This is a genomic window from Chryseobacterium sp. GW821-FHT04C04, from assembly GCF_059420365.1.
This window is the reverse complement of the sequence record NZ_JBWKTO010000001.1, coordinates 173,015-288,357: the sequence shown is the minus strand read 5'-3', so window position 1 is coordinate 288,357 and position 115,343 is coordinate 173,015. Positions and strand designations below refer to the sequence as shown.

Below are 115,343 nucleotides of genomic sequence, written 5' to 3'. Positions count from 1 at the left end.
AAGCCAGATGCTTCTTAATCTTTTGAGGTTCATTTTGTACTGAAATATCATTGATAAAAGCATCCCCGGAAGTCGCTTTAATAAGTCCCAGAAGAATATTGATCGTTGTACTTTTACCCGCACCATTTTGTCCGAGAAGAGCAAATATTTCTCCTTTCTTTACTTCCAGATTAAGAGCGTGAAGGGCGGTAAAATCGTTGTATTTTTTATGTAAGTTGATTGTTTTTAACATAGTTTTCGGTATTTGTTTTGTGAAAGGATAAGAAATAAAGCAATAAAGATGAGGTATGGCAGAAATATCTGAAGGAACTTTACATGTTCAGAAGAACTGAAAACCCGAATAGTTTGCTGTGGCCAGTCTATAGATTCGGCATTCTTTCCCGAGAAAATAAGAGGGTAGAAGAAGAGTCGTTTTTCCTCATGAAACTTCTTGAGCGAAGAAGCATACTGCAAATGATTTTTCATGTCAGTTTTTGCCAGATGGCTTTCTACGAGCTGGGTATGGAGATTGGGAAGGAAGTAACCCAAATAGAGGGCTGCCTGGTTTCTTTTCTGCATTTTTTCAGTATACTGCTCAGATGATTTTGAAGATTCAAGATCTCCCATATGCTGCATGGCATAATACCATGTCCAGGTGAATGTATCATTTTCTTCCACGGTGAAATTTCTGTATTGAGGATATACTTTGTAAAACTTTTCCATCGTAGGACGTTTAGCCTCATCCCATTTGTTGTGATAGCCTTCTCTTTGTTCCATGACCGCTTTAAGGGATTCGTGAACAGGATAGATCTTTTGAATCAGGATATTACTGCTCATCGGAATAATAAAATTGATGCTCACCCATACAATAAGAAGAATCAATGCATTCTGAGCCGAAGATTTCCGGAAAGAAATAATCCATCTGCACAAAACAAACCAGAACAATATATAAAGCCATCCGCTGATACCAAAAACAATATAATACAGATCTAAAGGTATTGTTATCCAAACTGAAGCAATAATTATTAATACGAGATACACAGCCGTTATGGCAAAGAACCGAATGAGCATCTTATGATCCAGCAGCTTTTTTAGATTACCGCTTTGAACCGAAAGAAGTTTCCAGGTTCCTCTTTCTTCTTCCTCAGAAATCAGATTATAGCAGAATGCCACAATGACCAATGGGAAAAGGAAAACAAGCACAAAACTGAAATCAAAGTTTCCAACAGCTGCATTGGCAGGATTATAAAAATCAGAATTGTAGCGCTGTTCTTCCAGATTCCGGATGGTTACTCCCTGGATAGATGGGTTCAAATCACGCATACCGATATTTAAAGCAGCTAGTTTGGGAGTTTTATTCACCAGATTGAATTTGATATAATAAAGAACTAAACCAAGATCATCTTTATGAAACGTTGTATTCCTTTTAATACTTTCTTTCTGATATGCTCCGCTTTTAGAGATAATATCCTCGTTTCGGTCCAGAAATTTTTTCCCTGTATAAATGGCCATAAGCCCGGCCATGAACAAAAATAACAATGCAATGATATACGCTTTGTTACGGTAAAATTGGGTATATAAATAACGATTCATTTAGATTAATTTTAATTTTCTTCCACTTAATTCGATCGCAATAATGCTTAGAGCCAGCCAGAAGACTAAAGCTATAGCGGGTATCAACTGTTCTTTCATACTGTAGAAAACAGAGGTGTATTGGTAGTTAAAATCCGGGAATTTCTTCCAGTTGTCCTTATCAATGATGGCAGGAGGTCCACCTTTTTCAGGAGTTATATTGCTGATGTGTTCAATCTGCAGATCATTTAAATGCTGAGCCATTTGGTAACGGTACCTCTCAGCCTGTTTTTGAAATTGAATGTAGGAGAAAAAATCGGTGCCTGTTGCAATCATTGAAAAATTTTTAATAGCAATAGCAGGATTGATTAATCCGGAAATATCAGTTAGATTTTGTTGTTTATTATAAATAGACTGTAGTTCTTTTTGATGTCTGATATAAATTTGAGAACTTATTTTTTCCCCTTCTTTCATTACAAATCCGCCATAGTTGAAAGGAAGTTTATTGGTCGTATTTACTTTATAATGAGTCAGTAAAGAATCTTTGATCTTTTTGAAATGAGGATCATCAGGATTGTGGCTGTCTCCCGATCTTAGAATATCCTTTTCCAGGTTGGTTTCAAAAGCAATACGCGAAGGGGCAGGATATAAATTCTGGGCAGCAAATTGAACACCTTTAGGCAGGACAATAATGAAAAGAAGCCAGAAGCCGATAAGACTGATCAACGCTGAAGATGTACTTCTGTTGTTCGCAGAAACCACCACTGTTAAAGTGCTGATAAAAAAATAATAGATCATATAGGCAGGTAATAAGAACAGCAATCGTATTAAAATATCAGCAGAATCTGTTGTTTCTGACATCAATGCTGCCACGAAAACAACAGGAATTACGGGAATCAGGAAGCATAATGAAAACAACCAGAGTCCCAGAATTTTTCCCCAGATAATATCCCTGCCTGAAGCACCCTGCACACTGATAATTTTTAATGTGGCATTCTCTCGTTCCTGTACAATTAATCCAAATCCTAAAAAAAGAATAATCAGAGGAACTATACTCTGTAAAATAAACGCACTGCTGAAAGCCCCGAATCTGACCAAAGTACCTGAGCTTCCCGCTTCCGAAAGATTGGCTGTATTCTGTTTATGTGCTTCCAGGAAAATGACATTTCCAAGATAATCATCCAGCCCGTTATCAAAAATATTCAAAGGATGGCCAATTCTGAAAACAAGATAACCATAATGAGCCATACGGTGCGGATGTTTACCAGGTCTGTGTTCCCAGTTTTCCCGGACTTCTTTCCGGTATTCATCTATTTTTGAAAAAGAATCCTCATATTTTGAGAAACCTATACCAATACTCAGCAGGCAGAATAAGAGTACTGCGATAGTGGTGAGTAGATTTTGTTTTCCTTTAAACAAATCCTGCCAGGTTTTTCTCACAATCAGTTGTAAGTTTGAAATAGCCATAATTTAAAATTTATAAGTAGCAGTTAGTAAATAATTTCTTGGTGTTCCCGGAAAAAGCCTTAGGTAATTCTGAGCTCCGATCCAGTAGATCTTATTGGTAATATTATTAAGGTTAAAGGTCAGCTGAATAGATTTTGCCGGAGTGTAATACAATGCAGCATCTATTGTAGTATATGCAGGAAGCTCAAAACTTCTCGTAAACCACGGAACTTTTGAACTTTGGTACAGCATTCCTAAACCTATTCCAAAGTCTTTTATCAAATCAATGGTTGAAAAATTGTAACGCGTCCAGATATTGACAGCGTTTTTAGACGTATTTTCTTTCCTTTTTCCCACGAGATCAGGGTTAGAGTCATCCAATATTTTAGCATCAATATAACTGTAACCTCCGTAAATGTGCCATTGTGGAAGGATGTGTCCGGAAAAATCGGCCTCGAATCCACGGCTTCTATCGGCACCCCGCTGTATAAGCTCATCAGGTTCCGAAGGATTATTGGCATTGATTAAAATATTCCTCTGGTTAATCTCATAAACGGCGAGATTCAATGATATCCTGCCGAAAAGCTGAGCTTTGACTCCCAATTCTTTAAGGTCAGAAGTCAGAGGCTTAAATCTTGCTGCAGAGCCTGTAAGACTAGATGTATTGGGCATTAAAGTTACCGTATTGGATTGCGGCTGATAACCGGTAAGATAAGTTCCGTATACATTGAAATTATCCGTTAAGCTATACGTAATACCGAATCTGTACAGAAGTTTGTTGTTTTGGAAAGATGATTCATTGGATTCGTTAAAATTGGTGGTATCCTGAAACCATTCCTGGCGTATACCTGATAGTATTTTAAACTTTTTCCAGGTAAAAAGATGCTGAATATAAGCAGCATGAGTTGTTGTAAGAGCAGAAGGTAAAGGAGTGATGACATTAAGCGTATTGAAATCAGCACCCTGATAATTTTCTGCACCCGGATTCAAATCAAATGGAGTGACGTTGGGTTTAGGAATTATGGATCCATTATAATTGATAGTTTGATAGTCGGAAGCCTTTGCAGGATTGTATGAAGACGCTACAGAGCCGTTCTTTAAAAGAAAACCTCTTGCTGCATTCTGCTGGCCTCCTTTACGTTTTTCCCATCTCTGGCTGTCATAGCCTATTAAAGCCTGATGCTGAACAGATCCGGTTTTAAAATTGAAATTAAAATAAGCATTAATATTATCGGTTGCCCAATTTTGTTTTCTTTGAACAAACTGCATCATTGCGAGGCTGGAAATGGGTTTATTATCTATATCGGGAACAAAGGAATTGGTTGTTCTGTGTTCCTGAAGATTTTCTCTCCAGTATTGCTTCATATAAGACGCATTGAAGCTGATATTTTTATTAAAATGATGCGCGAAACTTCCCATTACAATAAGTTCCCTGGTTTTAAAAAAATCATCGGGAGAGGCTAGATTTAATGTTCTGGGAGTACTGTTCAGGTCTGTTTTTCCTGCCACAGCCCCGAAAATAGGCTGTCCCCGGTCCAGAGTCCCATAAAGATCATTGAAAATCATTTCTACATTCACAGACGTTTTCTCGTTGGGAACAAAGGTGAGGGATGGAGAGATTAAAATACCGCTGTTTTTGACATGATCCCTGAAAGAATGAGCATTCTGATAGGCTCCGTTAAAACGGTACAGTAAGGTTTTACTCTTATTTAAGGGACCTGTGAGATCTGTTGTAACACGGTACGTATCAAAGCTGCCTCCAGATAAACTGATCTCATGGCGGGGAGTTGATAATGGCTTTTTAGTCACCATATTAATGGTACCTCCGGGATCAACACTGGACATGGTAATACTTGCGGGACCTTTGAAAACTTCTACACGTTCTATATTGGAGGTCATAGGCTGTAAAAAATAATACTGTCTTGTCCGCATCCCATTGATAATCTGCCCTTCTTCATTCTGGCTGATTCCCCGGATATTGTATTGATTGTAATAGCTGGAAGGAGAAACTCCGTTTACATTTTTCATCACATCACCAAGTTGAAAGGCCTGGCGGTCGGTGATCAGTTCTTTGGTGACCGTATTAAGCGTTAAGGGAAGATCCTTATTTCTCATTGCAATCTTAGTCGCTGCAAAAGAATAATCGGAGGTATAGCCTTTAGACTTCCTTCCGATAATTTCAACGGTTTGTACCGCTGTAGATAAAGAATCTGCAGGGCGGGATTGAGCATAAAAAAATGAAGATGCTGTAATGAAGCTTAGACTGAAAAGCTTCACAGAATTAGAAGGAATACATTGAATTATTCCCGAATAATAAAAATTATTGGTAATCATGAATAGAGTTGAACGGGCAATGCAATAGGCCCCATTAATAAAAGGATATTTTCAGCGGTGTGAAGACCTAAGTATCCACGGAATAAGAGTACAGACTATAGAAATCTGTATGGAGAAATAAAGGCAGCGTAAATTAAGCTACCGTGAAAAATGCAGCAGGTGGAGCTCTGGAGCTGAAAAAGTCGAGAAGACAACGGTATGAAATAGCTTTTGGTTGTGGCATTTCGTTGTCATTTGTAGTATTGATTGCAAAATCCATGTCCAAAGGTTCAGGAAGAAGGATATTGTTCATGTGCATATGAAGCGCACACTGACATTCGTCATCCTGGGAAAAAGTAGGGATTTTCTCTTCTTTGGAACCTTTTTTATATGTCACTTTACTTTTGGAGTGGTGTGCATGATCTAGGCATGTATTTACACCGCTGACATTAGAAACGAATATCAGAAGTAAGGAGAAAACAAAAAAGACTCTGAGAAATTTTTGCATAATAGGAAACAAAAATACAATTTAATTTGATAAAAATTGAATAATGAATAAAAAGTAATACCTATTTTTGAGTTTACGCCAAGTCAAGGGGGTTGAACGTTCTTATTAATCAGTAAGAAATAGTAAAGTTCTGGAGAGAATGGATAATTATATCTGAGAAAAGTTGCTGAATGTAAAAGCTCAATTACAGTTTTATATAGCGGTATGATTCAGATCATACTTTGCAACCTAGGCGCTTGCTATATTTGAACCATAGAAAATTTCATATTTCTAACAAATTACAGTATAACCTCCTGATGATTCAGGAGGTTTTTTTATAGAAAACTTTAAATAAATCAAATTATTTTTCCACTAAAGTTGAGGAATCTCAATATTGGCTTTTTTCTGCTTAATAAACTGAAAAACAGATCCTGCTATAAAAAGCACAAAGATGATCAAAAGGGTCTGGCCGATTATCGGATCTTTAATGTCTTTAGCTAATGGATGGTCTATTGGAACCCTTGTAAAAGTTTCGTTAATGGTCGGAATAAGGGACAGAAAAAAGCTAAATGACAACAGAAAATTCTCAAAATATCTTGCTTTATTAACGTTCTTTTTATGGGAGAAGAGGAAGTAAGCGATAGAAATTAAAACGATTATGAATAACGAGAAGACATGTCCTGCGTTAAAACCGCCATGTTTTGAGATGCCTAACGCTGAAAGTGATGTAATCATTAAACAAAAATATATTTCTATATTTATTAAAGGTTATCCATATAAATGTCTAATCGGTGAAAAGGAGAAGCACCCAAGATGACACGGTGAAGATTGTCATTATTAAAACTTGTAACATCATGGCGGCAAAACCTGTAAACAAGTTCGTAAAAGTTCACAAACCAACGAAAGACGGCAGAACGTTCTTTTATAGAGCAAAACCAAAGTTGTATATACTTACCAATATTTTTTTTCATTGGTAGTGATTTACTTAAATAGGAGTTGTTTTGAATGATTAGTTGAAGTTCCTTGTATAAAGAAATTTATATTTTTTGGATGGTTACACTGGTCACATTTCCGCTTCCTGTAGAGCCTGATTCGGTAGCTAAAACGGTTGCTCCGTTATTACTAAAAAAAGAGGCGGTCGTAAAACGGACTGTGTAATTGGCGGTAGGGATTTGTAATATAGTGGTGTAATTCATTAATTCTCCGATAGTGGATGAAGGTGTTGTAGGATTAATGGTAAAATGACTTCCTCTTGCTAAATAATTGGCTTCCGGAACGGGTCTTATCCCCAATATCAGCTGAGTTCCAGCTTCCACTTTTGTGAAACTGGCTTGCAAAATAACCAGATAATTCCCGGGCTGCTTAAACGTTAAAAAACCTGTTTGGTCATCATAGCTGTAAAAAGGAGATGTAGATAATGCTGCTGCGAATTTTAAAGTAGTCACCGTAAAAGCAACCAAAGCCTGACTTTGGGCAAGGCGGGCATGGAATAAGGAATAATCATTAAAGCCTATTGTCTTTAAAACACCAGTAGCATCGGATACAACAGTTCGGTCAGTACCTCCAATGCCTTTATTGGTATTGATTGTACGGATACGGACATTGCCATTTTGGATGTCGAGTTTTTCTGTAGGAGTAGTGGTACCAATACCCATACTCCCCGTTTTGGTCACTACCAAATCATTGTCCTGCTGTGCTAAAGAGGGAATACCAGATGGCGGATTATCTTTAGCTCCGTCAATATGAAAAATACCTTGGGGTTGGCTGGTATTAATACCGAGCTGAGAAAAGACAGGCGAGGACGTCAGTAAACCTCCAAGGATAAGAATATTTGCTTTCATTTGCATTAATTTAAATGGTAATAGATGGCTCTCACGGAAAATAGACTTCTTTTCCCGGATATAAGGGCATCAGTTTATATTTTTTGGACCGTTACATTGGTCACATTTCCACTTCCTGTAGGGCCTGTTTCTGTAGCTAAAACGGTTGCATTAGTAGAGGGAGCAGTTGTAAAACGGACCGTGTAATTAGCTGACGGAATAATTAATAAAGTAGTATAATTCATTAACTCTCCGATAGTTCCTGAGTTTTGAACAGGATTGTAATGACTTCCTCTTCCTAAATAATCAGCGTCCGGAACAGGTCTTATTCCAATCAACAGCTGGCTCCCGACCGCTACATCTGTAAAACTGGCCTGAAGGGTGACCAGATAATTTCCAGGCTGCTTAAACATTAAAAAACCTGTTTGACCATCATAGCTGTAAAAGGGTGACGTAGCTAACGGAGCTGCGAATTTTAAAGTAGTCACTGTTACAGCAACTAAAGCCTGACTTTGGGCAAGGCGGGCATGGAATAATGAATAATCTTTGAAATCGATAGTTTTTAAAACCCCTGCTGCATCAGCTACGACAACCCGGTCAGTACCACCAGCCCCATTATTTGTATTGATATCCCGAATCCGGATGTTTCCGCTTATGAGATCCAATTTATCTGAAGGATCTGTGGTTCCAATACCAACCTTACCTGTTTTGGTAACCACCACGTCATTAATACTCTGTACTGGAGAAGGAGCTACGGATGGAGGATTATCTTTGCCTCCGTCAATATGGAACATTGCCTGAGGATTGGTAGTATTGATACCTACCTGCGAAAAAGCAGGGGAGAATGCCAAAATAGCTACCAGGATTGTGAAATTTGTTTTCATTGTATTGATTTTAAATAGTATTTCATATAGTGCATAAGTTTTAAAAAAAAAAATTAGGCGTCTTAATGAACGGAAATATGTTCATAAATGAAAAGGCCTATCAGAGCGATGCTTTTACCTGTCATAAAGTATAATCTTAGTGGTGAATTAGAAAGCTTAAATAGTATATATGTACTTTTTATAAAAGTCCCAACCCATAATTGTTTATTGTGAGAAATGTATAATGTGCCGATTTGTATATTGTTCATGTGTGTTTTTTGTCATTTAGTTAAAATGGTAAGAATATTAACGGAGCTTGCTCTATATTTCAAAAAAGCAGGGCAAATAACAAGATTAAATTGTACACCATTTGTCTGCCCTGCTAACTAAAATATATTAAAAATTATTTTTTTTCTGTTCTCTCATTATTGTTTTAATCTGCCTGTTCAACATGATCAAGTTATAGCAGATAGAGAGATGACGAATACAATGCTACAATTCAGATGTTATTTCTTAATGATATTTACTACAGAATCTGTGCTGTAAGATTTTTTTATTCTAATGAAATATTTACCTTTCATGTAAGGAGTCATATCCAGGCTTTCTTTATCTTTTGAACCGTTAATTTTTTTTGTGAACAGTAATTTTCCACTTACATCGTAGAGTTCCAGCCCGTCCATATTTTCTGTTGATGAGATGTTCAGGATATCAGTACATGGATTAGGATAAGCTCTTGTTTTTTCCTTCTCCTGACCTGACGTCTCATTTACTCCTAAAAACCCTCCAAATACTAATTTAATCCTGCTGTTATAGAACTTAAACGTATTCATATTATCATGTACAAAGGTAAACTCAGTTTTGGAAGCAGAATTCAGGACAACCTCAAAAAATTGTCCTGATGGAATATTGGGGAGCATAACAGCTCCATAGCCAGTAGCAGCACCGTAATTATTTAGACTGGCATTTTGTTGATTAAGCGCATATGGCAAATTATTGGTAAAGCGAATTCTATCTCCTATCTCAACATTTTCCGTTTTTTCGTATAGATTACCATCTGAATTATTGTTGTTAATATTCAAGATGATTGTTTTGGCAAAGCTGTTCTGGCAAAAAATCATAGAACAGATAGCTAAGGCTTTTAAAAATAGTTTTGTTTTCATTTTTTATTAAATTAAATTGTTAGGTTGTTTATAAGATTGGTGAAATGATTAATGAATTACACTATGTGGTTGAAAAAACTTGAGACAAGCTGGGTTTTAGAAGAGCCAGCCTGCTCAAGTAAAAACACATGAAAAAAACGACAATCGTTGGTTTTTTGGTGATTTTTGAATGATTCGGCCTGCCATCTGAGTATATAAGGTTGAATATTCTTGTAGAGTGTACAGTTAGTCTTTATAAGAACTGAGAGTTTAACATGTTTGATTATCTGTAAAAACGATTTTGAATTTGAATCTGAAAATTTTTCGTACGGTATATTTGTATCATAATTTTCATACCTATCAGTTAATTGATATAGCAGATTTTTTTTATTCATACCTAGCTTTTTATAGGACCAAAGTTATGTATTTGTGGGAGTGGATAATAGCATGAATGGGCTCTGTATAGAAGATTTAGTATGTAATAAGTATCTGTTCTTATGAGGTAGACTGAATGTAGTATCAAAAGAAGGTGATGCACTGAAAGTTTTAAATAAAAGTAACCAGATTTACAAAAATTATTAAGAGATTTTAGAATAGCAAACGGATTATCTTATGGTGTTTATTTTACTTTAAACAGAATGGTTTTCTTTGTTTTTTTGAAATCTGATATTTTATAATGCCTATTATATTAACTATTGTTTTTGTCAGAGTCTCTTGAAAGTAAATATATTTGTATCATAAATTATTTATTTTTAATATTAAGTATGAATTACGTATGTGCTATGAGAGTATAGTATGTTAATTTTACATCAGATAATAACACAAAATGGCAAAAAAAATTATCTTTATTTTATTCTTGATCAGCATACTCCTGATTTCTTTTGTGCAAGCTCAAAATCCAAAGGCAGATGAGTTAAAAAAATCCATACGTAATATAGATCTTATCCCTTCCGGAGATTCTGAAATCATAAAAATTCAGAATGTAATTACCAACTGTCCGGAATGTATGGGGGTAGGATATCTTAAAATATCCGCAATCTATTTCAAAAATAATAATGTCCTTAAAGCATTGGAGTATGTAGATAAGATTAATAAACAGAAATTAATTACAGTAGATAATGATCTGGAAGATTTTTTCTTTTTAAAAATAATGCAGTCTAATATCTACAGAACCTCCGGAGAAAATATGAAAGCTCTTGAACAGCTTGAGGAATTCCCAGAGGATCAGGTAACAAAAAGTCCTTATTTTGGATATTTTATTTTCCTGCTGAAAGGCGGAATATATACGGCATTACAAAACAATGCGGAATCGTTAAAATATTTTAGAAAAGCCTATCGGCTGTCTAAATTATGCAGAAAACCTGAAAATATAAAAAAGTTAACTGTAAAAAAAGAAATACAAATTACGAACAGTTACAAATCTACGGCTTTTTTAGCTGCAACTTATCTGGAAGCTGGCAAGTTGGACTCTTCTAAAATTTATATTAAAGAGGCTTTGGGAGATCTAAGAGAATTAGATAATATTAAAAATGCTGATATAAAATATACTACCTATCTTGTAGCAGGATCTATATCTCGTGTTGAAAAGAAATATAAAATGGCAGCTGCAAACTATCTTTTAAGTAAGAAAATTGTAGAAAAATACTGGCCGAGGACAGACGCGAAGATGTCAGTGTATAATTATTTACTGGAGTTGTATAAAGAAGAAAAATTAAATGACAGTGTATCCTATTATTCCACAAAAATTCTTGATCTGCAAAGTAATAGCAAAGAACAAGCGGTTAATCTGAATAAATCCATTGATTTAAATGATGAAAGTCAAACAAAAGATTTGAAAAACAGCAACAGACAGTTGATTTATATCTTGATTATTATTGTTTTTCTCTGTGCGCTGTTCATCTATTATTCACTGGTTTTTTATAATAAATATAAAAAAAGAAGCACCAATATAATAGATATTCCTTTAGATGATCCTTTGAAACAGGCTCTTTATGATCAGGCATTTCAGGAGGTTGTATTGCTTGGCAAAGAAAACAAGCCGGAATTTTTGACACGGTTTAATGCTTTATTTCCTGATTTTTCAAATAAATTAAGAGCAGTAAATCAGAACGTTCAAAGTTCAGAGTTAAGGTTTTGTGCTTATCTGTACTTAAACTTTTCTACGAAAGATATTGCAGAATATACTTTTACCTCAATTAGGACGGTGCAGACTAAAAAATACAACCTGAGAAAAAAATTAAATATTCCCACGGATGTCGATATTTATGTGTGGTTCCATGATTTGTTGAAATAATTTATTGCGGGAACTTTCTAGAGCAATTGCGGCTCAAACAGTCAAATTTAAAGGAGATGGAGCAGAGGAGCGTTATTCGATAAACTCTTAGATAACGAAAAAATTACAGACTTAATTCCAGTTAATGATATTACTTTTTTATATCTTGTTACTTCAGAAAGAATGAATCTAAGAAACAATATTGCACATTGTTTTTATAAAACAGAAAATGATAGCTCTTCCACAATGCTATTGCTAATAGTTGCTATACTAAGTCCTGATTTTAGTAACATCCAGCTGAGCTCTATCCCCTGGAACTTCTTTGCTGTATCTTTTGTAATCAGATTTTTTACGCCTTTTGATTATGGGATTAACTTTGTGTTTAAAGAGCACTCTCCAAACAATCATTGCAGAAAGCATGATTCCTTTTCGAAGCAGATGAATTGAGATTCTTGCAACTCCCCATCTTTTTTTTCTCTTAGATCAAGTATAATAGATTCAGTTTCTTTTGTAACCTTAGTATTGGTGAGGGTTTTAAGACGTCTTGACTTATCTGACAGTCCTTGTTCTCCTTCTTCTTTATACCTTTTTATCCAACGATGAAGTGTTGATCTTGCAATTCCACAGCGTAAAGCAGTTTTCGTTACAGACCCCGATTCTAAATAGATTTTAAGCCAATCTTTGTGAGCCTTGACTTGCTGTTGCTGTTTATTCATGGATAAGAGTTCTAAACTTTACACCATAAATTTAAGTCATTTTTGTAGCGGATCTATTGATACTTTACACATAACCGCTGATAATGTGACCGAAAAAACTGAATTTGATAATATTTTTAAAAGCTTATTTAAATCTAAAAACTAATAATACACTTCATATAAAAATATTATCAAATTCAGTAAATATAAAGGACTAGAAAAATCTAATCCTTTTTTATTATTTTCGAAAAAATTTATCAATAAAAATATCACTATAAATATTTATAAATACATTAAGCCACATTATGGAAACAGCTATCTCAATGATCTCGGATATTAAAAATTGGATTAACTGGATAATAGGAGCGCTTGTATGTTCAGTTATTCCGCCAATATGGAAATTAGTTAAATTTCCTGCTATTATAGCAAATCCTTTAGCTGTTGAAAAGCTTAAAAATAAAAGTATAGTGAAAGTTATAGGCTTTATTTTTTCATATTTAATACCCCTTTCAATAATACTGTATGTATTTATTGACAACAGTCTTGAAATAAATTTTAGAAATATATTATTTTTCATTTTACTATGTTTTACATTGTTACTTAATATTATATTTGATGTTATCATGCCTCAGATCATTAAATTATTTATGTTAATGATTCAAAAATCTAAAAGTGACTCTGAAAAATTAAAGAGGATAGATGAATGTTTTTCAAAAGTTTATGAACATATCGAAAGCATAAAAAATAAACAAGTTTAACTTATTAATTTACCTTTGTGTAGAGTTGTATATACTTACCTAAATAAATTTATACTGGAAGGAGGGGAATACAATATCAAATGCTGGCTGTAAAGTCTGAAGTAATCATATTCTAGCAATTTACTCCACCAAGCAAAAAATGTGTATTGATTTCTTTATTTTCATACATTTCAAAAACTTCCAGATCGTTTTTATTGAGAAAATATAAGTCCGATTTGTACTGATATCCAAATCGTTAACGCACAATTGGATCAACTTTTCTATATGTATATCTTTAAAATCCATTTATTATCATCTTCTTGAGATAAACAAACTCTCTCGGATCGTCTGATAAAATTAAAAGAGAAGAGAGAGTTTGTAAAAGGAAATATTAAAAAACAATATTTATATACATCGAATTAAAATTTCCTTTGATAGAATTAATGTGTTTATAAGAATCGTTTTTTCAAAATAATTTCTATTTGATATTTTTAGAATGTACAGCATGTAATTGGTACAATGAATATTTGCATAATCTGTATCATTAAAGCTATTATTACATGATAAAGATTTATTAAATTAAATATTCTGATTAAGTTTATAATCCTGATGGCACTGCCGCACTGCCTGTATTTATTCCTCCAATATTTGCCGTCACATTTGAAAGTATTTTAACTTGTGAATTATTAAGAATAAGACAGTAAATCATCCATGTTCCATTATTAACAGGGGCTCCTCCATTATAGTCTGCAGTCAATCTCCAACTTCCCCCAGTACCTATAAATGCGTTAACATTTACAGGGTTGTAGGTATTACTAAAAGCGCTGTATAAATATTGTTCACTGAAGCTGCTTCCTACAACCACTAGTGTGTAATCAGTTGAAGAAATATTTGTATTAAAGTCGCTTATCCAATCTTTATCAACATTACTTATTACATATTTTACATAATTTATAGGTTTCGTGTTTGTGGCTGTGCCAGCTACCATCACCTCTCCAGTATTGTCATCCCTTACTAATGTTGATACGGTAGTAGCAGATGTTGGGCTAACTGTTCCAATTCTTAATTTACCATTTACGTCCAGCTTTTGTGCAGGGGAATTTGTTCCCACACCAATCCTGTCGTTTGTGGCATCGACACTGAAAGTATTATTGTCAAAATTAATGGCATCAGTTCCTGTAGCTGTTACAGCAAGTTTATTAGTCGTCGTAGCTCCTGAAATCGTAGTAGCTTCGGTAAGAGTACCACCCAATTTTATGTTGTTGCTCGACATTGTAAGTCCGTTATTCGCACTGTAAACAGATGCCGTGCTGGAGTTAATAACTTTCTGCCAAATAGTTCCATCAAAATAATAATAACCTGCAGCAGTGATGTTGACGGTTTTAGCGGTTGATGAAGATACTGCAGCTGTTGCATAAACTAAAGTTCCTGTCTGGTTTGATCCGTACTGTGTATCAGCAGCCTTAATCTGGTCTCCTGTAAGTCTTGGAGCAATTACCCCTTCAGGTTTACTACCGTCTGTGGTTTTGGCAGTGATATCCAAAGTAGCCTTTGGACTGATATTATTAATCCCTACTTGTGAAAATGCAAGTCCTGCGAAAAACAAACCTACAATTAAAATAATTTTCTTTTTCATTTTTTAAGTTTGATGCCATAGGCATTCTATATTTAGATATTGTTTATATGTGTTTTTTGTACAACCTCAAAAAATTGTCCTGATGGAATATTGGGGAGCATAACAGCTCCATAGCCAGTAGCAGCACCGTAATTATTTAGACTGGCATTTTGTTGATTAAGCGCATATGGCAAATTATTAGTAAAGTGAATGATATCTCCTATCTCAACATTCTCCGTTTTTTCGTATAGATTACCATCTGAATTATTGTTGTCAATATTCAAGATGATTGTTTTGGCAAAGCTGTTCTGGAAAAAATCATAGAACAGAAAGCTAAGGCTTTTTAAAAATAGTTTTGTTTTCATTTTTATTAAATTAAATTGTTAGGTTGTTTATAAGATTGGTAAAATGATTAATGTATTACACTATATGGTTGAAGAAACTTGAGACAAGCTGGGTTTTAGAAGAGCCAGCCTGCTCAAGTAAAAACACAGATAAAAAACGACAATCGTTGATTTTTTGGTGATTTTTGAATGATTCGGTCTCCCCCTGAGTATATAAGGTTGAATATTCTTGTAGAGTGTACAGTTAGTCTTTATAAGAACTGAGAGTTTAACATGTTTGATTATCTGTAAAAACGATTTTGAATTTGAATCTGAAAATTTTTCGTACAGTATATTTGTATCATAATTTTCATACCTATCAGTTAATTGATATAGCAGATTTTTTTTATTCATACCTAGCTTTTTATAGGACCAAAGTTATGTATTTGTGGGAGTGGATAATAGCATGAATGGGCTCTGTATAGAAGATTTAGTATGTAATAAGTATCTGTTCTTATGAGGTAGACTGAATGTAGTATCAAAAGAAGTTAATACACTGAAAGTTTTAAATAAAGGTAACCAGATTTACAAAAGGTACTCAGAAATTTTAGAATAGCAAACGGGTTATCTTATGGTGTTTATTTTACTTCAAAATAGAAAGGCTGCCTTTGTTTTTTTGAAATCTGATATTTTATAATACTTAATATTAACTATTGTTTTTGCCAAAGTGTTTTAAAAGTAAACATATTTGCAAAAAATTTTGAAAAATGTAGTGATTGTGCTTTTGTTATTATTACACAATGAACTGATAGAGCAATTAAAAATAATTATTCAAAATTAATTAGAGACGATATTATCTCCTAAAAAATACATTAAGATACAATTTACAAATCTAGAATCTTATTATACTTATCTGGAAGAAGATGAAGATTTTTCCATTCATGATTTTAATATAACTAAATATCTAAAAATTCTTGGTGACAGCTTTTCTGAAATGGAGCTTAAAAAACCATGTTCTTACGAATAGTTCTTTTGCGACTTTTCAATTGAAAAAGGAGAGCATATACCGCATCATCAAATGGGAGATTATAAATATCCAACCTTGGAATTATTTGATGATAATTTCGTTTACCTTAAGAAAATATCCGAACAAACTACTAATCCAAAATACAAATCTAGATATAATCATATACTTTGGTTTAGTCCGCAAAAACACTACATGACTCTTCTCGAAAACTCCAATTTTGATGCTAATGATAATCTACTTAATCATTCTTTTAGAACATATTTTCAAAATATTTTTCTTTTGAGCCAGAGTATAAGCTATAAAAAGGCTGAAACGGTTGATTATTTTATCAAGAAATACTGGAAAAACTTAATCAATAGTGGAAAATAACCTCTGAAAATATTACAAGGATTTTTTACCTAAACCCAATTCAAAAGAAGAGGAGTCTAAATCAGTATTGCTTGATTTGGTAACAACAATAATAACATTTGACATCAATAGAAATGTAAATAAAAATAAATCAGGAATGATCAACCCGATTCGATTCAAAAAGCTGCTTTTTAGAGCCATAGTCTGCATTTTCCTGATAGAAATAGTTTCCAGAATTAGCATTCCAACGGGCAATTGGTTTATACGATTTTGCATTTAGGAAGCTGATAAGTCTTTTGCCATTTTTGGTTTTTTTGTATGAACAACTCAAATAAATTTCCAAATGAGCCGTATATAAAATTTTCAGTGTTAAACATCAATGCATATTCCGAAATGTGGAAAAAATTTAACTGCCAGCGGTTCAAAGGGAAGTCAGAAAGTATATTATTACTATCATTGTAAATCATCTTGTGGATTTAGGCAAAGTGCTGAACTTACCAATAATCTTTTTGTTGAGGAATTAAAGAAATATGAATTTCTTCCTTCAGTTCAAAAAATCTTACAAAATATCCTACTAACAGCCTATAAAAGTATAATAACAAAGCTAACGATAGAAGAAAAAGAATAATTTCTGAAATAGAGAATTATAATGTTAAGATAGCTCTTGCAAAAGAAAAATTATTAGCGGAAAAGATTGAAGAAGATGATTATTATATGATTATTAAAGCATAGCCTAAACAAAAAATTGAAGTCCTTGAAAATGAACTTCAAGCTTATTTAATTGTGATTCGTAAACCTGAAAAAGTTGATGATCACTTGAACAAGGCTCTATCAGTTATATGTAACTTATCACTATTATACCAATCAAGTAGCGTAGAAGCAAAAAGAAAAATAATTAGTTCAATATATCCAGAACATCTTGAATTTACAGGAATTGAATATCGAACTACCAGAGTAAATCTGTCTTAAGTAGTATATCTATTGTAACCAATGGGTTAAATGGTGTAAATAATAAGAAAAATGATAAGAAAATAGCTTATCCCTGTCTGGTAGCCCCAACGGATGATTTCTCAAATTTTTTTAAAAGAAGATTTATTGCGAATAGAAAGCATATATGAAGGTTTTGATTCAGGAGATAGGCCGTTTTGATTGCAAAATTTATATAAATATTGGCTTTTATAAAATAGGGCGATAGGTAAAATTCCCGTTTAATCTTATAAAACGCACTAATAGATTTGGTGCGTTTTTCATTGTTATAATAAAATATGGTGTTGAAATATTTAAATTTATCAATTGTACAGATCAATTAAAATTCAGATTCTATTACAAAAATATTACATAGTATGATACAAACGAGCTGTTACATTTAAGTATATCTTAACCTTATATTTTTCACATGATCATATAAGGAGAAAATTTTTCTTCCTTTTCTGGATTATAATTAGACATTACTGTCTGAAAAAGCTAATGCATATTGTTAATCGTCAGCATAGAATGTACTGATTTAGACTATAAGTTAGGGATAGTTTCATAATATTAAATTTAAAAATGGAGTTAGTATACTTAAAATGTAGAAATAAGAGGAGTCTGTAAATTTTGTCTCAAAAATTGTTGTAATTTCAGTTGACTGCTATTATGGAAATTGAAAAGTTCATATTGATGTATCGAAAATTAAAACATATCCCCATCCTCATTCTTAATAAAGGTTGTAAGAAGGAAGGAAAGCGAATTTTTCGGAAAAGCTCTTATTTACTTATCTGAAAAAAATCATAGAATATCCTTTAGAAATCAATTATTAGAGGATATTCTATGATTTTTTTGGGGTCTAGAAATAAATAATAAAATTAATTTGAGCTTTATAGAAAACCTAAAATTCCGGTAATACCAAGATATTAGCGCCATAAACACAAAGCATATGGAAACAGCACTTTATCCTTTTTTTTACCTCACAGCCAGGGCAGCTGAGCCAGCTGAAGAATACATAGCAGATTATCAGTTGGTATTTATTATAGATGGAAAGACTACGTTAAATGTGGCAGGAGGGAGATACGATTTTAAACAAGGTGATGTATATCTTCTGAAAAACAAGCAGTATATATCATATGTAACCGATACTTCAACAAGAAAAGGTAGATTTGAGGCCATTAAACTATCATTAACTCAAGATCTGCTCAAAGAATTCTTTCTGCATTATAAATTGGAAATACCCGCTCAACAAATTCATCAGAAAAGCTATTATATTCAAAAATCCCCTTTATTTAAAAATTATATAAATTCAGTATTATGTTATTTTGCACCGGGCATCTCTGTACAAAAAGATATTCTGAGAATGAAGGCTATTGAAGCCTTGTTGCTTTTGATACAAACAGACCATGAAATGACATCGCTGTTGTTCAATTTTTCAGAATTGAATAAGCAGGAATTAAAAGCGTTTATGGATAAATACTACCATTGTAACGAAACATTGGAAAAATTTGCATTCTTAACAGGTAGAAGCCTAGCTACCTTCAACAAAGATTTTCGAGTTGTTTATCAAGAACCTCCGGGTAAATGGCTTCAAAAAAAGAGATTAGATGTAGCCTATCAACAAATTATTGAGGGAGAAAAACAGGCTTCTGATATATACGCTGGTCTTGGTTTTGAAAGTCTTTCCCATTTTTCTACTGCATTCAAAAGAGAGTTTGGTTGCAGTCCGACACATATATTTTCTCTAAAACAAAAGTGATATGTATTGTGAAACATAGTATTCACTATTTTAATTGAGAGAGGATTAATATATCTAAATTGAAATTTATCATTAAATTTAATACATAATTATATACCAATATGGAAGATATTCTTAGACCATTCAGACATTTTAGTAACGGAAACAGAAATTATATTATACTTTTTGATGATAGAATGTTTATCAAAGAACCCTGGTTTTGTCCTGCCCATGGGATGGTTTTTGTAACCTCGGGTGCGATGGAAGCTGTAACAGGAGAGGGAAAAAAGACCATCGTAAAGGCTGGTGATGTAATATTTTATAGAAAATACCAGGTGCTAAGATTTCTAAGAATAATGGATGATGATCCATATAGTGAAATCGTTATCACTTTTACTGAACCATTCCTACGTGATTTTTTTCGTGATAAAGAAATTGGAGATAACCATGACAACTATGAAAATGTAGTTGTTTTATCCGACAATCCACTTTATAAATCAATTAGGGAATCGTTAGTCGGCTACTTTGAGAATGAGACTTTCCTCGGTCCTGATTTGTTGGAAACTAAAACCAGAGAGGCATTATTAATTCTGCTTCAGGAAAGGCCGGAACTGATCAGGGCTTTGGCTGATTTTCCACAACCGGGTAAAATAAATCTTGAAGAGTTTATGAACAAAAACTTTGTTTTTAATGAATCCATTGATCATTTTGCCGAATTGACTGGCCGAAGCCTCGCTGCATTTAAAAGAGATTTTCAGAAAGTGTTTAATAGTAGCCCACAAAAATGGATGCAAAAAAAGAGATTAGAAAAAGCCCATCTTTTGATTAAGGAAATGGGGCAAAAGCCTGTTGATTTTTATCTGGATATTGGTTTTGAAAACTTATCTCATTTTTCTACTGCATTTAAAAAGGAATTTGGTTATAATTCGTCCCTACTTCAAACAGTAGGAAAAAATAGCTGATACACGACCAATTATTAGCTAGCTCTGATAAAATATCCAATATATGCTTGTAATGATGAAAATTACGACAGCCAATGTTCCACAGAAAATTAATATAGACCTGGCTATGGCTTGTTTAAGAGAACTGTCAAATATAAATTTTATCCCATAAATAAAATAGATGAAGCTGTATACGGAAGCAATGATGTTCAGAACCTGGTCGGTAATCGCGATTGTATCCTTATTCATCAAATAATGTAAGCTATATACTACGAGATATAGTAATGTATCCGTAAGAATATTGATTGACCCCCAGTTGATGGCAAAAATAATACTCTTTTCAAAGATAATAAGTGTACGACCATACAAAAGGAAAATGAAAAGACTTGTAATAGGTAGAGTCAGAAGATATGCCAGTTTTATCTGATGTTGTATAAACTGGTCTAATTGTAATGGAATTATTTCACCTTTATTTCCCTGGAAGGAAATAAAGGTGTTTTTATACCCTAAATGTTCTATATAGCCGTTTCTGACAGGCTGATAAAGATTGAGATAAACAATAATGCCAATAGTTAACAATGAATAGAACATCGTCATTGGATGTTTATATGGTATTTGTTTACCTGTGAGAAACTCCATAGTCAGGAAACCGGGTCTGAATAAATTCTTGACTGTACGGTAGAACTTTTTTTCTGTCAGATAGGCATTTGAAAGGAAAACCTTAATAAAATCCCAGTATTTTATAGGGTTTGGAATATCTTCCTGACCACAATATGCACAAAATTTACCGGTTAGTTTATGATCACAGTTTTTACATATTTTATCCATACATAAACCTAAGTTAAAAAGCATGTAAAATTGAATGGACAGAAAAAAAGTTGCTATCGTCTAAATCTTCAATAAATTACCAGGCAAGCTCTCTTTTATCCTGAAAAAACTTTCCTGTTGGTCCCTCATCAGGTAAAGTCGCAGCCCAGATTATTCCCGGTACGCTTTCCTCTACTGGCCTTGCACCCATTTCTGCCATACCTGGTTGGGTTGCTGTAAAACCAGGGCATATGGAATTGACCAGTATATGGTCTTTTTTTAGTTCCTTAGCCATTTTTATGGTTAAGCCATTTAATGCAAGTTTAGTAATGGAATAGTTAAATACGGGCCCCTGATTAAACTCCAGCATTCCAACAGCTGGTTCCGTAATGGATCCCATTGAACTCGATATGTTAACTATCCTGCCATGCTCACTCTTTCTGATTAGGGGGAGAAATTGCTGGCTCACTCTCCAGGCACCAGTTACATTAATATCAAACTCCGCTGTTACATCGTCCAAATTTTTATCGTTGATTGAGGGATCATTGAAAAGTGCCAGTGCTGCATTATTGATTAGTACATCAAGATGGCTAAAGGTATTGCTAAATTCATTAAATGCTTTAGTGATGCTGTCGCTATCTGTTACATCCAGTATTAATACAGCAGTTTCAATACCTTCATCCTTTAGCTCCAGTTCTAATATTTTTACTTTATTTAAATCACGGGCAGTGATTACGACAGTGTAACCTAGCTGTCCAAGTTTTTTTGCAGTTTCAAATCCTATTCCTTCTCTTCGGCTTACACCGGTAATCAATGCTATTTTTTGCTTCATACAATTATATTTTTTACAAAATAAATTTATCAATAGTTAATAAGTCTGCTTTAAAGATAAATACAGTATAAAAATAAACGAACTAGAATAATTTTGGTTTAGTGTATAGCTCAGATTAACTTTCATTAAAATAGCAATTACCGGGTTTTAAATGAAATTATAGATAAATTGTTTTTGAGCTTTTTGGAAAAACTAAGTGCCCGTTTTTTACTGAATTTTGATTTAGGTTAAATCTTAAAAATAATTTGTATGAAACGGACAATTTTCATGACTTTAATAACAGCAACTATTTTTATAGGTACTGTTGTTAATGCACAAACAAATCCGGCAGCAAAATCCTCTGCTTCCGGAAGTACCATATTAAAGGTGACCTTGACGGATGTGTTGAGTATAATGGTTAACCAATCGGTTGTATCACTTAATTTTTTGACACCCGCTGACTACCAGAATGGCGTTTCGACTACTATGAATAACCATCTTACTGTCACCAGTAATCAAGCTTATGATCTAAATGTAAAGTCTGATTTGTCATCTCTGAAAGGGGAAAAAGCAGGAAATTCGGCCAGTTTGGATGCTAAAATTATCACAATTGAATTGGACAATGCAAGTGGTCAGGGATTGGGGGGGACACCTTCAGCTGTTACTGCTCTTTCTACTACAAATCAGTTTCTTCTGAAAAATGCGATTCCGGCAACCAATAAGAGTATTAATATCAAATACTCGATACCAGGTTCTATTTCTTCTACAGATGCTGTTTTAGGAAAACCTGCAGATACTTACAGTACCCTGGTCACTTATACTATCTCCCAGATCTAAATTTTATTGCTTATCCAACCTTAAAATCATTTCTCATGGATACCTTATCAAATTGCGATCGTTATGTTTACACTAAAGCAAAAGTTTTACTTATTGGTATAGCTTTACTTTTCTCATTCTCTTCCCAGGCGCAGGAGCTTGGAGTAACGCCATCCCGCATATTTTTTACCGGTACAGCAGGGCAAACAGTAATACAGCAGGTAGAACTATCTAACCATGGTACAGCAGCTATGGCGTTTACTACTTCTCTGAAAGACTGGGAGAGAGATAGTCTGGGAAATAAAATATATCGGGAAGCAGGAACCTTGGCTAAATCTAATGCAGCCTGGATAGAAGTCGTACCCAACTCTTTAGAACTAGAGCCGGGAACAAGTAAGAAGCTAACCGTATCAATGCATATCCCTTCCGATATCGCTAAATTAAATCATGTCAGTAATTCAATGCTGCTACTTGGCCAGGTTACGAAGCAGGTGCCAAATACTACTGATGGTTCTGGAAGGCTTAGGGGGGTTGGCATTAATGTGAAGCTGGAGGTTGGGATTCATGTCTATTATACCCCGCCAGGTGCTGCCAATAAAAATATAGACCTTATTGCATTTAATGATCAGAAAATGCCGGATGCTTCTCATCGCTTAGGTCTTAAATTACAAAGTAAGGGTGATATGGTAACAGACGGAGCAATTCGTTTTGAGGTTACAAACAAAGTAACAGGTGAAGAAATGTCTTTTCCTCCAAGAGCTTTTTCAATGATGCCCGGAACCGAGCAGATGGTATATCTCTATTTGCCAGCCACTTTAAAAGGACGCTTTTTAGTTGTTGCTATACAGGATAGTGGTTCGGACACTAACCTTAAGGTAGCTGAAAAAGAAGTCTTATACAATTAAAATCCGGGATAGATAAATTTCTGCATATGAATGGCAGTATAGTTGCCAGACAGTACAGAAAGCAGGCTTATTGACTTCCAGCAATGGATTCTTACCCATACGTAAATATGAGACTGATTCTTTTAACCATATTACAGCTGTTAACTGTCTCTTTAGTATATAGCCAGGAATTATCTGGTCCCCATTGTCATTTTCTTACTGATACACTTACTATCAATTACGGTCAGACCTTTTCTAATAAGCTTGCCATGGTCAACGATAGTAAAGAAGAGTATTTACTTGTAAAAGAACCTTCCAATATGGCAGTTGGGTTGATTGTATTACCTGATACCATTAAAATTGAGCCTGGAGCAAAAAAAGTATTTCCCTTAAAGTACATGGCCTCCTCAAAACTTATTCATCATCCAATCCAGGCCTTTACAATAAGATACAAAGTGGTCCAAGGCCGAGGGGGGGTACTCGATGCTACTTTTTATACCCGCTTACAAGAACCTGAGCGGGTCTCTCTGACTCCTCTGGAACCGGTTGTATATCAGGATCCACAAACCAGTCTTACTCCAATAAGGGTACACTGTGTAAATACGGGGTATACTGAAATTTCCCTCAAAATACTTACGCAGATCTATCCTGAGGGATTAGAATTTACAGAGCGTTCTCAACTGCTTGAGCTGAAACCTGGTGCAAGTCAGATTATACTACTCAATGCACGTAATATGATGCAGGTGAAAGATTTTAAGGCACCAGATTTCACGATTAATGTAATTGCAGAAAATATCACGGGGACGATTCTGGCTACTACAACCTTACGTGTTGTTAGTCTGAAAAGTTATAAAAGATTACAGATTGGTAATAATCTATATAATGATCAGCTGAATAATACCGCTGAAATTAACTATATATATCAGAATCAGGGAGATTCCTACTTACGGGGCAGGGCAAATGGCCGGTTTTTCCCTTCAGGGAATAGTAAGTTGGAGTATAACTTAAATGGAAACTACTATAACCAGTCCGGAGGATTTGATGTATATGATACCTGGGCTCGTTTTAGCAATCGAAAATTTAGTTTTAAAATAGGAAATATTTATGAAAACACTGAATTTCCACTATATGGGAGAGGATTGGAAGCATCTGCCTTTATTGATAAAGAGAACAGTGTAAGTCTATTCTATATTAATAATTCCTATCTTTTATTTTCCACTCTGGATCAGGCTGAAAATAAAAATGCTAATGTAGTGGCCGGTATTTATAATTTCCGAAGGTCGGATCAATTAAATGGAAAGATGACGCTTGTGCACGGCTATGATCCTTTATTCAAAACATCTACTAATTTGGCAGCCGGAGAATTGCAAATTTCTTTAACCGGGAAACAAAGCCTTAATATTCAGGCTGGTTATAGTGTTGAAAATAGCAGTGAAACAGGTAAATCTATGCCGGGTTATGGTGGAGGTATAATATATACCAATCATGAGGGTAACTGGAGAATTAACCTGAATAACTATGTGAGTAGTTCTTACTATAGCGGCTTGCGAAGAGGGGTCTTACAATTAAATAATCAGGTATCTTATCAGGCTACAAAAGCGACGAGCTTTTCTGTACACTACAATCAGCAGCATAATACCCCTAAATTTCTTGCGTCAGCATTGGAAGATCAGTATGTTTCAAATGATATGCAGCAATATGAAATCGGAGTAAATACCCGTATTCGGGATTTGACTTTATCATTACGACCTTATTATTTACATCAGTATCAGGGGCAATATTTTATTGGCGGGCAGGAACTGCGCTCTTCATCTTTGCGTATGATGCTTGAATTGTGGTATACATTACATGGAAAAACATTATCGCTTTCTGTAGACTATGGCTTTACGAAGAGTAATAACCTCCTGGCCTATGGAGGTCATTACAATACAATACGAATCAATGCCAACTTCAGGGCTAATCATTGGGGGCTGAATGCACATATTCAAAAGGGACCTTATTATCTTCAGGAAGAGCCTGTGGAATCCGAGCAGTCAGATTTTAAAGTGTATTCCTTTGGACCTAGCGCTGGATTCGATATGTTCCGCCAGAAATTAAACATCAGTATTAGCAATTATCTTAACTATAATGGCTACATCGGACACTGGAATAATTTACTCAATGCCCAGTTAAAATATAAGGCGGGAAATACCTGGCAAATATCTGCTCAGATTTTTTACAATGTATTTACTCAAAAAGACTCTTTCAGTAATTTTCAGGGTCAAATTGGCATACAGAAACATTTTATTGATGCCAATGCTCCGGGATTGAAAAGACTGGAACTTACTTTTTTTGGCGATCATAATGCCAATGGCGTAAAGGATGCGAATGAAAATACTATTCCTGATGTTATAGTTGATGTATCCGGAGAAATTACGAAAAGCAACAAACATGGTAAAGTCAATTATACGAATCTCACCAAAGGGGAAAAGGTAATAACTATTCAAGATGGAAAGGGTTGGCACTTGCTACAGCCACAGCATTTTTTTTTAAATAACCATACGAAGATGATTATCGCACTTGTTAAAAGTGGCCAACTGAGAGGAAGGCTGGTTCCGGTGGAGCAGAAATACCTCACTGAGAAGCCGGTGCTTGAAGGAATCAGAATCAATGCCATTGATCAGGATCAAAAGTTGATCAGTACACTCACTGATGAGGAGGGGCGTTTTCATTTTTCACTTCCTCTAAAAAAATATACAATTTATATTGAAACAGCTGGTCATACCTTTTTGGTGGATCCTGTAAGGCAGGATGTTACGATAAGCGAAGGCAAGGTGGAAGAATTGATATTCCATTTTGAGAATAAAGAACGGAAAGTAGAAATAAAAAAATTCAAATAATCTCGTGTCTTATGAAGAAAAAAAATAGAAATATAGTGTGCGGGCTGATCATAGGATTACTCTTGGGCTTTTTAGTCCCTACGTTAAGTGCACAATCTTCTCTGACTATGGAAATTGATGAAAAGAATATTGGTTCAGATATTATTAAGTCTTATGTTGCTTTTAATATCGGAGTTGACTGCTGGCGTACTCAGGAATGTTTTGTTCAGGCGATGGGAGGAGGAAATTTTAGAGATACAGAGAATACCGGGATCTCCGGCCCGGCTGTTTCTATAATTAAGTTAAAAATAAAAACACTTGATGGTAAAAGTTATAGCTCTGACTATACTCCTGAGGTTATTTTATCTTCCCGAAATGAACAGCCTCTAGCGGTGCGAAGAATTTTTTTTCCTGCTGGTGCCGGAGAAATCCAAGCTCGCATACCTGCTGCAGAACTTGCCGGGTATAAATGGGAAGCTGGAAATTACGAAACTGATTTATCATATAAGGCTAATGCCATGAATTCCAGAAATTGTATTTTTAACCAAAGTGCGATTAGTAAGCTTAGACTGATAGTAAGGCCATATTTGTCGATTGACCCGGTTAGTAATGTTATTATTCGACTAGATCGGTTGGATGATTTTCGTTCAGATGCCAGTGCTATTCAGGTATTCAACTGCAGACATTCAGTACCCGTTAATATACAAGCAAAGGCTGCCCAAAGCCCATTTATCTATGCTCATATTCCTGCTAATATTCTCTTGTCACCAAGAGTGGAGTCAGAAGTGATTCAGATTCAAGGAGAAGATGGGGGTAAGGTGACAGACCTTTCGTTCAGTACAAAACAAGATATTTTCAGTAAGGGTATACCTGTGGGACCTGGTAATAAAACAACTAAAAATATTCGATTCTTCATAAAATCTGAAGTTATCAGACGAAAATTTGCAGCAGCAGGAAATTATCGGCTGAGGGTTCTTTATGATACTTATGATGCCCGCGGAAGTGGCGTCCGAAAAGTGGCCGGCGTTACATCTTCTTTTAACCTAGAGGTTGCTGTAGCAGATCTGGGGGAGTTGAAGATAAACGACGCAACAGTAAACCTGCAACTGAATTCGCCAGCTGATTACAGAAATGGTACCGCTATAGATTTACCCAATCACCTGCGGCTGAGTAAAACCACTCCCTATGATGTATATGTAAGATCAGTAACATCCAGTTTAAGTAATGGGGATCAGCAGATACCTGTAAGTGCTATACAAATAGGGCCGTCTGCCGGAGAAAGCGGTGTTTCAATGATAACACTTTCAGCAAGTCCACAGAAAATCATTTCTGGCAATATACCGGTAATCGACAGAAACATCGGTATTCAATACAGCATTTCTCCGGCAAGCGCTCAACAATTATCAGGAAAACAGCGAGGCTCATACACCACTACCATAATCTATAATTTTACTGCACTTTGAGGATAAGGCATGTTTATGCAATAGCCATCTAATATTTAGGTAGAATAAAATATGAGCCTTTAAGAAAAGCAATGAGTGCATTTCTCAAACGACATTTGTAACGGAATAAAGAACCATACTGAGCTCAGAAATTATTAATTACCAAAATCAAATACAATGCACAATTTTAAAATTCTCATTACAGCCCTTTGCCTTTTAATAGTCTCTATACTATTTGCACAATCATCAAAAACTAAAAGTACTATTGTCTTAGTTCATGGAGCATATGGAGCGGCCAGTAATTTTGACAACGTAGTTCCTGGTTTACAGAATCTTGGCTATAAAGTAATCACTCTGGATCTGCCTGGTCATGGAGATGATAAGACTGATCTGGCCAACATATCCTTAGAAGGATATAGAAATAAAGTGATTCAATCTATCGGACAAGAAAAAAACATCATCTTGGTAGGACATAGTCTTGGTGGTGCTGTTATCTCTGTTGTAGCAGAAAAAATTCCTGCTCAGATCAGTAAATTAATCTATCTGACGGCTTTTCTTCCACAAAATGGAGAAACAATATTGGGCCTTACTAAATTAGATAAACAAAGTATCTTTGGCAAGAATCTGGTATTCTCTGAGGATCACGAGTCCGCAACACTTAATCCTGACGGCATGGTCAATCTTCTTTGTCAGGACTGTCCGAAAATGGAAAAACAAAAATTGTTAGCAGGAAACATTCCAGAATCACTGAAACCATTTGCTACACCAATTGTCCTTACTGATGCTAATTTTGGAAAAATACCTAAATATTACATTTACGCACAAAAAGATAATGCCATTGGACCCGATTTGCAAATGCTAATGTCTGGCAGGACTGCTATCGTAAAATCTTACACGATTAATTCTGGGCACTTTCCACAATTCTCTCAACCAACTGAAGTAGTAAAATACATTTCTAAGATTGCTGCAGGAAAATAAAAATTCAAAAATAACAACAGGCCCGAAGTATTGAGGGCTTTTACAGACACAAAATAAAAAATCTATATGTCAACAATTGTATTGGTTCATGGAGCCTTTGAGAATGCAGATACTTACCGTCATATTATACCTGGACTGAAGCAGAAAGGCTATAAGGTTATTAATGTGAATCTACCTGGACATGGTGAAGATAAAACAGAACTGAAAGATATCAACTTGGGTAGTTATCTGGATAAAGTATTAATTGAAATAGGGGCAGAAAAGAATATCATTCTTGTAGGGCACAGTTTAGGCGGAATAATCATATCGGCTGTTGCTGAAAAGATTGCAGCCCAAATTGATAAACTAATCTATATAGCGGCTTTTATTCCCCAAAATGGTGAATCATTATTAACCATATCTAAAAGGGATACTCAGAGCATTTTTGCTGCGAGCCTTGTTTTCTCGGAAGATCATAGCACAGCAACTATTAAGCCGGAAAGACTCTCTGATCTTTTTTGTGCGGATTGTAATGAGGAAGAGGCGGAAGCCCTGCATTTAAGTAATCAACCGGAACCTATTCATCCATTGGGAGAGGCGGTAACAGTCACAGCCCAAAATTTTGGACGGATACCAAAATACTATGTTTATGCAATTCAGGATCGGGCTATTGGAATAGATCTGCAAAAAGCAATGGTAGCCGATACACCTGTAGTCAAATCGTTTTCTTTGAATACGGGGCATAACCCACATTTGTCACAACCTCTGGCAATTGTCAAAATTATTGAAGAAGTAGCTACAACCAAATAAAACAGATATGTCAGAATCCTTAAATATGGCGGCTATCCGCCGCGTGTATAATGATCCCGGTAATCCATTGGTTTTTCAGGAAATACTGTCCGAAACTGCTACCTGGACTTTGGTAGAAGGTTTTCCATATAGTGGAACCTATACTGGAGTGAATAGTATTCTTGAAGATTTTTTTGGAAGACTGCTTACTAATGTACTTGAGAGTATTATTCCATATGCAGAATTTTTTTATGAAACCCATGAACACATTATTGTGCTTGGTATTTATAAAGGAAAAACCAAGATAAAGAATATTCCTTTTACAGCTCGTTTCACGCATACTTATAAGGTAAAAGAAGGTAAAGTAATTAGTTTTCATCAATGTGCCGATACGATACAGATTGCGCGTGCACTGGACAGTTTCAATATACCTGTAAAATAAAAAAAAGGTCAGCTGGTTTTATATACCCCTTAAATCCTAAAGCTATATATCAGATGATGAAAAATATAAAAAATAGCGCTTTAGTATAAATGATATGATCTATCGCGATGCATTTGCTTCAGATTTTGAGGATGTAGAGAACTTTGTTTTTAGTTCTAGTTATCCTGCGTTTGACCATCCGGAGTTTTCTCATCAACAGAGATTAGAAAATGAATGGAATTTCTGGTTAATGAGCAAAAAAAATTGTTGTAGTGATTATTGATCAGGGTAGGATAGCTGGCCTTTTAATCTTAGATAAAACTTCAGAAGATTGTCTTGATATTGATTGGCTGATAGTTACTGTAGCGTATTATGGAAAAGGAGTTGGTGATGAGTTAATTACACATGCTTTGTATTGGATGGGAGATCAAGCGGATGTTAAACTGAGGGTGATTTATTATAATGAGCGAGCCTTAGGTTTTATGAAAAATTTGGTTTTAAAGGCACAGGGAAAATAGTAGGTAATCATAAAATTCCAAGAAAACTATTAATTAAGCCAGGACCCCAGATCTGACATTTTAATATTTAATTATTCCATCCCATGATTAAACTTTATAAAAATGCCTACAGTGGGCTGTCAAAATATAATTGGTATCTAAGCGCAGTCATGTTAATCAACAGGGCTGGAATGATGGTGATCCCCTTCATGTCAATCTATTTTGTTACAGAACTACATTTTACAATAATACAGACTGGATATATTTTGGCTGTTTTTGGTTTAGGTTCCATATTAGGAAGTTATATAGGTGGAAGAATTACAGATAGATTTGGTTTCTATGATTTACAGATATTCTCTCTATTGGTAGGAGGGGTATTATTTCTTGTGATGAGTATACTCCAGACTTTTCTTACCATTGCTATAGGTATATTTGTACTAAGTATATGTACGGAATCCTTCAGACCTGCTAATGCTACAGCAATTGCATTTTTTAGTACTGAGCTAAATAAACCCCGTTCCTATTCGTTGAACAGATTTGCAACTAATCTGGGCTGGTCTGTAGGTGGAAGCATTGGCGGTTTAATGGCAGCTTATAATTATCATATCCTTTTTTATATAGATGGGGTAACCAGTGTGTTTGCGGCGTTACTTTTTTTTAAACTCATACCCCGAAAATCAAAAGTATCCCAGATTACTCGAGTCAGTGAAAATCTGCATCCTGCTAAATCACCATATACTGATCTGCTATATTTGTCTTTTGTCTTTTTTACACTGTTGTATATGATCTGTTTTGTGTATTTTTTCACAATACAGCCTGTATTTTATAAAATGCAATGGCATTTTGCCGAAAACATAATTGGAATTCTGATGGCTCTGAATGGCATCTTGATTATATTTTTTGAGATGATACTGGTCAATTACCTTGAAAGAAAGCAAGCACCGCTCACTTATATAGGTATAGGGATTTTTCTGACCATATTGGCCTTTCTTTGTATGAATCTTTTACCACAAGAAATATGGGTAGCGCTTACAGTAACAGGGTTAATGACTTTTGGGGAGATGTTCTGTTTCCCATTTATTAGCACGTTCTGGATTCAACGCTCAGTCAGCTCAAACCGTGGTGCATATTCCGGTATCTATGTGATGAGTTACTCCGCTGCTTTAATTCTTGCTCCACTCATTGGAACAGAGCTGGTGGAAAGAGGAGGTTTTGACTTATCCTGGTGGATACTGTCTGCTTTCTGCGCCATCTCTTTGCTGGGAATTTTTCTAATCAGATTTATCAATAAGCTAGATTGAATAATTGAAAGAAAAATATAAACAATATAAGAAACCTGCATGATTTTCTCAATCACTTAAATAAAAATGAGCTTTTCAATAAAGCTTCGTGCAGGAATTCCGAGCGATATTTACATGGGCCTTCAAGATAGTTGGTTAGTTAATATTTTGGTTTGTGAATGTAGTGTAAGTATTGATGAATGTAGTTCTATTTCTATTTCACAATACTACACTGCTTTTATCCATAGGCCCCTGTTATATCGTGATAAAAACTCCTAAGCATAAAGACCAATCATATCATTACTTCTTATCAAGCTAAATTTTAGGCAGATAAACTGTCTAATAATTAAAAAAAATAGTTTTTATGAAAACAAAATCAAAAATCAAGATTATTAATTTGATGGCTTCCAAAACAGTGTTAATTATTATTTTATTTTTTATGATAATACACATTAGAGCACAAGCAGAGAGTCAGAAAACAAAAAAAATAATAGTAAGCAGCTCTCTTGGAACTTTAAAGCAAATTAATGCCGGATTATTAAATGTAGGTTATACAGAAGCAGGGCCTTCAAAAGGAACACCTGTAATTTTGCTTCACGGCTGGCCTTATGATATTCATAGTTATAATGAAGTTGTTCCGATTTTAGTTTCAAAAGGCTATCGAGTAATTACACCATATTTAAGAGGATCAGGTACAACACGCTTTATTTCAAAAGATACCTTTAGAAACGGACAGCAAGCAGCATTAGCAAGTGATGTTATTGCTTTGATGGATGTGCTTAAGATAGATAAGGCAATTATTGGTGGTTTTGACTGGGGAGCAAGGGCAGCTGTGGATATGGCTGCGCTTTGGCCGGAACGTTTGCGGGGACTTGTATCTGTAAGTGGCTACTTGGTGATAAATCTTGAAGCAAACCTAAAACCATTGCCTCCAACAGAAGAATTAGAATGGTGGTATCAATATTACTTTGCTAGTGAAAGAGGCAAATTAGGGTATGCTCAAAATACATATGAATTTAATAAACTGATCTGGAAAAGAGCTTCTCCGTTATGGAACTTCGATAAAGCAACTTATGATCAGTCCGCACAATCTTTTAATAATCCGGATCATGTGGCAATTGTTATTCATAACTACAGATGGAGACAATCTGTTGAACCGGGAGAGGCTAAATATGATAGCTTAGAAAAGAAACTGGCAGCAAGGCCGGAAATTAAAGTTCCCACTATTACCATAGCCAGCGATTTTGATGGAGATTCTGCAGATGGAAAAGCATATGCTAACAAATTCACTGGTAAATATGAACATCGAATTTTAAAGGGTATCGGACATAATGTACCACAGGAAGATCCAAAAGCATTTGCTCAGGCTATTATTGATGTAGACGGATTCAAAAAATAAAATATACCTAAAACCAAGAAACAAAGGAAAAATAGACGTCTATTTTTACAGTATGATCAACGCCAATGATACTTAACAACACTCAATCCACATTGATGAAAAGTGGTTTAATAAAATTAGTTCTTCAGATTTTCTTTCACTTTATTCTTTAGACGGAGGATATCTTAATTAAAATTATTATAAACAAATACGATGAAAAAAATACTATGTTTATGTTTGTCTTTAATGTTCTTTTTGAATGTATTTTCTCAAGAAGAGATTTTACAGACAAATAATCAAAAAGTCAAATTTCAATATAAAAATTTATTTATGCCTTTTGCTCTCATAACTGCAGGAATTGCTTTAAATGGTAATGGGAAAAATGATGTTAAAAATCAAGTAAAAGAATGGCGAAATAATCAAATACCTGGTTTTCGTGTTCATATTGATGATATTCTACAATTTACTCCTGTAGCCGCTACCTATGCATTTGACATGATAGGGATGAAAGCAAAAACAGATATTAGAAACCAGACAGCTATAATTATAAAAAGTCAGATTATTACACTAACCGCAGTTTATATTTTGAAAAAGTCTTTGAATATAACCCGTCCAGATAATACGCAATATTCTTTTCCATCAGGACATACCGCAGAGGCATTTGCAGGTGCTACATTAGTAGCCACAGAATTTGGAGAAAATTATAAATGGATTCCTTACGTAGCATATGGCACGGCAGCGACTGTTGGTATTTTAAGAATTGCTAACAATAAGCATTTTATTTCTGATGTATTGTTTGGTGCAGGTTTAGGTATTTTGTCTACCAAAGTAGCATATTGGACACACAAGTATAAATGGAAAAAATATAAGTCTGAAAAGGATCCTCTTGAGCCCATTTATACTAAAATAAAAGAAATAACAGATCCTACTTATTTACAATAAATCTTGATTACTTCTGCCAGCAGCACTATAAAGACAGTATCCTGAATCAATAATAACTAGTTTATATTATAAAGGATCAAGAACAAAATAATGATGTGCTAATTAAATCAACAATTTAAGCTTGATTCTTAGTTACTGTTTTTTTGAATAAATTGTTTTATAATCAGTTTTGATGATAATATACTTTAATGTACCAACAACTGAGATTCATGAAGTTAGAATAGAGACCTTTATTGGGTTTAATTCTTCATATTTTTTTTTGCATAAAAGCAATACTAGAATTAAATGGGTACATTAAAGTATATCGTCACCTAGATTTTATGGTGACCCCACCAAGAATCGAACTTGGATCTAAAGTTTAGGAAACTTCTATTCTATCCATTGAACTATGAGGCCTATTTAAATATTAAAATTACAAATTATTGCGAAACATAGTAATAATCAATGTATGAATATAAAGGATAGAGTCTAGCTGCAGATTGAAAGGATATTGAAATAAAAGAATCTACCCTTTAGGGGTAGATCCAGTAGATAAATACATCTCATTTTTTTAATTAGACAACAATAAAAAAGCACAGCCGACAATGCTGTGCTTAAATTTTTATTTCAAATTTAATTGCAATTTCAATAGTAGTAAGAAAAGCAAATAAAGTTTCCACTTCGATGTTTATTACATAGTAAATGTAGTAATAAATTTAATACGAAATATGAATTTAATGTTAAAATTCACAAGTTATCCACAATTTATTGTGGATAACTTGTGGGATTCTCTGAAATTACTGTTCAGAAAGGTATCTTACAACAAAATCATTCAACGTTTTTTTCTCTTCATCAGTTCCTTTATTATCCATATGCCCATGATTGATTAGGGTAGACTGTATTGTCATGTGATACTTTCTCTCCTCTTCTTCATTGGGTAATACTCCTTCATCAGCCGGATAATCATTGGAGCGTAAAGTATACACTTTAGGAATGGATGTTCTCGGCAGAAACATTCTCCGGTTATCCATAGTAATCAGTTTATACACGAGATTAGGATGTTGGTTGGCGAATAATGCCGCCATATCACCTCCGTTAGAGTGACCTATAAGTGTCAGATGTCTGTAATCGAGTTCCGGTTTTATCTTTTTAAGTTCATTCAGTACAAACAGAATATGATCCGAACCATTTTGCCAGAAAGGTCTTCTTACAATCTGTAAATTTCCCTCTGTCGGTAAAGGACTGTCTGTTGTAAGTTCGTGCTGGATGCTTACTGTAAAATAACCTTTTGAAGCCAGTTTTTCTGTTAAATAAGAATATACAAAATAATCTCCGCCTTTATTAAACCCATACCCATGATTAAAGATGATGATTTGTTGATTAGCCATCTTTTTATCTGTTTTAGGATAATAAAAAGCAACAGGAATCTTACGGTTTCTGCTAATGTCAAGCAAGGTTAAAGTGTCCATCTTTACTTCATGATCTTTACTTTCGGGAGTTTCTTTTTGAATGGAACAGTTCATCATCAAAAGAGAAACTGAAACAAGGGCGGATAGGTTGTACTTCATGAATTATTTATTGTGCAGAATAAAAGAATGATGTTAGTTCATCTGCAAATATATGAGGTAATTCCAATGCGGCAAAGTGACCGCCTTGATTCATCTTTTTAATGCTGGTCACATTTACAAAACGCTCTGCCCATTCTTTTGGAAACTGTGCCTCACGGGGAAATACAAGTACTCCGGCAGGGACATTACTCTTTTGATGAACCTGTCCGCCACTCCATAAAGCGGCTGCGTCTTCTTTGTACATTCTGGCTGAAGAACCTATGGTTTGAGTGATCCAGTAGATCATAATATTGGTAAGCATTTCATCTTTTCCGCCAAACGCTGTTTCAATCAATTCAGGAGGAGCTCCTGCATTGGTAAAACTTATGATCCAGCCCGCAAGTCCGATAGGAGAGTCGTTAAGACCATAAGCCAACGATTGAGGCTTGGTAGACTGTACCATTGCGTAAGCACCTTCACTGTACCACCACCGCTGTACAAACTGCGCGAATGCCTGTTCATCTTCGCTCATTGTTGCCGGATCTTCCTGACCGGTAGGATATCCTACATCTGTAAGATGGACGGCTTCCAGTACTTCAGGGTATTTTGAAGTCAATGCTTTTACTACTCCCATCCCTATATCTCCTCCGGCAGCACAAAATTTTTCATATCCAAGTACTTCAGTCATTAGTTTTTTCCAAAGATCAGCGACTCTCTCACTGCTGACCGCTCTTTTATCAGAAAAGCCAAATCCAGGAATAGAAGGAATAACCAGATCAAAACTCTGTTCCCCTTCCGTAAGTAAAGGAATTATTTTATGAAAACGGTAATAGCTGTCTGGCCAGCCATGAGTAAGGATCAGCGGTTTGGGATTTGAACCTTTTCCTCTAATGTATTGAAAATGAATCAAAATTCCGTCTATCAGGGTGATATACTGAGGATGTTGATTTAACTGCTGCTCGTGCATTCTCCAGTCGTAATCGTTGACCCAATACTGGGCAAGTTCTTTCAGATAAGTTTCGTTTGTACCGTAGTTCCAGCCAGAATTTTCGGGTTCTCCGGGCCAGCGGGCATTTTGCAGACGGTTTTTCAGATCGGTTATAACCGATTCGGGAATGTTTACTGTAAATGGTTCCATATTATTATTTTGTTTTTGGTGTAAATATGTTTTCTGGAATATACTGATAGTAAGAATGTTATCAAAGTTAAAAACTTTCTCTTTTAATAAATGTTGTCAAAATCATAAATTTTTTAATTTTTTAATGATGAAAAATAAGTAACTTTAATTCATTAAAATCTCGTAATACATATTACTGTCATCAGGTGTTATTTTTAACCCTGAACATCTTAGGTTCAATTTTCTGAGCCCAATACATCTGTTATATTATCATTATGCAAAGACAATGGGGTCATTTGCTGTTTCAATGGTCATTAGCGTTTAATCAGCTGTTGATTATTGATATTTAATATTAAAAAAAATCATTATGAACACCTATAAAATTGCCGTAATCGGCGGAACCGGAAAATCCGGACAATATCTGGTACAGAACCTTCTTGAAAAGAGATATTCCCTCAAGCTTTTAGTAAGACATCCAGAAAATTTTACTCTTCAAAATCCGTTAATTGAAGTTGTCAAAGGAGATGCAAGAGATGAAGCTGCAATCTATACATTGATTAAAGGAGCTGATCTTGTAATAAGTACTTTGGGGCAGCCAAAAGGGGAGAAGTCTATATTCAGCGATGCTGCAAAAAATATTGTGAATGCAATGAATTATTACGATATCAGGCGTTATATTGTAACGACTGGCCTGAGTGTTAATACAGCATACGATCATAAAAATGAAAGAGTGAAAATGGCTACAGACTGGATGTACCAGAATTATCCTGAGACAACAGCAGACAAACAAAAAGAGTATGAACTTCTTTTGGAAAGCAATCTCGACTGGACGTTGGTAAGATTACCGCTGATTCATCTTATAGAAGCAAAATTTCCAACGGAAACAAGCTTTACAGACTGCAAAGGTGAAAGCATCAGTGCTGCAGATCTGGCGGAATTTTTAGCTTCTCAGATCGAGGATTCCGATTACATCAGGAAAAGTCCGTTTTTGTATAATCTGAAAGAGTAAAGAATCTATAAAGGAGAAACTGCCACAATTTTGTCATTCTGAATGAAACGGAGCGTAATGAAGAATCTCATATCATTGGTTATTAATGAGATTCTTCCTTCGTCAGCATGACAATTGTGGCAGCTTTTTTTATTGGATATTAAGATTTTCTATTTCTTGCGACCATAGATCAGAATACGCTTGAATGCATAGATAGCTGGATATTTTGTAAATCTTTTTGCAATACGCGATTTAAATTCGGAGATGAAATTTTCATTCTGTTCTCCTTTCAGACGTTCTAAGTAAGGCAATAATGCTGTTCCTGAAATAAAAGCATATAAGGCTTCGTGATCGTCTGCAATAATAGGATAGACCTTCTGAAATATTTCTATATCCTGAATTCCGTTGTCAAACAATATCTGTGCATAATCATCCACTGAAAGGACTGGCGAATCACGGTTGAAATGGTTTAACTGGGATACATAAGGCTCTTCATCTGCCATTTCTGTTAAAATCTGATTCAGGATATTTTCTTTCTGAACAGGCATCTGGATAGCTAACTGTCCTGAAGGAGATAGTAGCCCAATGATTTTAGGAAATAAAGTTTCGTGATTATCCGCCCATTGAAGTGCTGCATTACTGAAAACAAGATCCCATTTTTGATCAGATTGTGCTGTTTCTTCAATAGTCTGAAGTTGAAAGTGTAGATTCTCGTTTTCATATTTCTTCGATTTTTCAAGCATCTCCGCTGATGAATCGATTCCTAAAAATGTAGAACCTGTCAGTTTTTCTGTTAAAATAGAGGTCTGTTCACCAGTGCCACAGCCGAGGTCAATAGCTTTTATATTGTTTTCAGGCTTAATTAATGCGGCTAAATCGTAAAAAGGTTTGTAACGTACATCTTTGTACTGATCATATAATTCGGGATTCCAAGGCATAAAAATAATTTTGAAATGATCATATAAAGATAAGGGAATCTATCGTAAAATAAGGTCAAAAATCCTGATCAAAAAAAAGCGACTGTTTCTGAAACAGTCGCTTTTAATTTATTATTCAAGCTTTTCCTTGATGTATTTTGCCGTATAAGACTTTTTATTTTTTGCCAGATCTTCAGGTGTTCCTGTAAATACAATTTCTCCACCGTGTTTTCCTGCTTCCGGACCGATATCAATAATATAATCGGCACATTTGATAATATCAGGCTGGTGCTCAATAACAATCACCGAATGCCCAAGATCAATCAGGGCTTGTAATGATTTCAATAATTTCTGAATATCATGGAAGTGAAGTCCTGTGGAAGGTTCATCAAAGATAAATAATGTTTTATCCGTTGTAACCCCTTTTACAAGGAATGAAGCCAGTTTTACACGCTGTGCTTCACCACCGGAAAGAGTAGAAGAGCTTTGTCCCAGCTGCAGATAGCCCAGACCTACTTCCTGTAGAGGTTTCAGCTTTGTTACAATCTTCGTTTCATTATTGTCTTTAAAGAATTCCAATGCCTCATCTACCGTCATGTGAAGGATATCAGAGATGTTTTTCTCATCAAATCTTACCTCCAGGATCTCATTCTTGAATCGGGTGCCTTTGCAAACTTCACACTCCAGTTCGATGTCTGCCATGAACTGCATAGAAACGTTGATCACCCCTTCTCCTTTACACTCATCACATCTTCCGCCATCTACATTGAAAGAGAAATGTTTAGGCTTGTAACCCATCATTTTCGCTACTTTCTGCTTGGCAAAAAGGTCACGGATATCGTCGTAAGCCTTCAGATACGTTACAGGGTTTGAACGGGATGATTTTCCAATTGGATTCTGATCGATCAGTTCAATGTTTTTGATCAGTTTTTTCGGGAATTCAACAGAATCATAATCTCCTTTTTTGCCTCCCATTCCTAATTGGATCTGAATATCGTTGGTCAAAATTTCCTTCATCAAAGTAGATTTTCCACTTCCGGAAACTCCTGAAATCACGACCAGACTTTCCAAAGGAACATCTACATCTATATTTTTAAGGTTGTTCTGGCGGGCTCCTTTAATGTAGATCCATTCTTTTGCTTTTCTTCGCTTCTTCGGAACTTCTATCTCCAGTCTTCCGGTAAGATATTCTGAAGTAAGGGTGTTGGCTTTTTTCAGGTCTTTATAATCTCCTGCAAATACAAGCTCTCCACCAAGATAACCGGCTTCAGGACCAATATCAATGATATAGTCAGCAGCTCTCATGACATCTTCATCATGTTCTACAACAATCACGGTATTACCAAGATCACGAAGATTTTTCAATACTTCGATCAGGTTTTCAGTATCTTTTGAATGGAGTCCGATAGAAGGTTCGTCAAGGATATAAATAGAACCTACCAAAGAACTTCCTAAACTCGTTGCCAGATTGATTCTCTGACTTTCTCCTCCAGAAAGGGTGTTGGATGTCCTGTTTAATGTTAAATATCCTAACCCTACTTTTAATAAAAATTCCAGACGGGTTGTGATTTCATATAATAATCGTTTTGCAACCTCTTTATCGTGTTCTGAAAGCTTTAATCCATTAATTACCGGTGCCAGTTCATCCAAGGGAAGCTCAATCATCGATTGGATGTTGTGCCCGTCTACTTTTACCCAGGTTGTTTCCTCACGAAGTCTTAAACCTTCGCAGGTAGGACAAAGCGTTTTTCCTCTGTAGCGGGAAAGCATTACTCTGTACTGGATTTTATAGAGGTTTTCTTCAAGCATTTTGAAGAAATTGTTGATGCATGGGAAATTACTTTTTCCGTCGCCTTTCCAAAGGAAATTTTTCTGTTCTTTTGTTAATTGGTGATAAGGCTTATGAATAGGGAAGTCACCTGCTTTTTTGATGAAGTCTTTTTTCCATTCACTCATGGTTTCACCTCTCCAGCATACAACAGCATCTTCGTAGATGGATAAAGTTTTGTTGGGAACGACAAGATCTTCGTCAATTCCGATTACTTTTCCGTATCCTTCACATGCCGGACATGCTCCGTATGGATTATTAAAGCTGAAAAAATGAACATTCGGCTCAAGGAATTCCATACCATCCAGTTCGAATTTATTGGAGAATTCTTTTACTTTTTCAGTATCGGTATTTTTTAATGAGCAATAGCCGCGTCCTTCATAGAATGCCATCTGAATAGAATCTGCAAGTCTTTGTAAAAAGCTTTCATCTTCTTCATAAGAAAAACGGTCAATCACAAGATTGATCTGCATTCCTTTTTCCGGAGCAAATCCAAAGCTTTCCAGATCTTCGATTCCGGCTACATTTCCACTGATCTCAAGTCTTGTAAAACCTGCCAGTTTTAAAATATTCAAAGTTTCTTTAAAATTGTCAGCATCATATTCCAAAGGTGCTGTTAATAGGAAAGAAGTCTCTTTTTTGGATGCTTTAATGAAATCTATAACATCAGAAACCGAATCTTTCTTTACTTCTTCACCGGAAACCGGAGAAAAAGTTTTCCCAATTCTTGCAAATAAAAGCTTCATATAATCATAGATCTCCGTAGAAGTTCCCACGGTAGAACGAGGATTGGAAGAGATTACCTTCTGCTGGATGGCAATAGATGGGGCAAGCCCTTTAATGTCATCTACTTTTGGTTTTTCTAATTTACCCAAAAATTGACGTGCATAAGAACTTAAACTTTCAACATATCTTCTCTGTCCTTCCGCATAGATCGTATCAAAAGCCAAAGATGATTTACCACTTCCTGAAACTCCTGTAATCACAATTAGTTTGTTTTTCGGGATCAGGACATCTATATGTTTCAGATTGTTAAGATGTGCATTCTTAACAAAGATCTGTTTTTTTATGTCTATTTCTGCTGTTTTAGCCATATTTTGTTTATTCATAAAGTAACTGTGCAGTAGTAAGGACTGCCAGTGTAATGGTGTTTTGCCTCAGAATATTCCAGGGCGGTCATCAATTGAACTCCTATATCTATTCCTGAATTCATCCGGTCTTCTATGACAGCATTTTGTAAGAATGATGTGAGAAATACAGTTGAAAAAGAATCTTTCCATCGTAAAATTAAGACCCACAAAATTACGAATTTTTACTGAAAATTTTATCTATATCTTATTGTTAAAAATTATTATAATGAAGGTTAAACTAGACGGATAAAATGGAAATAGTACACATTGAAAATGGAGAAAGGAGATGTGTTTTGTGGAATTATTCTTGTTTTACTATTTATTTTACAGTGTTTTATAGAGTTTTGCAAAACACATTATATTTTTTTATCTAAGTATTGTTTTATGTTTTAAAATTATTTAAAATTGTATTCATAAATATGTAATAGAGAAATGAGAAAATTATTCAGAGATCTAGTTACACATTTAATGAGAAAAAGATAGAACTACTCCCTCACACAGATGCAGCATTATGCTGCATCTTTTTTTATGACAAGTATCATTTGTCTGTGTTGCTGAACTCCCTTACTTTTGGAACCTGTTATTAAAGAAAACTACGGAACCGATTATGATCAAAAAGATAGGAAGTATTTTTTTTCTGGGATCTCTACTTTGGGTAAGTGCACAGGAAAAGACAACGGATATTGAAATCATCGAATTTCAGGGAAAATTCATTTCTACACCTTATAAAAGTGCCAATCAGAATATCAGTGTTATCACGAGGGAAGATATTGTGAATTCTCCGGCTAAAAGTATAGACGAAATTCTTCAGCAGGTACCGGGAATGGATATCAGAAGGAGAGGAGCCAACGGAGTGCAGAGTGATATCAGTTTCCGTGGAAGTTCTTTTGAACAGGTTCTGCTGCTTCTGAATGGCATCAGAATGAACGACTCCCAGACCGGACATAATAATATGAATATTCCGGTAGATCTGGATGACGTAGAAAGAATAGAAATCATAAAAGGACCGGCTGCAAGACGTTTCGGGCAGAATGCTTATGCCGGGGTGATCAATATTATTACCAAGACAGCTCCCGGAAAAAGAGTGAAAATAAGTGCTGACGGAGGGGACTACAGTACCTATGGTCTTGGATTCAATGCGCAAATAGGAAATGAAAAATTCACCAATTCCCTTCAGGCAAATTCTGCTTCTTCAGAGGGATATATGTTCAATACTGATTATGAGATCAGAAATGTATTTTATCAGGGGAAACTGAATATTAAAAACGGAGATGTAAGAGTACAGGCAGGTTTTTCTGAAAAGAAATTCGGAGCGAATGGTTTTTATGCTTCCAGTACAGCTACAAAACAGTATGAGGAAACGCAGGCTTCTATTGTCAGTGTAGCACATCAGCAGACTTTTGGAAAACTGAAACTTAATTCTAATGTATATTGGAGAAGAGGGCAGGATATGTATCTTTTTGACAGATGGAATCCTGATATTTACAGGAATATGCATATCGGGAATAATGTAGGAGGTGAAGTGAATTCCAGCTACCAATGGGGATTAGGAACCACGGGAGTTGGAGTAGAGCTGAGAAAGGAATTTTTAGCGAGCAGTAATTTGGGAGACAGAAACCGTTTTGTATCTCAGGTTTTCTTTGAACATCATTTTTCATTACTGGATAAAAAATTGAATATCAGCCCGGGAATTTCATGGGCTAATTATTCTAAGGAAGGAAATTTCTTCTATCCGGGGCTTGATGTAGGGTATAACTTCAATCCTAATCACAAAATATACGGAAATATCGCTAAAGTACACCGCATCCCGACTTTTACAGATCTTTATTATATGAGCAAAACGGAGCAGGGAAATCCAGATTTACGCCCTGAAAATGCCGTTTCATCAGAGGTTGGATATCAGTATCAGAATAGTAAGATTTTAGCTAAAATCAGTGGGTTCTTAAGAAATTCCAGCAATTCTATTGACTGGGTGAAAAAAGATATCAATGATAAAATCTGGTTTGCAGAAAATGTAGGAGATATCAGAACCAAAGGGATTGAAGCAGAATGGAGTCACAGACCGATGGACTGGTTAAAATATACGGTTGGATATACTTATATCGACAGCAAATATGAAGAAAAGAATGGCTTGGTTTCAAGATATATTCTTGACAATCTGAGACACCAGCTTGTTTCTAAATTAGAGGTGAAATTCCTTAAATACTTCACCAATGAACTTGTTTATAGATATAATGAAAGAGTAAATCTGGGAACCTATAATCTCTTAGATGAGAAACTAAGCTTTGCTAAAAAAGACTACTCGGTGTATGTGTTGATTAACAATATTACCAACACACAATATACGGAAGCGTTTGGAGTAGCAATGCCGCAAAGGTGGTTCCACATTGGGTTTTCTTATACAATCAATATTAAGTAGGTATTAATTTAATATTAATGAAAGTTAATATTAACAAATTGTTAAAAAATATACATTTGCAAAAATTTTTTATGAAACGTCTCTTAGGATTAGGTTTACTACTTGGAATTTCTTTTTTTAAAGCACAGGAGCACATCTCCAGCTTCAATGCAGTGACTCTGACCTACAAGTTTCATCCGAAATTTTTCCTGTATGCCGAAGGGCAGATGCGTGGTAACGAAGATTATACCTACCCAGATTATTATGAAATAAAAGGGGGCTTAGGGTATAATCTTACCAAAAATCACAAACCTTTTGTAGGACTAGGAAGATATGTCAACTATAAAGATCACAGCTTAAGCAGAGAGGAGTTCAGGGTATGGCTTCAGGACGTTATTGATATCAAGAAAGGTATCGTAAAATTTGAAAACCGTTTCCGAGCTGAAAAGAGCTGGTTCTACGAGCCTAAAACAGATCTGACCTCTCAAAGAATGCGTTACAGATACCGTCTGAATATAAGTGTCCCTTTAAATGCGAAAACCATCAAGAAAGGAACTGTTTTCGCGAATGCATATGACGAAGTTTTCTTTGTAAGCCCGATGAAGCCTACTTTTGCCAGAAACAGAGTCTATGGCGGTTTCGGCTATCAGATCGATGATTATTTTGGAATCGTGAGCGGATATCTGTGGCAGCGTGAATTTGAAGCGAAAGGAAACAAAAATTTACATTTTGTTTACCTTGCTTTAAACATCAATATTGATGGGACAGATCATCACACGAAGACTTACGATTTCCCTGGTGCGGATTAATCCTTATTTAATCCTGACTGAAAATTCAACAGATCAAGCTTAGAATTAAGATAATGATCATTCAGTAGTGCCTGATATTTTTCAATCACTAACGAGATGGCATTTACTTCATGCTCAAGGTATTTGTCTTTGTTGAAATAAATGTACTCAGAGTTTACAAATTCTTGTAAAATATTTTTATCTTCAGCCTTTAAAGCTTCTTTATAAGCTGATTTTTCGATCAGTTCTTTAGTCTTTAGTTTAAACGGTTCTTCTGCTTTCAATAGGTTGGCTCTGTGTTTACGGATTTCTTCAAAAGGTAAAGTAACTGCCATAAACTTAAGGTATACTGTGAAGTCATTAAGACTTTTTTGAAAATCATCAAATTCCTTATCAATTACCGCAAATTTCTTGTACTTGCTAAGGAGTTCTTTCTTAATATCTTCATTGGAAATACTGTAGTAATGCTGAAAAATCGCTTTGTCATTTTCCAGAAGTTCTTCTTTTACCCTTTTCAGTTCGTTTTCCAGTTTTGGAATAAGGATTGTGGCATCTTGTGCTTTGTATAAGCTGCCATTAAATCTGAATGTTTTTATTTCTTTCGGATACGAAACCAGATATTGCAATGTCTGAATATCACTCTCTATTCCTGATTTTTCGTACACTAAAGATACTTTTTTGTCACTGAAAAGATCTGTATCATGATGAAAGGCAGCATCGGAAACTATAGATTCGATATTTTCTATAATTGGATGATGTCTTTCATAATATCCATTAAAGTTTGCACTGAAGGTCTGATAGATAGTATTATCCAGATAAAGCCTGATGAAAGTTTCATCCTCTATTACTTCTCCTACGTTTTTTACCATGCGTAAAGTCAGGTATTTTGAGGTCATGATTTCGCAGATTTTATCATATCCGCTGATGATCTCTTTTGCATATCTGTGGTCTGCAGCTGTATTCCTGGTTTCGTTTGTTTTAATCCTTTCGATTCTTTTTAAAATATCGGGATGCGAAGTCCACTGATCTTCAATTTCTATTCTGGATTTATTATAACGGGTAAGATCTTCAGCATCTATTTGGGGAAGCCCGTTTATGTAAGGATGATTATTTCTTTCAGATAAAATTTTCATTAAAGAAATCTGGTTTTTATACAGATCTTTTGGAAGATATTTTTGATTACTTTCAACATAGAAATTAAAAGAATGGTTGAAAGCCAGATCGCTTAATTCCAGCCTTAATAAAGAGGAAGACTGCTCTTCAGGGTTGGTAATATAAGTTGAAATAGCATCTGCGTGGTATTCCATTTCTCTTTGCAGAGAAGCATGATTTTTGAAAAGAAAATTGGAGATACTTTTAAGAACAGACTGAAATGCATTGATGAAACTGACTGAAATGAGGCCGAAAATTTTAAAGATGGCATTCCATCCTGAAAATTCCAAGATGAAGTTTTCATAATCTTTATTATTGTAAACCGTTTCAAAAATTATTTTTTCAGCCTGATTCACATAACCGCCGACTTTCATGCTTTTTTGAGAGAAATGCCCAAATTCGTGAGCCAGAATTGTTCTTAATTCTCCTACACTTGTAGAGTTGATGAGGCCAACGCCAATTGTTAAATTTTTCTTTACCGGAAGAAACATACTCCAGAAAATAGAATTATAGCTTACACTAGCATTTACATCCGGAGAAAGAAACACTTTTTGGGGAGTTTTCACATTTGTTTCTGCTACAATTTCATCAATAATAGCAAACAGCTCAGGCTGATGAGTTCTGTTAACTTCCAGCAAATGACGCGTACTGTAGTGGGTTTTTCTGAAAATAAATTTAATGAGAAAGATAAAGACAAAAACGCCAACACTTAGTAATCCTGCCGCCCCAAACAATGTAAAATAATTGATAGAAACGCTTAACATTTTTACTGCGCCATACCCCAATAAAAATACCATCAGAAGTGAAGCAAATATGAGTATGAAATAGATCAGGAAAAAAATTGAAACAGATACAATAGCAGAGACCAGCTTAGATTGATAAGCTGATGAAATTTTGGGCAGGTTATTAGTCATGTGTTTTTTATTAATATTTCTCTATCAGATAACGATAGGCTTTCAGGTATTTGTTGAATCTTTTGATATCCTTTGGAGTAAGCTCTCTGTTTACTCTTCGAAGGTCCATATTATCACGTAGGTCATTCAGTTTTACGGCAACAGAGAGAAGAGATCTTTCTGTTCTTTTAATGAAGTCATCGTAATCTTCTTCCGGATCGAACTTCGTAAGGCAGCTGATGGCGAAAATAATGTATTCAGGAAACCCTTCAGATCTTAAATAATCCAGGCTGAATTCCAGCGGATGGTCTTCTACAACATCGTGGAGGACACCTACGATCTTTTCATCCAGTGTTTTACCATAATTCATCACCCGCATTACGTGGCCGATATAGGGAGCATGGTATTTGTCGGTTTGTCCTTTATGAGCCTTGTCGGCTATTTTGATTGCTCTATTCAGTAATTCTTCTTTTGTCATTTCTAATGAAAAATAGAATACAAAAATAAAAAATGCCTTAAAAAATAAAGCATTTTTAGTAAAATTATTTTCAGATGATTTTACAAATTGGCATCATCCTCTATATGAGCATGTGGAGCATTGTTTTTTACAGATTCTATCCCGTTTTCCATGCCGTTGTCAGATTCGTACATCTGGCTGGTGCCTATGATTTGCCCGTTTCCAGCTTTAAGATTAAAATAACACCTGCCGTCATTGGCAGTATTTCTTTCAAACTTTGAATCTTCCTGTGCATTGGTTTTTACAGACCCTATTCCGTTTTCGCAGGATGGCTTTGTACTGTATCCCTGACTGGTTAAAATAACCTGTCCGTTTCCGGCTTTAAGGTTGAACTGAAAGTCTCCGTTTACTCTTTTCGAGATAATGAATTTTCCCATGATAATAGTTTTTATGATTATTTAGATGGTATTAGTTTTTTTGGATTTGCCTGAAGCTTGTCAGGGGTAATGGCATTTAAAATTTTATATTGTGAATGGTCCTTTGCCGGTTCTTTCAGAGCGAGATATAAGGCAGTATCCCCAGGTTTTTTTATCAATATTTTATAAAATCCTTGCTGTGGCTGACCAGGTTTCAGTGCGAAGTGTCCTGGGAATTTTTCATTCTTTACAATCTTAGCAGTATCTGCTTTGGGAATAGGGATTAATTTTTCCCTTTTTTGTGCCGTCAATACAGCTGAAATAAGAAGCAGGGGAAATAATAATATTTTCATGTGTTAGTTAATTTTAAATAAAAATAACATTTTTTTTTAATAAAACGATTGAATCTCTCTGAAATTCAATGATAATCAGAACAAACAGATGGGAAAATAAAAGCGCCTCAAAAATTGAGACGCTAAATCAAATTTATGTTGTTAAAGACTAATATGCTCCTTTTTCAATATAATGAGCCGCCACTTTTTCAGTTAAAGCCACTACATTCGGCTGATTAGTATACTTTGTGAATCTTCTTAATCCGGAAAGCATCATTCTCTGTTCGTCACCTTCCGCGAAAGAGACAATTCCTTCTTTTGCCGCAGAAATGATTTTGTCGATCGCTTTGTAAAGATTTAATTGAGCCATTGCTGCTTCTACAGAATCAGCAGAGAAATGTTTTTCAGCTCTTAAAACTGCAGATTCTGCCATATAGATCTGGTTCAGGATTTCAGAAGCATTCAATAACAAATGCTGTTGTTTCTCAATATCCATCATATATTTCTGAAGAGCAGCTCCGGAAACCATTAAGAATACTTTCTTCAGATTTGCGATAATTGCTTTTTCCTCACTCATGAATTCTGAATAATCAGGAACTTCAAACGAAGGGATACCCATCAATTCTTTGCTGATTGCCATTGCAGGAGATAAAAGGTCCAATTCACCCTTCATTGCTCTTTTAATAAGCATTCCTACAGCCAAAAGCCTGTTGATTTCGTTGGTACCTTCATAAATTCTTCCAATTCTTGCGTCTCTCCAGGCAGATTCCATCGGAGTATCTTCTGAGAATCCCATTCCACCATAAATCTGAATTCCTTCATCAGCTGTATTTTGAGTAAGATCAGACACAAAAACTTTTAAGATAGAAGCTTCAACGGCAAATTCTTCAACCCCTTTCAATTCAGCTTGTTGGTGATCCATTCCTCCGGCAACCAATTCAGCAATTTTATCTTCTACATTTTTTGCTAAACGGTAAGAACCCGCTTCACTTACGAAAACTCCGGTTGACATTTCAGCAATTTTTTTTCTGATGGCCCCAAAAGTTGAAATGGAAACTCCAAATTGTTTTCTTTCGTTTGCATACTGAATAGAGTGGTTTAAAATTCTTCTTTGTCCGTCAAGATTTGCAGCAGCTAACTTAATTCTACCAACATTTAATGCATTCAAAGCGATTTTGAAACCATTGTTTCTTTCACCCAACATATTTTCGACAGGCACTTTCATATCATTAAAGAAAACCTGACGAGTAGAAGAGGATCGAATTCCTAATTTATGTTCTTCTTCACCAAAAGATAAGCTGTTTGGATCTTCTAATTCTGAACGGTTGATGACAAAGCCTGTAATATTTTTGTCATCATCTATTTTAGCAAATAATGTGAAAGTATCAGCAAAACCAGCATTGGAAATCCACATTTTTTGTCCGTTAATGATGTAATGTTTTCCATCATCAGACAATTTTGCTCTTGTCTTTCCTGAATTGGCATCAGATCCGGCATCCGGTTCAGTTAAGCAATAGGCTCCAAATTTTGTTCCGGTAGCTAAATCGGGAAGATATTTCTTTTTTAATTCTTCACTTCCGTAAAGAAGGGTTGGAAGAGTCCCGATTCCGGTATGTGCTCCATAAGCTGTTGCTAATGATCCATTTCCTCCTGAAACATAATCGCAAGCCAACATCGTGCTCACAAATCCCATTCCGAGACCGCCATATTCTTCCGGAACTGTAATTCCCAAAAGTCCCATTTCACCTAACTGACGCATTGTTTTTTCGGTCAATTCATAGTCTTTTTTCTCAAAACGGTCATGATGTGGAATCACTTCTCTATCTATAAATTCCTTCGCAGAATCACGAAGCATTTTTTGTTCTTCACTCAGTTCTTCAAGACTGAAAATTTCGTTTGCAGGAATTTGTTTGATTAGGAATTCCCCGCCTTTTAATGTAGCCATATGTTATTTTGTTATTTAATTTTTTTTAAAGACTATTAGATAATAGACGGATAGATGATAGATTGTGAGTGTGGTCTATCTGTCTATTATCTCTTTGTCTTTTCTCTTATTAATCCCTATTTAAAGTATTCTGAAATACCATTGTTGCTTTTTGAAATTCTTCAATTTTAATTTCAAAGATTTCAGTTTTTTCATCAGATAAATATTTTCTATGATTTGCCAACAATATTTGTGTTTGCAATTCAAATGAAGAACCTAAAGAAATATCTAAAAAGTGACTAAAAGACTTATTTGTTCTGCTTGAACCTTCGGCTATGTTTGATGGAATTGAGATAACGCATCTGTCCATTTGTCTTTTCAGTCCATTTTTTCATAAGTGGGAAAAGTATCTGTAAGATCTAAAGTTAACCTTGATAATTCCATACCCATTTGCCAAATTTTAAGCTTCTTAAAATTGTGTCTTTTAAAATCATTCATGCATTTCTTGTGCTTTTACCCTCTATTATCTATCCGTCTATTTTCTTATTTGTCTATTTATAGAAGTTCAAAAATAGAAGCCGCACCTTGTCCTGTTCCTACACACATAGAAACCATTCCATATTTGTTGCCGCGTTTTCTCATTTCATCAAGAAGCTGAACGGTTAGCTTTGTTCCTGTACATCCAAGCGGGTGTCCAAGGGCGATAGCTCCTCCGTTTACGTTTAAGATGTCAGGATTTAAACCTAATTCTTTTTTAATGGCAACCGACTGAGAGGCAAAAGCTTCGTTAAGTTCGATCAACTCAATATCTTTTAATTCTAAACCTGCTTGTTTTAAAGCTTTTGGAATAGCATAGATAGGTCCCATTCCCATGATTCTTGGCTCTAATCCGGCTGCAGCATAAGCAACTAATCTTGCTTCAGGCTCCAATCCTAATTCTTTTACCATTTCCTCACTCATTACCATTACGAAAGCAGCTCCATCACTCATTTGAGAAGAGTTTCCGGCTGTTACGCTTCCTCCGTTGGCAAATACGGGTCTTAATTTTGCTAAGCCTTGCAGAGAAGTATCTGCTCTAGGACCTTCATCTACTGAAAAATCAAACTTTTTAGTCTGCATTTTCTGATTTTCATCCAGGAAATTGTATTCTACAGGAATCGAAACAATCTGGTTGGCAAATCTCCCTTCCTGATTGGCTTTTAAAGCTTTCATATGAGACTCAAAAGCAAACTGATCCTGTTCTTCTCTTGTAATATTATATTGTTTAGCTACTTCTTCTGCAGTGTAGCCCATTCCCCAATAATAATCAGGGTTTGTTTTTGCGATATCTGTTTCTGGGACAGGCTTGTAACCTCCCATTGGGATGTATGACATTGATTCTGTACCACCAGCGATGATACAATCTGCCATTCCAGCCTGAATTTTTGCAGAAGCAATTGCAATCGCTTCACTTCCTGAAGCACAGTATCTGTTTACGGTTACTCCCGGAACTTTATCGGTATTTAATCCCATCAAAGAGATCAGACGTGCAACGTTCAGGCCTTGTTCAGCTTCCGGCATTGCATTTCCTACGATAAGGTCATCAATTCTGTTTTTATCTAATTGTGGGAGCTCAGCCATTAATTTTTCAATAACGGTAGCTGCCATGACATCAGGTCTTGTAAATCTTAAACTTCCTTTTGGTGCTTTTCCAACGGCAGTTCTGAAACCTTTTACTATATATGCTGTTTTCATTTTTTGTAAATTTTTGTAAAATGTATAATGTAAAATGTCGGTTGTACTATATTCAGTAAAGCTGCATAATACCTTGTACAATTCTATTTTGAATAATTTTGTTTTAGTTTAATTATCATATTTTGAATATGTCTGATTTCGGTCATTAGTAAATCAAAATCATTTTTCTTTATAAATTCCAAATCATTTGCAATTATGATCTGAGTTTCAAATTCAAATGAAGAGCCTAATGCGATGTTTAAAAATTGACAAAATTGAGGATTTGTATCTCTTCCTGCTCCTTAAGCAATATTAGATGGGATAGAATATAAGCTTCTCCTTGATTGTGAGGTTAAACCAAATAACTCATCTTTAGGAAAATCTTTGGAAACTATATAATAATGCTTACAAAGCAGAATTGATTTCTTCCAAACTTCTAAATCTCTAAAATTGTGCATGTCAATACTTTTTACATTTTACATCCGACATTGTACAAATTAATTTCTTAGTGGTTTACCATTTTGTAACATATATTGAATTCTCTCCAGAGTTTTTCTTTCTCCACAAAGCTGAAGGAAGGTTTCTCTTTCAAGGTTCAATAGATACTGTTCCGTTACGACTGTCGGTTCAGATAGGTTTCCACCTACCATCACGTTGGCCAGTTTATCAGCAATTTTCTTATCGTGTGCAGAGATAAAGTTTCCGGTTAACATCTGGTCAGTTCCTACGTAGAACATTCCTAATGCATCTTTACCAAGAACTTTTACTTTTTGCTCGATGGGTTGAGTATATCCTTGTTCTGCTAATAGTTTTGCTACTTTTTTAGCTTCTGCAATCTGTCTGTTTTTGCTTACGGAAACAATGTCTTTCCCTTTTTCAAGGATTCCCATATCATAAGCTTCATAAGCAGAAGTAGCTACTTTACCCATTGCAATGTTCATGAACGCTTCACGAAGTCTGTTGTTTTTAACATCATCGCTGTGGAATTCTCTGGAAGTTCTTAAAGTCAATTCTTTAGTACCACCTCCGCCAGGAATTACTCCAACTCCGGTTTCTACAAGTCCGATATAAGTTTCTGCTGCTGCAACCACTCTGTCCGCATGCATTGTCATTTCGCATCCACCTCCTAAGGTCATTCCGTGAGGAGCAACTACTACAGGAATAGAAGAATAACGTACTCTCATCATTGATTTCTGGAAGTAAGCGATCGCCATATTCAAATCATCCCAATCCTGCTCGATAGCCATCATAAGGATCATCGCAAGGTTGGCTCCTACAGAGAAGTTCGTTCCCTGGTTTCCTACCACTAATCCGTCGTATTCTTTTTCAGCTAAATCGATTGCTCTGTTTAAGCCGTCAAGAACTTCGCCGCCAAGAGAGTTCATTTTTGAACGGATCTCGAAGTTGATAATACCATCTCCTAAATCTTCAATAGAGGCTCCTGAATTGCTCCAAAGCGTTTTATTTTTTCTGATATTATCTAAGATGATGAAGGCATCCTGACCCGGAATTTTGTTATATTCTCCTGAGTTTTTATCCACATAAATGCTTTGTCCTTCATCATTTACTTTATAGAAAGTCTCTACATTCTTCACCCAGTCTGAAACTTCATAACCAGCGTCTTTAGCCAATTCAATACCTTTTTGAACGCCTACAGCATCCCAGATCTCAAACGGTCCGTTTTCCCATCCGAAACCGGCTCTCATGGCATCATCAATTTTATAAACCTCATCAGAAATTTCAGGAACTTTATGTGAAACGTAAGCGAATAATGCTCCTAAAGATTTTCTGTATAATTGACCTGCTTTATCTTTACCACCAATTAAAACTTTGAATCTATCAATTGGTTTATCTATAGCTTTTGTTAATTCCAGGGTAGGAAATGATGATTTTCCTTGAAGTTCATATTCTAAAGTATCAAGGTTTAATCCATGAATTTCAGATTTTCCATCTGCATTTTTCACTTTTTTATAGAAACCTTGTTCCGTTTTTGAGCCTAACCATTTGTTATCCATCATTTTCTGGATATAGCCTGGAAGGGCAAATACATCATTAAAATTATTAGCTTCAGCACCGCTCTGGCGAACACCGTTGGCTACCATGACCAAAGTATCAAGACCTACTACATCAGCTGTTCTGAATGTTGCAGATTTCGGGCGTCCGATTACCGGACCTGTTAATTTATCAACATCAGAAACGGTAAGTCCTAGTTTCTGTACATTGTGAAGAAGATCCATCATAGAGAATACTCCGATTCTGTTGGCGATGAAAGCTGGAGTATCTTTGGCTAAAACAGTGGTTTTACCTAGAAATTTTGCTCCATAGTTCATATAGAAATCGATGATTTCAGGATCTGTATCGTTAGTAGGAATGATCTCTAGAAGAGGAAGGTATCTTACCGGGTTGAAGAAGTGTGTTCCTGCGAAGTATTTTTTGAAATCCTCGCTTCTCCCTTCTGTCAGGAAGTGGATAGGAATACCGGAAGTATTAGAAGAAATTAAGGTGCCCGGTTTTCTGAACTGTTCAATCTTTTCGTATACTGACTTTTTGATGTCAAGTCTTTCTACTACTACTTCAATGATCCAGTCTGTATTTTTTATTTTAGGTAAATCATCATCGAAGTTTCCGATTTTAATTCTGTCTGCAAACTTTGGAGAATAAAGAAGTGCAGGACTTGCTTTTTTTAGTTTTTCAAAGTTTTCGGAAGCAATTCTGTTACGTACTGCTTTGTCATCTTTGGTCAAACCTTTTTTCTGTTCAGCTTCAGTAAGTTCAAAAGGAACAATATCCAAGAGTGATACTTCAACACCGATGTTGGCGAAGTGAGCTGCGATACCGCTTCCCATAATTCCTGAACCAAGAACCGTTACATGTTTGATTCTTCTTTTCATATGTAAATTTTTATTTTTATAAGATTATATGGAACCCTGAGGTTTCAACATAATTTATTTTCTGTTATTTAATAATTCGTTTGCTATTTTCATAATTTCGGTCATCACGTCTTTGAAAGCATCCATCTTTTCCGGAGCGATTTTCTCCATCACCTTCTTGTTGAAGTTGACAACGACTTCCTTTGACATGTTTCTGGAGTTGAGTCCTTTATCTGTAAGCTTAATGATAACCTCTCTTTTATCAGTGGTTGTCTTTTCCTTATAGATATATCCGTTGTCTTCCAAAAGTTTGATGATTCTCGTTAAAGAAGTGGGTTCAATAGCCATTTTGGGACCAAGATTGGTACTTCTGGTTCCTTCTTTGGGATCAATTTTAAGAAGGGTGAGAGCTTGTACCGCTGTAGAATCGTGTTCCTGGGCTAGTTCTGTGTACATTTTAGAAACAGCCAACCAAGTCTGCTTTAAAATTAAATCTACGTTTTCTATTTTTTCTTTATTATTATCCATCATTTATGTACGAATGGTGTTACCCAAATTTAGTAAATATTATGCATGCATAGTATTTATTAACGTTAAATTTTGTTAATAGGCTGAAAATAAACAGATTAAATTATATGATTAGCATAATACTATGCATGCATAGTATATGAATTAATCAAATAAAATGTAGTATTAATGAATGTTTGAAACTAAATTGATGATTTTTTCAAAAGATTCACATTGATAAGTATCCGAATCCTTAGTAATTACCCAAAAGTCGTTCTGAAACTTGAAATTAAGGTCAGACAGGTCTTTTTGGAAGTTTTTTTGAAGCAGAGAATACAGCATTTCCTTATGAAACTGTGGTGCGGAGATAAAAGGAGGAATAAAGGTCTCGTTGATTTGAAATAGTGATACATTGGTAAGTTCTTCATGCTGAAGCAAAATATCTTCAACAATTCCCGAATACAGATGGTTTTCCTTTACATACCATATTTTATCTGCAAATTCTTTAGCCAGTCTCCAGTCGTGAGAAGAAAATAAGATGAGTTTATTCTGTTCTTTGGCTAATTTTCTGAGAGTTTTGAGAATAATTAATTTATTTTTTTCGTCCAAATGAGTGGTGGGCTCATCCAAAATAATAATGGGAGAGTTTTGAGTAATAGCCCGTCCTATAAATGCTTTTTGAAGGTTTCCGTCTGACAGATTTTTTAGGAGGGTATATCTGTATTGATTCAAATCCAATTCCTCGATAATATGGGCAATTTCTTCGCGGTCTTCTTTTTTTAATTCAAAATAAAAAGGGTAGTAGATGTATTTTCCCAGTGAAATAAGATCCTCAACCGTATAATGCTGCGGAATAACCGATTTTGAAAAAACAATCGCAATATTCTCGGCAATTTCTTTTACAGAAAGACTCTTTACATTCTTCCCATTAATAGAAATCTCTCCATTCAATAAAGGGAGCTGATGCAGAATAGATTTGATCAGTGTTGTTTTTCCTACCCCATTATTACCAATCAGCAGGCATACATCACCAAGCTTCAAATCCGCATTGGCATTGGAGATTAATGTTGTGTTGTAGCCGATATTTGCCTGTTTGATCTGTAAGTGCATGGTTGAAGCTGGTTAAGCGCAAAATATTTTACAAAAATAGTGTTTTAAGGCGCAAGGAATTTGATTTTGCCAAATTTTTATACCGTTTTTATAGGTTATTTACAATTCTTGTCACCCCATTTTTGAAAACATCAGATTGAAAGTTAAGCAACAAGCCTAATTTACAGTTTGTCATTTTTAAATAAGTTAGAAGTTGCGCTTTATGAGTGGAGCTAATGTAATGGACAGTTTTTATTTCTAAAATTAATTTGTTTTCAATAATCATATCAAGTCTGAAAGCATTCTCTATTTTCAAATCTTCATAAATGATGGGACAAAGTTTTTGTTTTTCTACCATAAACCCCGATTTTGTTAATTCATAGAACATACATTCTTCGTAAACATGTTCAAAGAGTCGTGCTCCAAGTTTTTTATGAATCTTTAAACCGGTTTCAAAAACTACTTTTGATAATTCATTTTCTGTCATTTGTGGTGTTTTGTTGAATCTAAATATATGAATTGTTGGTTAATAATTGAGAGACGGAAAACAGTAATCTATGGTATATAAGAAAATTAAAAATCCTCAGAAAGTGTGAGTGTAGTTTATTGATACAAGGTGTTGGGTAAACGCAAAGGCACAAAGGTTTGTAATACGTTGTGTATATTTTTAAGGTGCAAGAAAATCAAATATTTTCAGCAAGCGTGTGTGTATAATTTATGATTTAAATATGCAGTTTTCAATTTTATCGGAGATAAAATCTTTGCGCCTTAAAACTTACAGATTGGATAAAAAATCTTTGCGTCTTTGCGATTTCCAACAAAAATTATACTTTATTCTGCTTCAAAAGCATCATCAAAATCACTGGAATTCCAAATACAGAGCTTATTACATTCAAAGGGATCTGTGTTTTTTCTGCAATAACTGAGAAAAATAGCATGATCAGTATTCCCAGAAACATATTGAGAATCCATTGCTGCCATAATTTTGATGGGTTGTAAATGAGTCTGCAAAAATGAGGAACAATGATTCCGATAAATAGGATAGGACCTAGAAATGCAGTAATAGAAGCTGAAAGAAGAGAGGACGCTACTATTATTAATAGTTTTAGTTGTTTCAGATTTACTCCTAAACTTTGTGCATAAGAGTTCCCAAGAGAGTTTCCAATAAGAGGCTTTATCGCTCTGAAACAAATAAAAAGACCTATAGATACTAAGATAAACAGTACATAGATCTGGTTTCTGGTCACCATATTATTAGCTCCGAAAGACCACAAAATATAATTTTTCAGGCTTTGATTTTCTGCATAAAACTGAAGCAGGGATACAATTGCTCCCGCAAAAGCTGAGACAAGAAACCCGAAGATAATAAGATAAGATTTGTCCTGAAACCTGTTAGACATTGATAGAAGAATCAGCATTAAGAGTAAACTTCCACCAATAGCTGATAAGCTTAGAAAACTATTCTGTAAAAATTCAGGCAATAGAATAGTATGGGAAAAGAAAATATAAAAGGCGACTGATAAACTGGCGACCGAAGTGATTCCCAATATATCGGGGCCAGCCAGGGGATTTTGAAAATACTCCTGCATCAGAAAACCTGAAGTAGGAATTGAAATTCCGGCAAGCATCATCACGAGAACGCGGTTGATACGGATTTCGGCAATCTGATGATGAGCAGAATCTTGAAAAAAGTCCTGGAAACTTAAACTTAAAAATCCTGTGTTCATATTAATGACAGCACTTACAATAATTGCAATCACGAATAATAAACATAGGATTTTAAATCTTTTCGACATGATTCAGAAAGAGTTCAGTCTATTTTTATTGTAAGAAAGAATCGATTTTTGAATTCAATACATCTTCCGTCATCATTCCCAGATATTCATCGGTTTTATCTCCTTTTCTCATGAAAGTAAAAGGGATAGAACCTCCGTCCCATTGCTTGAAGTTATTATGAAAGAAGTTTTGATCTAATTTTTGTCCATCCAGCAAGATAATATTCCCTCCTAACTTGTTTTCTGTTGCAAAATTTTTAACAGCACCAGCCCATTCTGTCTTATCATCAAGATTTACGAAAGTGAATTTTACGGGTTTCCCTTTCAATTCCTCCATTTTACTTTTAAAGCTTGGAATTTCTCTCATACATGGACCACACCAGGTGGCAAAAAAATTGGTAACATATAATGTATCATTATTTTTGGCTAAGTGCAGGCTTACATTTTCAGGGGAAAGTTCTTTAGGAAGTTCTGTACTTTCCTTAGTATCTGTAGTTTGAGATACTGAAAGAGAATCTGTAGCTGCTGTGTTTTCAGTTTTCTGACCTTCTTTTTTACAGCTGTACAGTGCAGTAAGAAGTAACGTGGATAAAATTATCTTCTTCATAAATTATTTTTTATCTATTTTTGAATTGAAGTTATGGAACAACAAATCTATAAAGGGAAACTAATACAGTTTCATCCGTTAAAAATAGCGAAAAAGGAAGAGCTGACCAAAAATACTTTTTCTCTGGAGTTCGATATTCCTGAGAATTTAAAAGAAAATTTCAGGTTTGAGGCCGGGCAGTTCGTCAGTATACGATTTCAATCACATGGGAAAGAGGTTATTAATGATTATTCAATGACTTCGGCTCCTTATGAGGGTAAAATAAGTCTTGGAATAAAGATAAATTCCTCTGATGGTGCAACTTCTCAGCTGTTTGAAAATTATAAGGCTGGTGACAAGCTTTGGGTGAGTGAACCTGCCGGAAGATTTACATTGGTGTCCAAGCCAAGTGAATTCAGAACAATTGTTGCTTTCTCTGCTGGTATAGGAATTACTCCTATTTTGAGCCATTTTAAAAATATTCTTCATACCGAACCGAGAACGAGGTTGTTTTTGTTTTTCGGAAATAAAAGCTCCGATGAGCTGGTCTATCGCGAACAGTTGGATCATCTTGCCAGAACTTTCGGAGACAGGCTTCAGATATTTTACTTTTTTTCACAGGAGAAAACAGGAGATCAGTTCTTTTACGGCAGATTAGATGAAAAGAAATTGCACCTTATCATCAATCAAATCCTTCATTTGGATGATACGGACGAAGAGTCTACAATCTGGGATGCTGTAGATGAAGTGCTGATCTGTGGAAAAGGAGAGATGATCAAAACATTGGCTAATGCCTGCTATCACCACGGGATTCCAAAGAAAAATATCCATTTTGAGCTTTTTGAAGAATTTAATGATGATATTTATCCTGTAGAAAGAGAATTCCCTCTGATTGAAAATATAGAAGTGGAGTTTACAATATTCGGCAAGAAATACACGGCTCAACTTCCTGATAATAAGGATAAAATCCTTCAACAACTTTTGATTCAGAAGTTTCCGGTTCCTTATTCCTGTAAGTCTGGAATTTGTGGAAGCTGTGAATGTTCTTTGGATGAAGGAGAAGTGGAACTATTGGAAAATGAATATCTTACCGAAAAGGAAGAAGAGCAAGGGCATATTTTAGCTTGCATGTCTATTGTGAAAAGTAAAAAAATAAAGCTTAACTTTGATCTTAGTTGAGAATTATTAGGAACATATTTAACCTTGGCTTTATATCATTGGAATTGGGAATTCTAATGATATGTTTCTGTAATGTATGGGTATTTGGTCTTACCAACGGGCGAACCTATACCAAAATATCAAAAATTCCCCCCAGAGAAGTTGCTTTGGTTTTGGGAACATCTCCTAAAATGAGATCCGGAAAATCGAATCCCTACTTTACGAAAAGAATGGATGCGGCAGCGCTTCTCTACCATCATGGTAAAATCAAAAAAATTATTGTGAGCGGGGAGAAGAGTAAGGGATACAATGAACCGGGAGCGATGAAAAACTACCTGATCTACCAGGAGGGTGTTCCGGAAGATATTATTGAGGAAGATCCAAAGGGCTTCAATACTTATAAAAGTATTCTTCGTTGTAAGGATGTTTATAAAAAGAAAAATGTCATTATCGTATCTCAGGGATTTCACAACCTAAGAGCGTTGTTTTTTGCGAGAAATAATGATATGAATGCGTTGGGATTTGATGCTCAGGATGTAACAAAATCTGAAAGCTTTTACAGAAATCAGGCGAGAGAAATCCTCGCCCGTGTGATTGCTGTAGTGTATTTTATTTTAGGCGTTTCTCCGGATTAGAAAGGATATCCGAACGCAATATTGACTGTTGGTTTGAAAGGTTGGAAATTTTTAAATCTCCATCGGTCTCCTTCAGGTTTATTCGGATCATAGATCTTATAGGCAAGGTCAATTCTGGCGGTAACATAAGCTATGTTTAATCTTAATCCGAACCCGCTTCCGATACCCACCTGTTTCCAGAACTTATTGAATTTAAATTCATCTCCAAATCCGTCATTATAGTTACGAAGACTCCATGTATTTCCGATATCTGTAAATAAAGCCCCCTCATACGTTTTATTGAAAGGAATTCTATATTCAATATTGGTAGTAAGCTTTAAATTGTCTGTCATATAGGTGCGGACTCTTTCATCCACCTGAGAATCTGCAGGACCTAATCCTCCAAAGGCTACCCATGCCCTGATATCGTTGGAACCTCCGTTGAAGTAAGATTTGATAATCGGCATATCGCCAGAGTTTCCATAGGGTATTCCAACTCCGATAAACTGGCGCAGTACCAATGTCTGGTTTCCATTAAACTTGAAATATTTTCTTGTATCAATATCAAATTTTACAAACTGTGCATAAGGCAGTCCGAAAATGGTTCTTTGCGGGCCGGTAACAATACCTCCGCCGTTATCTTTTTTATTGAATAAACTTAAGATGTTACCTGCAAGCTCAACTTTTCCATTAAAATAAAATGCATTTGGATATTCTTTTTTTCCGATTTCACTGTATACAAAGTTATAGATCATTGAAGAAATAAGGACATCCTGAGTTTGTCTGTCTTTGTTGACCAGGGTTCCGGTAAATGCCGTTAAAAGATCTAATCCCTGCTGATTGAGACTTCCATGGTAAGCATCATTCTCAATGATCTTTTTGGAAACTTCATCTACAGTAAGTTTTCCATTTTTATAATCTTGTCCGGTTTGTGCCGTTTCCGGGTTAAACATAAAATAATTTCCGAAAACTTCATCTTTTACCTTTCCGTCATTCACAAAGTAATCGTAGTATGCATCTTTATTTTTAGTCAAACTGACCTGAGTATTGAATAAGGTAAGCTTATGATATACCTGATCATTGACACTTGCCTGGTAATTCAGTCCTGTATTAAAGATAACCCTTCCCAAACCAATATTGTTCTGTATGGATGCTCCCAGCAGAATAGATGAAGTAGGAGTGTATCGCTTAGGGATGAATTTATAATAATTAAAAGGAAGCAGCAGTCTCGGGAAATTCAGAGAGGCCTGTGCTGATATTTCATAGGCAGCCACTCTTTTATCAATATCCTTCGTACTTCTGATAGAACCAAATGTTCCTGAAAGGCTTGTAGAAAGGTTTTCTGCTCCTTTAAAAATATTTCGGGTAGTAAGGTCTACAGATGGAGAGATTCCGAGATTCAAAATTTGAGAATAATTAACATCTGTCCCCACTTTAAGCTCATATTTCGGAAGTGGTTTCAATACATATAAAACATCGACGATGCTGTCATTAGGAGAAGTCATTCCACCTTGTCTCAGAGAATCTCTTGCCTTGACGATACTAAAGTTGTTCATCGCTAAAAGGTTTCTCTTGGTAATGTCCAGCTTGGTTTGGTCAAAAACCTTTTTACTGTCCGGAATAATAGCTCTCCATATAGATGAAAGCTTATATTTATCATTTAGTGTATGAAACCTTATTCTTCTTAAGCTGTCTTTCCTGGTGTTTTTAGGGTAGTCACCAGGTTCATCAACGATGGCAACATCAATATTTCCAAAAGTGGCAATCTTATAAGGCGTGTCCAGTGAATCTTTATGAATTTCCAATGTCAAAGGAACCTGTTTTTTGCTTTTAAGAGAATCCGCAACAAAATAGACCTCATCATTGAAGGCGTTGAATTTATAGAATCCAAACTCTCTCATCAGGTCAGTAATCCTGGTTACTTCTCTTTCCAATACAGTCTGATCCAGGATATGCCCGGATCTCACAAGACTTCTGTTCAGATTATAGTTGTAGTAGCCCTTGATTCCCTGATCCGGAATATTGTAATAATAATCCTTAATCCGGGTAGGCTCGTTATGTTTAATAGAATAATTAACAGATGCTTTTTTAGACGCAGAGTCCAGGGAATGTTTGAATGTTACGTCAGCATCCCAATATCCTCTGTAGGTAAGTCTTTTTTTAATAGATTCAGCACTTTTTTCACTTCTTGTTTGATCAAGAATTACCGGTGGTGTTCCCCAATTGTGCAATAAACGATCAAAAAGGAGACTTTTTCCAACACTGCTTTTCATGTTGTATTTAAGGAATAAAGAGTCTCTCAGCTTCTGATTTCTCATCTCACCGGGATAGGTCATATATTCATTAAGTATGGTGTCATATTTCGGCTGAGCCATATTGTATAAAAGGAGACTCAATGGCATGAAGAGAAATTGCTTTTTGTTGGGTTTCTGCTGAATGTAATCTTTGAGCTCTTCGTCAAAAAATTCTCTCTTATCCTCGAACGCTAAATTGTTCTTGGTAAGGAGGTATTCGCCCTCAGGAACTTTTTTTGTCGTACTACAAGCATAAAGGAGACCAACAAATGTTGCAAATGAGATAATTTTATAATATTTTTGAGGAGAATTCTTATAATGCTTACAGCTCATACAATAAAAGTTTTACAATCTTTAGATAAAAAGAAGTTCAGACAAAAATACAATTTGTTTTTGGTTGAAGGTAATAAAATCATTTGTGAACTTTTTAATTCTAACTTTAAAGTTAAAGAAATATTATCAACCGATCCGCAAAAATTGGACCGGACTGATATTCCTATTACTCATATCTCTGAAAATGAATTGAAAAAAATTAGTTTCCTTAAAACTCCAAAAGATTCCATAGCGGTATGTTATCTTGCTGAGGAAGAAAAAATGGGAGATAAGAATATACAGTTGATTTTGGATGGGATACAGGATCCGGGGAATTTAGGAACAATTATACGACTGGCGGATTGGTTCGGAATTGAACAGATTATCTGTAGTGAAGACACGGTGGATTTCTACAATCCAAAAGTGATTCAGGCCACCATGGGGTCTTTTACCAGAGTTAATGTCGTTTATACCGATCTTGTAGAATATCTTTCTAAAACAGAAAATGTAAATGTCGGAACGGATATGGAAGGGGAGAATATCTATACTTTTGAAAAACCGGAAAAGATTAATCTGATTTTAGGAAACGAAGGAAACGGAATGAGGCCGGAAACAGAGAAACTTCTGCAAAAAAGTATCAGTATTCCGAGGTTTGGAAAATCCCAGTCTACAGAAAGCCTGAATGTATCTATGGCTGCCGGAATTATTTTGGGACAGTTATTTTCAAAATAAAAGCTAAAAACTAGAGGTTAGAAATGAATGTAAATCACGGGATATTCTCTAACTTCTAGTTTCTAACCTCTAACTTTTATATCAATTGTTCCAAACTGGAAACACTTTTATTCTTCTGATATACTTCCATCTTTTTTCTGACATACTTCAGTGCTATAGGAGCAAGATAAATCAATGCAGCACCAATCAGTTTTTTCTTCCAATTGGAGCTTTTCATATTGTTTTTGGCATAGTTTCCAACGATAGCGGTAACTCCCAGCTTAACGAGGCTGTCTGTAATATTTCCTCCTTTGAAGGCGGAACTTGCAAGCCCTACGGCTGTGTTTTTGTTGATCAGAAGGTCTTTTACTTCTGAAGTCAGTTGTCTGGCAATGACATCTTTTCTCAATACCACTTTCTCATCACCATCTTCATCTACCTTTTCCTGCAGATACTGATCACTTAAACCATTGGTAAATGCACTTAAGCTTTCCTTCGTGTTTTTGAAGGTAAGAAGATTTTCCAGATCACTTATTTCCCCTTGAAGCAGTTTTTTCTTTCTTCTTAATTCTTCTATGCTTTCGTATTTTCTGCCCATAGTTTAATGATTTAAAAATTTAATAACCTGATCTGCAACAGCATTGACAATCTTATTTTTGAAGGCAATGACAAAGGCCATTACAAGTGCATAAAATGCAGCAACAATTAAGAATCCGTAGGAGTAATTATCCAGTGCTTTTCCGATAAGAAAGGCTATTCCAAAATTGAAAAGGATAATAAAAAAAGCAAAAGCAACAAGGAGTACTACAAAGTAGGTAATGAGACCAGCAGAAAGAGATGACTTTTCAGTAGCTTCAATTTTCAGAAGATCTATTCTCTTGGAGGCATATTCTTTAATAGTTTCTATCATTGTTTTTTTTTAAAGTTACAAAAAAAGGAACTTTCTCACAAAAGTTCCTTTCTGTAATTTACTTAAAAAAGATAAATTACTTATTTTTTTAGATCATTCAATTCTGCTTCTACATCCTTTACTACATCTGCCGTTTTAGCAACAATTTGATCTTTGTATTTGTCATATCCATCTTTCACAGTATGTGCCACGGTGCTTGCCGTTTCTTTGAAAGTAGAAGAAATATTGCTGTACTGGTCTTTCACTTTTTCAGAAACCTCTCCGTATTTATCTTTAGCCTGATCTTTAAGATCATTTGCTTTATTTTTAATTTTTTTTCTGGTTTCTTTACCTTCTTCCGGTGCGTATAACATTCCTAAGATTACACCTGCCGCAGCACCTGCAAGAAGTCCTGCCAATATACCCGCTGTATTATTTTCTTTTCTAGACATTTTAAGTTTTTTAATAATTAATAATAAGATTAGTTTTTACAGTAATAAAACTTACAATTTGTATACCAAAGGAGGCTTTATGCCTATTAAAAATTGTTAAATCTTTTCAATGTGAGATAAAATAAGATCTATAGTTTCTTCTTTGGTTAATGCTGAGTTATCAATAACAATAGCGTCCTCAGCCTGCTTCAATGGGGCTATTTCACGCTCGCTATCGATCTTGTCTCTTTCAATAAGGTTCTGCTTTACCTGCTCTTTATCTGCTTCAATTCCCAGTCCTTTTAATTCCAGAAATCTCCTGTTGGTTCTTTCGTCAATACTGGCAGTAAGGAAGAATTTATAGTCCGCATTTGGCAGAACTACTGTCCCTATGTCACGTCCGTCCATAATAACACCGCCTTTTTCTGCCAAAGAACGTTGTGATTGCAGCAAAAAGTCTCTTACCTCTTTCTGCTTGGCAACCAGGCTTACATTGTCAGATACTATATTGGTGCGGATATCTTTAGAAATATCAATATCGTTCAGGAAAAGAATAAGAGTTCCGTCGTTGTTTTTGAATTCAAGTTTGATCTGGTCTAAAGAAGAGAATAATCTGTTGAGATCAATCTCGCTGTTTTCATTCAGACAATGCTGCAATGCATACCAGGTAACTCCTCTGTAAAGTGCCCCTGTATCCATATGAATAAGTCCAAGTTTATCAGCAATGATTTTGGAGATAGAACTTTTTCCGGTAGACGAGTACCCATCGATAGCAATTACAGGTTTTTTCATACTGCAAATTTCAAGATTTTTTCTTAAAAATCAAGGGGAAGTAAAAAAAAATCAGAATAATTAAGAAATTTTCTTCCAGGCAGATTATTCTCCTCTGTGGCTGGAAAGGTCCATGGAAATCCCTATCTGATTGACGTTCGAAGAGTTGTGATATCTTACGTGGGCATAATCGATACGGAATCTGGAAACTTTAACTCCAAATCCGGCAGAAAGTCCTGAGAAGTTTCTTTGATCTGCAACAGCCAGTTCATTTCCTCTTTTCACATTGTATCCCAATCTGATATTGAAATTCTTTTCCGGAAACAACTCTGCTCCCAATGAAAAGTGATCTGCAATTTTTCTGCCGGCATTCACTTTCTGTCCGTCAAGATTATATTCGGAAGAAATATCGAATTTCTGAAGATCGTGTGCTGTAATCGTGATCGCAAGAGGGAAGTTCTTTATTATTTTGGTATATCCCAAATCAATTCTGAAAGGAAGGTTTTCCCTTTCCCCGTTGAATGATTTCAACTGGAAACCAAAATTTCTCATAACAAGAGAAAGTACTTCTTTGGTCTTTTTATTATGATAGGTAACTCCCGCAGTTCCTGAAATAGCGGAAGAAGTATAGTTGTCAATTTTTGAGGTAACAAAATTAAGTCCTCCACCAATCGTCCAGTCTTCTTCAAACTGGTAGGCATAGCCTGCACCAATAGCGACATCCGAAGCTTTGAATTCTCCATTTTCAAAACCACTTTCATCCGTTCTTGGAATACTTCCATAGCTCATATATCGGGCATTGATGGTAGCCATGTGGCCATTTTCAAAGTCTTTGGCATAAGCAATAGTACCGTATTTCGAATCGGCAAGATAAGCCGTTGCGTTGACGGAAAGCTGTTTGTCGGAATCTTTATTTAACAGGGCAGGGTTTGCAATAGCAAAGGAAACATCATAATCTCTTATCGAAATTGCATCTCCACCCAAAGCAGCCTGTCTTGCAGATACAGGTACATTTAAGAACGGATAAACATTTGTTCCTGTTTGTGCATAAGAAACAATTCCTGATAGAAATAATGAAAAAATGATAATTTTCTTCAACTCAATTTATAATTAATGCAAAAATAATCCTTTTTCGTACTTTTCAAAATATTTCTTACATTATTTCTATTTAAATATTTTTCTTCTATCAATATCTTTAATGATTATATTTGCAAAATCAAATTCAGGGGAGACCCATACTAATAAAAAGTTACTAAAAATAAAAGATGAAATATAAAAGAATCCTTCTGAAACTAAGCGGTGAGGCCTTAATGGGAAACAGACAATACGGTATTGATAACGAAAGGCTGCAAGAATATGCTGCTGAGATCAAAACAGTAGTAGAAAAAGGCTGTGAAGTGGCGATCGTGATTGGAGGAGGAAATATCTTCCGTGGTGTAGCAGGAGCTGCAAAAGGAATGGACAGAGTGCAGGGAGATTATATGGGAATGCTGGCAACTGTAATCAATGGAATGGCTTTACAGGGAGCTTTGGAAGATGCAGGAATCAAGACAAGACTTCAGTCTGCTATCGAAATGGATAAAGTAGCTGAGCCTTTCATCAAAAGAAGAGCAGTAAGACACCTTGAAAAAGGAAGAGTAGTGATCTTCGGAGCAGGAACAGGAAACCCTTATTTTACAACAGATACCGCTGCTACTTTAAGAGCCATCGAAATAGGTGCTGATGTAATCTTAAAAGGAACAAGAGTAGACGGAATCTATGACAGCGATCCTGAGAAGAATGCCGATGCTGTAAAATACAATTCATTATCTTTTGATGAAGTATTTGAAAAGAACCTTAAAGTAATGGATATGACTGCCTTTACTCTAAGCCACGAAAACAAATTACCTATCATCGTATTCGATATGAATAAAGACGGGAATTTAGAAAAAATTGTAGACGGAGAAAATGTAGGTACTTTGGTTGATTTATAATCAACGTTAGCTGAAAAAAATATAATAAACACCTGCCACGATTAGCGTGGCAGGTGTTTCTGTTTTTATAATAGTTTTAATACTTATTGGTCTGCTTCAACATTTTGTGTGGCACTTTCCTTTTCAACCAAAACATAATTAGAAGAAATCCACCCAATGATCTGACTTATTATTTTCATAATCATTTCAAATTCGGAGACAGCAGTTACTCCCGGTACCAGCTTCAAAACGTCTGGTTTGGGTAATGGCTGTTGTAAAATAAGACCTTTTACTGGTGGATTAGGCCCTATTGCAGGAATACCATTATACATCCCCACATGTTGTACTGATAACTGGAGCATGTAGTCTTGCAAAGTCTCAGGAGGTGTTTTGATGCTAATAGAGGAGCTGCTTAAGTGTTGGAGTTGACCTGGAAGCGATTGGTTTTGTATTCTTGTATAACTGGCTTTTGAATTTGAAGAATCGGCAATAGCCATCGTTTGTAAGGCCTTTAATATGGAGGCCGTCATATGGGTAGGGGCCTGGCCATATATAGTTGCGATTTTCCCAAGTTCTGATACCGGCCATGCATGAGGTACAACGTCCAGATCATTCCAGTGCATCGTATTCCAGCTTTGGTAAGGGCCTGTTTGTTGCTGCCATCCTGGAGGCAACGGTGGAAATTTACTATTGAACAGATTGGCAAATGCTGCCTCACCCGGTGTTGGTCCGGCGGTAGGATATACAAGCGTTACCCCGAAAGCATTTAGATCGTTATTTTCTTTAAGATAAAGAGCAAGAGTAGGAGATAAGGCTCCTGCAAGACTATGTCCGCAAAATATAATAGCTGTACCCGGCTCCGGATTTAAGCCTGCAAGAAATTGCTGCAGTGTGGTATTGGGTGAAGCTGCAGAAGACGGACTTTCAAGTCCGAGAAGGATACTTATACCGGTAGCAGTTCCTTTTGAAATATAAGGGTCAGTACCATTATACGCTGATGGAGCGAAATTGGAAGGGTTGTAAGTTGTCCAGTTCACAACTTCAGCTACCGAAAAATCCTCTGTTTCCCAGTCATAAAGGGAGGAAGGGTTCGTTGCTGCAATCGCTACAACATACGTAGGCAGTGTAGGACCTCCCGGAAATGCAACAGCATTAGACTTAGCTACATATAATGCATTATCTGCAACACCAGTAGGAACACCCTTTTCATTTTTTTCTTCGATCAAGGCTGGGCCCCAAACAAGATCCCAGCTTCCTAGTTTTTCCAGAACTGAAGGATTGGCTGTTGAAGGGGTTTTCTGGTCCATTATTTTAACCGGAGGAACATTGTTAAAATAATAAGATAAATCATACTGAAGTTGTTGCTGTAGTTGGATACCAAAACCGTTGTAGCCTCCGGCACGGTTGGCAAGACCTGACATAGCAAAAACTTGCTGATAGGCGTCTAAAGATGGATTTGTCATAATGTGATTGGTTTAAAATTAGTTTTTAATATGATAAGAGTTGTTTTTCAAGAAATTATCTTTTGTAAGACTTCCCGTTTTTTATCATAACATAGATCTTATGATAAGTCGTCATATTTATCAATAAGAAACTTCTTTAAAAGAACATAGTAAAATAAGCCATAAAAAATGATATGCCAGTAAGTAGAAACAACCAAAATATAAGATAGGTATTTGTACCTCAGGTTTTTGGCCTTAAGGGAGTTTTCAAACAAGCAATTATGCTGTAGGAGCAAGTGCACAAAATCCATCTATGGAAATAGCTATTATTCGAAAACAATTATTATTTTTGCAGCATTGAATAGCAAAAAATAGTTTAAAACAGTAAGAAATCGCTGGTTTTTACAGTTTTTTTAAATTTTAAACAATTGATATTCAGACTTATTAATAGATGTGTAACTTATCAAACTTTAATATAATAATGGAAGAATTAGATCTTATATTAGAATCTGTAAAACAAGACATGGATGGAGCTGTAAAGCACTTGGATCATGCATTTCAAAGAATTAGAGCAGGACGTGCTTCTACGGCAATGGTTCAGGATGTAATGGTAGAATATTACGGAGCACCTACTCCTATTAACCAGGTTGCGAATGTTTCTGTTCCGGATGCAATGACCATCTCTATTCAACCTTGGGACAGAACTGCAATCAATGCAATTGAAAAAGCGATCATCAACTCAAATTTAGGTTTTGCACCTTCTAATAATGGAGAGAATATTATCCTGAATGTTCCGCCTTTGACAGAGGAAAGAAGAAGAGAGCTTGCAAAACAAGCTAAAGTGGAGGCTGAAAATACTAAAGTAACCGTAAGAAATGCAAGACAAGATGGTTTGAAAGAACTTAAAAAATTAGAAGGCGTTTCTGAAGATGTTGTAAAAGGAGTGGAAGAAGAAATCCAGGCTTATACAGATAAATATGTGAAAATTTGTGATGAGCATCTTAAGACAAAAGAAGCTGAAATTATGAAAGTATAATTTTCAGTTATTTGAAAATAATCAAGAGGTTTCCATTGAAAACCTCTTTTTTTTGTAGATTAAAGTTCAATACTAGCATTTTTTATGTTTATGCTGTACATAAAGTGAATGATGGAGATCAAAAGAAAATATTTTCAATGAGGATTTACTTTTTCAAACAAATATGATCTTTATAGTATTATCCGTTTTTAATAGTGTATTTTTAGATGTGAATTTGTAAAAATCACATTTTCAATATGTTAAATTATTTTTTTATTGTAGAACAATGAGGCCGGAAGCTTTAATGATTCGGTTGTTTTCATTGGGCCTCTTGTGAGTAGCAGGAGGTTTTGTTTCACTCAATTCACTCTACCAAGACTAAGAGAACTTCACGGATGTTTTTTGAGCAGCATCTTTTTTGTTTTTTTATTGAAAATTAAAGTTATTGAATGATAGAATGTTGCATTTTTATCAGTGATGATCTGTATTCTTTGCATAAAAAGAAATGATGATTATTAGCTTTTAATCGTTATATTTACAAAATTATTCCGATTTATTATATAATGATCTGGAAATCAAAATGCTAAAGCGATGACTAAAATTATTGGTGTAGGCAACTACATCCCATCGGAAACAATAACCAATTTATTTTTTGATAAACATATTTTTCTTAATGAAGAAGGGGTATTATTAAAAGAGAATAATGCTTCCATTACAGACAAGTTAAAAAAAATTACAGGTATTGAAGAAAGGAGATATGCCCACAGCACAGAGGTCACTTCAGATCTTGGCTTTATTGCCGCTCGCTCGGCAATAGAAGATGCAGGGATAGATCCTGAAACATTAGATTATGTCATATTTGCCCATAATTTCGGAGATGTCCGTTTCGGGGCTATTCAGTCTGATTCGGTACCCAGCCTTGCAGCAAGAGTAAAACATTTATTAGGGATCAGAAATAACTTCTGCGTAGCCTATGATGTTCTTTTTGGCTGTCCCGGGTGGATTGAAGGAGTGATACAGGCTAATGCCTTTATTAAAGCTGGTATTGCAAAACGATGTTTGGTGATTGGTGCTGAAACACTTTCCCGTGTGGTGGATATTCACGACAGAGATAGTATGATCTATGCTGATGGAGCGGGAGCGGCTATTCTGGAAGTTAACAATGACGACGATTCTGGTATTAAAGCCCACTTATCGGCTTCTTATACATTCAATGAGAAAGATTTCCTGTATTTTGGAAAATCTTACAACAATGATAAATGTCCGGATACACGATACATCAAAATGGATGGCAGGAAAATATATGAGTTTGCTCTAATCAATGTTCCTGATGCCATGAAAAAATGTCTGGATAGCAGTGGTTTTACCATTGACCAGCTGGATAAAATCATTATTCACCAGGCGAATGAAAAAATGGATGAAGCCATCGTTAGCAGGTTTTATCAATTATATGAAACACCGGTTCCTGAAAATATAATGCCTATGGTTATTCATAAACTTGGAAACAGCAGTGTGGCAACCATTCCCACTTTGTTGACAATGATTTTAAAGGATGAAATGGAACATCATAAGATTAAGAAAAATGATGTAGTGTTATTTGCTTCAGTAGGGGCCGGAATGAATATTAACGCGTTTGTTTATCAGTTTTAAGTTTATATTATTGTTTATTTTCAATTTTATTATTATTTAATAAAATAAGAGCAATATTTTTATTGTGAATTTTTTATAAGGCTATTAAAGTAATCTACTTTTTTTCAAAAAAAATGGCATGAGTTTTGAGTCTGCGTTTATAAACCATTTGATTTAAAAAAAATATTTTTATGAGAAAAAGTGAATTGCTAAGGTTAAAAACCAATAGTCTCTTGAAGTTTTCAATGTATTTATTCGTTTTTGTAATAGTTTCGACTTCATTTACTAATATCCCAAAAACTAGAAATGGTGAAGTTGAGGATGTTATTATGTCAAGAGCTAAAAAAAAATCAGATTTAACTAAGGTATATACCCGCAAAAAAAATACTGAAGATAGTGATAGATTAGTACTCCATTTTATTGGAAAGTACGTACAACATAAATATGAGCTTCATTTAGGTGAAAGTATTCAAAAAGGAAAATTTGTAGAGATAATAAAGAACGGCGATGTATATTATTATTTGAAAGATGCGAAAGGTAAAGTTAAAAAAGTCTTTATGTGTTCAGGTAATGATGCAACAATTTTTGAATTGAATAGCAAGAATGAAAAAGTTGATACTTTATATCTAAAATACCTAAAATAGCCTGAGTTCAGCGTAAGCAAAGTTTAAAAATAATTGACCGTCATTTAGTTTTTTCAAATTAAGTGACGGTTTTTTTAGAAATAAACAATATGCAGTTAATTCTCCCAAAATATTTATTATAAAGTTGTTCACACTTCGCTGTCTGGTGTGTTCAACCCGACAGTGATTCTTCAATTTGTCACTTATGGTTTTCCAAACCAGTTGCTTGGTCATCTTTTTTATATGGTTTGGATTTCTATCATCCACATTTCCTTTTGTCACATAAAAAGATAAAAGTTCTCTTTTTTCATTGCATAACAAATGTAGCTTAAAACCATAGAACCAGCCCATTGAGGACTTGCCTCGTTTTCCCAGACATTTTTTAATTTGTACATTAAACTCTTTACAAAAATGATTGATTTGTATAAAAAGATTTGTAATGGCTTTTCAAATCCACAGCAATAAATTATTTAAACATTTGAATATCATAAATTTAGATGCGATTATTGTTGCTGTTTTCCACAAATGTTATTTCAATTATTATCCCGAACTCAGGTTAAAATAAATAGAAGCTGCTTTACAACATTCTATTGATCCTTTCATATTTATGCTTTAACAGTGATTGGTAGGTTTTGGGCAACTCGTCTACATTACACTTAATTTCCTTACTTGGAATGTTATCATGAGGAGCTATTTTTTTCTTATCAACAAACGTTTGCAGTGAATCTTTTTTACAACAAGACTATTCTTTGAAAGAGGTTCGTTGTAAACCATTTTATATCTATTTATTTTATCCGAATAAATTAGCAGATTCACTATGAGGAATAAGGGTATGTTTTGATAGTTAATAAAAGTACAAAATAAGTAATAGAATAAAAAAAGCTTTCATTCGAAAGCTTTATGTTTTTTACTTACAGTTCTCATTGTAATCATAGATTACTTCATTGATAATTGAAAGTTTATCTACTGTAGAATTGCTGATTTCGTCTCTGATAAATTTTCCTAGACCGGTTCTTTTCTTCTCCTCATTTTTCAGGGAACCATATTCTCCTTTTGTTATTTTTGCTTTTACATAAGGGCAGTCTGCAAGGATAATTTTTGCTTTTGCGGGAGTCAGTTCCTCTACTTTTCCATTTTTCTTGGAAAAGATATAATTCGGGTTTTCTTTTAATCTTTCTGTTTCTGCATAGGTGATGGCCTGTGTACTGTTTGCAGAAAGCGCTGTAGGATAACCATATAATTTATAAACTGTTATTTTACCCTCTACTATAACTTCTGCAAACTGATCCGTTCTGGAAAGATTATTGATCGCTTTAAAGCCGGCAGCCAATCCTGTTGTACTTTCAGAACTGTTTAAAGCCTCTCTCATATTGGAATATTTTACGGACTTAAAAATCCTTGGAGTATCACCTTCATACAGCATATATTCTTTGATGTCGTCTGTATCGTAGGTTTTAAATTTGATTTTGTTTTTTACTTTATCAATATCAGCAATTGCAGCAAATTTTACTTTTAACTGATTTTGCCATGGGCTGGAGTAGCCTCCGTGCAGTTGTACAACTCCTTCCGTTTTCCTTCCTGATTTATCAATAATGTATCCGTATTTTTCACTATTATAGGTTCCGTTTTCATCTTGATCCTGAGCATAGGCGTTCAATGAAAGAAGACCAAATAGGCCAATAAGTAGTAATTTCTTCATGGTTTTGTTTTAAATTCCAGCAAATATAAATTTTTATATTCAATAATATAAAACTAAATGTTTTACAAAAAATCAATAAAAAAGCTCCGAAAAAATCGAAGCTTTACTATTAATCTTATTTCTTGTATCAGAATTACTGATATCTCTGATGTTCTTTACTTTTTGTAAACCTTTTTGTGATCGGTTTGAATAGTGTTTTGTATTTTTCCGCATCAAATAATTGTGAATCGGTAAGCGCTTTATATGTCATCCATACTCCAAAAGGAAGAAGGATCAGGTTAGGAAGCCACGCCGCAAGATAAGGGTTCATTTTCCCACTCCATGACATGTTTTCTACCCCAACATTCATGACATAAAAGATAATGAAAATGACAATCGCAATGATTACCGGAAGCCCCATTCCTCCTTTTCTGATGATAGACCCCAAACTGGCTCCAATCAGGAAGAAGATGATACAGGTCACCGAATAAGCAACAATTCTCTGCTGATAGATTACCACCTTGCTGAAGTATTTTACATTGGAACTGTACTCATTCTTTTTAGACTCCAAAGTCGATTTTAGGTTTTCTAATCTGTTGTAGGAGTTATAAATAATTTCCAGTTTTTTGTCACCTTTTACCGTATCCAGTTTTATCTGGGTTTTGGGAGCTACTTTATGTTTGTTGCCCTTATCCATATAAGTAACAACGGAATTAGTCTGGTTAAGGACCTCAGAACCGATATTGTCAAAGAACTGCTTATTGTCTTTCTTGTTCTTAGCAATCGTTCCATCGAGCTGGTTATACGTCTGGAAACGGTAGTCGTCTGTAATCTGTTCTTTTTCGATCGCTTTATTAATGATCTCACTGATGTCGAAGTGGGAAGTCAGCGTGTCAAATTTAATAGCCTGATCAGGCTGTTTCTGTCTTACATTGTCACCTTTTCCAGCGAATGCATCTTCAAATACATATCCATTATACAAGACAAGCTTTAGGTAGTTTTTATTAGCAGCCGGAACAAACTTTCCTTTTTCTGCCACTACAGATTGTTGATTTTCGTAAGCATTCGCTTTTTTATGAACAAAAACCCCTTCAATATTTTCTCCGTTTTCTCCGTATATTTTATCAAATTTTACCATATAACCAGGAATCTGATCAATAAACTGCCCCGGAGTAAAATTGATAGCCGGCTTTGTCTGGGCAATATTGAAAAGCATGTTCTTGGCTTTTTTCTGAAAATCCGGGATAATATTATTAGAGAAGAAAAAGAGCATGATAGCAAGTGCTGTTGAAATTCCAAGCAAAGGAGTCATTACCCTTGTCAAAGGAATTCCTGCTGCTTTCATCGCGGCAAGCTCATACCGTTCTCCAAATTCCCCGAATGACATGATACTGGCAAGGAGAATCGTAAGCGGTAGAACCATACTGATAACGTTTACCCCAAGGTAAAAAAGAAGCTTGAGGATCTGCCAGTAGCTTAACCCTTTTCCCATAAATTGTCCCAACTGAACCCAGATAATGTTTACAATAAAAATGAAAAACAATACGCTGAATATAAAGAAAAACGGTCCAAAGAAGGTTTTTATGATATATCGGTCTAGTATTTTTAACATGCGCCAAAATTAATCAAAAAGCCACAAAGTTTACTTGTGGCTTTTTATATTTTGTTATTTTTTTAATTTAAAAAGCAAATTTGCGTATTTGCGAATTCACTTTCAGCTTTTTAAAGTTCTGTAATTACGTAGTTTTTGAACTTATTCTTGTCAAAAACAAACATATTAGGATCCAGTTCCTGGTTTTCTTTGTATTCTTTAATCGCAATTACGGCAACATCTTTGTTATTTCCGTGTTGTTCCAGTTTTACCATCTGCTTTTTCGCAGAATCTACAAAAATGTACACAAACTGTATTCCGTTTGCTTTTACAGGCGTAAGCTTAATAAAATCAGCATTGACACCATTCACCATTTTCTTACCATTATACGTTACGTTATAATCGTTTCTGTAGGTTGTAAGATAATTGATAGGGGAGAACATGGTGCCGCTTCCGTTAGGTTTAGCAACCGTTACTTCCATATCATCAGCATTGATATTGTAAATTTTGTTTCCGTCGAAGATCTGCTCTGTATCCATGATCTTCAGTTTGTATTTTTCTCCGGCAACATAATAAATACCCGGTTCCGTTTTCGTCACCTGTCCGTTAAGACCGCTTCCAAAAGAAAATTTGAAGTAAGAATTCTTTTTAGAATTGTAGTTGGCTGTAATATCATCTAATATCTTTTTGGCTTTAGCATCAATCTTCTGAGCATTGGCCATACCTACTGCACTTACAACAAAACTTCCTAATATAACTTTTGAAATAATATTTTTCATTTTTTTATTTAATAATCTTTAGACATTCTTAATTTTGAAAGGTTAAATCATTCGATTTTCCCTTTAACTACGCAGATCTTCCAAAAACTGTTCCAAAGAATGAAGGTCACTGATGATCACCTCTCTTGCTTTAGCTCCGTTGAAACCTCCTACAATACCACTTGCTTCCAACTGATCCATGATTCTTCCGGCTCTGTTATACCCCAGTTTCAATTGTCTCTGAAGCATTGAGGTAGATCCCTGTTGAGTAGAAACTATAATTCTTGCAGCATCTTCAAACAAAGCATCCTTTTCATTTGGGTCAAAAGCACCTACTGAACTTGTAGAATCTTCAGAAACATATTCAGGAAGTAAGAATGCTGAAGCATAACCTTTCTGTTCTCCAATAAACTCTGCCAGTCTTTCTACTTCCGGAGTGTCTACGAAAGCACACTGAAGTCTTAAGATCTCGTTTCCGTTGAAATAAAGCATGTCTCCTTTACCAATCAGCTGATCTGCTCCCGGAGAGTCAAGGATCGTTCTGGAGTCTACACTGGAAATTACTCTGAAGGCAGCCCTTGCAGGGAAGTTGGCCTTGATCATTCCTGTAATTACATTTACAGAAGGTCTTTGTGTTGCAACGATAAGGTGAATACCTACGGCTCTTGCAAGCTGTGCAAGTCTGGCGATCGGTAATTCAACTTCTTTTCCTGCTGTCATGATCAAATCTGCAAACTCGTCTACTACCAATACAATATAAGGTAGATAACGGTGTCCGTTTTCAGGATTCAATTTTCTTTCTGTAAATTTCTTATTGTACTCTTTCAAGTTTTTACAGAAAGCATTTTTAAGAAGGTCGTATCGGGTGTCCATCTCAATACAAAGAGAGTTCAGGGTATTGATTACTTTATTGGTATCTGTAATGATCGCTTCTTCCGCATCCGGCAGTTTTGCTAAATAATGTCTTTCAATTTTTGAATATAATGAAAGCTCCACTTTTTTAGGATCCACCATAACGAATTTCAGTTCACTTGGGTGCTTTTTATAAAGAAGGGAAGTAAGAATGGCATTAATTCCTACAGATTTACCCTGACCTGTTGCTCCTGCCATCAGCAAGTGAGGCATTTTTGAAAGGTCAGCCATAAAGATTTCGTTGGAAATAGTCTTACCGAAAACCACCGGAAGATCCATATCCGTATTCTGGAATTTTTGAGAAGCAATTACAGAACGCATAGAAACCATCGTAGGATTTTTTCTTGGTACCTCAATACCGATTGTTCCTTTTCCAGGCATCGGAGCAATAATTCTGATTCCTAAAGCAGAAAGGTTCAGCGCGATGTCATCTTGTAGTTTTTTGATGGCTGCTACTCTGATTCCCGCTTCCGGAACAATTTCGTATAAAGTAACGGTAGGACCGATGGTAGCTTTGATCTCTGCAATTCCTACGTTGAAATTCTTCAGAAGTCCAACAATCTTATTTTTATTTTCTTCTAATTCTTCCTTGTTAATGGAAATCTCTTCATTTCCATAGTCTTTCAGTAAGTCTACAGGCGGCATATGGAAATTAGCAAGGTCCAGCTTATGGTCGTACAAACCGTGTTTTTCTACAAGCTCCTGTGATTTTTTATCAGAATCGTCTAGAATATCAATAACCGGAGCTACTTCTACATTGAATTTAATATTTTCCTGCGCAGGGGAAGTTGCTGCAGAAGACGGGGTAGAAGGTCTGATATCAAATGCTTCCTCCGGAGTGGAAACCGGAATAATTGGTTTTGTAGATAAATTTAAGCTTACCGGTTGGTTCACTTCTCTTGGCTCCGCTTCAAAAGAAGTATGATTGGGAGTTGTAATTGTTTCTATATCGGTAGAAAGCGGAACTTCAGGAAATCCTTTCGGAATACTCACTGGTGCTGGCTCTTTCTTTGTATTGATTGAGTTATTGGAAACTTCACTTACCGTAACACGAGGAGCATCTTCCTGTTCTGTTTCTTCTATTTCCTCTTTCAATTCTTCATCAGCATCGAAATCTTCATCAGAATCAGGAATCATAGATTTTACTTTTCCAATCGTATTTTCATTGATCTTGTCCAGTTTTGCTTTGATGGAACTTGGACGAAGATTAAATTCAAGAATAAAATATAAAAGGATACTTGCAGCCAATACAGTCCATAGGCCTACTGTCCCAATGATAGAATTAAGGTAATCCATAATCTGAAATCCATAGACTCCTCCTAAAACACCTTGCCCTTTGGTAAGTGCCCCCATGAAAATAGGAAGCCAGCAGATGAAAAATAAAGAATGCCCGATGGTTTTCCAGGGTTTGAAGATTTTTTTCTTAAGAATCAGCGTACCGACTACCAAAAATAAAAATGCAATAATGAATGAGGCAATACCAATACTTTCGAAAATGAAAATATTTCCCAGCCAATCGCCTACCTTGCCAAAGATATTTGAAGATTTTATAGTCTTGTCCAGCATCGTTCCCGCCTGGCTTTGATCTGCTTTCCAGTTCATTAAATAAGAGATGAATGAGAATGCAAGAACAGCCGAGAAAAGTATAAAAGTAAGCCCGGAAAAAATACGGGGCTTAGATAAAATTCTGCCTTTTTCAGGCGATTCAGTCTGTTTTTTTTGTGTCTTTTTGTCCATAATATCAGTGTCACAAATTTAATGTTTTTTCAACATTAAAAGAATCTTTTTCTCCAAAAAACATTTTGGAAATCCCGCTTTTTACAGCGATTATTTAAAATTTGATTAAAAAATATTTTCTGCTATTGAGAAAATAAAATAAAAATAAAATAAGACTATTTTTTTTGTTTATCCAAATCTGATCCTGTTAAATTATATTAACTAGTTGTTTTTTGTTTCCTTTTAAAAAGATAATAAAATTTCTTATTTAATTCTACAGGAATAAAAAAAATAATAATATTCAATAATATGATTGATATTACAGAAGGTTAGTTACTTTTTTGAACTAGTTCAAAGGTTAAGATCGGGAGCCTATGTAATTTTGTCTCATAAAATTTCACATATGAAAAATAGACTCAAAACGATTCTGACCTTAGGTCTGGTATTTATTTCACTGATTAGAATGAACGCACAACAAAAACAAAAAATGGAAAACACCGCATTATTAATTATCGATGTACAAAATGATTATTTCCAGGGAGGAAAAATGACATTGGAAAAAGCTGAACAGGCTGGAGAAAACAGTAAAAAGGTTTTAGAATATTTCAGGAAAAATAATCTTCCTGTTATTCATATTCAACATATTTCTGACAATGAGGGAGCAACCTTTTTTCTCCCGGATACGGATGGTGCTAAAATCAATCATTTAGTTTCACCAAAAGAAGATGAAAAAGTAATTGTCAAGCATTTTCCAAACAGCTTCAGGGAAAATGATCTTTTGACTTATCTTCAATCAAAGAAAATTAAAAATCTGGTGATCACAGGAATGATGACAGATGTGTGTGTGGATGCCACTATCAGAGCCGCTTTTGATTTTGGGTTTAGCAATACGATGATTATCGGTGATGCCACGGCAACGAGAAACCGGGAACTGAACGGAGAAATTGTAAAAGCTGCAGAAGTACAGAAATCCTTTTTAGCGGGAATGTCTGCCTTGGGAAATCTTTATGCCCAAGTTGTCAATACAAATGATTTTTTAAATAGAAAATAACTTAACATAATAGAGGGTTGTAAAGGTGTCAATAATTTTGATACCTTTATTTTGCTTAAACAGAAGAATGTCCGATTTACTTTATAAAAATATCAGTCAATATATAAATCTGTCAGATGAAGATTTCAACCGCTTTATAAAACCTTTTGAACCCAGAACGTTTAAAAAGAAAGAAATGGTTCTCAAAGAAGGAGACCATTGCCTTTTTGAAGGTTTTATTTTGAAGGGGTGTTTTAAAATTTATTACCTGAACGAAACCGGATTTGAGCAGACTTTATATTTTGCAGTGGAGGGATGGTGGATTACAGATATAGACAGTTTGATCAATCATGTTCCTTCTATATTGAACATTGAAGCTCTTGAGGATAGTGAAGTATTGATGATTTCAAAAAAAGATAAAGAGGTCTTGTACGAAACAATGCCTCAGATAGAAAAGCTTTTCAGAATCATGAACCAAACATCTTCAGTGGCACTTCAAAGAAGAATTCTTTCTTTAACGGGCAAAACCGCTGATAAACGATATTTGGAATTCCTTGAAAAATATCCGGGATTAGAACAAAGACTGACTCAGCAGCAGGTGGCTTCCTATTTGGGAATTACCCATGAATTTTTAAGTAAAATCAGGAAGAAAATAAATTTGGGGAAATAGTTTATATTTTTATTTCCTTTTTAAAATAATATAAAGGATTTTAACTATTTGTCTATTAGTGTTTTTGTGACTTTTTAAAGGTTGCGAGATAGAAGACTTCAATCAGCAGAATAGGTATTATAAATCTGGATTCCGCAGATTTTTAAAATTGAATTTTTCCTAATATTTTTGGGCTTATTAAGAATGTTTCAAAATAAGCAAAACCGGGGCCAAAGTGACAAAAAACAGCTTTTTTTACGCTCTTTGTAGTTTATCATGCTTATTTTTGCATGTCAAGTACAATAAATCATGAAGAAGCTCCAAGATATTCTTATCTCAACCAGAACAATGGCTGTATTGTTGCTGGTGTACGCATTTGCGATGGCTTATGCAACGTTCTTAGAAAACGACTACGGAACTCCTACAGCAAAAGCATTAATTTATGAGGCCAAATGGTTCGAACTGATCATGGTCGTGCTCATTCTTAACTTCATAGGCAATATCGGAAGATATAGACTGTGGAAAAAGGAAAAATGGCCGGTTCTTGTTTTCCACCTTGCCTTTATTTTCATTTTCATCGGGGGTGCTATCACAAGATACATCAGTTTTGAAGGGCAAATGCACATCAGAGAAGGTGAGACTTCCAACGAAATCGTAACGGATAAAAATTTCTTTAAAATCCAGATCGAAGAAAAAGGAGATGTTCTTAACTATCAGGATGTTCCTTATCTGATGTCACCGTTGCACAAAGATTTCAATGCAACTTATGACTTCCACGGAAAAGAAGTGAAAGTGTTTGCTAAGGAATACATTCAAAGAAAAAAAGACAGCCTTGTAGCTGAGCCAAATGGTGCAGAGTATCTTCATTTGGTTTCTACCGGAAATACCGGAAGACAAAACATTTACATCAAACCGGGAGAGACAAAATCGATCAACGGAACTTTGGTGACATTCAACAGAGCTATTGAAGGAGCTGTTGAATTCAAAAATGAAGGCGGGAAATTGTTCATCAAAACTCCTGTGGATGCCAACTATATGACCATGGCTACTCAGGCTACCGGAACTACCGTTAAAAATGAGTTCCAGCCGTTAGCATTAAGAAGTTTATATACAATCAACGAATTAAAACTTGTAGTTCCTGAAGGCCTTAAAAAAGGAAGACTGATTGCTATTGAAGGGGACAGAAAGAAAGATGCTAGTGTTCCGGATATGCTTCAGATTGAGCTTCAGGGACCAAAAACAAAACGTTTGGTAGATCTTTCTGTTGAAAGAGGAAATCCAAATGCTTACAAACAGGTTACTATGGATGGTTTAAACATTATGGTAGGCTTCGGACCTAAAGTATACAACACGCCTTTCGCATTGAAACTGGATGATTTCGTTATGGAAACTTATCCTGGAAGTTCGTCTCCAAGTGCTTATGAAAGTCACATTAAAATCATTGATGAAGGTAAAGAAATTCCTTATAAAATCTATATGAACCACGTTCTTAATCATAAAGGATACCGTTTCTTCCAGTCAAGTTTTGACCCGGACAGAATGGGAACAGTACTTTCTGTAAATCATGATTTCTGGGGAACTTTGATTTCTTACATTGGATATGGTCTTTTATTCTTAGGAATGTTTGTTATTTTCTTCTGGAAAGGAACACACTTCTGGAAATTAAATAAAATGCTTGTAGATGCTAGTAAGAAGAAAGCTGCTGCCGTATTATTGGTTCTTTTAAGCTTAGGTTTAAATGCACAGAAAATCGAAACGCATGGTACTACTGACGGAAGCAGAGAGCACATCCATGTAGAAGGAGATAATCATTCTCACGCACCGGCTCCATCTGCTCAACCGCTTGATGGTGCTGCTCCAAAGAGTAACTCATTGGCAACTCCAATGGGTAAAATGAGATCTATCTCTCCGGATGAAATCATTGCGAGAAACAAAATCAGTAAAGAGCATGCGGATAAATTCGGATACCTTTTGGTGCAAAGTTTTGAAGGAAGAATTGTTCCTATCAATACAGAAGCATTAGATGTTTTAAGAAAATTGTATAAAAAAGACGAATTTAAAGGAACAGACGGAAAATCGCTTACTGCTAACCAATGGTTCCTCTCTATCAATACAGACACTCCAAGCTGGACAATGGTTCCAATGATCAAAGTGGGACCGAAAGGGGGTGATGAACTGAAAAATAAAACAAAGGCTGATGAAGATGGCTATACTTCACTGATGAACCTTTTCCCGGCGGATGCTAATGGTAATCTAACATATATTTTAGATCATGATTACAATACGGCTTTCCGTAAGAAACCGGCTGACCAGACCAATTATGATAAAGAAGTCATTGCTGTAAACGAAAGAGTACAGATCTTCAACGAGTTCTTTAGCGGTCAGTTTATGAGAATTGTTCCTGTGAAAAATGATGCCAATCATACATGGCATTCATGGTTAGATCAGAAATTCGAACCGGATATGGAATCTCAGCAGGTAATGGGACCTTATTTTGCTGAAGCACTTAGTGCTCAGAAATCAGGAGACTGGAGCAAAGCGGATGCAGAATTGGCAAAGCTTTCAGAGTATCAGCAGAAATGGGGGAAAGCAGTAGTTCCTGCAAAATCTAAAGTTGATCTTGAGGTTTTCATGAATAAAGCGGATATTAACTTCAAATTATTGATTTTCTATACCATCATTGGAGGTCTTCTTTTAATTCTAGGGTTTGTTGAATTATTCAAGCCAAATAAAGTATTAAGCAAGACTATCAAAGTGACTATTTACGTTGGATTAGTAGGATACATTTGTCATTTCTTAGGTCTTGTAGCAAGATGGTATATCTCGGGACACGCTCCTTGGAGTAACGGATATGAAGCGATCATCTTTATTTCATGGGTAGGTATTACAGCTGGTTTGTCGTTCTATTTTAGATTTACAAAACCTAATTTGGGCCAGAGAGCAGCTTTGGCGGTTGGGAATTTAGTGAATAATAAAGGAGGAGCTGGTGTCAATGCTCTGATTCCTGCTTCTGGATTTATGGTGGCTGTAATCATGATGGGATTTGCACACGGAGGTTCTGCTCTTGATCCGCAGATCACACCGCTTGTTCCGGTATTGAAGTCTTATTGGCTGATTGTTCACGTAGCAATTATTACTTCCAGTTACGGATTCTTTGCATTGTCAATGATCATTGCTGTAATCTCATTGGTATTCTATATTATATCCAATAAAGAAACGTATAAAATTCACCACGACACAACATTAAAAGAATTGGTAGTCGTTTCTGAAATGTCATTAACAATCGGATTGTTTGCATTAACGGTAGGAAACTTCTTAGGAGGGATCTGGGCCAACGAATCTTGGGGAAGATACTGGAGCTGGGACCCGAAAGAAACTTGGGCTTTCATTTCCATCATGGTATATGCATTTGTATTGCACATGAGGTTAGTACCTGGATTGAGAAGCAGATGGGCATTCCACGTAGCAACAATGTTTGCGTTCTGCTCAATGGTAATGACTTATTTTGGGGTAAATTACTACCTGAGCGGACTTCACTCGTATGCAGCAGGAGATCCGGTGCCAGTACCAGCTTGGGTATATATCGGAATCGCAACAATGATTACGCTATCAGCAGTATCTTATTTCAAGTTTAAAACTTTAACGAAGAAATAAAATTTCAAACATATAAAAAGCAAAATCCCGGAATTCTTTTTCCGGGATTTTTTTATGAATATAGAAATTAATAATGGGCTAGTTCTTAATAAATTTAGAGCGCATTTCACCTATCTGATAAAAGTAAGTTCCAACAGGTAAGTTTTCAACATTGATTGAAATTCTGCTGTCCGACATATTGAAATGCTGAGTTAAAACCTTTTTTCCTGTGCTTTCATAAATTTCTACTGTATTTGAGCCTTTCCCCGGATTTATTATATTTAAAATCTTATTCGTAGGATTGGGAAAGGCAGAAAGTTGGGCTTTTGACTGAATTTCTTTTGCAGAAAGTGAGGTTGTTGGCAAGCTATAAATTTCAGTTGAATTTGTATTTTGGTTGAATAATCTTAGCTTATTGATATTAGCGGTATTGTCGTGATAAATATTGATGTCATATTCATCAGTGAACTTATAATTTGGACCAAACTCATGTATTGTATTTCCGTCTTCATTGTAAATTTTTATAATGTATTCTCTTTCAAAGGTGGCAGGATTGTATTTTTCAAATGTGATAATAATTTCCAGTTTATTATCAGTGTTAAAAATATTTTTAGATAATATAAAATTGTTATTGTATTGATCTATAAACATACTATACCCGCTTGGCACAGCTGGAGTAAACTGTTTGTAAATAGAGTAATCTGCTTTATAGATTTTTACTTCATTCACAGAATGTCCTACCGAATAATAAAACGTTTCATCAGCATTGGTGTAAGCTTGCAAATTTTCAGAAACAAAATTTTTATCAAGTGTGATTTGTCCAAACATCAATCCTGTCATGGTCATTGCAGCGGATAACATGAATTTTTTCATAATTTTTAAATTTAAATTTTTACAAAAGTATTTTCTCATCCAATAACTTCCTTATGGCTTCCCGTAGCTTAATTATTATATTTTCTTTTTTTAATTCAAAAGTGTTCGAAACCATTTTTATTTCTGTACGATTTACCCTTATCCCGAACCTCTCAAAAAAAAATATAATTAATACCTCATAATTCAAAATTTATTGCCATCTTTATGATATCAAAATAATATCAAAATAAAATTCAATTATGGAAAAAACATTAAAACCTATGTCAGGTTACATTACACTGGTCATCTGTCTTGCTTTGTTTGTGGCAGCAGTTTACTTCTTTGTTAGTGGAGTAGATCAAAGTATTGCCTATGTGGTGATTGCCATGCTTTGTTTTCTTACTTCGTGCTTTTTTCTGAAAGGATTAATGATCATTCAGCCTAATCACTCAAGAGTATTGAACTTCTTTGGGAAATATGTAGGTTCGGTAAAAGAAAATGGACTGTTTTTTATCAATCCTTTGTACTCGTCACAGAAAATGTCTTTACGTTCCGAGAACTTACAAGGGCAGACCCTGAAGGTAAATGATAAAATGGGAAACCCTATCGAAATTGCTGTTGTAATCGTATGGAAAGTGGGAGATACTTATAAAGCTGCTTTTGATGTGGAGCGTTATTCTGACTTTGTAAAAATGCAGAGTGAAGCAGCAGTGCGTCATTTGGCCATGAGCTTTCCTTATGACAATTTAGAAGATGATCACGCACCGATCACTTTAAGAGAAGGTGGAGATAAGATCAATTCTATTTTAGAACAGGAACTTACAGACCGTCTTTCAAAAGCAGGAATTGTGATTCAGGAGGCAAGAATTTCACATTTGGCTTATGCTTCGGAAATTGCAGGAGCAATGCTTCAAAGACAGCAGGCTACAGCTATTGTTGCAGCAAGAACCAAAATTGTGGAAGGCGCTGTAGGAATGGTAGATCTTGCCCTGAAAAAGCTTTCAGAAGGTAATATCGTTGAACTTGATGATGAAAGAAAAGCAGCCATGGTAAGCAACCTAATGGTGGTTTTATGTGGTGAAAAAGCAGCAACCCCCATCCTAAATGCGGGAACACTGTATAACTAAGAATAATAATTAAAATTTTCAGGCTGATGATTGAACTTATAAACCTGGAAAATAAATCTTGCATTAAAAACAAGAACAATGAAATCAGAAAAAGCTCAGAACACTTCGGAAAATAAAGGTAAGAAATCCTTTGTCATAAGGATAGATGAGTCTACTTATAAACTTCTTGAAAAGTGGGCAGGCGATGAATTCAGAAGTGTGAATGGACAGATAGAATACCTGTTGCATCAGAGCCTGGTCAATGCAGGGAGAAAGAAGAATGATTAGTTTTAAAATGGTCAGTTTAAGATAATAAATGATGTTTTTCGGGTAATGATCAATTAGAACTTGGTATTTCATTCCTTTTTTTAATTATAGAAAATATAAAAAAGGGCTGTTTTTTTAACATTTCAATAAAAAAATGACAATTCGGTAATCCTTTTACAAAAAAAGAAAGCAGAGAAAATTTCTCTGCTTTTTTATTTTATACAACTCTGAAGCGTGTCTGCTCCAAAGTAGAATATGACGAGCCAAATCAAGCCTTTAATGGTAAAGAAAGCAAATCCCGCCCATCCTACACGCTTGAACCACTTTTTAAACTTTGAGTTGTTTTCTTGTGAATTTTCCATCGGTGATTATCAAAATGATTACCCTGCAAAGATAAGCATGTTTATAATTAGTCCAAATAAAAAACACATTAAAAATTAAAGTTTTGAGGTTCGCATAATATTTTTATCTTTAGAGAGAACGAAAAGTAAGATTTTATGTCAAAAAAAGTAAAGGATTTCGGAATCGAAAAAACGCTGAAAAATTTAGGTATTAAAGAAGAAAATAAAGGTACCTCAACAGGCGGAAAATATTTCGCTTCAGGAAAGGTGATAGAAAGCATTTCTCCTGTGGACGGAAAGTTGATCGCTAAGGTAAAAACTTCCGGAGAAAGTGATTATGACAAAGTAATTGAAACTGCTCAAAAAGCATTTCAGGAATTCAGGCTGATCCCGGCTCCCAAAAGAGGAGAGATCGTAAGACAGCTGGGCTTAAAATTAAGAGAATACAAAGACGATCTTGGTAAACTTGTTTCTTACGAAATGGGTAAGTCATTACAGGAAGGACTTGGAGAAGTTCAGGAAATGATCGATATCTGCGATTTCGCTGTAGGACTTTCAAGACAGCTTCAGGGATACACAATGCACTCTGAAAGACCTGGACACAGAATGTATGAGCAATACCATCCGCTAGGGGTTGTAGGAATCATTACTGCATTCAACTTTCCGGTAGCTGTGTGGTCCTGGAACACAGCATTAGCATGGATCTGTGGTAATGTTACCATCTGGAAACCATCTGAGAAAACACCACTTTGTGCCATTGCATGCCAGAATATAATGATTGAAGTTTTAAAGGAGAATAATCTTCCTGAAGGACTTTCAAGTGTATTGGTATCAGACCACGAAATCGGACAAAAATTAGTAGATGATAAAAGAGTAGCACTGGTATCTTTCACAGGATCTACAAGAGTAGGAAGAATGGTTTCTTCTAAAGTAGCAGAAAGATTCGGAAAATCTATTCTTGAATTAGGAGGAAACAACGCTATTATCATTACGAAAGAAGCCGATATTGACATGTCTATCATCGGAGCCGTTTTCGGAGCGGTAGGAACTGCAGGACAGAGATGTACCTCAACAAGAAGACTGATCATCCACGAGAGCGTATACAATGAAGTAAAAACAAGACTGACAAAAGCTTATGGCCAGCTTAAAATAGGAAATCCATTGGATGAAAACAACCATGTAGGACCACTTATTGACACTGATGCTGTAAACCAATACGAAGAAGCAATCAAGAAATGTAAAAAAGAAGGAGGAAAATTCGCTGTTGAAGGCGGAGTTTTAACTGGAAAAGATTACGAATCAGGATGCTACGTGAAACCTTGTGTTGCAGAAGTGAAAAACTCTTATGAGATTGTTCAGCATGAAACCTTTGCACCAATCTTATATCTGATCAAATACAAAACATTAGAAGAAGCGATTGCCATTCAGAATGATGTTCCTCAGGGATTATCTTCTGCTATCATGACTCAGAACTTAAGAGAGGCAGAATTGTTCCTTTCTCATGCAGGTTCAGACTGTGGTATTGCCAACGTAAACATTGGAACTTCCGGTGCTGAAATCGGTGGAGCTTTCGGTGGAGAAAAAGAAACCGGAGGAGGAAGAGAGTCAGGTTCTGATGCTTGGAAGTACTATATGAGAAGGCAAACCAATACTATAAATTATACCGCTCAACTTCCTTTAGCACAAGGAATTAAATTTGATTTATAAAAGCTTTACTTAAAGCACTCAAAAAACAAAAAAAAGCTTAATAACCTGAATGATTAAATGATTCATTCTTTGGATCATTTAATCATTCACTTATTAAATCACACAACAATTTATTATGGAACAAACATTAGATATAAAAGCAAATAAAGTAAAAGAAACAGTAGGGAGACATGTGTTGGCAGACGGTTTCGATTTTGTGATGGATATTGAAAAATCACACGGATCATGGCTTTATGATAAATTGACAGATAGAGAATATCTGGATATGTTCTCCATGTTCGCATCAGCATCTATCGGATACAATCACCCTTATCTTTTGGAGAGATCAGAGTGGTTGGGAAGAATGGCTGTGAACAAGCCGACTTTGGCTGACGTTTATTCAGAAGAATATGCTCATTTCCTTGAAGTATTCGAGAGAGTAGTTATTCCTGAAGAATTACAATATGCTTTCTTTATCGAAGGCGGAAGTCTGGGCGTTGAAAATGCAATGAAGGCATGCTTCGACTGGAAGACCCGCAAAAACTTTGCAAAAGGACTAGATACAGAAGCAGGAATCTGCATTCACTTCAAACAGGCTTTCCACGGAAGAAGCGGTTATACATTGAGCTTAACCAATACTTCTGACCCAAGAAAGTACCAATATTTTCCAATGTTCAACTGGCCAAGAATTTTAAATCCAAAATTAAAATTCCCGATTACAGAAGAAAACCTGGAAGAAACAATTAAAAATGAAAACCTTGCTTTACTTCAGATTGAAGAGGCTATCCTGATGAACCCTAATAAAGTGGCTTGCATCATCATAGAACCTATTCAGGCAGAAGGAGGTGACAATCATTTCAGAGACGAATTCTTATTAGGATTAAGAAGAATCTGTGATGACAACGAAATCTTACTTATTTTTGATGAAGTTCAGACAGGGATTGCTATTACAGGGAAAATGTGGGCATTCCAGCATTTTACAGCAAAACCGGATATCATCTCTTTCGGGAAAAAAGCTCAGGTTTGCGGTGTATTAGCCAATAAAGAAAAGTTTGACGAAGTTCCGAATAACGTTTTCAGAGAAAGTTCAAGAATCAATTCTACCTTCGGAGGAAACTTTATAGACATGCTTCGTTTTCAATTGGTAATGGAAGTTATCGAAAAAGAAAACCTTGTAGAAAATGCAAGAGTTGTTGGAGACTTCTTATTGGAACGCTTAAAAGGTTTTGCTGAAAAATATCCTGAAAAAATTTCAAATGCAAGAGGAAGAGGCCTGATGTGTGCGATTGATCTGCCCACAGCAGAACAAAGAAACCACCTGATGAATGAGCTTTTCAACGATGGATTGATCATTCTTCCATGTGGAGATCAGTCTCTTCGTTTCAGACCTCATTTGAATGTTACAAAGGAAGAAATCCAGCTTGCTTTAGACAAAATTGAAAACAATATTAATAAAATTTAAACTTTCGGAATTTGTAATTTTGAAAAAATTATCGTATATTTAGATACTCAAACAATTAGGATATGGAAAGAAGTACGAGAGTATCAGTTTATGTAAGTGATAACCCTTCAGAAATTCAATTGGTTAAGTCTAAATTGGATGATGCTGAAATTACAAATACCGTTGAAAATAACTATCTTACGTTTACTACAACACCTACAGCAACTTCGCTAAAGGTAATGGTAGATTTGGAAGATGAAACAAAAGCATTTGATATTATTGATGCTTACCTTCAACAAAGTGAGAATCAATAAACAATTTCATAATTTTAAATTTTACTACTTCGAACCGAAAATTAATTTCTTATTAATTTTCGGTTTTTTAATTATAAACTATTATAGAAGAGGTTTTAAAGATTAAACAACTAGCTGTCATTCTAGATTTTTAATTCTTTAAACCATCTCATTTTTTAATCAAATATGACAACATGAATCCAGAGATTAAACTAAGACAAGCGAAAACTGAAGAAAGAAACAGTATTTGGGAAATTATCCAGCAATCCATAGAAAGAAGAAGACAGGATGGAAGTACCCAATGGCAGAACGGATATCCTAATCTTGGAACCGTAGAAAGTGATATTGCCAAAGGATTCGCTTATGTGATGACAGTAGATGGGGAAATTGCGGTATATGCAGCTTTGATTCTGAATGATGAGCCGGCTTACAGTACCATTGAAGGAGCATGGCTGAGTGACGGTGAATTTGTAGTAGTGCATAGAGTAGCTGTTGACGAAAAATTTGCAGGACAAGGGATGGTAAAAAAACTTTTTGATGAGATCGAAGAATTCACCAAGTCCCATGGAATTCAGAGTATTAAGGTAGATACCAATCATGATAATCTTGCTATGCTGAAAATCCTTGAAGGCAGAGGCTATTCCTATTGTGGAGAGGTTCTTTTAAAAGACGGAATGAGAAAGGCCTTTGAGAAGATTATAATTTAAGCAAAAAGTTAAATCATCTTTCATTGAATTTTTAAACCGGGGTGTATTTATAAACTCTATCAGGTTTGTTCGTTTGGTTCTGAACTAATTTTTACATTTGTTGAAAATTTTTATATTATGCACCAAAGTATAGAAATTGATGAAAAAATTTTTCAGGATGCCGTAAAGTTCTATGGCACCGTGTTTAGCTTACCCCCTTTAGCATCGAAAATTTATTCCTACCTTCTTTTTGACTATGAGAAAGTAGGAATTACTTTTGACGAATTTGTTGAAGTGCTCTCTGCGAGCAAAAGCTCCGTTTCTACAAGTATTTCATTACTGTTAAATGCACAGCTTATCGTAGACCACAATAAAATGGATGAGCGGAAACGATATTTTTTCATCAATGATGAATACAAGAAAATACGATTCGAAAAAATTGTCCAAAAGATGCAAGACGAATTAAAACTATTAGATGATTTAAACAATTTTAAAAAAAGTAAAGACGATGGATACAATGAAAGAATAGAAGTTTACAAAGCACTCTTAAATAAAAACATAGAAAATATTCAGGAATCTCTTAATAAACTATAAAATGAATAATAAGCTAGTTATACTTTCCATTGCAGCGCTTTCACTGACTGCCTGCAAAAAAGAAGCTCCCAAACAAGATGGTGCCAAGCCGTACCCTGTTGTTTCTGTGGAGTCAAAAAATATAGTGGGTTATCAGACGTTTCCGGCTACCATCCAAGGTAGAGTAAACAATGATGTACGTGCAAAAATACAGGGTTACATTACCCAGGTATTGGTAGATGAAGGACAATATGTTACAAAAGGACAGCCATTGTTCCGTCTGGAAACTAATATTCTGAACGAAAATGCCGCCGCTTCCAAAGCAGGAATTGGCGCTGCTGAATCGAGTATTGCAGCAGCTCAGGCTTCTGTAAATGCCGCTCAGGTTGAAGTGAACAAACTAAAACCTCTGGTTCAGAAAAATATCATCAGCAACGTACAGTTACAGACAGCTCAGGCTCAGCTGGCTCAGGCGCAAGCTCAGTTACAACAGGCCAATGCTGCCAAAAGACAGGCAGAAGCGAATTATAAAGGAGTAGAAGCCAATATCGAATACTCAATCATTCGTGCTCCTATTTCAGGGGTAATCGGAAGACTTCCGTTAAAAGTAGGAAGTTTGGTAGGACCGTCTGATCAGACCCCTCTGACAACAATTTCTGATACTTCTGAGATCTTTGCCTACTTTGCGATGAATGAAAAAGAGTATTTTGATTTCCTTGAAAAAGCTCCAGGATCTTCTATGCCTGAGAAAATCAAAAACTTACCCATGGTTGAGCTGCAGTTAGCAAACGGAAGCCTTTATCCTGAAAAAGGAAAAATTGAAGCCATTACCGGCCAGATTGATCCTACAACAGGGACTATTCAGTTCAGAGTTGTGTTCTCCAATGCTCAAAAATTATTAAGCAATGGGAACAGTGGAACCATCAGATTCCCTCAGCGTTATGATAATGTTCTTGTCGTTCCTGAAAGCGCTACGTACGAACAACAAGGTATTGTGTACGTATACAAAGTAGAAAAAGGAGATACTGCGAGAAATGTTGTGGTAAATGTTATTGACAGAATCGACAATTTGGCTCTTATAAAATCAGGAGTTAATAAAGGGGAAACAGTTATTGCAGCTGGTATCGGAGGTTTGAAACCGGGAACAGCTGTGAAGCCAAAACCAATCAAAATGGATAGTCTTGTTCAATCAATAAAACCGAAATTCTAATGATAAAAAACTTTATTAACAGACCGGTTTTATCTACCGTAATCTCAATCTTGATTGTGATTCTCGGTGTGCTAGGGCTGATCTCGTTACCGGTTACACAGTATCCGGACATTGCACCGCCCACGGTAAGTGTTTCTGCAAACTATACGGGAGCCAATGCGGAAACGGTGATGAAAAGTGTGGTAGTACCTTTGGAAGAGCAGATCAACGGGGTGGAAGGAATGGATTATATCACTTCCTCTGCGGGAAATGACGGTTCTGCCCAGATCCAGGTTTTCTTCAAACAAGGAATAGACCCGGATATTGCAGCGGTAAACGTACAAAACCGTGTAGCCAGAGCGACACCTTTGCTGCCGTCCGAAGTAACGCGTTCAGGGGTTGTAACTCAAAAGCAGCAGACAAGTGCCCTGATGTATATGTCTTTCTATTCTGAAAATAAAGATCTTGATGATGTATACCTTCAGAACTTTTTGAATATCAATATTATTCCAAACCTTAAAAGGGTAAATGGTGTAGGGGATGCCAACGTTTTCGGAGGTAAAAACTACTCTATGAGAATCTGGCTGGATCCTGCAAAAATGGCTGCCTACAGTGTAACTCCTACCGATGTTACCAATGCGATCAATGAGCAGAGTAGAGAAGCTGCGGCGGGTTCTATTGGCCAGAACAGTGGAAGTTCTTTTGAATATATCATCAAATATGTAGGTAAATTCAACGATAAAGAACAGTACGATAATATCATCATCAAATCTCTTGCAAACGGACAAAACCTGATGCTGAAAGACGTTGCTAAAGTAGAACTGGCAGGGCAGTCTTATACAGGAATCGGGGAAAATGGAAATTCACCTTCTATCAGTATGGGGATCTTCCAGACACCGGGTTCCAACGCACAGGAGATTATTAAAAATATAAAAACATATCTGAAGTCAGCTGAAAGTACTTTCCCTAAAGGAATTAAATATACCTTTAACTTCGATACCAACGAATTCCTTGATGCCTCTATTGAAAAAGTAGTGCATACTTTAATTGAAGCGTTTATTCTGGTATTTATTGTGGTGTATATTTTCCTTCAGGATTTCAGATCTACCCTGATTCCGGCCATTGCGGTTCCGGTATCTATTGTGGGAGCTTTCTTCTTCCTGAACCTATTTGGATATTCATTGAACTTATTGACCTTGTTTGCATTGGTACTTGCCATCGGTATTGTGGTGGATGATGCCATTGTGGTCGTCGAGGCCGTACACGCGAAGATGGAACACGGTATTTCTGATGCTAAAAAGGCAACGGTAGAAGCAATGGATGAAATTACAGGAGCAATTATCTCTATTACTTTGGTAATGGCAGCCGTATTTATCCCTGTAACTTTTATTACAGGTCCTACAGGAGTATTCTACCAACAGTTTGGGATTACGCTGATTATAGCGATTATTATTTCTGCTATTAATGCATTAACGCTGAGTCCGGTTTTATGTTCATTATTCTTAAAACCTCACGAAGAGCACCATACAGAGTATAAAAACTTAAACCTGCTTCAGAAGTTTTTCTATAAATTTAATATTGCTTTTAAAACAACTACTGAACGTTACGGAAGAGGATTTGTGTTCCTGTTAAGACATAAATGGGTAACCCTGATTATTTTCGCTGTAACCGGAGGAATCTTATTCTGGGCAAGCAGCAGTATGAAGAAAGGGTTTGTACCTACAGAAGACAGAGGGATTATCTTTACAGATGTTCAGCTTCCTCCGGGAGCTTCTATGGAGAGAACATATAATGTGCTGAAAACACTTCAGGCCAAAGCATTGAAAGTTCCGGGAGTACAAAATGTTACGATTTCTACCGGTAGAGGTTTCCTATCCGGAAATGGTAGTAATAATGGTCTTGCCTTCGTTAAATTGAAACCTTTTGAGGAAAGAAAAGGCGCTGGACAAAGTTCTGAAGATATTACCAAAAGACTATTTGGTATTGTAGGGTCCGTTCCTGATGCCAAAGTAGTATTCTTCCAACCGCCAAGTGTACCAGGATTTGGTAACAGTGCAGGTTTTGAAATGGTATTGCTTGATAAATCAGGTGGAGACTATGCTGACCTGGATAATAAAACCAATGAATTCATCGGTAAGCTGATGCAGAGACCTGAGATTCAATTTGCTCAGACTTCATTCAATACAAAATATCCTCAATATCAGATGGATATCAATGTTCCATTAGCAAAACAGCTTGGTGTTTCCGTAAGTGATATCCTTGCTACCATGCAGGGGTACATCGGGGGTATTTATACTGCTGACTTTACAAAATACGGAAAACAGTTCAGAGTAATGGTTCAGGCTCTTCCTGATAACAGAAAAAGTATTGATAACCTGAATGAGCTGTATGTAAAAACCGGCTCAGGTGTCATGTCTCCGATCTCCCAGTTTGTAACCCTTACTAAAGCATACGGGCCACAATCTGTAAGCCGTTATAACCTGTTTACCTCCGTGAAGGTGACAGGAGCAAACTCTGATGGATATAGTTCCGGGGATGCCATTACTGCTGTACAGCAGGTGGCCAATGAAACCCTGAATCAGAACTATGCCGTAGAATTTACAGGGTTGACCAGAGAAGAATTGAATTCAGGATCTCAGACGCTTCTTATTTTTGGGCTAAGTTTGATCTTCGTTTACTTTATCCTTTCTGCGCAGTATGAAAGCTATATTCTTCCGCTGATTGTTATTATTTCTCTTCCTCTTGGGGTAATGGGAGCGTACTTTGGACAGAAGATTATGGGCTTGGAAAATAATATTTATTTCCAGATTGCCCTGATCATGCTTGTAGGACTACTGGCGAAAAATGCGATCCTTATTGTCGAATTTGCTGTTCAGAGAAGACATCATGGTGAAACGATTGTAATGTCAGCCATCAATGCAGCTAAAGCCAGGGTGAGACCGATTCTAATGACATCGTTTGCCTTTATCTTCGGTTTACTGCCGTTAGTTCTGGCAAATGGAATTGGTGCAGTAGGGAACAGATCTATTGCGACGGGTGCAGCAATCGGACTATTGATAGGAACTATTTTGGGATTATTTGTCATTCCGGTTCTGTATGTCATCTTTGAAACATTGCAGGAAAAAATTAAACCTATCAAAAAAGAAGAGATCAATTTAGCAGAATAAAATTAATTAGAGAAGTTAGAAGCTGGATATTAGAAATTAGTCTAAAATCAGGTCTAGCTTCTAGCCTCTAACATCTAATTTCTAATTTTAAATAATGAAGAGTTTATTAAACATCATAAAAGGAATCACTTTTTCAGTTTTCATACTCGGAGCCGTCTCATCATGTATGGCAAGAAAAGAGTATGAAAGACCGAAAAACGTTGTAGACGAAAAGCTTTTCCGTACGGATATGCTTCCTTCTGACAGTGCCAGTATCGCAGATATTTCATGGAAAGAAATATTCACAGATCCAATATTGCAGGGGCATATTTCTAAAGCACTGGCAAACAACCTTGATATCAGAATCGCTTTAGAAAGCATTAATTCTGCAGAAGCTTATCTTAAACAAAGCAAAGCTGCTTATCAGCCGACACTTTCTATCGGGCCCAACTATACTTTTCAAACGCAGTCAATCAATACTCAGTTTGGACAGATCATTGGGGAAAGACGTTATGTGAACCAGTTTGACATTACAGGAACTATCGGATGGGAAGCAGATATCTGGGGGAAATTAAAAGCACAGGAGAAAGCACAATTAGCAACTTACTTGGGAACTGTTGCCGCTCATAAAGCGGTAAAAAGCAGTCTTGTATCCTCTATTGCTTCTGCTTATTATCAATTGCTGACTTTTGATGCCCAGAAGAAAATTATTACAGAAACGATTGCTGTACGTGAGAAAAACTTAGAGACTACCAAAGCTCTGAAAATTTCAGGAACCGTAACAGAAGTAGCAGTACAGCAGAGCGAGGCTCTTGTGTTCAATGCGAAATCATTACTGATTGATATTGATACACAGATCCAGCAGCTTGAAAATACCATGAGTCTTTTGATGGGAGAGCCTTCTCACTCTATTGAAAGATCTACATTGGAAGGGCAAAATATTCCGATCGATTTGAAATTGGGGTACCCGGCTCAGCTTTTGGCTAACCGTCCGGATGTGATGAGAGCGGAATATAACTTAATGAATACTTTCGAGTTGACAAATGCTGCCAAAGCCCAGTTTTATCCTACTTTAAAATTGACAGGAAGTGGAGGACTTCAGTCTGTGGATATTGATCATTTATTCAGTGTAAACTCATTATTCGCGAATGTAGTAGCAGGGCTGGCACAGCCAATTTTAAATAAAAGACAGATCAAGACTAACTATGATGTAAGTCTTGCAAATCAGGAAACGGCTTATTTAAACTTTAGAAAAACAGTTCTTACTGCTGGAAAAGAAGTTTCAGATGCCATCAGAGTATTTTCTGTACAGGATTCATTTATTGAATTAAAACAAAAAGAATTGAATGCCTACAAAAAATCTGTTGACTATTCCCAGGAATTGGTGAACTATGGTATGGCAAACTACCTTGAAGTATTGAATGCAAGTGTGAATTCATTGAACGCGGAACTTAATATTTCCAATGCACGATATAGTAAAATGAAAGCAGCTGTAGAGCTTTATCAGGCTTTAGGCGGAGGCTGGAAATAATACTATTTTTGTTAGATAATGAAAACGTATGTCAGAAACGGCATACGTTTTTTTATTTTCTATATCGATAAAACGAAGTCCACCATCCAGATCAGAAAATTTAATTCAATTTTAAATAGGTATGTTAAAATTCTTTAAAAAATACAGTTTGTTTGTATATATGTATTCAACTACGTAGTTTTGTACTTTAAAATACAAACACTATGAAACTGGAGATACAAACCATAGGAAATTCATATTCAGAGCAGGCGATTGACTTGATTTTGACTATTCAGCAGAAGGAGTTTAATATTCCGATTACGATACAGGATCAGCCTGATCTTTTGCAGATAGAAAGTTTCTATAAGGATGCCGGAGGTAACTTCTGGGGAGCCTTTGTGGAGGAAGAACTGGTGGGTTCTATTGCATTGGTTAAGTTTGATGAAAGGGCAGGAGCGATCAGAAAAATGTTTGTTAAAAAAGAATTCAGAGGAAAAGAACTGAATATTGCTCAGGAATTATTAGAAGTTTTAATTTCTTTTTGTAGGGAAAATGGAATTGATGATCTGTATTTAGGAACCATAAATGTATTGAAAGCAGCTCAACGTTTCTATGAACGGAATCAGTTTGTGAAGATTGAAAAAGAAAATCTTCCCGTGAAATTCCCTTTAATGAGTGCCGACGATATTTTTTACCATTTACATATTGACTAAACATGAATGTGATCAACGAAGCAGGAATTCTTGCGATATCCACCAGACTGCATCGCCTCAGTGAACAATTGAGGAAAGACGGAGCCTTGATCTATAAAGCATTCGGAATTGATTTTGAACTGAAATGGTTTCCGGTCATTTTTACCATTTATAAAAAAGAAATAGTCAGCGTTGTCGAAATTGCCAATGAGATAGGGTACACTCATCCGTCCACTATAACTTTACTCAAGGAACTGGAAAAACTAGAACTGATACAATGGGAAAAAGATAAGCAGGATGAGCGTAAAAGACTGTTTAAGCTGACTTCGAAAGGCCAGGAACTCATCGATAAGATGAAACCCGTTTGGAAACTGATGTCACAGATTCTGGGAGGTATCACCGATAATAAAAATAATCTGCTGATGGCAATCGATGAAGCAGAAGAGAAAATAGCCAGCCAGTCTTTTTATCAAAGGGCGCTGCAGGTGAAGAATTCGAAATAAATTATTTATTGTATTGAAAAGAGTTGTACTGATAGGGTATAGCTCTTTTTATTCTATAACTATATCAAGTAATTCTCTGAAAGAATCTATGCTTTGTAAATATTGTTTATCCTCCTCCGTGAGTTCATTGATGCCAAGTGCAATATCTTCTGATGCTTTTCCATCCTGACGTTTAAGAGCCAATTCAATGGATTCAATTTGGGGTTTCTTATTAAGTCCCAGTATTCTCAAATCTATTCGTTGTCCTTCTTTGATTTCACCTTTTATAATATCTCCTGTTAAGAAAAATTGTCTTCCTGTAATTTGAAAAGTATTGTTGAGTTTAAATTGAGCAACGACTAAATGATGCCAGGTATAACCACAGTATCTGCATTGTTTGGCATATGGAGTACGGGCTAGTTTATCACATTTCGGACAGTTGTTGAAAAATACTTTCTCAGGAGTTTCAGTCATTATCCGAGTTATAATGTTCTGTTTAAAAACCTCATTACCATTTTCTAATAGATTGGCGATCTCAGGATCGGAACTTATCCAGTTCTTTTCTATCATTATCTTTCTGAATTGAGGATTTTCATGATTCTTGGCAGAAGAGATTTGATGTTTCAGTGCTAACTTTTCATGTTTAGTCATTAGTTCACTGAAATAGTTAATAATATAATCCGTGGTTTCCTGGTCCATATCCAATTGAAAAGAGTTAAATGATTTTAATTATTTGTCTTGTCTAAATTATCATTTATTTATCATAGAATTCGATTTTATACTGACAAACCGTTGTCACTCGTTTTTTTTAATTTTACATTATGAGAAAGTTTAAAAACACAATATTATGGGAACAGCTTCAGAAAGATCAACGGTATATGTAAATACAAAAGCAGAATGGAGAGAATGGTTGGAAAACAATCATCATGTGGAACAATCTATATGGCTTGTATGCAATACCAAAAAATCTAATCTACCTGTTGTTTATTGGTCGGAACTAGTGGATGAAGCACTTTGTTTTGGCTGGATTGACAGTACGAGGAAGACCATTGATGAAGGTTCTTTTATGCAGTTATTCAGCAGGCGGAAACCCAAGAGTACATGGTCAAAGATCAACAAAGAGAAAGTTGAAAGACTGATTGAAAATAAACGGATGACTCAGGCAGGACTTGAAACGATCAGAATTGCAAAAGAAAATGGTTCCTGGACTATTTTAGATACTGTGGAAGAATTGATCATTCCGGAAGATCTGAATGAAACATTTAAACTTCATAAAGGTTCGGAAGCATACTTTTTAAGCTTGAGCAAATCAATAAAAAAAATGATGCTGCAATGGATTGTACTTGCCAAAAGACCCGAAACCAGGAAAAATCGTATTGATGAAATAGCAATACAGGCAGCTCAGAATAAGAAACCTAAAAACTTTTAAGCTTCAGGCCTGCGACTGATATAAAATAGGCTGTCCCATTTTTGGGACAGCCTATTCAATTGATTTATTATTGAAATGATGATATTAGAATCTTAAAGTCGCTGCAACAGACCAGGTTCTTCCAAAACCAAGAAATCCTGTGTTACCATCAGCAATACCCTGATACACTCTTCCGGCATCCTGATACGTTTTTCCGGCATCCGGACCATTGGCAATTTTATCCCCTGCGAAAATGTTAGAGCTTAATTCAGAAACGTAATATTTATTGAATACGTTGTACACATTAGCTCTCAGTGTTAAAGATTTTTTCGCATCAATCGTGAACTTGTAAGAAGCTCCCACATCAAATAAATGATAGCTTGGTAATTTTACAATTCCTTTTTCTCTAGCTGCTTCAGTAAGGAAGTTGATTGGATTGAACTGTGCATATAATTTGTCATAATATTCCCAGTTGGCATCAATACTGAAAGCTTTCGTAATATTGTAATCAGCCCCGATGCTAGCGGTTGTTTGAGCGGCATCTCCAACCTTCAGATCTTTGATATTGATCATTCCTGTTGCTCCGGATACTTCCTGATTGCTTTGAACATCAAGGATGTTGAAATTAGCGTTTCCTTTATATTTCCAGTTACCCAAAGATAACATTCCTCTAAGCTTAAGGTTGGTAAAAGGTCTTGCCTTTGCTTCCAATTCAATCCCCTGGTGTACTTGTCCAACATTCAGAGCATTGTAGAAATAAGCATTTCCAAGGTTCAACTGAGGAAACTTTGCAATATCTGCGGAAGTAGCATTGAATGTTCTTGAAATAAATCTGTCATCCCACTGCGTTCTGTAGGCATTGATATTCACATCTACATAACGAGATTTGAAACCATATCCCAACTCTACAGAGAAGATTCTTTCATTCTTTGCATCGTTGTAAATATTCTGATTTGACGGGAACAAGGCGTTGAATAATGGCTGTCTGGAAATAACTCCTGTATTGAAAAATACATTATGATGGTCATCTATATTATAGTTGGCCCCACCTTTTACAATATAACCTGTTTTGTGATACCATTTTGTTTCCTGGTTTCCAGGAGTGTACAGCATATAGTCTATTCTCTTATAGTATTGTTCGGAAAGAGATCCCTGTACAGAGGCACTTAGTTTTTCAGAGCTGTACTCAACCATTCCATAGATCCCTGCCCATTTTACCAAACCTTCGTTGTGTATAGAGACTTTCTGAGCATCTTTAAGCTTAGTAAGCGGTTCCGGTTTTACGGTTTGGTTAATATAATATCCTTTTGGAGCATTCGCTGTATTGGGAACAAATACTGCATCAGATCCTAACATATCCGTTACAATATCATACAGTGCTCCTTTATAAGTTTTAAGATCAATACCTCCGTTAAAGGTCCAGTTATTTTTTTTGTAATTAAGGTCTGCAATGACACCATACCAGTCATGAGCATTAATACTTTGCTTTCTCACGATACCATTGGTTCCGTTGAGCGTCGCTACATATTGTCCGTTGTAATCACCGGGAGAACCTGCAGGCGCAGTAAAGGTTGATTTCTGGAAGGTATTTCCATTATAATCTGTTACCATACCCCCTCTGTTATAACGGTAAATCATATCCCAGTTGATGGTACCATCTCCACCAGCACCATAATTCATGAAATTCATGGTTTGTCCGCTGCCGTTTTTAATAGAACCATTAAGTCCGGTACCACCGCCGCCACGTCCCCATGAACCATAAAGAACGGTAGATAACTTCAGATTATCATTTATAGACCAGTCCCAGTTCAAGGATGCAATAGGCTTATGATAGAAGTTAGGAGCCAGATTGAATTGAGAACCATTCAACATTCCTGTTTGTGGATTGTACCTTCTTCCATAAGTTTCAAATTGCTGTAGAGTAGCCACATTCGCTCCGGTTGCTGAAGATCTTCTGGTGTCGTGTACCTGAGGTGCTCCGGTTGCAATTAAATTGAAGGCATGTTTCTCATTAGGCTTAAATCCTGTTGAGAAAAACCATGAATAACCTTCTCCTTTTGTTCCGTTGATGTAGCCATCACCCTGCCAGCGGGAAAGTAATACCGTGGTTCCCCATTTGTTCTTTAATCCGGAAGAATACATTGCTGATATTCTGGAATAGTTGTCGTTTCCAACTTCTCCCTTAATCATTGCTTTTTGTTCAGAATCGGTAGCTTTGGTTACAATATTGATGGTTCCCCCTACAGAAGGAACTACAAATTTAGAAGCCCCCAAACCTCTCTGGATCTGGATGTTGCTCGCAATATCTGCCAATCCCGTCCAGTTGGACCAGTATACAGTACCTCCCTGCATGTCGTTAACAGGCTGCCCGTTAATAATAACCGCAATGTTGGCACCATCAAAGCCTCTCATGTTGATTCTGCTGTCTCCAAATCCTCCACCTACTTTGGTAACGTATACGGATGGGGTAGACTTCATAATCTCAGGAAATTCTCTATTTCCTAACTTCTCCTGAATCTCTGCTGCCTTAATGTTGGAAACTGCAACAGGAGTTTTTCTCTCTTTGGCTGTTTGGGAAAGGTTTCTACCTACCAACATAACCTCATCAATAGATTTTGATTTTTCTAATGAATCCTTTGTACTCTGCCCATAATATATGGCGGCCGTAGGTAATACAAGCGCTATAAAAAGTCGCTTTTTAAAAGTAATGCTCATGAAATAAACTAGCGTGTTTGATTTTAAGGGTGCAAAGATGAAAATTTATTTTTTAATAAAGTATTAAATCTTCATTACGTGACTTCATACAGCGCGTGAAATGAGTATGATCACTCATTTTTTTGAGTGTATTAATTATTTCAGATCTTTAGTTTACAATTTGTTATAGAAAATAAAATGTTATATAAAAGAAATCTGTTTAAAGGCATAAAATAATTATGTAGCTCCTATGAAATTAATCATGGCATACTTTTTCCCTGAATGGTTTTTATTGGTTGATTTATTTTGTATCAATTTTAATATATTTGTAGATACTATTTGTATCCATTTTATTTTCTAAGACTGTATAAGGTTTTCAGGAAGTAATTGGAAGGTATGAAAGATGATAAAGTATTAAAAAAATAGAAAAATATGACCCAGCTCAGCTTGTTCGATTCAGAAGAATTATATGAATTTCCAAAGGATCTTCTGGAGTATAGAGAGCATTTTTTGAGCAGGGAAGAAGCGGATCAGCTTAGGGCCCATCTGCTGGAAACCGCTCCCTGGAAACAACGTACCCAGAAAATGTATGATAAAATGGTTTTGACTCCACGTTTAACAGCATGGTATGGAGATCCAGAAAATGCTTATCCTTTGGGTGATGGTGAACTGGATACTCATTCCTGGACCCCGGAACTATTTTCCTTAAAACAAAAAATAGAGAAAACTTTTGGGTATCAGTTCAATTCCGTACTGCTTAATCTTTACCGGGATCACAATGATTCTGTTGCCTGGCATCGGGACAAGGAAAGCAGATATGGAAACCGCCCGGTGATTGCATCGGTAAGTTTGGGACAGACAAGAAACTTTGATTTCCGGAAAAAAGATCATCATCAGAGTAAATACAGCCTGCCTCTTCCCCATGGTTCATTATTGATTATGAAAGGAGATTTACAGGAAAACTGGGAACATCGGATTGCCAAATCTGCGACCTCTATGAAAGAGCGTATCAATCTGACATTTAGAATGCTTCGTTGACCCATTTTTGGATGAAAATCCTTTTGCTAAAACTTTTCTTTGACATTACATCCTGTATTAGTACTGTAGCAATTAATGATACAGCAATTAAAGCTTTCAAAAAAGATATAGTGCAGTTAAAAACATAGTTCTTCCTTGTTTCGATCATAAAATGTGGTATGAAATGTATAATCATAATCCTTTAAAAGTTACTGTTTTTTCAAATATTGTGAGTATTTTTGAACCTAAAGTACCAGTATTTAATTATTGATTTTAACTTCTATGATTTTAATTGTTGATGACAACCAAAGTAATCTTTATTCACTACAAAAATTACTTGAATCAAAAGACTTCCAAGTAGAAACAGCCAGCTCAGGAGAAGAGGCTCTTGGTAAAGCTCTAAAAAATGACTATGCCCTGATTATTTTAGACGTTCAAATGCCAGATATGGATGGTTTTGAAGTTGCCGAAACATTGGCAGATTATAGTAAAACGAAGGAAGTTCCTATTATATTTTTATCCGCCGTTAATACAGATAAAAAATTTATAACACGTGGTTATGCTTCCGGCGCCAAAGACTATGTAACCAAACCTGTAGATCCTGAAATCCTTTTACTTAAGGTAAAAACTTTCTATAATCTTCAGGAGCAGAATATAGCCATGAAAAAGACCCAGCAGAATCTTGAATTAGAGGTGAAGGGAAGGCGGGAGTCTCAGGTTACGATGAAGTCTCAGATAGATCATTTTCATTTAATGCTGGAATCTCTTCCTCAGATTGCATTCACATTTAATGAAGCAGGAATTATTGATTTTGTTAATGGTAAATGGTATCAATACTCTGATGCTGAACAGAATTTCCCTGAAACACATCCTGACGATCATGATATCAAGGAGGAATTTGAGCGATGCAGGAAAAAAGGAAAGGCTCTCGAATTAGAAATTAGAATTAAAAACGTGATTTCCGGCCATTACCGGTATCATTTGTTGAGAGTAACTCCTGTATATTATGATGAAGACCGTATTAAGAACTGGGTTGGAACTTTTACGGATATTGATGATCAGAAAAAAGTGGAAAAAGAAAAAGATGAGTTTTTAAGTATTGCAAGCCATGAGTTGAAAACACCTTTAACCAGTATTAAAGCATACGTTCAGTTATTGGAAAGAAAATTAAAACTAGATAAAGACAGTCCTGAAGCAGGATTTGTGACGAAAGTTCAAGGACAGATTGAGAAGCTGAATACACTGATTACAGATCTGCTGGATGTTTCCAAGATCGAAAATGGAAAACTGAAAATCAATAAAAAGCAGGTTAATCTGGAAAAAGTTATCAGTAACGCCATTGAAACGATACTGCAGACCCATGATGAAGGTAAAGTCAAAATTGAACGCCACGGAATCAAACCAGATATTTTAATCCCATTAGACGAAATCCGTATAGAACAGGTACTGATTAATTTTCTCACCAATGCGATTAAATATTCTCCCCATAACAATCAGGTAATTGTCACCACCTTTGTAGATGAAGAAGCACAGGAGGTCAGAGTTAGTGTAACTGATTTCGGTATTGGAATCCCTGATTTTAAACAGGATGCCGTATTTAAAAAATTCTATAGGGTAGAAGAATCGTCACTACAGTTCCAGGGAATGGGGATTGGATTGTTTATCTGCTCTGAAATCATCAAACAGCATCATGGAAGTGTTGGCGTTTCCAGTATCATAGATGAAGGTTCTACTTTTTATTTCACATTACCCCTAAATTAATTTGCATGCCGAAAAAAATTATAAGAAATCTTCAGTTTGGAGTAGGTCTTTCCCTTTTGATTTTAATAGCAAGTTCACTGGCTTCCTATTGGAGTATCCAGAATCAGATGAATCATCGCGAAAGTCTTTCCAAAAGCAGACGTTCTGTGACAGCAGTGAAAGATGTGCTGGTAGCATTACTGGATGCAGAAACAGGTAACAGAGGGTATCAGCTGACCGGAAGAGAGGATTTTCTGGAGCCATACAACCGTGGTTTGAGGGAATATCCTAAAGCTTTGATACGTGCAGAATCATTAGGAATTCAGGATGAAAATCAATTGGAGAGACTTGCTGGCTTAAAAGCAGCAGTTAATCAGGTGATGGAGAATCTGAAGCAATTGGTTGACAATAGACGCAGAGGCATCATAATGACTCAGCAGCAGATAGTTACTGGTAAAGCCTATATGGATCAGTGCCGGAAAGCGGTAAATGATTTTGTACAATATGAAGAAAGCCAGTTGGAAATTAAAAACAAAGACTTAAACCGTTCATCCAGTACAACTGTTATTTTTATTATTTTTTCTGCGTTGGCCGCAGTAGTAGTAACGATATTCTTCTATATCAAAATGAGAGCAGATCTTATTCGAAGAGATAAGCTGGAAAAAATGCTTAAAGAAAAAGATCAGGAAATGACACGGCGTGTAAGTGCCATTCAAAAAATTGCAAATAGAGTTGCCAATGGCGATTACAATGAAAAAGTTATAGATAATGCACAGGACGACCTTGGAGGTCTTGTAGATTCTCTTAATCATATGACAGAATCTCTTAAAATCTCTTTTGATAAAATTAATAAAAGTGACTGGCGGCAGAAAGGTCTTGCGTTGTTGAATGAATCCCTGGTAGGAAATAAGTCGGTAAAAGAAGTTTCGGATAAAGCGTTAAAACAATTGATTGAATATGGGAACTGTATCAATGGTTCACTATATCTGTACGACGAAGGGATCCTAAAGCTTAATAAAGCATTCGGGCTGGAAGCTAATATGAAAAAGACTTTTGAACCTGGGGAAGGAATGGTAGGACAAGCCTTTATTAATGCTGAAACTAAGGTTTATAATAACCTGCATGAAGATGATTTTGTAGTAACTTTTGCCAGCAGCACTATTAAAATATACGGAATTATATTGATCCCTATTTTTGCAGATGGATATGCAATTGGAGTTTTGGAGCTGGGTTCAACTTCTAACTTTGATGAAGACAGAATCAGCTATTTTAAAGAATGTGCTGTCAATATAGGAATTGCGCTGAATGCTGCAAAAGGAAGAGAAAAAGAACAGCAGTTATTGGAAGAAACTCAGGCACAGTCTGAAGAATTACAGGTTCAGCATTCTGAACTGGAAAATCTGAATACTGAACTGGAAGCACAAACACAAAAGCTCCAGGCTTCAGAAGAGGAATTGAAAGTACAGCAGGAAGAACTGATGCAGGCCAATGCTGAACTCGAAGAACGTTCAAGATTATTGGAAGAAAAAAATCATTTGATCGCTGAGCGTAATAATGAAATTCAGAAAAAAGTAGAGGAACTGGCTTTAAGTACAAAATATAAGTCCGAATTCCTGGCTAATATGTCCCATGAATTGCGTACCCCTCTGAATTCTATTCTACTTCTGTCAAGGCTGATGGCAGAAAATCCGGATGAAAACCTCAACGAAGATCAGGTAGAATCCGCAAAAGTGATTCAAAGTTCGGGGACAAGTTTATTAACTCTGATCGATGAAATCCTGGATTTAGCGAAAATAGAATCCGGTAAAATGACCCTGGAATATCAGGATGTGATCATAGAAGAAGTGGTAACAGATTTAAAGAGTCTTTTCAATCCTGTATTTCAGGAGAAAGCTCTTCCATTTAATATCCAGATCGATCAAAATGTGCAGGCCGTTATTGAAAGTGACCGTCTCCGAATCGATCAGGTATTGAGAAATTTATTGTCTAATGCTTTAAAATTTACAACAAAAGGAAGCATCGATTTACATATCAGAAAACATGCTGAAAAACCGGATTTTATTATATTCTTAGTAAAAGATACCGGTGTTGGGATCGCAGAGGAAAAGCAAAAAATTATCTTTGAAGCATTCCAGCAGGCTGACGGATCTACCAAAAGGAAATTTGGAGGTACGGGCTTAGGACTTTCAATAAGCCGTGAAATTGCAAGACTTCTGGGAGGAGAGCTGACTCTGCAAAGTGAATTGAACAAGGGGAGCGAGTTTAGCTTTGTCATTCCTGTACATGCTGTTACTGAAATTGTTCATTCTGAAACAGATCAGGATCTGGTAGAGATTATACGTGAAGACGTTGAAGAAATTCAGAATATTCTCGATGAGGGCGAAAAACCAGTAGTTCAGCTGAATATATTGGATATTCCTGAAGATGTTGCGGACGACAGAGATCATATTAAAGAGGGGGACAAGGTTATTTTGATTATAGAAGATGATGTTAATTTTGCAAAAGCATTATTAAAGTTTGCGCATTTACAAAATTACAAAGGTATTGTTGTGGTAAGAGGAGACCATGGTTTGTCAGCAGCTCAGCAGTATCGTCCACATGCAATTTTATTGGATGTTCAACTTCCTGTAAAAGACGGCTGGGAAGTAATGGATGAACTGAAATCTGACTCTGCTACCAAACATATTCCGGTCCACATGATGTCTGTTCTGCATCTTCAAAAAGAAAGTCTTATGAAAGGGGCCGTTGATTTTATCAATAAGCCGGTAGCACTGGATAAAATGACAGATGTATTCAGAAAAATTGAAAATGCATTAGAGAAAGGGCCTCAGAAAGTTCTCATCGTTGAAGAGAATGCCAAACATGCCAGTGCATTATCCTATTTCTTGAGCAATTTTAATATTTCTTTGTCCGTAGAACACAATGTGGAAGATAGTGTAAAAGCATTGACTTCTGATCTTGTGGATTGCGTTATTCTGGATATTGGGAATTCAAAAGGAAACGAATATCGCGTAATAGAATCAATCAAAAGTTATGACGGGCTGGAGAACCTTCCTATCATTATTTTTACAGAGCATAATTTATCGAAGGAAGAAGAACTGAAAATAAAGCAGTATGCAGATTCTATTGTTGTAAAAACGGCACATTCTTATCAAAGAATTTTAGATGAGGTAGGTTTATTCTTACATTTGGTGGAAGAAAAAAACAATGCATCTGAAAATACCGCAAGTAAGGCCCTGGGATCTTTAACAGAAGTATTGAGCGGAAAAAAAGTACTCATCACAGATGATGATGTACGAAATATCTTCTCTTTAACAAAAGCCCTGGAAAAATATAAAGTAGATGTGATTGTAGCTATGGATGGGAAGCATGCTCTTCAGCAGCTTCAGCACAATCCTGATGTAGATGTTATTTTAATGGATATGATGATGCCTGAAATGGATGGATATGAAACCATCAGGGAAATCAGAAAAATGCCCGTATTTAAAAGGCTGCCTATTATAGCTATTACCGCCAAATCTATGATTGGAGAACGTGAAAAATGTATTACCGCCGGAGCTTCAGATTATATCTCAAAACCTGTAGATATAGATCAGTTATTATCTCTCCTTCGCGTTTGGTTATATGAAAGTTAAACAGATAAAATTCTGATGAATAAGAAAATTTTAATTGTGGATGATGATCCACGTAATATATTTGCATTGAAACTCACTCTCAAGGCCCGTGGATATGCCGTTGAGACCAGTACAATGGCTCAGGAAGCTTTTGATATTCTGATGTCAGACCAAAAGTTTTCTGCTGTTCTTATGGATATGATGATGCCGGGAATAGATGGATATGAAGCGGTCAGAATGATAAGACGTACCCCAGAGATCAAGGATATTCCTGTCATTGCGGTTACTGCACAGGCAATGCCTGAAGACCGTCAGAAATGTATAGAGGTAGGAGCTGATGATTATGTCTCAAAGCCTATTGATGTGGATCTTTTAATAACAGCAATAGAAAAACTTTTATAGATGCTGGAACCAAGTATCATAAAAGATCAGGAAGTAGAATATCTGATCAATGATGTCTATGAGATGTATGGCTACGACTTTTCAGGTTATAGCAAGGCTTCGTTTAAAAGAAGAGTAAACCGGATATGCCTGTTGGACAGGTTTACCAGCTTTGCAGAGCTTAGATATACCATCATGAATGATCGGGAATATTTGAAACGCTTCGTGGAAGAAGTGACCGTAAACGTTACAGAAATGTTCAGGGATCCTTCTTTTTTTAAAACGTTGCGGGAGAAGATATTACCGCAGTTAGGCACCTATCCTTTGATCAGAATCTGGATTGCAGGCTGTTCCACTGGAGAAGAAGCTTATTCTATAGCAATTTTGTTGAAAGAAGCGGGTCTTTATCATAAATGCCTGATTTATGGTACTGATTTGAATCCTTCTGTTCTGGAAACTGCAAGAACCGGTGTTTTCCCTTTGCAGCAGATGAAACTGTATTCCGAAAATTATATGCTTTCAGGAGGGGTAAAAGATTTTTCCGACTATTATACTGCGAACTATGATAGCGTAAGATTTGATAAAAGTTTACAGGAAAAATTGATTTTATCTACCCACAATCTGGTGTCAGACAGCTCTTTTAACAGTTTTCAGCTGATCATATGCAGAAATGTCCTTATCTATTTTGAAAGAGAACTGCAGGAAAGAGTATTCCGTCTTTTTGACAACAGTCTCGAGAATCTGGGTTTTCTCGCTCTGGGGGCCAAAGAAACGCTTAGATTTTCTACTATTGATAAGAATTATCATCAGATTGAAGACCAGAAAATATGGAAAAAACTTGATCACCATTTATAATAACTGCCATGAAATTACAAACGAACATAGAATTGATTGTCATCGGAGGGTCAGCAGGAAGTTTACAGGTTATTATTGAAATGGTTAAAAATCTTGATGATGCTGTGAATATACCTATTGTTCTGGTAGTTCATCGTAAAGCTCAATCAGGAGATGTTTTAAGAACCCTTTTGCAGCAGTTTACTAAGATACCTGTTATAGAAGTTGAAGATAAAACCGAAATCCGTGACCGTGCCATATATATTGTTCCTGCGGATTATCATCTGTTGTTTGAGGATAAGAAAAATATGTCATTGGACAGCTCAGAAAAGATGAATTATTCCCGTCCTTCAATAGATGTCACCTTCAGGTCAGCAGCTGAAATTTATGAAGAAAATATGATAGGGATACTTTTATCAGGAGCCAATGCTGATGGAGTGGAAGGACTGAGCTATATTAAAAAAAACAAAGGACAGGTCTGGATTCAGGATCCTGAAACAGCAGAGGTGGAATATATGCCCAGGCATGCGATAGAAAAGATTGATTATGATTTAATTATCAGACCTGATAGTTTAGCAGATTACATCAATCAATTGTAATATTTGTGAATAGAATAATCTAAATAATATGAGTAAAAAGAAAATTTTAATTTTTGATGATGATACGGCTATTTTAGAAGTAGTCACCATCATATTTGAAGAAAACGGCTATGATGTCAAAATTTCAGAAACATCACATGATATTCTTGAGAAAGTAGCAGAATATAAGCCTGATGTTATTCTCATGGATAACTGGATTCCAAGAATCGGAGGAGTGGAAGCAACAAAACTTCTCAAAAGTACTGAAGAATTTAAGCATATTCCGGTAATCTATGTTACCGCAAATAATGATATTGTTGCTTTGGCAGCAGAAGCTCAGGCAGATGATTATGTATCAAAACCTTTTAATCTCGATGATCTTGAAGAAAAGGTAGCAAAACATATAAAAGAACAGGTATAAATATCAAATGTTTTGATCTTTAACTGATGACTGAAAGTAAAAATCTCTCAAAATTTTGAGAGATTTTTTTTATGTAAAAAGAATAATCTTATTGGTTTTTTCTGAGAATTTCCAATGCACTGATGATTTGGGATCTTGTTAAAGAATAGGTATTCACTTTATAAATCAAAGAGTGTAATAAATTATAAAGTTCTGGGTTTCCCATTATAAAATCTGAGAATGTTTTGACCAGAATTGTCTTTTTTGAAATGATGTTTTGTGCAATCATATACTCAAAGCTAAGATCAATATCAATATTTAATTCTTGCCTTACGGTTAAATTGAAATACTCATCAATCAGATATTTATCTGTTATTGGATTTAATATTTTAGTTTTAGTTTCATCCATAACTGTTATTATTACACTTTAAAATACAAATTTTATACCGTGTAAAATAAAAACCTCTAGTATTAATAAATACAAACTTTATTCTTGAGATAAGTTGTTTTTAAAATTAGCGATAAAGTCCTCTGCAGTGGGAATATTTTCCAGATTCTTTTTAATTTTTTCCAAAAGATCATTGAATGATGCTTCTCCATTTAAAACCTTCAATGAATATTCGAATGGATATAAAGAAATAACACCCCCATTATTGTTATACTTCAAAGTCATGAATCTTAAAGGATATTCCGGGGTTTTGTCCCTGTATAGCTTAAATCCTAATTCTTGGATCATATAGTAGGAAAATGCTACCGTTAGCATCAGCCCAATCTCTTTGTCATCCTGATCAAATGATTTACAATACTGATAAAACCCAGGTTCTTCAGTAACAGCTTTATCTATATTGCTGGGATGGTAGATCGGATTTTCTATAGCCGGTATTATTGTATTATCGATAAAAAAACTATTTAACATTCTGAAAGAGCCGTCAACCAGAACATCATCTGATAAAATCTGATCTTCAGTATATCTGTTGTTAAAATATTCATCTGTATATAGTCCATCGATTCTAGGATTTTCAGACGGCTGATTGGCTGTATTTTTATTTTTTGAAAAAATATTTTTGAAGAAATTCATGGGTTACAGTTTCTATAGTGTATTGTTTGACAAATATAAAAATAATTGATAATCCATTGAGATTATTATTTTCCTGTGTCGTTTTCTTTTTACGAAAAAAAGCTGCACCTTTGTCGCAACAATGGGGTGCCGCAGGTTACAGTGGCTGAGATGATACCCAGGAATGTACTTCCACACCTGATCTGGATAATACCAGCGTAGGGATTGCTTATTTATCATCTCATCATTTGATTTCTAAAGATTAATATGATGCAGGACATTTTAAAACAAATTACCTTACCGGAATGGTTTGGGGTCTTATTTTCGATAATCCAGGTCTTACTGGCCCGCAAAAACAATGTCAACAACTATCTTTTCGGAATTGCCGGTATTCTGCTTACTTTGTATGTAATGCTTACATCAAAATTGTATGCTGAGTTTACATTAAACCTTTATTATTTGGTAATGAGCATCTATGGATGGCTGTATTGGAAATTCGGGAAGCAAAAATCTGAAATGGAAATCTCTTTTACATCAACTGCTGAAAAATGGATTACCGGAGGAATTGTACTGGGAACCTTTAGTTTATTCTGGTTCTTTCTAACCCATTTTACCGACTCAGATGTTCCTATTTGGGATTCTTTGGTAAGTGCTTTTGCATGGGCAGGAATGTGGCTCATGGCAAGGCGAAAAATTGAAAACTGGGTGATACTGAACGTTAGTAATATTATTTCCATCCCCTTAATGATTCATAAAGAATTATATCTCTATGCTGTTTTAACGTCATTTTTATTTTTAGTAGCCATTTCCGGATATCTAGAATGGCAGAAAATTATTAAATCTAAAGCGCATGCTCAGTACTAAAGACATCAGAAAGGAGCTTCATGGCGCCTCTAGAATTTCTGACAAGGTGATAGAACATATTCACGAAGAAGGATGGTTTAAGATCTGGGTGCCAAAAAAATATGGAGGCTTAGGTTATCGTTTTGAAGAAGGCCTTAAAGCATTATTTGACTGGGCTAAAACCGATGGAAGCTTTGGGTGGATGCTGACACTTTGTGCCGGCGCCAATTATTTTTCCAGAAATATCAATCCTGAAGTTGCCCAATTACTGTTCACCCATTCTAAAACATGTTTTGGGGGAAGCGGAATGGTAGGCGGAACTGCGGAAAAACAAAATGAGAACACTTATCTTATTAATGGATTATGGAACTTTGCAACTGGCGCACCACATCTGACCCATTTTACACTCAATGCCAGCATTACAGAAAATGGGAAACCCATAACGGATGATGATGGCAACGAGATTATTCGCTCGTTCATCGTTCCGAAAGAACATGCTGTAATCATCCCCAATTGGAAATCTATGGGAATGAAAGCAAGCGGCACCTATTCTTTTACTATTAAAAATGTTATGGTAAGCGAAGATTACAGTTTTGTTTACGATATTTTTTTCACGAATGATATTCTGGACAGCATTCCGTTTCGGGTTTTTGCGGACTTGACACTTTTGGTCAATTATCTGGGGATCGCTTCTCATTTTATTGAAGAAGCAGAATCTATTCGTCCTCAGATCAATTTCAAAAGTTTTGCAGATTCCATTGAAAAACATTTGGAAAAAGTAGTAAGTATTTCCAGAAATGTTGAAAATGCGCTCAGTGATAACAATGCAATTCCGGCAGATCAACAAAACGAAATTCATAACTATGGGGTAGAACTGGTTCAGCAATTATCCCATCAGATACTTAGGATATACACACAACTGGGAATCCGGGCAACAGATACAGATTCTACAGTGTATCAGGTGTTCTGTGATTATTTTACGGCGGCGATGCATTCCAATTTCAGGCCTTCAATCGATGATTTAAATGTATCTTTTTGAAATAAATCCTTAGTAGTGATTAAAATGTAAACTGCTTTTTTGTTTTTGAGTTCAAAGACGTTTTAAAAGTTGGATCATTTTAAAAAAATATATTCCGGTTATAAGCGCAGGGTATATTTTTTTGTGGCAAAATACCTTTCAGAAGAAGATATTGAAGAAATTGTTCAGGGTATTTTTATGCACGTCTGGAACCCATTCACCTGCAGAAATTGAAGGACTCATATTTAAGTCTGCCAAACAGGAAATCTCCAATTTTTATTCTTTATTATTGAGTAAGGGTTTGGAGGAGAAAGTTTTAGGATTTTATCATCAAAAAACCCCTGCAAAATTTAAATTTTGCAGGGGTTTTATTTTTCAGCATATATCTTACATGCTTTCAGTGGAGAATTTGGGATTCGAACCCGCGACCTTTTGATGGGATGTCAGTAATGTAGTACGAAATGATAATTGAAAAATGTTAACTAAAATGAATAAAATGGTTTGTTTTGTTAACAAATAGTAAAGAAAATAGGTATGATATTTTGTTGTTGGCTTTATTTTTCTATATTTGGTGAATAAACTTAATAACTATGAAAAAACTATTACTTATCGCAAGTAGTGTATTATTGTTTTCTTGTACAACCAGTGAAGAATTGGAAACTTCGGTAAATACAGAAACAAACTCAAAACAAATTACTTTACAAAAGGGTAAATCAGCTGGAGCAAACCTTTTTGTAGGTGAAAACATCACATTAAAATGTAATGGCTCATCAAATTTCCAAAATCCCATTAACGTAAATCCTAATTATCCTTATGTAAGTTCTTATGAAGTGCTTTATGCTGATTTAGCACCAATGTTTGGGAGAAATCAAATCAGGCTTTCAGAGTTTGTTGCCAAAAATATTTGGGGGTATGGAGGGCCCTTTACCAGCCTCACTGAGATTTATATTGGATACAATGCAATGAATGCTTTCAATAGTTCAAGTGCAAATTATAGCTATATTCAAGATTATACTATAGGTCAGGACGGAGATAATGCGCAAATCTATGGAGATATGTTTGGAAGCAATGGCGTTCCTATGACCAATGATGCAGCCAATACAGTTTATCATGGTTTT

The 115,343-nt window shown here is 35.6% G+C and carries 100 protein-coding genes, 1 tRNA gene, 1 pseudogene and 1 riboswitch (2 of these 103 running past the window's edge); of the genes and pseudogenes, 52 read left to right on the top strand and 50 right to left on the bottom strand.

The genetic code is table 11. The features are described 5' to 3' along the window. The 9 genes from AC07UM_RS01355 to AC07UM_RS01315 form a co-directional block, all read right to left on the bottom strand. Window positions 1–232: the 5' end (the start) of an ABC transporter ATP-binding protein gene (locus AC07UM_RS01355; RefSeq protein ID WP_494682825.1), read on the bottom strand. The gene continues 464 nt to the left of window position 1, outside the view; only the first 232 of its 696 coding nucleotides appear in the window; the start codon lies at window positions 230–232; its stop codon lies beyond the left edge, outside the window. Beyond that, window positions 226–1,572 (bottom strand): DUF3526 domain-containing protein, encoded by a 1,347-nt coding sequence (locus tag AC07UM_RS01350; protein WP_494682826.1) that lies wholly within the window; start codon window positions 1,570–1,572, stop codon window positions 226–228. The genes AC07UM_RS01355 and AC07UM_RS01350 overlap by 7 nt, the downstream gene beginning before the upstream one ends. Beyond that, window positions 1,573–3,018 carry an ABC transporter permease gene (locus AC07UM_RS01345; protein ID WP_494682827.1) on the bottom strand — a complete coding sequence of 482 codons (1,446 nt, stop codon included), beginning with the start codon at window positions 3,016–3,018 and terminating at the stop codon, window positions 1,573–1,575. A gap of 3 nt (window positions 3,019–3,021) precedes the next feature. Further along, entirely contained in the window at window positions 3,022–5,331 is a 2,310-nt protein-coding gene (locus tag AC07UM_RS01340; RefSeq protein WP_494682828.1) for a TonB-dependent siderophore receptor, read from the bottom strand. A gap of 133 nt (window positions 5,332–5,464) precedes the next feature. After that, a complete protein-coding gene (locus tag AC07UM_RS01335) occupies window positions 5,465–5,707 on the bottom strand; it encodes a hypothetical protein (RefSeq protein ID WP_494682829.1) in 243 nt (80 codons plus the stop codon). A 462-nt stretch (window positions 5,708–6,169) separates the two neighbouring features. Beyond that, on the bottom strand, window positions 6,170–6,532 hold the full coding sequence (locus AC07UM_RS01330; RefSeq protein WP_494682830.1) for a hypothetical protein: 363 nt from the start codon (window positions 6,530–6,532) through the stop codon (window positions 6,170–6,172). A gap of 302 nt (window positions 6,533–6,834) precedes the next feature. Further along, entirely contained in the window at window positions 6,835–7,638 is an 804-nt protein-coding gene (locus AC07UM_RS01325) for a hypothetical protein (RefSeq protein ID WP_494682831.1), read from the bottom strand. 74 nt (window positions 7,639–7,712) lie between these two features. Next, window positions 7,713–8,501, bottom strand: a complete 789-nt coding sequence (locus AC07UM_RS01320; protein ID WP_494682832.1) for a hypothetical protein — start codon at window positions 8,499–8,501, stop codon at window positions 7,713–7,715. Between the two features lie 485 nt (window positions 8,502–8,986). Next, a complete protein-coding gene (locus tag AC07UM_RS01315; RefSeq protein ID WP_494682833.1) occupies window positions 8,987–9,640 on the bottom strand; it encodes a T9SS type A sorting domain-containing protein in 654 nt (217 codons plus the stop codon). 805 nt (window positions 9,641–10,445) lie between these two features. Here AC07UM_RS01315 and AC07UM_RS01310 point away from each other — a divergent pair. Further along, complete coding sequence (locus tag AC07UM_RS01310; RefSeq protein ID WP_494682834.1) at window positions 10,446–11,912, top strand: helix-turn-helix transcriptional regulator; 1,467 nt, start codon at window positions 10,446–10,448, stop codon at window positions 11,910–11,912. Between the two features lie 383 nt (window positions 11,913–12,295). Here AC07UM_RS01310 and AC07UM_RS01305 read toward each other — a convergent pair whose 3' ends face one another. Further along, on the bottom strand, window positions 12,296–12,607 hold the full coding sequence (locus AC07UM_RS01305; protein ID WP_494682835.1) for a helix-turn-helix domain-containing protein: 312 nt from the start codon (window positions 12,605–12,607) through the stop codon (window positions 12,296–12,298). 284 nt (window positions 12,608–12,891) lie between these two features. Here AC07UM_RS01305 and AC07UM_RS01300 point away from each other — a divergent pair, with 284 nt between their 5' ends. After that, window positions 12,892–13,344 (top strand): hypothetical protein, encoded by a 453-nt coding sequence (locus tag AC07UM_RS01300; protein WP_494682836.1) that lies wholly within the window; start codon window positions 12,892–12,894, stop codon window positions 13,342–13,344. 577 nt (window positions 13,345–13,921) lie between these two features. On the opposite strand, the gene AC07UM_RS01295 is transcribed toward AC07UM_RS01300, so the two are convergent. Both AC07UM_RS01295 and AC07UM_RS01290 read right to left on the bottom strand, forming a co-directional pair. After that, complete coding sequence (locus tag AC07UM_RS01295) at window positions 13,922–14,959, bottom strand: phage tail-like protein (RefSeq protein ID WP_494682837.1); 1,038 nt, start codon at window positions 14,957–14,959, stop codon at window positions 13,922–13,924. Window positions 14,960–14,991: 32 nt separating this feature from the next. Beyond that, window positions 14,992–15,303 (bottom strand): hypothetical protein, encoded by a 312-nt coding sequence (locus AC07UM_RS01290; protein WP_494682838.1) that lies wholly within the window; start codon window positions 15,301–15,303, stop codon window positions 14,992–14,994. Window positions 15,304–17,015: 1,712 nt separating this feature from the next. Between AC07UM_RS01290 and AC07UM_RS01285 the strand changes: the two genes are divergently transcribed. The 3 genes from AC07UM_RS01285 to AC07UM_RS01275 all read left to right on the top strand — a co-directional run bounded on the left by AC07UM_RS01285 (window position 17,016) and on the right by AC07UM_RS01275 (window position 20,302). Then, on the top strand, window positions 17,016–17,264 hold the full coding sequence (locus AC07UM_RS01285) for a hypothetical protein (RefSeq protein ID WP_494682839.1): 249 nt from the start codon (window positions 17,016–17,018) through the stop codon (window positions 17,262–17,264). 1,287 nt (window positions 17,265–18,551) lie between these two features. Further along, complete coding sequence (locus tag AC07UM_RS01280) at window positions 18,552–19,361, top strand: helix-turn-helix domain-containing protein (RefSeq protein ID WP_494682840.1); 810 nt, start codon at window positions 18,552–18,554, stop codon at window positions 19,359–19,361. Between the two features lie 101 nt (window positions 19,362–19,462). Beyond that, the gene (locus AC07UM_RS01275; protein WP_494682841.1) at window positions 19,463–20,302 is read left to right on the top strand and encodes a helix-turn-helix domain-containing protein; all 840 of its coding nucleotides are present in this window, start codon (window positions 19,463–19,465) and stop codon (window positions 20,300–20,302) included. Window positions 20,303–20,320: 18 nt separating this feature from the next. Here AC07UM_RS01275 and AC07UM_RS01270 read toward each other — a convergent pair whose 3' ends face one another. Then, a complete protein-coding gene (locus tag AC07UM_RS01270; protein ID WP_494682842.1) occupies window positions 20,321–21,109 on the bottom strand; it encodes a DUF3667 domain-containing protein in 789 nt (262 codons plus the stop codon). Between the two features lie 76 nt (window positions 21,110–21,185). After that, window positions 21,186–21,920 (bottom strand): SDR family NAD(P)-dependent oxidoreductase, encoded by a 735-nt coding sequence (locus AC07UM_RS01265; RefSeq protein WP_494682843.1) that lies wholly within the window; start codon window positions 21,918–21,920, stop codon window positions 21,186–21,188. A 249-nt stretch (window positions 21,921–22,169) separates the two neighbouring features. Between AC07UM_RS01265 and AC07UM_RS01260 the strand changes: the two genes are divergently transcribed. The 11 genes from AC07UM_RS01260 to AC07UM_RS01210 all read left to right on the top strand — a co-directional run bounded on the left by AC07UM_RS01260 (window position 22,170) and on the right by AC07UM_RS01210 (window position 34,163). Further along, window positions 22,170–22,736, top strand: a complete 567-nt coding sequence (locus tag AC07UM_RS01260; RefSeq protein WP_494682844.1) for a hypothetical protein — start codon at window positions 22,170–22,172, stop codon at window positions 22,734–22,736. Window positions 22,737–22,966: 230 nt separating this feature from the next. Further along, complete coding sequence (locus tag AC07UM_RS01255; RefSeq protein WP_494682845.1) at window positions 22,967–23,620, top strand: hypothetical protein; 654 nt, start codon at window positions 22,967–22,969, stop codon at window positions 23,618–23,620. A 107-nt stretch (window positions 23,621–23,727) separates the two neighbouring features. Then, window positions 23,728–26,478, top strand: a complete 2,751-nt coding sequence (locus tag AC07UM_RS01250) for an MSCRAMM family protein (protein ID WP_494682846.1) — start codon at window positions 23,728–23,730, stop codon at window positions 26,476–26,478. Window positions 26,479–26,489: 11 nt separating this feature from the next. After that, a complete protein-coding gene (locus tag AC07UM_RS01245) occupies window positions 26,490–27,920 on the top strand; it encodes a hypothetical protein (RefSeq protein WP_494682847.1) in 1,431 nt (476 codons plus the stop codon). Between the two features lie 156 nt (window positions 27,921–28,076). Next, window positions 28,077–28,877, top strand: coding sequence for an alpha/beta fold hydrolase (locus AC07UM_RS01240; RefSeq protein ID WP_494682848.1), 801 nt, complete (start codon window positions 28,077–28,079; stop codon window positions 28,875–28,877). Window positions 28,878–28,943: 66 nt separating this feature from the next. Then, complete coding sequence (locus AC07UM_RS01235; protein WP_494682849.1) at window positions 28,944–29,666, top strand: alpha/beta fold hydrolase; 723 nt, start codon at window positions 28,944–28,946, stop codon at window positions 29,664–29,666. Window positions 29,667–29,673: 7 nt separating this feature from the next. Further along, complete coding sequence (locus AC07UM_RS01230) at window positions 29,674–30,087, top strand: nuclear transport factor 2 family protein (RefSeq protein WP_494682850.1); 414 nt, start codon at window positions 29,674–29,676, stop codon at window positions 30,085–30,087. Window positions 30,088–30,338: 251 nt separating this feature from the next. Then, entirely contained in the window at window positions 30,339–30,584 is a 246-nt protein-coding gene (locus AC07UM_RS01225; RefSeq protein ID WP_494682851.1) for a GNAT family N-acetyltransferase, read from the top strand. 83 nt (window positions 30,585–30,667) lie between these two features. Next, window positions 30,668–31,864: an MFS transporter gene (locus tag AC07UM_RS01220; protein WP_494682852.1), complete on the top strand. Its 1,197-nt coding sequence runs from the start codon at window positions 30,668–30,670 to the stop codon at window positions 31,862–31,864. A gap of 343 nt (window positions 31,865–32,207) precedes the next feature. Then, a complete protein-coding gene (locus AC07UM_RS01215) occupies window positions 32,208–33,242 on the top strand; it encodes an alpha/beta fold hydrolase (RefSeq protein WP_494682853.1) in 1,035 nt (344 codons plus the stop codon). 192 nt (window positions 33,243–33,434) lie between these two features. Further along, window positions 33,435–34,163, top strand: coding sequence for a phosphatase PAP2 family protein (locus AC07UM_RS01210; RefSeq protein ID WP_494682854.1), 729 nt, complete (start codon window positions 33,435–33,437; stop codon window positions 34,161–34,163). 321 nt (window positions 34,164–34,484) lie between these two features. On the opposite strand, the gene AC07UM_RS01205 is transcribed toward AC07UM_RS01210, so the two are convergent. From AC07UM_RS01205 to AC07UM_RS01195, 3 genes are all read right to left on the bottom strand, one after another. Beyond that, window positions 34,485–34,559: transfer RNA gene (locus tag AC07UM_RS01205), tRNA-Arg, on the bottom strand. A gap of 380 nt (window positions 34,560–34,939) precedes the next feature. Then, the gene (locus tag AC07UM_RS01200) at window positions 34,940–35,710 is read right to left on the bottom strand and encodes an alpha/beta fold hydrolase (protein WP_494682855.1); all 771 of its coding nucleotides are present in this window, start codon (window positions 35,708–35,710) and stop codon (window positions 34,940–34,942) included. Window positions 35,711–35,717: 7 nt separating this feature from the next. Continuing rightward, the gene (locus AC07UM_RS01195; RefSeq protein WP_494682856.1) at window positions 35,718–36,827 is read right to left on the bottom strand and encodes an epoxide hydrolase family protein; all 1,110 of its coding nucleotides are present in this window, start codon (window positions 36,825–36,827) and stop codon (window positions 35,718–35,720) included. A 346-nt stretch (window positions 36,828–37,173) separates the two neighbouring features. Here AC07UM_RS01195 and AC07UM_RS01190 point away from each other — a divergent pair, with 346 nt between their 5' ends. Beyond that, window positions 37,174–37,815, top strand: a complete 642-nt coding sequence (locus AC07UM_RS01190) for an NAD(P)-dependent oxidoreductase (RefSeq protein ID WP_494682857.1) — start codon at window positions 37,174–37,176, stop codon at window positions 37,813–37,815. A gap of 149 nt (window positions 37,816–37,964) precedes the next feature. Here the strand turns inward: AC07UM_RS01190 and AC07UM_RS01185 are convergent, their stop codons facing one another. After that, a complete protein-coding gene (locus tag AC07UM_RS01185; RefSeq protein WP_494682858.1) occupies window positions 37,965–38,732 on the bottom strand; it encodes a methyltransferase domain-containing protein in 768 nt (255 codons plus the stop codon). Window positions 38,733–38,843: 111 nt separating this feature from the next. Beyond that, complete coding sequence (uvrA, locus tag AC07UM_RS01180; RefSeq protein WP_494682859.1) at window positions 38,844–41,633, bottom strand: excinuclease ABC subunit UvrA; 2,790 nt, start codon at window positions 41,631–41,633, stop codon at window positions 38,844–38,846. Window positions 41,634–42,276: 643 nt separating this feature from the next. Between uvrA and AC07UM_RS01175 the strand changes: the two genes are divergently transcribed. Together AC07UM_RS01175 and AC07UM_RS01170 are read left to right on the top strand one after the other, a co-directional pair. Next, window positions 42,277–44,088 (top strand): TonB-dependent receptor plug domain-containing protein, encoded by a 1,812-nt coding sequence (locus AC07UM_RS01175; protein WP_494682860.1) that lies wholly within the window; start codon window positions 42,277–42,279, stop codon window positions 44,086–44,088. A gap of 71 nt (window positions 44,089–44,159) precedes the next feature. Further along, the gene (locus AC07UM_RS01170) at window positions 44,160–44,876 is read left to right on the top strand and encodes a DUF2490 domain-containing protein (RefSeq protein WP_494682861.1); all 717 of its coding nucleotides are present in this window, start codon (window positions 44,160–44,162) and stop codon (window positions 44,874–44,876) included. Here AC07UM_RS01170 and AC07UM_RS01165 read toward each other — a convergent pair. The 14 genes and pseudogenes from AC07UM_RS01165 to AC07UM_RS01100 form a co-directional block, all read right to left on the bottom strand. Then, window positions 44,873–46,921: a M48 family metallopeptidase gene (locus AC07UM_RS01165; protein ID WP_494682862.1), complete on the bottom strand. Its 2,049-nt coding sequence runs from the start codon at window positions 46,919–46,921 to the stop codon at window positions 44,873–44,875. The two genes, AC07UM_RS01170 and AC07UM_RS01165, sit on opposite strands and share 4 nt — an antisense overlap. Before the next feature lie 10 nt (window positions 46,922–46,931). Further along, the gene (locus AC07UM_RS01160) at window positions 46,932–47,378 is read right to left on the bottom strand and encodes a phosphohydrolase (protein ID WP_124531147.1); all 447 of its coding nucleotides are present in this window, start codon (window positions 47,376–47,378) and stop codon (window positions 46,932–46,934) included. Window positions 47,379–47,458: 80 nt separating this feature from the next. Continuing rightward, window positions 47,459–47,794 carry a YegP family protein gene (locus tag AC07UM_RS01155; RefSeq protein WP_236850161.1) on the bottom strand — a complete coding sequence of 112 codons (336 nt, stop codon included), beginning with the start codon at window positions 47,792–47,794 and terminating at the stop codon, window positions 47,459–47,461. A gap of 17 nt (window positions 47,795–47,811) precedes the next feature. Then, window positions 47,812–48,126 carry a hypothetical protein gene (locus tag AC07UM_RS01150; protein WP_494682863.1) on the bottom strand — a complete coding sequence of 105 codons (315 nt, stop codon included), beginning with the start codon at window positions 48,124–48,126 and terminating at the stop codon, window positions 47,812–47,814. A gap of 148 nt (window positions 48,127–48,274) precedes the next feature. Further along, window positions 48,275–50,050: an acyl-CoA dehydrogenase FadE gene (locus AC07UM_RS01145; protein WP_124531151.1), complete on the bottom strand. Its 1,776-nt coding sequence runs from the start codon at window positions 50,048–50,050 to the stop codon at window positions 48,275–48,277. 109 nt (window positions 50,051–50,159) lie between these two features. Continuing rightward, complete coding sequence (locus tag AC07UM_RS01140) at window positions 50,160–50,399, bottom strand: four helix bundle protein (protein ID WP_494682864.1); 240 nt, start codon at window positions 50,397–50,399, stop codon at window positions 50,160–50,162. A 185-nt stretch (window positions 50,400–50,584) separates the two neighbouring features. Further along, window positions 50,585–51,763 carry a thiolase family protein gene (locus AC07UM_RS01135; RefSeq protein ID WP_494682865.1) on the bottom strand — a complete coding sequence of 393 codons (1,179 nt, stop codon included), beginning with the start codon at window positions 51,761–51,763 and terminating at the stop codon, window positions 50,585–50,587. 83 nt (window positions 51,764–51,846) lie between these two features. After that, window positions 51,847–52,200 (bottom strand): annotated as a pseudogene (locus AC07UM_RS01130) (four helix bundle protein). A 39-nt stretch (window positions 52,201–52,239) separates the two neighbouring features. After that, on the bottom strand, window positions 52,240–54,633 hold the full coding sequence (locus AC07UM_RS01125) for a 3-hydroxyacyl-CoA dehydrogenase/enoyl-CoA hydratase family protein (RefSeq protein WP_494682866.1): 2,394 nt from the start codon (window positions 54,631–54,633) through the stop codon (window positions 52,240–52,242). A 54-nt stretch (window positions 54,634–54,687) separates the two neighbouring features. Next, window positions 54,688–55,140, bottom strand: a complete 453-nt coding sequence (locus AC07UM_RS01120) for a MarR family winged helix-turn-helix transcriptional regulator (protein WP_103233950.1) — start codon at window positions 55,138–55,140, stop codon at window positions 54,688–54,690. 165 nt (window positions 55,141–55,305) lie between these two features. Continuing rightward, window positions 55,306–56,229 carry an ABC transporter ATP-binding protein gene (locus AC07UM_RS01115; protein ID WP_494682867.1) on the bottom strand — a complete coding sequence of 308 codons (924 nt, stop codon included), beginning with the start codon at window positions 56,227–56,229 and terminating at the stop codon, window positions 55,306–55,308. 88 nt (window positions 56,230–56,317) lie between these two features. After that, window positions 56,318–56,695, bottom strand: a complete 378-nt coding sequence (locus AC07UM_RS01110; RefSeq protein ID WP_494682868.1) for a GxxExxY protein — start codon at window positions 56,693–56,695, stop codon at window positions 56,318–56,320. A gap of 337 nt (window positions 56,696–57,032) precedes the next feature. Further along, window positions 57,033–58,004 carry an iron chelate uptake ABC transporter family permease subunit gene (locus AC07UM_RS01105; RefSeq protein WP_494682869.1) on the bottom strand — a complete coding sequence of 324 codons (972 nt, stop codon included), beginning with the start codon at window positions 58,002–58,004 and terminating at the stop codon, window positions 57,033–57,035. A gap of 25 nt (window positions 58,005–58,029) precedes the next feature. Then, window positions 58,030–58,590, bottom strand: coding sequence for a TlpA family protein disulfide reductase (locus AC07UM_RS01100; RefSeq protein WP_494682870.1), 561 nt, complete (start codon window positions 58,588–58,590; stop codon window positions 58,030–58,032). Between the two features lie 33 nt (window positions 58,591–58,623). Between AC07UM_RS01100 and AC07UM_RS01095 the strand changes: the two genes are divergently transcribed. Together AC07UM_RS01095 and AC07UM_RS01090 are read left to right on the top strand one after the other, a co-directional pair. Beyond that, window positions 58,624–59,748: a 2Fe-2S iron-sulfur cluster-binding protein gene (locus AC07UM_RS01095; protein ID WP_494682871.1), complete on the top strand. Its 1,125-nt coding sequence runs from the start codon at window positions 58,624–58,626 to the stop codon at window positions 59,746–59,748. 56 nt (window positions 59,749–59,804) lie between these two features. Continuing rightward, window positions 59,805–60,362: a SanA/YdcF family protein gene (locus tag AC07UM_RS01090; protein WP_394337108.1), complete on the top strand. Its 558-nt coding sequence runs from the start codon at window positions 59,805–59,807 to the stop codon at window positions 60,360–60,362. Here the strand turns inward: AC07UM_RS01090 and tamL are convergent. Beyond that, complete coding sequence (gene tamL / locus AC07UM_RS01085) at window positions 60,359–62,968, bottom strand: translocation and assembly module lipoprotein TamL (RefSeq protein ID WP_494682872.1); 2,610 nt, start codon at window positions 62,966–62,968, stop codon at window positions 60,359–60,361. The two genes, AC07UM_RS01090 and tamL, sit on opposite strands and share 4 nt — an antisense overlap. Here tamL and AC07UM_RS01080 point away from each other — a divergent pair. Next, window positions 62,954–63,679, top strand: coding sequence for a TrmH family RNA methyltransferase (locus AC07UM_RS01080; RefSeq protein ID WP_494682873.1), 726 nt, complete (start codon window positions 62,954–62,956; stop codon window positions 63,677–63,679). The genes tamL and AC07UM_RS01080 overlap by 15 nt on opposite strands. Before the next feature lie 76 nt (window positions 63,680–63,755). On the opposite strand, the gene AC07UM_RS01075 is transcribed toward AC07UM_RS01080, so the two are convergent. The 5 genes from AC07UM_RS01075 to porQ all read right to left on the bottom strand — a co-directional run bounded on the left by AC07UM_RS01075 (window position 63,756) and on the right by porQ (window position 66,847). Continuing rightward, on the bottom strand, window positions 63,756–64,256 hold the full coding sequence (locus AC07UM_RS01075; RefSeq protein ID WP_494682874.1) for a phosphoribosyl-ATP pyrophosphatase: 501 nt from the start codon (window positions 64,254–64,256) through the stop codon (window positions 63,756–63,758). A 3-nt stretch (window positions 64,257–64,259) separates the two neighbouring features. Next, window positions 64,260–64,568: a phage holin family protein gene (locus AC07UM_RS01070; protein ID WP_103234809.1), complete on the bottom strand. Its 309-nt coding sequence runs from the start codon at window positions 64,566–64,568 to the stop codon at window positions 64,260–64,262. 80 nt (window positions 64,569–64,648) lie between these two features. Continuing rightward, window positions 64,649–64,999: a YtxH domain-containing protein gene (locus tag AC07UM_RS01065; RefSeq protein WP_494682875.1), complete on the bottom strand. Its 351-nt coding sequence runs from the start codon at window positions 64,997–64,999 to the stop codon at window positions 64,649–64,651. Window positions 65,000–65,095: 96 nt separating this feature from the next. Further along, on the bottom strand, window positions 65,096–65,770 hold the full coding sequence (gene cmk, locus AC07UM_RS01060; protein WP_124531164.1) for a (d)CMP kinase: 675 nt from the start codon (window positions 65,768–65,770) through the stop codon (window positions 65,096–65,098). Between the two features lie 84 nt (window positions 65,771–65,854). Continuing rightward, window positions 65,855–66,847, bottom strand: a complete 993-nt coding sequence (gene porQ / locus AC07UM_RS01055) for a type IX secretion system protein PorQ (RefSeq protein WP_494682876.1) — start codon at window positions 66,845–66,847, stop codon at window positions 65,855–65,857. A gap of 167 nt (window positions 66,848–67,014) precedes the next feature. Here porQ and pyrH point away from each other — a divergent pair, with 167 nt between their 5' ends. Beyond that, window positions 67,015–67,722 carry a UMP kinase gene (gene pyrH / locus AC07UM_RS01050; protein WP_109738992.1) on the top strand — a complete coding sequence of 236 codons (708 nt, stop codon included), beginning with the start codon at window positions 67,015–67,017 and terminating at the stop codon, window positions 67,720–67,722. Between the two features lie 83 nt (window positions 67,723–67,805). Here the strand turns inward: pyrH and AC07UM_RS01045 are convergent, their stop codons facing one another. Further along, a complete protein-coding gene (locus AC07UM_RS01045) occupies window positions 67,806–69,164 on the bottom strand; it encodes a lipase family protein (protein WP_494682877.1) in 1,359 nt (452 codons plus the stop codon). Between the two features lie 460 nt (window positions 69,165–69,624). Between AC07UM_RS01045 and frr the strand changes: the two genes are divergently transcribed. The 3 genes from frr to AC07UM_RS01030 all read left to right on the top strand — a co-directional run bounded on the left by frr (window position 69,625) and on the right by AC07UM_RS01030 (window position 72,431). Then, window positions 69,625–70,179: a ribosome recycling factor gene (gene frr, locus AC07UM_RS01040; protein ID WP_494682878.1), complete on the top strand. Its 555-nt coding sequence runs from the start codon at window positions 69,625–69,627 to the stop codon at window positions 70,177–70,179. A gap of 570 nt (window positions 70,180–70,749) precedes the next feature. After that, a complete protein-coding gene (locus tag AC07UM_RS01035; protein WP_494682879.1) occupies window positions 70,750–71,808 on the top strand; it encodes a 3-oxoacyl-ACP synthase III family protein in 1,059 nt (352 codons plus the stop codon). A 170-nt stretch (window positions 71,809–71,978) separates the two neighbouring features. After that, the gene (locus AC07UM_RS01030) at window positions 71,979–72,431 is read left to right on the top strand and encodes a hypothetical protein (protein ID WP_494682880.1); all 453 of its coding nucleotides are present in this window, start codon (window positions 71,979–71,981) and stop codon (window positions 72,429–72,431) included. Here the strand turns inward: AC07UM_RS01030 and AC07UM_RS01025 are convergent. The 5 genes from AC07UM_RS01025 to AC07UM_RS01005 form a co-directional block, all read right to left on the bottom strand. Further along, window positions 72,423–72,836 carry a transposase gene (locus AC07UM_RS01025; protein WP_494683064.1) on the bottom strand — a complete coding sequence of 138 codons (414 nt, stop codon included), beginning with the start codon at window positions 72,834–72,836 and terminating at the stop codon, window positions 72,423–72,425. The genes AC07UM_RS01030 and AC07UM_RS01025 overlap by 9 nt on opposite strands. Window positions 72,837–73,317: 481 nt before the next feature. Then, a complete protein-coding gene (locus AC07UM_RS01020) occupies window positions 73,318–74,109 on the bottom strand; it encodes a hypothetical protein (protein WP_494682881.1) in 792 nt (263 codons plus the stop codon). A 133-nt stretch (window positions 74,110–74,242) separates the two neighbouring features. After that, window positions 74,243–75,700 carry an LptF/LptG family permease gene (locus AC07UM_RS01015; protein WP_109738989.1) on the bottom strand — a complete coding sequence of 486 codons (1,458 nt, stop codon included), beginning with the start codon at window positions 75,698–75,700 and terminating at the stop codon, window positions 74,243–74,245. Between the two features lie 110 nt (window positions 75,701–75,810). Then, the gene (lolA1, locus tag AC07UM_RS01010) at window positions 75,811–76,458 is read right to left on the bottom strand and encodes an outer membrane lipoprotein periplasmic chaperone LolA1 (RefSeq protein WP_109738988.1); all 648 of its coding nucleotides are present in this window, start codon (window positions 76,456–76,458) and stop codon (window positions 75,811–75,813) included. Between the two features lie 63 nt (window positions 76,459–76,521). Then, a complete protein-coding gene (locus tag AC07UM_RS01005) occupies window positions 76,522–79,086 on the bottom strand; it encodes an FtsK/SpoIIIE family DNA translocase (protein WP_494682882.1) in 2,565 nt (854 codons plus the stop codon). Between the two features lie 382 nt (window positions 79,087–79,468). Here AC07UM_RS01005 and AC07UM_RS01000 point away from each other — a divergent pair, with 382 nt between their 5' ends. From AC07UM_RS01000 to AC07UM_RS00990, 3 genes are all read left to right on the top strand, one after another. Continuing rightward, entirely contained in the window at window positions 79,469–80,116 is a 648-nt protein-coding gene (locus AC07UM_RS01000; protein WP_494682883.1) for a cysteine hydrolase family protein, read from the top strand. A 67-nt stretch (window positions 80,117–80,183) separates the two neighbouring features. Further along, a complete protein-coding gene (locus AC07UM_RS00995; RefSeq protein WP_494682884.1) occupies window positions 80,184–80,765 on the top strand; it encodes a Crp/Fnr family transcriptional regulator in 582 nt (193 codons plus the stop codon). A gap of 288 nt (window positions 80,766–81,053) precedes the next feature. Beyond that, on the top strand, window positions 81,054–84,398 hold the full coding sequence (locus AC07UM_RS00990) for a cytochrome c biogenesis protein (RefSeq protein WP_494682885.1): 3,345 nt from the start codon (window positions 81,054–81,056) through the stop codon (window positions 84,396–84,398). A 78-nt stretch (window positions 84,399–84,476) separates the two neighbouring features. Here AC07UM_RS00990 and AC07UM_RS00985 read toward each other — a convergent pair whose 3' ends face one another. Beyond that, on the bottom strand, window positions 84,477–85,250 hold the full coding sequence (locus tag AC07UM_RS00985; protein ID WP_494682886.1) for a T9SS type A sorting domain-containing protein: 774 nt from the start codon (window positions 85,248–85,250) through the stop codon (window positions 84,477–84,479). A 239-nt stretch (window positions 85,251–85,489) separates the two neighbouring features. Between AC07UM_RS00985 and AC07UM_RS00980 the strand changes: the two genes are divergently transcribed. The 12 genes from AC07UM_RS00980 (at window position 85,490) to AC07UM_RS00925 (ending at window position 98,662) form a co-directional block, all read left to right on the top strand. Then, a complete protein-coding gene (locus AC07UM_RS00980; protein WP_494682887.1) occupies window positions 85,490–86,356 on the top strand; it encodes an SPFH domain-containing protein in 867 nt (288 codons plus the stop codon). Window positions 86,357–86,434: 78 nt separating this feature from the next. Then, window positions 86,435–86,623, top strand: a complete 189-nt coding sequence (locus AC07UM_RS00975; RefSeq protein WP_494682888.1) for a type II toxin-antitoxin system antitoxin — start codon at window positions 86,435–86,437, stop codon at window positions 86,621–86,623. Window positions 86,624–87,099: 476 nt separating this feature from the next. Next, window positions 87,100–88,650, top strand: a complete 1,551-nt coding sequence (amaB, locus tag AC07UM_RS00970; protein WP_103234564.1) for an L-piperidine-6-carboxylate dehydrogenase — start codon at window positions 87,100–87,102, stop codon at window positions 88,648–88,650. A gap of 115 nt (window positions 88,651–88,765) precedes the next feature. Beyond that, entirely contained in the window at window positions 88,766–90,091 is a 1,326-nt protein-coding gene (gene lat, locus AC07UM_RS00965; RefSeq protein WP_494682889.1) for an L-lysine 6-transaminase, read from the top strand. A gap of 62 nt (window positions 90,092–90,153) precedes the next feature. Then, a complete protein-coding gene (locus AC07UM_RS00960) occupies window positions 90,154–90,384 on the top strand; it encodes a DUF2007 domain-containing protein (RefSeq protein WP_103233441.1) in 231 nt (76 codons plus the stop codon). A 173-nt stretch (window positions 90,385–90,557) separates the two neighbouring features. Further along, window positions 90,558–91,070, top strand: a complete 513-nt coding sequence (locus AC07UM_RS00955) for a GNAT family N-acetyltransferase (RefSeq protein WP_494682890.1) — start codon at window positions 90,558–90,560, stop codon at window positions 91,068–91,070. 117 nt (window positions 91,071–91,187) lie between these two features. Next, on the top strand, window positions 91,188–91,643 hold the full coding sequence (locus AC07UM_RS00950; RefSeq protein WP_065394571.1) for a transcriptional regulator: 456 nt from the start codon (window positions 91,188–91,190) through the stop codon (window positions 91,641–91,643). A 1-nt stretch (window position 91,644) separates the two neighbouring features. After that, window positions 91,645–92,832 (top strand): efflux RND transporter periplasmic adaptor subunit, encoded by a 1,188-nt coding sequence (locus AC07UM_RS00945; protein WP_103233438.1) that lies wholly within the window; start codon window positions 91,645–91,647, stop codon window positions 92,830–92,832. Continuing rightward, window positions 92,832–95,978, top strand: coding sequence for an efflux RND transporter permease subunit (locus tag AC07UM_RS00940; protein ID WP_494682891.1), 3,147 nt, complete (start codon window positions 92,832–92,834; stop codon window positions 95,976–95,978). Before AC07UM_RS00945 ends, AC07UM_RS00940 begins: the two co-directional genes overlap by 1 nt. A 94-nt stretch (window positions 95,979–96,072) precedes the next feature. Continuing rightward, window positions 96,073–97,488 (top strand): efflux transporter outer membrane subunit, encoded by a 1,416-nt coding sequence (locus AC07UM_RS00935; protein ID WP_103233436.1) that lies wholly within the window; start codon window positions 96,073–96,075, stop codon window positions 97,486–97,488. A 203-nt stretch (window positions 97,489–97,691) separates the two neighbouring features. Beyond that, a complete protein-coding gene (locus AC07UM_RS00930) occupies window positions 97,692–98,180 on the top strand; it encodes a GNAT family N-acetyltransferase (RefSeq protein ID WP_494682892.1) in 489 nt (162 codons plus the stop codon). Between the two features lie 2 nt (window positions 98,181–98,182). Continuing rightward, complete coding sequence (locus AC07UM_RS00925) at window positions 98,183–98,662, top strand: MarR family winged helix-turn-helix transcriptional regulator (protein ID WP_494682893.1); 480 nt, start codon at window positions 98,183–98,185, stop codon at window positions 98,660–98,662. A gap of 48 nt (window positions 98,663–98,710) precedes the next feature. Here AC07UM_RS00925 and AC07UM_RS00920 read toward each other — a convergent pair whose 3' ends face one another. Further along, window positions 98,711–99,340, bottom strand: a complete 630-nt coding sequence (locus AC07UM_RS00920) for a hypothetical protein (RefSeq protein ID WP_494682894.1) — start codon at window positions 99,338–99,340, stop codon at window positions 98,711–98,713. 148 nt (window positions 99,341–99,488) lie between these two features. On the opposite strand from AC07UM_RS00920, the gene AC07UM_RS00915 reads away from it, so the two are divergent. Continuing rightward, a complete protein-coding gene (locus AC07UM_RS00915; RefSeq protein WP_494682895.1) occupies window positions 99,489–100,070 on the top strand; it encodes a YdeI/OmpD-associated family protein in 582 nt (193 codons plus the stop codon). 84 nt (window positions 100,071–100,154) lie between these two features. On the opposite strand, the gene AC07UM_RS00910 is transcribed toward AC07UM_RS00915, so the two are convergent. Continuing rightward, entirely contained in the window at window positions 100,155–102,764 is a 2,610-nt protein-coding gene (locus tag AC07UM_RS00910) for a TonB-dependent receptor (protein ID WP_494682896.1), read from the bottom strand. Between the two features lie 411 nt (window positions 102,765–103,175). Between AC07UM_RS00910 and AC07UM_RS00905 the strand changes: the two genes are divergently transcribed. The 7 genes from AC07UM_RS00905 (at window position 103,176) to AC07UM_RS00875 (ending at window position 111,328) form a co-directional block, all read left to right on the top strand. Next, window positions 103,176–103,781, top strand: a complete 606-nt coding sequence (locus AC07UM_RS00905) for an alpha-ketoglutarate-dependent dioxygenase AlkB family protein (RefSeq protein ID WP_494682897.1) — start codon at window positions 103,176–103,178, stop codon at window positions 103,779–103,781. A gap of 261 nt (window positions 103,782–104,042) precedes the next feature. After that, window positions 104,043–105,521 carry a hybrid sensor histidine kinase/response regulator gene (locus AC07UM_RS00900; protein ID WP_494682898.1) on the top strand — a complete coding sequence of 493 codons (1,479 nt, stop codon included), beginning with the start codon at window positions 104,043–104,045 and terminating at the stop codon, window positions 105,519–105,521. A gap of 5 nt (window positions 105,522–105,526) precedes the next feature. Continuing rightward, window positions 105,527–109,135, top strand: a complete 3,609-nt coding sequence (locus AC07UM_RS00895; protein ID WP_494682899.1) for a response regulator — start codon at window positions 105,527–105,529, stop codon at window positions 109,133–109,135. Window positions 109,136–109,150: 15 nt separating this feature from the next. Then, the gene (locus AC07UM_RS00890) at window positions 109,151–109,516 is read left to right on the top strand and encodes a response regulator (protein WP_185147138.1); all 366 of its coding nucleotides are present in this window, start codon (window positions 109,151–109,153) and stop codon (window positions 109,514–109,516) included. After that, complete coding sequence (locus AC07UM_RS00885) at window positions 109,517–110,350, top strand: CheR family methyltransferase (protein ID WP_494682900.1); 834 nt, start codon at window positions 109,517–109,519, stop codon at window positions 110,348–110,350. Between the two features lie 8 nt (window positions 110,351–110,358). Next, entirely contained in the window at window positions 110,359–110,928 is a 570-nt protein-coding gene (locus tag AC07UM_RS00880; protein ID WP_494682901.1) for a chemotaxis protein CheB, read from the top strand. A gap of 28 nt (window positions 110,929–110,956) precedes the next feature. Further along, window positions 110,957–111,328 carry a response regulator gene (locus AC07UM_RS00875; protein ID WP_494682902.1) on the top strand — a complete coding sequence of 124 codons (372 nt, stop codon included), beginning with the start codon at window positions 110,957–110,959 and terminating at the stop codon, window positions 111,326–111,328. Window positions 111,329–111,416: 88 nt separating this feature from the next. On the opposite strand, the gene AC07UM_RS00870 is transcribed toward AC07UM_RS00875, so the two are convergent. Together AC07UM_RS00870 and AC07UM_RS00865 are read right to left on the bottom strand one after the other, a co-directional pair. Continuing rightward, window positions 111,417–111,716, bottom strand: coding sequence for a hypothetical protein (locus AC07UM_RS00870; protein WP_494682903.1), 300 nt, complete (start codon window positions 111,714–111,716; stop codon window positions 111,417–111,419). Between the two features lie 78 nt (window positions 111,717–111,794). Beyond that, window positions 111,795–112,385, bottom strand: coding sequence for a hypothetical protein (locus tag AC07UM_RS00865; protein ID WP_494682904.1), 591 nt, complete (start codon window positions 112,383–112,385; stop codon window positions 111,795–111,797). Between the two features lie 112 nt (window positions 112,386–112,497). After that, window positions 112,498–112,606, top strand: a riboswitch (TPP riboswitch). A 25-nt stretch (window positions 112,607–112,631) separates the two neighbouring features. Here AC07UM_RS00865 and pnuC point away from each other — a divergent pair. From pnuC to AC07UM_RS00850, 3 genes are all read left to right on the top strand, one after another. Then, window positions 112,632–113,228, top strand: a complete 597-nt coding sequence (pnuC, locus tag AC07UM_RS00860) for a nicotinamide riboside transporter PnuC (protein ID WP_236850119.1) — start codon at window positions 112,632–112,634, stop codon at window positions 113,226–113,228. Next, window positions 113,215–114,246, top strand: coding sequence for an acyl-CoA dehydrogenase family protein (locus tag AC07UM_RS00855; RefSeq protein ID WP_494682905.1), 1,032 nt, complete (start codon window positions 113,215–113,217; stop codon window positions 114,244–114,246). Before pnuC ends, AC07UM_RS00855 begins: the two co-directional genes overlap by 14 nt. A gap of 569 nt (window positions 114,247–114,815) precedes the next feature. Then, window positions 114,816–115,343: the 5' portion of a hypothetical protein gene (locus AC07UM_RS00850; protein ID WP_494682906.1), read on the top strand. 123 nt of this gene lie beyond the right edge of the window; the window shows 528 of its 651 coding nt (coding positions 1–528); it begins with the start codon at window positions 114,816–114,818; its stop codon lies off the right edge, out of view.

What these genes read in the sequence shown, in the direction of transcription:
- AC07UM_RS01135 (WP_494682865.1), bottom strand. Translation starts at nt 51,763, where the DNA reads ATGAAAACAGCATATATAGTAAAAGGTTTCAGAACTGCCGTTGGAAAA.
- uvrA (WP_494682859.1), bottom strand. Translation starts at nt 41,633, where the DNA reads ATGGCTAAAACAGCAGAAATAGACATAAAAAAACAGATCTTTGTTAAG.
- AC07UM_RS01125 (WP_494682866.1), bottom strand. Translation starts at nt 54,633, where the DNA reads ATGAAAAGAAGAATCAAACATGTAACGGTTCTTGGTTCAGGAATTATG.
- AC07UM_RS00940 (WP_494682891.1), top strand. Translation starts at nt 92,832, where the DNA reads ATGATAAAAAACTTTATTAACAGACCGGTTTTATCTACCGTAATCTCA.
- AC07UM_RS01190 (WP_494682857.1), top strand. Translation starts at nt 37,174, where the DNA reads ATGAACACCTATAAAATTGCCGTAATCGGCGGAACCGGAAAATCCGGA.
- lat (WP_494682889.1), top strand. Translation starts at nt 88,766, where the DNA reads ATGGAACAAACATTAGATATAAAAGCAAATAAAGTAAAAGAAACAGTA.
- AC07UM_RS01070 (WP_103234809.1), bottom strand. Translation starts at nt 64,568, where the DNA reads ATGATAGAAACTATTAAAGAATATGCCTCCAAGAGAATAGATCTTCTG.
- AC07UM_RS01250 (WP_494682846.1), top strand. Translation starts at nt 23,728, where the DNA reads ATGAGACTGATTCTTTTAACCATATTACAGCTGTTAACTGTCTCTTTA.
- AC07UM_RS01035 (WP_494682879.1), top strand. Translation starts at nt 70,750, where the DNA reads ATGACTAAAATTATTGGTGTAGGCAACTACATCCCATCGGAAACAATA.
- AC07UM_RS01005 (WP_494682882.1), bottom strand. Translation starts at nt 79,086, where the DNA reads ATGGACAAAAAGACACAAAAAAAACAGACTGAATCGCCTGAAAAAGGC.
- AC07UM_RS01260 (WP_494682844.1), top strand. Translation starts at nt 22,170, where the DNA reads ATGAAACGGACAATTTTCATGACTTTAATAACAGCAACTATTTTTATA.
- AC07UM_RS00960 (WP_103233441.1), top strand. Translation starts at nt 90,154, where the DNA reads ATGGAAAGAAGTACGAGAGTATCAGTTTATGTAAGTGATAACCCTTCA.
- AC07UM_RS00955 (WP_494682890.1), top strand. Translation starts at nt 90,558, where the DNA reads ATGAATCCAGAGATTAAACTAAGACAAGCGAAAACTGAAGAAAGAAAC.
- AC07UM_RS01350 (WP_494682826.1), bottom strand. Translation starts at nt 1,572, where the DNA reads ATGAATCGTTATTTATATACCCAATTTTACCGTAACAAAGCGTATATC.
- AC07UM_RS01090 (WP_394337108.1), top strand. Translation starts at nt 59,805, where the DNA reads ATGATATGTTTCTGTAATGTATGGGTATTTGGTCTTACCAACGGGCGA.
- AC07UM_RS00875 (WP_494682902.1), top strand. Translation starts at nt 110,957, where the DNA reads ATGAGTAAAAAGAAAATTTTAATTTTTGATGATGATACGGCTATTTTA.
- AC07UM_RS00890 (WP_185147138.1), top strand. Translation starts at nt 109,151, where the DNA reads ATGAATAAGAAAATTTTAATTGTGGATGATGATCCACGTAATATATTT.
- AC07UM_RS00885 (WP_494682900.1), top strand. Translation starts at nt 109,517, where the DNA reads ATGCTGGAACCAAGTATCATAAAAGATCAGGAAGTAGAATATCTGATC.
- AC07UM_RS00915 (WP_494682895.1), top strand. Translation starts at nt 99,489, where the DNA reads ATGGGAACAGCTTCAGAAAGATCAACGGTATATGTAAATACAAAAGCA.
- AC07UM_RS01080 (WP_494682873.1), top strand. Translation starts at nt 62,954, where the DNA reads ATGCTTACAGCTCATACAATAAAAGTTTTACAATCTTTAGATAAAAAG.
- cmk (WP_124531164.1), bottom strand. Translation starts at nt 65,770, where the DNA reads ATGAAAAAACCTGTAATTGCTATCGATGGGTACTCGTCTACCGGAAAA.
- AC07UM_RS00900 (WP_494682898.1), top strand. Translation starts at nt 104,043, where the DNA reads ATGATTTTAATTGTTGATGACAACCAAAGTAATCTTTATTCACTACAA.
- AC07UM_RS01245 (WP_494682847.1), top strand. Translation starts at nt 26,490, where the DNA reads ATGAAGAAAAAAAATAGAAATATAGTGTGCGGGCTGATCATAGGATTA.
- AC07UM_RS00945 (WP_103233438.1), top strand. Translation starts at nt 91,645, where the DNA reads ATGAATAATAAGCTAGTTATACTTTCCATTGCAGCGCTTTCACTGACT.
- AC07UM_RS00905 (WP_494682897.1), top strand. Translation starts at nt 103,176, where the DNA reads ATGACCCAGCTCAGCTTGTTCGATTCAGAAGAATTATATGAATTTCCA.
- AC07UM_RS01325 (WP_494682831.1), bottom strand. Translation starts at nt 7,638, where the DNA reads ATGAAAGCAAATATTCTTATCCTTGGAGGTTTACTGACGTCCTCGCCT.
- AC07UM_RS01285 (WP_494682839.1), top strand. Translation starts at nt 17,016, where the DNA reads ATGCATATTCCGAAATGTGGAAAAAATTTAACTGCCAGCGGTTCAAAG.
- AC07UM_RS01270 (WP_494682842.1), bottom strand. Translation starts at nt 21,109, where the DNA reads ATGGATAAAATATGTAAAAACTGTGATCATAAACTAACCGGTAAATTT.
- AC07UM_RS01165 (WP_494682862.1), bottom strand. Translation starts at nt 46,921, where the DNA reads ATGACTAATAACCTGCCCAAAATTTCATCAGCTTATCAATCTAAGCTG.
- pyrH (WP_109738992.1), top strand. Translation starts at nt 67,015, where the DNA reads ATGAAATATAAAAGAATCCTTCTGAAACTAAGCGGTGAGGCCTTAATG.
- AC07UM_RS01105 (WP_494682869.1), bottom strand. Translation starts at nt 58,004, where the DNA reads ATGTCGAAAAGATTTAAAATCCTATGTTTATTATTCGTGATTGCAATT.
- AC07UM_RS01110 (WP_494682868.1), bottom strand. Translation starts at nt 56,695, where the DNA reads ATGACAGAAAATGAATTATCAAAAGTAGTTTTTGAAACCGGTTTAAAG.
- AC07UM_RS00985 (WP_494682886.1), bottom strand. Translation starts at nt 85,250, where the DNA reads ATGAAAAAATTCATGTTATCCGCTGCAATGACCATGACAGGATTGATG.
- AC07UM_RS01310 (WP_494682834.1), top strand. Translation starts at nt 10,446, where the DNA reads ATGGCAAAAAAAATTATCTTTATTTTATTCTTGATCAGCATACTCCTG.
- AC07UM_RS00895 (WP_494682899.1), top strand. Translation starts at nt 105,527, where the DNA reads ATGCCGAAAAAAATTATAAGAAATCTTCAGTTTGGAGTAGGTCTTTCC.
- AC07UM_RS01140 (WP_494682864.1), bottom strand. Translation starts at nt 50,399, where the DNA reads ATGGACAGATGCGTTATCTCAATTCCATCAAACATAGCCGAAGGTTCA.
- AC07UM_RS01015 (WP_109738989.1), bottom strand. Translation starts at nt 75,700, where the DNA reads ATGTTAAAAATACTAGACCGATATATCATAAAAACCTTCTTTGGACCG.
- AC07UM_RS01195 (WP_494682856.1), bottom strand. Translation starts at nt 36,827, where the DNA reads ATGGAACCATTTACAGTAAACATTCCCGAATCGGTTATAACCGATCTG.
- AC07UM_RS01075 (WP_494682874.1), bottom strand. Translation starts at nt 64,256, where the DNA reads ATGGGCAGAAAATACGAAAGCATAGAAGAATTAAGAAGAAAGAAAAAA.
- amaB (WP_103234564.1), top strand. Translation starts at nt 87,100, where the DNA reads ATGTCAAAAAAAGTAAAGGATTTCGGAATCGAAAAAACGCTGAAAAAT.
- AC07UM_RS01045 (WP_494682877.1), bottom strand. Translation starts at nt 69,164, where the DNA reads ATGACAAATCCATCTTTAGACGCCTATCAGCAAGTTTTTGCTATGTCA.
- AC07UM_RS00935 (WP_103233436.1), top strand. Translation starts at nt 96,073, where the DNA reads ATGAAGAGTTTATTAAACATCATAAAAGGAATCACTTTTTCAGTTTTC.
- AC07UM_RS00865 (WP_494682904.1), bottom strand. Translation starts at nt 112,385, where the DNA reads ATGAATTTCTTCAAAAATATTTTTTCAAAAAATAAAAATACAGCCAAT.
- AC07UM_RS00880 (WP_494682901.1), top strand. Translation starts at nt 110,359, where the DNA reads ATGAAATTACAAACGAACATAGAATTGATTGTCATCGGAGGGTCAGCA.
- AC07UM_RS01255 (WP_494682845.1), top strand. Translation starts at nt 22,967, where the DNA reads ATGGCGTTTACTACTTCTCTGAAAGACTGGGAGAGAGATAGTCTGGGA.
- lolA1 (WP_109738988.1), bottom strand. Translation starts at nt 76,458, where the DNA reads ATGAAAAATATTATTTCAAAAGTTATATTAGGAAGTTTTGTTGTAAGT.
- AC07UM_RS00980 (WP_494682887.1), top strand. Translation starts at nt 85,490, where the DNA reads ATGGAAAAAACATTAAAACCTATGTCAGGTTACATTACACTGGTCATC.
- AC07UM_RS01220 (WP_494682852.1), top strand. Translation starts at nt 30,668, where the DNA reads ATGATTAAACTTTATAAAAATGCCTACAGTGGGCTGTCAAAATATAAT.
- AC07UM_RS01100 (WP_494682870.1), bottom strand. Translation starts at nt 58,590, where the DNA reads ATGAAGAAGATAATTTTATCCACGTTACTTCTTACTGCACTGTACAGC.
- AC07UM_RS01300 (WP_494682836.1), top strand. Translation starts at nt 12,892, where the DNA reads ATGGAAACAGCTATCTCAATGATCTCGGATATTAAAAATTGGATTAAC.
- AC07UM_RS01200 (WP_494682855.1), bottom strand. Translation starts at nt 35,710, where the DNA reads ATGAAGTACAACCTATCCGCCCTTGTTTCAGTTTCTCTTTTGATGATG.
- AC07UM_RS01290 (WP_494682838.1), bottom strand. Translation starts at nt 15,303, where the DNA reads ATGAAAACAAAACTATTTTTAAAAAGCCTTAGCTTTCTGTTCTATGAT.
- AC07UM_RS01185 (WP_494682858.1), bottom strand. Translation starts at nt 38,732, where the DNA reads ATGCCTTGGAATCCCGAATTATATGATCAGTACAAAGATGTACGTTAC.
- frr (WP_494682878.1), top strand. Translation starts at nt 69,625, where the DNA reads ATGGAAGAATTAGATCTTATATTAGAATCTGTAAAACAAGACATGGAT.
- AC07UM_RS01305 (WP_494682835.1), bottom strand. Translation starts at nt 12,607, where the DNA reads ATGAATAAACAGCAACAGCAAGTCAAGGCTCACAAAGATTGGCTTAAA.
- AC07UM_RS01115 (WP_494682867.1), bottom strand. Translation starts at nt 56,229, where the DNA reads ATGCACTTACAGATCAAACAGGCAAATATCGGCTACAACACAACATTA.
- AC07UM_RS01210 (WP_494682854.1), top strand. Translation starts at nt 33,435, where the DNA reads ATGAAAAAAATACTATGTTTATGTTTGTCTTTAATGTTCTTTTTGAAT.
- AC07UM_RS01170 (WP_494682861.1), top strand. Translation starts at nt 44,160, where the DNA reads ATGAAACGTCTCTTAGGATTAGGTTTACTACTTGGAATTTCTTTTTTT.
- AC07UM_RS01145 (WP_124531151.1), bottom strand. Translation starts at nt 50,050, where the DNA reads ATGGCTACATTAAAAGGCGGGGAATTCCTAATCAAACAAATTCCTGCA.
- AC07UM_RS00855 (WP_494682905.1), top strand. Translation starts at nt 113,215, where the DNA reads ATGCTCAGTACTAAAGACATCAGAAAGGAGCTTCATGGCGCCTCTAGA.
- AC07UM_RS01295 (WP_494682837.1), bottom strand. Translation starts at nt 14,959, where the DNA reads ATGAAAAAGAAAATTATTTTAATTGTAGGTTTGTTTTTCGCAGGACTT.
- AC07UM_RS01120 (WP_103233950.1), bottom strand. Translation starts at nt 55,140, where the DNA reads ATGGATAATAATAAAGAAAAAATAGAAAACGTAGATTTAATTTTAAAG.
- AC07UM_RS00950 (WP_065394571.1), top strand. Translation starts at nt 91,188, where the DNA reads ATGCACCAAAGTATAGAAATTGATGAAAAAATTTTTCAGGATGCCGTA.
- AC07UM_RS01340 (WP_494682828.1), bottom strand. Translation starts at nt 5,331, where the DNA reads ATGATTACCAATAATTTTTATTATTCGGGAATAATTCAATGTATTCCT.
- AC07UM_RS00930 (WP_494682892.1), top strand. Translation starts at nt 97,692, where the DNA reads ATGAAACTGGAGATACAAACCATAGGAAATTCATATTCAGAGCAGGCG.
- AC07UM_RS01065 (WP_494682875.1), bottom strand. Translation starts at nt 64,999, where the DNA reads ATGTCTAGAAAAGAAAATAATACAGCGGGTATATTGGCAGGACTTCTT.
- AC07UM_RS01155 (WP_236850161.1), bottom strand. Translation starts at nt 47,794, where the DNA reads ATGGGAAAATTCATTATCTCGAAAAGAGTAAACGGAGACTTTCAGTTC.
- AC07UM_RS01240 (WP_494682848.1), top strand. Translation starts at nt 28,077, where the DNA reads ATGCACAATTTTAAAATTCTCATTACAGCCCTTTGCCTTTTAATAGTC.
- AC07UM_RS00910 (WP_494682896.1), bottom strand. Translation starts at nt 102,764, where the DNA reads ATGAGCATTACTTTTAAAAAGCGACTTTTTATAGCGCTTGTATTACCT.
- AC07UM_RS00995 (WP_494682884.1), top strand. Translation starts at nt 80,184, where the DNA reads ATGTCCGATTTACTTTATAAAAATATCAGTCAATATATAAATCTGTCA.
- AC07UM_RS01330 (WP_494682830.1), bottom strand. Translation starts at nt 6,532, where the DNA reads ATGATTACATCACTTTCAGCGTTAGGCATCTCAAAACATGGCGGTTTT.
- AC07UM_RS01215 (WP_494682853.1), top strand. Translation starts at nt 32,208, where the DNA reads ATGAAAACAAAATCAAAAATCAAGATTATTAATTTGATGGCTTCCAAA.
- AC07UM_RS00920 (WP_494682894.1), bottom strand. Translation starts at nt 99,340, where the DNA reads ATGGACCAGGAAACCACGGATTATATTATTAACTATTTCAGTGAACTA.
- AC07UM_RS01095 (WP_494682871.1), top strand. Translation starts at nt 58,624, where the DNA reads ATGGAACAACAAATCTATAAAGGGAAACTAATACAGTTTCATCCGTTA.
- AC07UM_RS01345 (WP_494682827.1), bottom strand. Translation starts at nt 3,018, where the DNA reads ATGGCTATTTCAAACTTACAACTGATTGTGAGAAAAACCTGGCAGGAT.
- tamL (WP_494682872.1), bottom strand. Translation starts at nt 62,968, where the DNA reads ATGAGCTGTAAGCATTATAAGAATTCTCCTCAAAAATATTATAAAATT.
- AC07UM_RS01160 (WP_124531147.1), bottom strand. Translation starts at nt 47,378, where the DNA reads ATGACAAAAGAAGAATTACTGAATAGAGCAATCAAAATAGCCGACAAG.
- AC07UM_RS01175 (WP_494682860.1), top strand. Translation starts at nt 42,277, where the DNA reads ATGATCAAAAAGATAGGAAGTATTTTTTTTCTGGGATCTCTACTTTGG.
- AC07UM_RS01020 (WP_494682881.1), bottom strand. Translation starts at nt 74,109, where the DNA reads ATGAAGAAATTACTACTTATTGGCCTATTTGGTCTTCTTTCATTGAAC.
- AC07UM_RS01235 (WP_494682849.1), top strand. Translation starts at nt 28,944, where the DNA reads ATGTCAACAATTGTATTGGTTCATGGAGCCTTTGAGAATGCAGATACT.
- AC07UM_RS01000 (WP_494682883.1), top strand. Translation starts at nt 79,469, where the DNA reads ATGAAAAATAGACTCAAAACGATTCTGACCTTAGGTCTGGTATTTATT.
- AC07UM_RS01230 (WP_494682850.1), top strand. Translation starts at nt 29,674, where the DNA reads ATGTCAGAATCCTTAAATATGGCGGCTATCCGCCGCGTGTATAATGAT.
- AC07UM_RS00990 (WP_494682885.1), top strand. Translation starts at nt 81,054, where the DNA reads ATGAAGAAGCTCCAAGATATTCTTATCTCAACCAGAACAATGGCTGTA.
- AC07UM_RS01320 (WP_494682832.1), bottom strand. Translation starts at nt 8,501, where the DNA reads ATGAAAACAAATTTCACAATCCTGGTAGCTATTTTGGCATTCTCCCCT.
- AC07UM_RS00925 (WP_494682893.1), top strand. Translation starts at nt 98,183, where the DNA reads ATGAATGTGATCAACGAAGCAGGAATTCTTGCGATATCCACCAGACTG.
- pnuC (WP_236850119.1), top strand. Translation starts at nt 112,632, where the DNA reads ATGATGCAGGACATTTTAAAACAAATTACCTTACCGGAATGGTTTGGG.
- AC07UM_RS00975 (WP_494682888.1), top strand. Translation starts at nt 86,435, where the DNA reads ATGAAATCAGAAAAAGCTCAGAACACTTCGGAAAATAAAGGTAAGAAA.
- AC07UM_RS01315 (WP_494682833.1), bottom strand. Translation starts at nt 9,640, where the DNA reads ATGAAAACAAAACTATTTTTAAAAGCCTTAGCTATCTGTTCTATGATT.
- AC07UM_RS01150 (WP_494682863.1), bottom strand. Translation starts at nt 48,126, where the DNA reads ATGAAAATATTATTATTTCCCCTGCTTCTTATTTCAGCTGTATTGACG.
- AC07UM_RS00870 (WP_494682903.1), bottom strand. Translation starts at nt 111,716, where the DNA reads ATGGATGAAACTAAAACTAAAATATTAAATCCAATAACAGATAAATAT.
- AC07UM_RS01280 (WP_494682840.1), top strand. Translation starts at nt 18,552, where the DNA reads ATGGAAACAGCACTTTATCCTTTTTTTTACCTCACAGCCAGGGCAGCT.
- AC07UM_RS01275 (WP_494682841.1), top strand. Translation starts at nt 19,463, where the DNA reads ATGGAAGATATTCTTAGACCATTCAGACATTTTAGTAACGGAAACAGA.
- AC07UM_RS01030 (WP_494682880.1), top strand. Translation starts at nt 71,979, where the DNA reads ATGAGAAAAAGTGAATTGCTAAGGTTAAAAACCAATAGTCTCTTGAAG.
- AC07UM_RS01265 (WP_494682843.1), bottom strand. Translation starts at nt 21,920, where the DNA reads ATGAAGCAAAAAATAGCATTGATTACCGGTGTAAGCCGAAGAGAAGGA.